At 72.3% G+C, this 113,348-nt stretch carries 97 protein-coding genes, 13 tRNA genes, 1 other RNA gene and 1 riboswitch (1 of these 112 running past the window's edge); of the genes, 56 read left to right on the forward strand and 55 right to left on the reverse strand.

All coding sequences use genetic code 11. The annotated features are described in order from the left end of the window. Window positions 1–204: 204 nt before the first annotated feature. Window positions 205–2,322 carry an asparagine synthase-related protein gene (locus EV562_RS29110; protein WP_133889853.1) on the reverse strand — a complete coding sequence of 706 codons (2,118 nt, stop codon included), beginning with the start codon at window positions 2,320–2,322 and terminating at the stop codon, window positions 205–207. Between the two features lie 950 nt (window positions 2,323–3,272). Here EV562_RS29110 and EV562_RS29115 point away from each other — a divergent pair. The 4 genes from EV562_RS29115 to EV562_RS29130 all read left to right on the forward strand — a co-directional run bounded on the left by EV562_RS29115 (window position 3,273) and on the right by EV562_RS29130 (window position 8,520). Then, complete coding sequence (locus EV562_RS29115; RefSeq protein WP_133889854.1) at window positions 3,273–4,694, forward strand: MFS transporter; 1,422 nt, start codon at window positions 3,273–3,275, stop codon at window positions 4,692–4,694. Between the two features lie 155 nt (window positions 4,695–4,849). Beyond that, on the forward strand, window positions 4,850–6,070 hold the full coding sequence (gene lhgO, locus EV562_RS29120; RefSeq protein WP_243860263.1) for an L-2-hydroxyglutarate oxidase: 1,221 nt from the start codon (window positions 4,850–4,852) through the stop codon (window positions 6,068–6,070). Between the two features lie 79 nt (window positions 6,071–6,149). Then, the gene (trmB, locus tag EV562_RS29125; protein ID WP_133889856.1) at window positions 6,150–7,055 is read left to right on the forward strand and encodes a tRNA (guanosine(46)-N7)-methyltransferase TrmB; all 906 of its coding nucleotides are present in this window, start codon (window positions 6,150–6,152) and stop codon (window positions 7,053–7,055) included. A 10-nt stretch (window positions 7,056–7,065) separates the two neighbouring features. Continuing rightward, window positions 7,066–8,520 carry a PrsW family intramembrane metalloprotease gene (locus EV562_RS29130; protein ID WP_243860241.1) on the forward strand — a complete coding sequence of 485 codons (1,455 nt, stop codon included), beginning with the start codon at window positions 7,066–7,068 and terminating at the stop codon, window positions 8,518–8,520. Here EV562_RS29130 and EV562_RS29135 read toward each other — a convergent pair. The 5 genes from EV562_RS29135 to EV562_RS29155 all read right to left on the reverse strand — a co-directional run bounded on the left by EV562_RS29135 (window position 8,501) and on the right by EV562_RS29155 (window position 13,685). Further along, entirely contained in the window at window positions 8,501–9,445 is a 945-nt protein-coding gene (locus EV562_RS29135; protein WP_133889857.1) for an aldo/keto reductase, read from the reverse strand. The two genes, EV562_RS29130 and EV562_RS29135, sit on opposite strands and share 20 nt — an antisense overlap. Before the next feature lie 148 nt (window positions 9,446–9,593). Further along, window positions 9,594–10,637, reverse strand: a complete 1,044-nt coding sequence (locus EV562_RS29140; RefSeq protein WP_133889858.1) for a M23 family metallopeptidase — start codon at window positions 10,635–10,637, stop codon at window positions 9,594–9,596. Between the two features lie 11 nt (window positions 10,638–10,648). Further along, window positions 10,649–10,805: riboswitch (cyclic di-AMP (ydaO/yuaA leader) on the reverse strand. A gap of 224 nt (window positions 10,806–11,029) precedes the next feature. After that, a complete protein-coding gene (locus EV562_RS29145; RefSeq protein ID WP_243860242.1) occupies window positions 11,030–12,241 on the reverse strand; it encodes a PP2C family protein-serine/threonine phosphatase in 1,212 nt (403 codons plus the stop codon). Window positions 12,242–12,424: 183 nt separating this feature from the next. Beyond that, window positions 12,425–12,498: transfer RNA gene (locus tag EV562_RS29150), tRNA-Met, on the reverse strand. 56 nt (window positions 12,499–12,554) lie between these two features. Then, a complete protein-coding gene (locus EV562_RS29155; protein ID WP_133889860.1) occupies window positions 12,555–13,685 on the reverse strand; it encodes a dihydrofolate reductase family protein in 1,131 nt (376 codons plus the stop codon). Between the two features lie 175 nt (window positions 13,686–13,860). On the opposite strand from EV562_RS29155, the gene EV562_RS29160 reads away from it, so the two are divergent. After that, complete coding sequence (locus tag EV562_RS29160) at window positions 13,861–14,832, forward strand: MerR family transcriptional regulator (RefSeq protein WP_133889861.1); 972 nt, start codon at window positions 13,861–13,863, stop codon at window positions 14,830–14,832. A gap of 106 nt (window positions 14,833–14,938) precedes the next feature. On the opposite strand, the gene EV562_RS29165 is transcribed toward EV562_RS29160, so the two are convergent. From EV562_RS29165 to EV562_RS29185, 5 genes are all read right to left on the reverse strand, one after another. Beyond that, a tRNA-Lys gene (locus EV562_RS29165) sits at window positions 14,939–15,011 on the reverse strand. A 118-nt stretch (window positions 15,012–15,129) separates the two neighbouring features. Continuing rightward, complete coding sequence (locus EV562_RS29170) at window positions 15,130–16,665, reverse strand: amino acid permease (protein WP_133889862.1); 1,536 nt, start codon at window positions 16,663–16,665, stop codon at window positions 15,130–15,132. 129 nt (window positions 16,666–16,794) lie between these two features. Then, on the reverse strand, window positions 16,795–18,975 hold the full coding sequence (locus EV562_RS29175) for a DEAD/DEAH box helicase (RefSeq protein ID WP_166662051.1): 2,181 nt from the start codon (window positions 18,973–18,975) through the stop codon (window positions 16,795–16,797). 281 nt (window positions 18,976–19,256) lie between these two features. Then, window positions 19,257–19,805, reverse strand: coding sequence for a hypothetical protein (locus EV562_RS29180; protein WP_133889864.1), 549 nt, complete (start codon window positions 19,803–19,805; stop codon window positions 19,257–19,259). 126 nt (window positions 19,806–19,931) lie between these two features. Beyond that, a complete protein-coding gene (locus tag EV562_RS29185; RefSeq protein WP_133889865.1) occupies window positions 19,932–20,282 on the reverse strand; it encodes a metallopeptidase family protein in 351 nt (116 codons plus the stop codon). A gap of 71 nt (window positions 20,283–20,353) precedes the next feature. Here EV562_RS29185 and EV562_RS29190 point away from each other — a divergent pair, with 71 nt between their 5' ends. The 7 genes from EV562_RS29190 to EV562_RS29220 all read left to right on the forward strand — a co-directional run bounded on the left by EV562_RS29190 (window position 20,354) and on the right by EV562_RS29220 (window position 27,022). Continuing rightward, window positions 20,354–21,976 (forward strand): metallophosphoesterase, encoded by a 1,623-nt coding sequence (locus EV562_RS29190; RefSeq protein WP_166662052.1) that lies wholly within the window; start codon window positions 20,354–20,356, stop codon window positions 21,974–21,976. An 80-nt stretch (window positions 21,977–22,056) separates the two neighbouring features. Then, a tRNA-Glu gene (locus EV562_RS29195) sits at window positions 22,057–22,129 on the forward strand. A gap of 34 nt (window positions 22,130–22,163) precedes the next feature. Further along, window positions 22,164–22,238: transfer RNA gene (locus tag EV562_RS29200), tRNA-Asp, on the forward strand. A gap of 24 nt (window positions 22,239–22,262) precedes the next feature. Next, a tRNA-Phe gene (locus tag EV562_RS29205) sits at window positions 22,263–22,336 on the forward strand. 97 nt (window positions 22,337–22,433) lie between these two features. Beyond that, a complete protein-coding gene (gene hrpA / locus EV562_RS29210; RefSeq protein WP_133889866.1) occupies window positions 22,434–26,417 on the forward strand; it encodes an ATP-dependent RNA helicase HrpA in 3,984 nt (1,327 codons plus the stop codon). A gap of 104 nt (window positions 26,418–26,521) precedes the next feature. Continuing rightward, a tRNA-Asp gene (locus EV562_RS29215) sits at window positions 26,522–26,596 on the forward strand. 231 nt (window positions 26,597–26,827) lie between these two features. Continuing rightward, entirely contained in the window at window positions 26,828–27,022 is a 195-nt protein-coding gene (locus EV562_RS29220; protein ID WP_133889867.1) for a DUF6274 family protein, read from the forward strand. Window positions 27,023–27,450: 428 nt separating this feature from the next. Here EV562_RS29220 and bldC read toward each other — a convergent pair whose 3' ends face one another. Further along, entirely contained in the window at window positions 27,451–27,657 is a 207-nt protein-coding gene (bldC, locus tag EV562_RS29225) for a developmental transcriptional regulator BldC (protein ID WP_003949541.1), read from the reverse strand. Window positions 27,658–28,201: 544 nt separating this feature from the next. After that, complete coding sequence (locus EV562_RS29230; RefSeq protein ID WP_133889868.1) at window positions 28,202–29,053, reverse strand: hypothetical protein; 852 nt, start codon at window positions 29,051–29,053, stop codon at window positions 28,202–28,204. Window positions 29,054–29,282: 229 nt separating this feature from the next. Here EV562_RS29230 and EV562_RS29235 point away from each other — a divergent pair, with 229 nt between their 5' ends. Then, window positions 29,283–30,377: a Glu/Leu/Phe/Val dehydrogenase dimerization domain-containing protein gene (locus EV562_RS29235; RefSeq protein ID WP_133889869.1), complete on the forward strand. Its 1,095-nt coding sequence runs from the start codon at window positions 29,283–29,285 to the stop codon at window positions 30,375–30,377. A gap of 320 nt (window positions 30,378–30,697) precedes the next feature. After that, window positions 30,698–30,952, forward strand: coding sequence for a DUF3073 domain-containing protein (locus EV562_RS29240; RefSeq protein ID WP_133889870.1), 255 nt, complete (start codon window positions 30,698–30,700; stop codon window positions 30,950–30,952). 69 nt (window positions 30,953–31,021) lie between these two features. Here EV562_RS29240 and purM read toward each other — a convergent pair whose 3' ends face one another. The 6 genes from purM to EV562_RS29270 form a co-directional block, all read right to left on the reverse strand. Further along, window positions 31,022–32,089: a phosphoribosylformylglycinamidine cyclo-ligase gene (gene purM / locus EV562_RS29245; protein WP_133889871.1), complete on the reverse strand. Its 1,068-nt coding sequence runs from the start codon at window positions 32,087–32,089 to the stop codon at window positions 31,022–31,024. Between the two features lie 51 nt (window positions 32,090–32,140). Then, window positions 32,141–33,667, reverse strand: a complete 1,527-nt coding sequence (gene purF, locus EV562_RS29250) for an amidophosphoribosyltransferase (protein ID WP_133889872.1) — start codon at window positions 33,665–33,667, stop codon at window positions 32,141–32,143. 62 nt (window positions 33,668–33,729) lie between these two features. Beyond that, complete coding sequence (locus tag EV562_RS29255) at window positions 33,730–34,539, reverse strand: META domain-containing protein (protein ID WP_133889873.1); 810 nt, start codon at window positions 34,537–34,539, stop codon at window positions 33,730–33,732. 59 nt (window positions 34,540–34,598) lie between these two features. Then, entirely contained in the window at window positions 34,599–35,396 is a 798-nt protein-coding gene (locus EV562_RS29260) for a maleylpyruvate isomerase family mycothiol-dependent enzyme (RefSeq protein WP_133889874.1), read from the reverse strand. A 9-nt stretch (window positions 35,397–35,405) separates the two neighbouring features. Then, a complete protein-coding gene (locus tag EV562_RS29265; protein WP_133889875.1) occupies window positions 35,406–36,242 on the reverse strand; it encodes a M23 family metallopeptidase in 837 nt (278 codons plus the stop codon). A 66-nt stretch (window positions 36,243–36,308) separates the two neighbouring features. Next, window positions 36,309–36,791 carry a helix-turn-helix domain-containing protein gene (locus EV562_RS29270; protein ID WP_133890054.1) on the reverse strand — a complete coding sequence of 161 codons (483 nt, stop codon included), beginning with the start codon at window positions 36,789–36,791 and terminating at the stop codon, window positions 36,309–36,311. 147 nt (window positions 36,792–36,938) lie between these two features. On the opposite strand from EV562_RS29270, the gene EV562_RS29275 reads away from it, so the two are divergent. Beyond that, window positions 36,939–37,523 carry a Uma2 family endonuclease gene (locus EV562_RS29275; protein WP_133889876.1) on the forward strand — a complete coding sequence of 195 codons (585 nt, stop codon included), beginning with the start codon at window positions 36,939–36,941 and terminating at the stop codon, window positions 37,521–37,523. 60 nt (window positions 37,524–37,583) lie between these two features. On the opposite strand, the gene purL is transcribed toward EV562_RS29275, so the two are convergent. Genes purL through purS form a run of 3 tightly spaced genes read right to left on the reverse strand, consistent with a single transcriptional unit; the run spans window position 37,584 to window position 40,788 of the window. Continuing rightward, the gene (gene purL, locus EV562_RS29280; protein ID WP_133889877.1) at window positions 37,584–39,842 is read right to left on the reverse strand and encodes a phosphoribosylformylglycinamidine synthase subunit PurL; all 2,259 of its coding nucleotides are present in this window, start codon (window positions 39,840–39,842) and stop codon (window positions 37,584–37,586) included. Continuing rightward, a complete protein-coding gene (purQ, locus tag EV562_RS29285) occupies window positions 39,839–40,519 on the reverse strand; it encodes a phosphoribosylformylglycinamidine synthase subunit PurQ (RefSeq protein ID WP_133889878.1) in 681 nt (226 codons plus the stop codon). The genes purL and purQ overlap by 4 nt, the downstream gene beginning before the upstream one ends. Beyond that, the gene (gene purS / locus EV562_RS29290; RefSeq protein ID WP_133889879.1) at window positions 40,516–40,788 is read right to left on the reverse strand and encodes a phosphoribosylformylglycinamidine synthase subunit PurS; all 273 of its coding nucleotides are present in this window, start codon (window positions 40,786–40,788) and stop codon (window positions 40,516–40,518) included. Before purS ends, purQ begins: the two co-directional genes overlap by 4 nt. Before the next feature lie 350 nt (window positions 40,789–41,138). Between purS and EV562_RS29295 the strand changes: the two genes are divergently transcribed. From EV562_RS29295 to EV562_RS29330, 8 genes are all read left to right on the forward strand, one after another. After that, window positions 41,139–41,456: an Lsr2 family protein gene (locus tag EV562_RS29295; RefSeq protein ID WP_133889880.1), complete on the forward strand. Its 318-nt coding sequence runs from the start codon at window positions 41,139–41,141 to the stop codon at window positions 41,454–41,456. A 150-nt stretch (window positions 41,457–41,606) separates the two neighbouring features. Further along, a tRNA-Gly gene (locus EV562_RS29300) sits at window positions 41,607–41,678 on the forward strand. 94 nt (window positions 41,679–41,772) lie between these two features. Then, window positions 41,773–41,845, forward strand: a tRNA-Gly gene (locus EV562_RS29305). Between the two features lie 143 nt (window positions 41,846–41,988). Continuing rightward, on the forward strand, window positions 41,989–42,960 hold the full coding sequence (locus tag EV562_RS29310) for an ABC transporter ATP-binding protein (protein ID WP_133889881.1): 972 nt from the start codon (window positions 41,989–41,991) through the stop codon (window positions 42,958–42,960). Then, the gene (locus tag EV562_RS29315) at window positions 42,957–43,775 is read left to right on the forward strand and encodes an ABC transporter permease (protein ID WP_133889882.1); all 819 of its coding nucleotides are present in this window, start codon (window positions 42,957–42,959) and stop codon (window positions 43,773–43,775) included. The genes EV562_RS29310 and EV562_RS29315 overlap by 4 nt, the downstream gene beginning before the upstream one ends. 47 nt (window positions 43,776–43,822) lie before the next feature. Beyond that, window positions 43,823–45,073, forward strand: coding sequence for a histidine kinase (locus tag EV562_RS29320; protein WP_133890055.1), 1,251 nt, complete (start codon window positions 43,823–43,825; stop codon window positions 45,071–45,073). Beyond that, window positions 45,070–45,684 (forward strand): response regulator transcription factor, encoded by a 615-nt coding sequence (locus EV562_RS29325; RefSeq protein WP_166662053.1) that lies wholly within the window; start codon window positions 45,070–45,072, stop codon window positions 45,682–45,684. The genes EV562_RS29320 and EV562_RS29325 overlap by 4 nt, the downstream gene beginning before the upstream one ends. Before the next feature lie 61 nt (window positions 45,685–45,745). Next, a tRNA-Gly gene (locus EV562_RS29330) sits at window positions 45,746–45,818 on the forward strand. Window positions 45,819–45,945: 127 nt separating this feature from the next. Here EV562_RS29330 and EV562_RS29335 read toward each other — a convergent pair. The 6 genes from EV562_RS29335 to ffs form a co-directional block, all read right to left on the reverse strand. Then, on the reverse strand, window positions 45,946–46,845 hold the full coding sequence (locus EV562_RS29335; RefSeq protein WP_133889883.1) for a phosphoribosylaminoimidazolesuccinocarboxamide synthase: 900 nt from the start codon (window positions 46,843–46,845) through the stop codon (window positions 45,946–45,948). 84 nt (window positions 46,846–46,929) lie between these two features. Further along, window positions 46,930–48,405, reverse strand: a complete 1,476-nt coding sequence (locus tag EV562_RS29340; RefSeq protein WP_133889884.1) for a N,N-dimethylformamidase beta subunit family domain-containing protein — start codon at window positions 48,403–48,405, stop codon at window positions 46,930–46,932. A 197-nt stretch (window positions 48,406–48,602) separates the two neighbouring features. Further along, a complete protein-coding gene (locus tag EV562_RS29345; protein ID WP_133889885.1) occupies window positions 48,603–50,471 on the reverse strand; it encodes a hypothetical protein in 1,869 nt (622 codons plus the stop codon). 308 nt (window positions 50,472–50,779) lie between these two features. Continuing rightward, entirely contained in the window at window positions 50,780–52,039 is a 1,260-nt protein-coding gene (gene purD, locus EV562_RS29350; RefSeq protein ID WP_133889886.1) for a phosphoribosylamine--glycine ligase, read from the reverse strand. A gap of 137 nt (window positions 52,040–52,176) precedes the next feature. Next, complete coding sequence (locus EV562_RS29355) at window positions 52,177–54,609, reverse strand: DNA polymerase III subunit gamma and tau (protein ID WP_133889887.1); 2,433 nt, start codon at window positions 54,607–54,609, stop codon at window positions 52,177–52,179. 45 nt (window positions 54,610–54,654) lie between these two features. Next, window positions 54,655–54,751, reverse strand: an RNA gene (gene ffs, locus EV562_RS29360) — signal recognition particle sRNA small type. Between the two features lie 73 nt (window positions 54,752–54,824). Between ffs and EV562_RS29365 the strand changes: the two genes are divergently transcribed. Continuing rightward, window positions 54,825–54,912: transfer RNA gene (locus tag EV562_RS29365), tRNA-Ser, on the forward strand. Window positions 54,913–55,226: 314 nt separating this feature from the next. Then, the gene (locus EV562_RS29370) at window positions 55,227–56,066 is read left to right on the forward strand and encodes an MIP/aquaporin family protein (protein WP_208298456.1); all 840 of its coding nucleotides are present in this window, start codon (window positions 55,227–55,229) and stop codon (window positions 56,064–56,066) included. Between the two features lie 24 nt (window positions 56,067–56,090). On the opposite strand, the gene EV562_RS29375 is transcribed toward EV562_RS29370, so the two are convergent. From EV562_RS29375 to EV562_RS29390, 4 genes are all read right to left on the reverse strand, one after another. Further along, the gene (locus tag EV562_RS29375) at window positions 56,091–57,890 is read right to left on the reverse strand and encodes a copper resistance protein CopC (RefSeq protein WP_133889889.1); all 1,800 of its coding nucleotides are present in this window, start codon (window positions 57,888–57,890) and stop codon (window positions 56,091–56,093) included. 580 nt (window positions 57,891–58,470) lie between these two features. Next, entirely contained in the window at window positions 58,471–58,962 is a 492-nt protein-coding gene (locus EV562_RS29380) for a cupin domain-containing protein (protein ID WP_133889890.1), read from the reverse strand. Further along, window positions 58,959–59,579, reverse strand: coding sequence for a GNAT family N-acetyltransferase (locus EV562_RS29385; RefSeq protein WP_133889891.1), 621 nt, complete (start codon window positions 59,577–59,579; stop codon window positions 58,959–58,961). The genes EV562_RS29380 and EV562_RS29385 overlap by 4 nt, the downstream gene beginning before the upstream one ends. Continuing rightward, window positions 59,572–61,656, reverse strand: coding sequence for a penicillin acylase family protein (locus EV562_RS29390; protein ID WP_133889892.1), 2,085 nt, complete (start codon window positions 61,654–61,656; stop codon window positions 59,572–59,574). The genes EV562_RS29385 and EV562_RS29390 overlap by 8 nt, the downstream gene beginning before the upstream one ends. Before the next feature lie 81 nt (window positions 61,657–61,737). Between EV562_RS29390 and EV562_RS29395 the strand changes: the two genes are divergently transcribed. The 7 genes from EV562_RS29395 to EV562_RS29420 all read left to right on the forward strand — a co-directional run bounded on the left by EV562_RS29395 (window position 61,738) and on the right by EV562_RS29420 (window position 65,730). After that, window positions 61,738–62,463 (forward strand): siderophore-interacting protein, encoded by a 726-nt coding sequence (locus tag EV562_RS29395; RefSeq protein ID WP_133889893.1) that lies wholly within the window; start codon window positions 61,738–61,740, stop codon window positions 62,461–62,463. A 25-nt stretch (window positions 62,464–62,488) separates the two neighbouring features. Continuing rightward, entirely contained in the window at window positions 62,489–63,091 is a 603-nt protein-coding gene (locus tag EV562_RS29400) for an HhH-GPD-type base excision DNA repair protein (protein ID WP_133889894.1), read from the forward strand. A gap of 62 nt (window positions 63,092–63,153) precedes the next feature. Beyond that, window positions 63,154–63,837 carry an HdeD family acid-resistance protein gene (locus EV562_RS29405; protein WP_133889895.1) on the forward strand — a complete coding sequence of 228 codons (684 nt, stop codon included), beginning with the start codon at window positions 63,154–63,156 and terminating at the stop codon, window positions 63,835–63,837. Window positions 63,838–63,927: 90 nt separating this feature from the next. Next, complete coding sequence (locus tag EV562_RS29410) at window positions 63,928–64,266, forward strand: hypothetical protein (RefSeq protein WP_133889896.1); 339 nt, start codon at window positions 63,928–63,930, stop codon at window positions 64,264–64,266. A 91-nt stretch (window positions 64,267–64,357) separates the two neighbouring features. After that, window positions 64,358–64,492 carry a hypothetical protein gene (locus EV562_RS35915; protein WP_279588517.1) on the forward strand — a complete coding sequence of 45 codons (135 nt, stop codon included), beginning with the start codon at window positions 64,358–64,360 and terminating at the stop codon, window positions 64,490–64,492. Window positions 64,493–64,670: 178 nt separating this feature from the next. Then, a complete protein-coding gene (locus EV562_RS29415; RefSeq protein WP_003955420.1) occupies window positions 64,671–64,967 on the forward strand; it encodes a type II toxin-antitoxin system VapB family antitoxin in 297 nt (98 codons plus the stop codon). A gap of 148 nt (window positions 64,968–65,115) precedes the next feature. Further along, entirely contained in the window at window positions 65,116–65,730 is a 615-nt protein-coding gene (locus EV562_RS29420; protein WP_133890057.1) for a LytR C-terminal domain-containing protein, read from the forward strand. A gap of 28 nt (window positions 65,731–65,758) precedes the next feature. On the opposite strand, the gene upp is transcribed toward EV562_RS29420, so the two are convergent. After that, window positions 65,759–66,394, reverse strand: a complete 636-nt coding sequence (upp, locus tag EV562_RS29425; protein WP_133889897.1) for a uracil phosphoribosyltransferase — start codon at window positions 66,392–66,394, stop codon at window positions 65,759–65,761. Between the two features lie 216 nt (window positions 66,395–66,610). Here upp and EV562_RS35215 point away from each other — a divergent pair, with 216 nt between their 5' ends. The 8 genes from EV562_RS35215 (at window position 66,611) to EV562_RS29465 (ending at window position 71,424) form a co-directional block, all read left to right on the forward strand. Next, window positions 66,611–66,817 (forward strand): hypothetical protein, encoded by a 207-nt coding sequence (locus EV562_RS35215; protein ID WP_166662054.1) that lies wholly within the window; start codon window positions 66,611–66,613, stop codon window positions 66,815–66,817. A 478-nt stretch (window positions 66,818–67,295) separates the two neighbouring features. After that, window positions 67,296–67,856 (forward strand): hypothetical protein, encoded by a 561-nt coding sequence (locus EV562_RS29435; protein ID WP_133889899.1) that lies wholly within the window; start codon window positions 67,296–67,298, stop codon window positions 67,854–67,856. Between the two features lie 68 nt (window positions 67,857–67,924). Further along, on the forward strand, window positions 67,925–68,356 hold the full coding sequence (gene tadA / locus EV562_RS29440) for a tRNA adenosine(34) deaminase TadA (protein WP_133889900.1): 432 nt from the start codon (window positions 67,925–67,927) through the stop codon (window positions 68,354–68,356). A 135-nt stretch (window positions 68,357–68,491) separates the two neighbouring features. After that, a tRNA-Ser gene (locus EV562_RS29445) sits at window positions 68,492–68,576 on the forward strand. Window positions 68,577–68,671: 95 nt separating this feature from the next. Next, window positions 68,672–68,842 (forward strand): hypothetical protein, encoded by a 171-nt coding sequence (locus EV562_RS29450; RefSeq protein WP_166662048.1) that lies wholly within the window; start codon window positions 68,672–68,674, stop codon window positions 68,840–68,842. Continuing rightward, window positions 68,842–69,135, forward strand: a complete 294-nt coding sequence (locus EV562_RS29455) for a Dabb family protein (RefSeq protein WP_133889901.1) — start codon at window positions 68,842–68,844, stop codon at window positions 69,133–69,135. The genes EV562_RS29450 and EV562_RS29455 overlap by 1 nt, the downstream gene beginning before the upstream one ends. A gap of 192 nt (window positions 69,136–69,327) precedes the next feature. Beyond that, window positions 69,328–70,167, forward strand: a complete 840-nt coding sequence (locus tag EV562_RS29460) for an RNA polymerase sigma factor SigF (protein ID WP_114528682.1) — start codon at window positions 69,328–69,330, stop codon at window positions 70,165–70,167. Window positions 70,168–70,458: 291 nt separating this feature from the next. Further along, window positions 70,459–71,424 (forward strand): RNA polymerase sigma factor SigF, encoded by a 966-nt coding sequence (locus tag EV562_RS29465; RefSeq protein WP_133889902.1) that lies wholly within the window; start codon window positions 70,459–70,461, stop codon window positions 71,422–71,424. 117 nt (window positions 71,425–71,541) lie between these two features. Here EV562_RS29465 and EV562_RS29470 read toward each other — a convergent pair whose 3' ends face one another. After that, the gene (locus EV562_RS29470; protein WP_133889903.1) at window positions 71,542–71,739 is read right to left on the reverse strand and encodes a hypothetical protein; all 198 of its coding nucleotides are present in this window, start codon (window positions 71,737–71,739) and stop codon (window positions 71,542–71,544) included. Between the two features lie 205 nt (window positions 71,740–71,944). On the opposite strand from EV562_RS29470, the gene EV562_RS29475 reads away from it, so the two are divergent. From EV562_RS29475 to EV562_RS29485, 3 genes are all read left to right on the forward strand, one after another. Then, window positions 71,945–72,448: a MarR family transcriptional regulator gene (locus tag EV562_RS29475; protein WP_133889904.1), complete on the forward strand. Its 504-nt coding sequence runs from the start codon at window positions 71,945–71,947 to the stop codon at window positions 72,446–72,448. Between the two features lie 9 nt (window positions 72,449–72,457). Next, window positions 72,458–75,034, forward strand: a complete 2,577-nt coding sequence (locus EV562_RS29480; RefSeq protein WP_133889905.1) for an MFS transporter — start codon at window positions 72,458–72,460, stop codon at window positions 75,032–75,034. Between the two features lie 108 nt (window positions 75,035–75,142). Next, entirely contained in the window at window positions 75,143–75,964 is an 822-nt protein-coding gene (locus EV562_RS29485; RefSeq protein ID WP_133889906.1) for a YceI family protein, read from the forward strand. Here the strand turns inward: EV562_RS29485 and EV562_RS29490 are convergent. Together EV562_RS29490 and EV562_RS29495 are read right to left on the reverse strand one after the other, a co-directional pair. Beyond that, window positions 75,947–76,657, reverse strand: a complete 711-nt coding sequence (locus EV562_RS29490) for a GAF and ANTAR domain-containing protein (protein WP_133889907.1) — start codon at window positions 76,655–76,657, stop codon at window positions 75,947–75,949. The genes EV562_RS29485 and EV562_RS29490 overlap by 18 nt on opposite strands. Before the next feature lie 18 nt (window positions 76,658–76,675). Further along, complete coding sequence (locus EV562_RS29495; protein ID WP_166662057.1) at window positions 76,676–77,458, reverse strand: ANTAR domain-containing protein; 783 nt, start codon at window positions 77,456–77,458, stop codon at window positions 76,676–76,678. 207 nt (window positions 77,459–77,665) lie between these two features. Between EV562_RS29495 and EV562_RS29500 the strand changes: the two genes are divergently transcribed. Together EV562_RS29500 and EV562_RS29505 are read left to right on the forward strand one after the other, a co-directional pair. After that, complete coding sequence (locus EV562_RS29500; RefSeq protein WP_243860244.1) at window positions 77,666–78,103, forward strand: STAS domain-containing protein; 438 nt, start codon at window positions 77,666–77,668, stop codon at window positions 78,101–78,103. A 9-nt stretch (window positions 78,104–78,112) separates the two neighbouring features. Continuing rightward, window positions 78,113–78,583 (forward strand): PPOX class F420-dependent oxidoreductase, encoded by a 471-nt coding sequence (locus EV562_RS29505; RefSeq protein ID WP_133889909.1) that lies wholly within the window; start codon window positions 78,113–78,115, stop codon window positions 78,581–78,583. A 132-nt stretch (window positions 78,584–78,715) separates the two neighbouring features. Here EV562_RS29505 and EV562_RS29510 read toward each other — a convergent pair whose 3' ends face one another. From EV562_RS29510 to EV562_RS29545, 8 genes are all read right to left on the reverse strand, one after another. Next, window positions 78,716–79,474: a TetR/AcrR family transcriptional regulator C-terminal domain-containing protein gene (locus EV562_RS29510; RefSeq protein WP_133890059.1), complete on the reverse strand. Its 759-nt coding sequence runs from the start codon at window positions 79,472–79,474 to the stop codon at window positions 78,716–78,718. A 145-nt stretch (window positions 79,475–79,619) separates the two neighbouring features. Continuing rightward, window positions 79,620–81,122, reverse strand: a complete 1,503-nt coding sequence (locus tag EV562_RS29515; RefSeq protein ID WP_133889910.1) for an MFS transporter — start codon at window positions 81,120–81,122, stop codon at window positions 79,620–79,622. A 58-nt stretch (window positions 81,123–81,180) separates the two neighbouring features. Continuing rightward, window positions 81,181–83,379: a glycosyltransferase family 39 protein gene (locus EV562_RS29520; RefSeq protein WP_133889911.1), complete on the reverse strand. Its 2,199-nt coding sequence runs from the start codon at window positions 83,377–83,379 to the stop codon at window positions 81,181–81,183. Beyond that, window positions 83,376–84,953 (reverse strand): glycosyltransferase, encoded by a 1,578-nt coding sequence (locus tag EV562_RS29525; RefSeq protein ID WP_133889912.1) that lies wholly within the window; start codon window positions 84,951–84,953, stop codon window positions 83,376–83,378. The genes EV562_RS29520 and EV562_RS29525 overlap by 4 nt, the downstream gene beginning before the upstream one ends. Window positions 84,954–84,967: 14 nt before the next feature. Further along, entirely contained in the window at window positions 84,968–86,518 is a 1,551-nt protein-coding gene (locus tag EV562_RS29530; protein WP_133889913.1) for a HAMP domain-containing sensor histidine kinase, read from the reverse strand. Beyond that, entirely contained in the window at window positions 86,515–87,252 is a 738-nt protein-coding gene (locus EV562_RS29535; protein ID WP_166662058.1) for a response regulator transcription factor, read from the reverse strand. The genes EV562_RS29530 and EV562_RS29535 overlap by 4 nt, the downstream gene beginning before the upstream one ends. Window positions 87,253–87,377: 125 nt before the next feature. Continuing rightward, window positions 87,378–88,280 carry an amidohydrolase family protein gene (locus tag EV562_RS29540; protein ID WP_133889915.1) on the reverse strand — a complete coding sequence of 301 codons (903 nt, stop codon included), beginning with the start codon at window positions 88,278–88,280 and terminating at the stop codon, window positions 87,378–87,380. Window positions 88,281–88,363: 83 nt separating this feature from the next. After that, window positions 88,364–89,245, reverse strand: a complete 882-nt coding sequence (locus EV562_RS29545) for a DUF2797 domain-containing protein (RefSeq protein WP_166662059.1) — start codon at window positions 89,243–89,245, stop codon at window positions 88,364–88,366. Window positions 89,246–89,343: 98 nt separating this feature from the next. On the opposite strand from EV562_RS29545, the gene EV562_RS29550 reads away from it, so the two are divergent. Next, window positions 89,344–89,697 carry a helix-turn-helix domain-containing protein gene (locus EV562_RS29550; RefSeq protein WP_133889917.1) on the forward strand — a complete coding sequence of 118 codons (354 nt, stop codon included), beginning with the start codon at window positions 89,344–89,346 and terminating at the stop codon, window positions 89,695–89,697. Window positions 89,698–89,743: 46 nt separating this feature from the next. Here EV562_RS29550 and EV562_RS29555 read toward each other — a convergent pair whose 3' ends face one another. After that, window positions 89,744–91,231, reverse strand: a complete 1,488-nt coding sequence (locus tag EV562_RS29555) for a penicillin-binding protein 2 (protein ID WP_133889918.1) — start codon at window positions 91,229–91,231, stop codon at window positions 89,744–89,746. A gap of 224 nt (window positions 91,232–91,455) precedes the next feature. Here EV562_RS29555 and EV562_RS29560 point away from each other — a divergent pair, with 224 nt between their 5' ends. Together EV562_RS29560 and EV562_RS29570 are read left to right on the forward strand one after the other, a co-directional pair. After that, window positions 91,456–91,950, forward strand: a complete 495-nt coding sequence (locus EV562_RS29560; protein ID WP_243860246.1) for a DUF6010 family protein — start codon at window positions 91,456–91,458, stop codon at window positions 91,948–91,950. 430 nt (window positions 91,951–92,380) lie between these two features. Continuing rightward, on the forward strand, window positions 92,381–95,164 hold the full coding sequence (locus EV562_RS29570) for a restriction endonuclease (protein WP_133889920.1): 2,784 nt from the start codon (window positions 92,381–92,383) through the stop codon (window positions 95,162–95,164). 92 nt (window positions 95,165–95,256) lie between these two features. Here EV562_RS29570 and EV562_RS29575 read toward each other — a convergent pair whose 3' ends face one another. From EV562_RS29575 to EV562_RS29585, 3 genes are all read right to left on the reverse strand, one after another. Continuing rightward, a complete protein-coding gene (locus EV562_RS29575; RefSeq protein ID WP_133889921.1) occupies window positions 95,257–96,066 on the reverse strand; it encodes a hypothetical protein in 810 nt (269 codons plus the stop codon). 140 nt (window positions 96,067–96,206) lie between these two features. Then, complete coding sequence (locus tag EV562_RS29580) at window positions 96,207–96,677, reverse strand: NUDIX domain-containing protein (RefSeq protein WP_133889922.1); 471 nt, start codon at window positions 96,675–96,677, stop codon at window positions 96,207–96,209. A gap of 2 nt (window positions 96,678–96,679) precedes the next feature. Further along, on the reverse strand, window positions 96,680–97,423 hold the full coding sequence (locus tag EV562_RS29585) for a helix-turn-helix domain-containing protein (RefSeq protein WP_133889923.1): 744 nt from the start codon (window positions 97,421–97,423) through the stop codon (window positions 96,680–96,682). A 107-nt stretch (window positions 97,424–97,530) separates the two neighbouring features. Here EV562_RS29585 and EV562_RS29590 point away from each other — a divergent pair, with 107 nt between their 5' ends. The 4 genes from EV562_RS29590 to EV562_RS29605 all read left to right on the forward strand — a co-directional run bounded on the left by EV562_RS29590 (window position 97,531) and on the right by EV562_RS29605 (window position 100,260). Next, complete coding sequence (locus tag EV562_RS29590) at window positions 97,531–97,773, forward strand: hypothetical protein (RefSeq protein WP_133890060.1); 243 nt, start codon at window positions 97,531–97,533, stop codon at window positions 97,771–97,773. A gap of 247 nt (window positions 97,774–98,020) precedes the next feature. Next, window positions 98,021–98,464, forward strand: coding sequence for a hypothetical protein (locus EV562_RS29595; protein WP_133889924.1), 444 nt, complete (start codon window positions 98,021–98,023; stop codon window positions 98,462–98,464). Between the two features lie 70 nt (window positions 98,465–98,534). Beyond that, the gene (locus tag EV562_RS29600; RefSeq protein ID WP_133889925.1) at window positions 98,535–99,371 is read left to right on the forward strand and encodes a protein kinase; all 837 of its coding nucleotides are present in this window, start codon (window positions 98,535–98,537) and stop codon (window positions 99,369–99,371) included. A 466-nt stretch (window positions 99,372–99,837) separates the two neighbouring features. Further along, the gene (locus tag EV562_RS29605) at window positions 99,838–100,260 is read left to right on the forward strand and encodes a tyrosine-type recombinase/integrase (protein WP_243860247.1); all 423 of its coding nucleotides are present in this window, start codon (window positions 99,838–99,840) and stop codon (window positions 100,258–100,260) included. Here EV562_RS29605 and EV562_RS29610 read toward each other — a convergent pair. The 3 genes from EV562_RS29610 to EV562_RS29620 all read right to left on the reverse strand — a co-directional run bounded on the left by EV562_RS29610 (window position 100,257) and on the right by EV562_RS29620 (window position 101,258). After that, window positions 100,257–100,673: a DUF6234 family protein gene (locus EV562_RS29610; RefSeq protein ID WP_133889926.1), complete on the reverse strand. Its 417-nt coding sequence runs from the start codon at window positions 100,671–100,673 to the stop codon at window positions 100,257–100,259. The genes EV562_RS29605 and EV562_RS29610 overlap by 4 nt on opposite strands. A gap of 194 nt (window positions 100,674–100,867) precedes the next feature. Next, window positions 100,868–100,940, reverse strand: a tRNA-Arg gene (locus EV562_RS29615). A gap of 227 nt (window positions 100,941–101,167) precedes the next feature. Then, window positions 101,168–101,258 (reverse strand) — tRNA-Ser (locus EV562_RS29620). 202 nt (window positions 101,259–101,460) lie between these two features. Here EV562_RS29620 and EV562_RS29625 point away from each other — a divergent pair. After that, window positions 101,461–101,928 (forward strand): SSI family serine proteinase inhibitor, encoded by a 468-nt coding sequence (locus EV562_RS29625; RefSeq protein ID WP_133889927.1) that lies wholly within the window; start codon window positions 101,461–101,463, stop codon window positions 101,926–101,928. Window positions 101,929–102,136: 208 nt separating this feature from the next. After that, entirely contained in the window at window positions 102,137–106,561 is a 4,425-nt protein-coding gene (locus EV562_RS29630; RefSeq protein ID WP_133889928.1) for a PAS domain-containing protein, read from the forward strand. Between the two features lie 160 nt (window positions 106,562–106,721). Here EV562_RS29630 and EV562_RS29635 read toward each other — a convergent pair whose 3' ends face one another. Beyond that, on the reverse strand, window positions 106,722–107,303 hold the full coding sequence (locus tag EV562_RS29635; RefSeq protein WP_133889929.1) for a TetR family transcriptional regulator: 582 nt from the start codon (window positions 107,301–107,303) through the stop codon (window positions 106,722–106,724). A gap of 137 nt (window positions 107,304–107,440) precedes the next feature. Here EV562_RS29635 and EV562_RS29640 point away from each other — a divergent pair, with 137 nt between their 5' ends. After that, window positions 107,441–108,718: an MFS transporter gene (locus EV562_RS29640; protein ID WP_133889930.1), complete on the forward strand. Its 1,278-nt coding sequence runs from the start codon at window positions 107,441–107,443 to the stop codon at window positions 108,716–108,718. Between the two features lie 167 nt (window positions 108,719–108,885). On the opposite strand, the gene EV562_RS29645 is transcribed toward EV562_RS29640, so the two are convergent. The 3 genes from EV562_RS29645 to EV562_RS29660 form a co-directional block, all read right to left on the reverse strand. Beyond that, entirely contained in the window at window positions 108,886–110,544 is a 1,659-nt protein-coding gene (locus tag EV562_RS29645) for a long-chain fatty acid--CoA ligase (RefSeq protein ID WP_133889931.1), read from the reverse strand. Between the two features lie 147 nt (window positions 110,545–110,691). Then, window positions 110,692–111,279, reverse strand: a complete 588-nt coding sequence (locus EV562_RS29650) for a SigE family RNA polymerase sigma factor (RefSeq protein ID WP_166662060.1) — start codon at window positions 111,277–111,279, stop codon at window positions 110,692–110,694. Between the two features lie 465 nt (window positions 111,280–111,744). After that, on the reverse strand, window positions 111,745–112,071 hold the full coding sequence (locus EV562_RS29660; RefSeq protein ID WP_133889933.1) for a hypothetical protein: 327 nt from the start codon (window positions 112,069–112,071) through the stop codon (window positions 111,745–111,747). A gap of 363 nt (window positions 112,072–112,434) precedes the next feature. Here EV562_RS29660 and EV562_RS29665 point away from each other — a divergent pair, with 363 nt between their 5' ends. Beyond that, window positions 112,435–113,348 carry the 5' portion of a bifunctional DNA primase/polymerase gene (locus tag EV562_RS29665; RefSeq protein ID WP_133889934.1) on the forward strand. It continues 13 nt past the right edge of the window, so only the first 914 of its 927 coding nucleotides appear in the window; its start codon is at window positions 112,435–112,437; its stop codon lies off the right edge, out of view.

The following is a 113,348-nucleotide window of genomic DNA, read 5'->3' on the forward strand; positions in this document are numbered from 1 at the left end:
CCGAGCCCTCTTCAAGTAACCGATTCCGCGCCGTTCCGAGGACGGACACCCCCCGCCCCGGCCCCGCACCACCCACCGAACCCAAGGCGCTACACACACCCCCACCCAACCCGCACAGGCGCCGCAGGCATCCACACCCATCCACCCGCACAGGCGCCGCAGGCATCAACCCCCGCGCAACCGCCGGAGGCACCCCGCCCCCTGTCAGGCCCGGCGTACGACCGTTCCCGCCCCGCCCAGCGCCCCCCGCTGCGGTGCGATGCCCGCGGGTACCGCGCGTTGGCGGGCCGGGGTGCCGGTCCAGCAGGTGCCGCGGCGGGCGAGGAGGCGGCCGAGCCACAGCTCCAGCGAGACGAGGTCGGCCAGCCCGTCCAGCGGCAACGGTTCACCCGCCGCCGCCGCGCGCACCGCCTTGCGCACCACTCGCGCCTCCACGAGCCCCGCCTCCGCGAGCAGCGGCCGGTCGAAGAGCCCCAGCAGGGAGTCCGCGGAGGCCCGCAACCCCGTCCGCGCCGCGGAGGCCGCCAGCGCCTGGGTGGGCGCCCCCCACCCGCTCGGCAGTTCGCTCACCCCCGCCCCCTCCAGCACCGTCCGCAGGATCGCCGCCCGCGCCCCCGGCCGCACCCGCAGCGCCTCCGGCAGGGCCCGGCAGGCACGGACGACCTGGTTGTCGAGGAACGGCGTGTGCAACCGCTGGAAGCGGATCTCGGCGGCCTGCTCCAGCACCCGCACGTCCGCGGCCTGCCGCGCCAGCGCCGCCCGCGCCCGGAAGTCCCCCGGCCGCTGCCCCGGCCCCACCCCCGACCGCTGCGAGGACGTCTGAAGGCGAACCGATACTTCGGCCAGCGCCTCTCCGGTCAGCCACCGCGCCGCAGGACCCGCCCCGGCCCAGGTCAGCGCGGCAAGGGAGGCGTCCATCGCCCCGTCGCCCGGCGGGTCGAAGCGTCTGCGCAGCAACCGCTCGGCGAGCACCTCCAGGCCGCTCCGGTACGGCGTGCGCGCCAGTCTTCGCGCCGCCGCGTACACACGCGCGGGGACCAGCACGGACCCGTCGGCCTTGGCGAGCGCGGCCACCGGCCGGACGAGGTGGCGCCGTTTGCGGTCCATGAGCAGGTCGGCCAGCCGCGCCGGATGGGCGTCGAGGACCTGCCGCGCCCCGTACCCGGTGAAGTGGTCCGCGCTGCCCGCGGCCAGCCGCGCGCGGTGCCGTGCGGCGGCGACCAGGAAGGAGCCCGGTTCGTCGGTCAGCGGCCCGTCCAGCGCGGCGAACGGCAGCATGTTCTCGCCGCCCGTGACCACCACGTGGTGGAGCCGGGGGTTGGCCGCCAGCGCGCCCGCCCGCGCCAGCTCGGGTTCCTGCCCGCCGACGGCGAGGTCGTTGAAGGTGACGGCCAGCAGCCGCTCCCCCGCCCCGGTGCCGTGTCCCAGCACGGTCCCCGGCATCCCCGGCAGCCCGGCCGCCAGCAGCGCCAGCGTGCCCGAGGCCGGGCCGCCGGACAGGTCGGCCCCGATCCCCGGCACCGGCATCCCGCGCGCCGCACGCCGTTCCGCGGGTCCCATGCCCGGCACGGGGCCGGGGTCGATGCCGTCCCCGGGGACGTGCCGGGGCGCGGCGAGCCGCGTGCGCACCGCCTCGACCAGGGCGTCCCGCACACCGTCCACCGCACGGTCCGGGTCGGCCGCGGGCGCCGCGACGGCGAGCGAGGCCACCGGCTCGTACCCGGCGATCTCGCGTGCCCCGGCGCGCAGGATCAGCGCGTGCCCCGGCGGAACACGCTTCACGCCGTCGTACGGGGTGGAGTCGGCCAGCGCGGCCGGCACGTCGGGTGTGGCGAGCAGCGCGGCGAGGTGGCCGAAGTCGAGGTTGGCCTCGACGAGGTCGGCCAGCGGCAGCGCGGCGGTCGCGTACGCGGTGCCGCCCGCCCACGGGGTGTGGAAGACCGGCCGCGCGCCCGCGAGGTCGCCGCAGACGGTGATCCGCCGCCCCACCTGGACGACGGCCGTGTAACTGCCGGGCCACGCCGTCAGATGCCGCAGGGCACCCCCGCGCGCGGCGAACAGGGCGACCCGCAGCTGCTCGTCGCTCGCGCCGCAGATACCGAGGACGGCGATGCGGGTCTGTGGGTCCGCGGTGACGACGCGCACCTCGTCGGGGCGCCAGTCCCCGACCGCCCACAGGGGGTCGGGGTCGCCCCACAACGGCTGGGCGCCCACGGGCTGCACGGTCTCGCCGTCGTAGCCGGTGGCCCCCGCGGAGCCTTCCGCTCCGGCGATCCCGGCTGCTCCCACGGCGGCGCTGCTCCACCCCACCAACCACCGCATCGACGCCTCCACAGGCTGGGGACAACCAGCGCACGGTACGAACTGGTTCCCCATGCTGCCATGAAGGGCGCGCCACAGAGCGTCGGCGGAGCCGCGTGTGCTCCCCGAGTGCGCCCTCGACTCCGCCGGCCGCGGACGAGCGCGAGTACGTCAACTCCCCCTCCACGGAGGCCCGGACACCGACCGACGCGGACGCCCCGAGCCACCACCGAACCACCGGGCGCCACCCCGGAGGAACCACGAACCCGCCGCGAACCCACCGGGAGCCCACCCGCGAACCCGCCACGCACCCACCAGGCGCCCGCCCGCGCACCCGCCACGCACCCACCAGGCGCCTGCCCGCGCCCCCGCCGTGAACCCACCAGGAGCACGGCCGAGAACCCGCCACGAACCCGCCACGACGGCACCCCGGAGACCACCCGCAGGCGACGCGAATGCGCCCCCTCAACGCGCCCTTTGGCGCCCCAATGCGCCCTCAACACCCGTGGTGAGGGCGGTCGCACCCCGAAATCACCGACGGCGATTTTCAGCCAATTCAGCGTCACGTGTTCGCACTCGAACACGCTCCGTACACCTTCGCACACCACCCGGCACGGGGCCGGCGGCGTACGGTCCGGGGGACGTCACCCGCCCCCCGGACCGGTCCGCCGCCCGCGGGGATGTAGGCGGCGGTGTCCCCCAGCCCGCTGGATCCAGTACAGCGGGCCGACCCACGCACCGACCATGGAAACGCTCCCGCCGTGGCCGGAGAAGAGCGCACGCACGGGCGCACGGCCACACATCGGGAGCACGCGACAACAGACCGTACATACACCGCACTTGAGTACGGACCACAATCCCGCCATCCGGAAGAATGCCTCTTAACGCATGGGATGCGGCGAACTACGCTGGGTTTACGAATGCCGCGTGGTTATGCCAGCGCGGCAGCCGTCTGTGTCGAGGGGTGGCGCATGTCCAGGGAGCAACGCGGGCCGAACGAGAAGCTCGGCGCCGTTCTCGCCCTCGCGGGAATCAGCAACGCAGGACTGGCCCGGCGCGTCAACGACCTGGGCGCGCAGCGCGGGTTGACGCTGCGCTACGACAAGACGTCGGTGGCGCGCTGGGTGTCGAAGGGCATGGTGCCGCAGGGTGCCGCGCCGCACCTCATCGCCGCCGCCATCGGGCAGAAGCTCGGCCGCCCGGTGCCATTGCACGAGATCGGCCTGGCGGACGCCGACCCCGCGCCCGAGGTGGGCCTCGCCTTCCCGAGGGACGTCGGCCAGGCGGTCAGGTCCGCCACCGAGCTGTACCGCCTCGACCTCGCCGGCCGCCGGACCGGCGGCGGCATCTGGCAGTCGCTCGCCGGATCGTTCGCGGTCAGCGCCTACGCGACGCCCGCCTCGCGGTGGCTGATAACCCCGGCCGACAGCTCGGTGGCGCGCGAGGCCGGCCCGGCCGAGGACTCCGGCGCACCGCTCAAAGTCGGCCACAGTGATGTGCAGAAGCTGCGCGAGGCCGCCGAGGACGCCCGCCGCTGGGACTCCAAGTACGGCGGCGGCGACTGGCGTTCGTCGATGGTCCCCGAGTGCTTACGCGTCGAGGCGGCACCGCTGCTGCTCGGCTCCTACTCCGACGAGGTCGGCCGCGCCCTGTTCGGCGCCTCGGCCGAGCTGACCCGCCTGGCCGGCTGGATGGCCTTCGACACCGGCCAGCAGGAGGCCGCGCAGCGGTACTACATCCAGGCCCTGCGCCTGGCCCGCGCGGCGGCCGACGTGCCGCTCGGCGGCTACGTCCTCGCCTCGATGTCCCTGCAGGCCACCTACCGCGGCTTCGGCGACGAGGGCGTGGACCTCGCCCAGGCGGCCCTGGAGCGCAACCGGGGCCTGGCCACGGCACGCACCATGAGCTTCTTCCGCCTGGTGGAGGCTCGCGCCCACGCGCGCGCGAGCGACGCGGTGGCGGCCGGGGCCGCCCTGAAGGCCGCCGAGAGCTGGCTGGAGCGCGCCCGGCCCGGCGACAGCGACCCGTCGTGGCTGGGTTTCTACTCCTACGACCGGTTCGCCGCCGACGCCGCCGAGTGCTACCGCGACCTGAAGGCACCACGCCAGGTCCGCCGCTTCACCGAGCAGGCCCTGTCGAAACCGACGGAGGAGTTCGTACGCTCGCACGGCCTCAGGCTCGTCGTCTCGGCGGTGGCCGAGCTGGAGTCGGGCAATCTGGACGCGGCCTGCGAGCAGGGCGTGCGGGCGGTCGAGGTGGCCGGCCGCATCTCCTCGGCCCGCACCACCGAGTACGTGAAGGACCTCCTGCACCGTCTGGAGCCGTACGGCGACGAGCCGCGCGTGGTGGAGCTGCGCGAGCGCGCCCGCCCCCTGCTGGTGACCCCGGCCTGACCGCACCCCCCGCCCCGCCGCTCCCCCGTTCTCCCGTTCCCCGTTCTCCCCGCCCCTCCCGGGTTTGAGGGCGTTGTCAGTGGCGCAGTGCAGTATCGAAGCCGGGAGGTGGGCCGGAGATGGACCGGGAGAGTGGACCGGAGAGTGGACCAGTGCTGACCAGGACCGTTCGGAGCGGCGCGTACGACTGCGACGTGCTGGTGATCGGCGGCGGCATCGTCGGCCTGTCGACGGCGTACGCGATCACGCGTGCCGCGCCGGGCACCCGGGTCACGGTCCTGGAGAAGGAGCCGGGCCCCGCCCGCCACCAGACGGGCCGCAACAGCGGCGTCATCCACAGCGGTGTCTACTACCGCCCGGGCTCGCTGAAGGCGCGTTTCGCGGTCCGGGGCGCCGCCGAGATGGTCAAGTTCTGCGCCGAGTACGGCATCGACCACGCCGTCACCGGCAAGCTGATCGTCGCCACCGACCGCGCCGAGCTGCCCCGCCTGCACGCCCTCGTGCAGCGCGGCCGGGAGAACGGCATACCGGTACGCGAGCTGGGCGGCCCCCAGATCGAGGAGTACGAGCCCGAGGTGCGCGGCCTCGCCGCCATACACGTCGGCACCACCGGCATCTGCGACTACGGCGCCGTGGCCCGGCAGCTCGCCCACGCCTCCGGGGCCGACATCCGCTACGACGCCGAGGTGCACCGCGTCGACCGGCGCCCCGGCCTCGGGGTCGCCGTGCGCACCCGGGCCGGTGACGTGCTCCGCGCCCGGGTCATGGTCAACTGCGGCGGGCTGCACTGCGACGAGATCGCCCGGCTGACCGGCGACGACCCGGGCATGCGGATCGTGCCCTTCCGGGGCGAGTACTACGAGCTGGCGCGGCCCGAGCTGGTGCGGGGGCTGGTGTACCCGGTGCCGGACCCGGCGTTCCCGTTCCTCGGGGTGCACCTGACCCGCGGCATCGACGGCGGCGTGCACGTCGGGCCGAACGCGGTACCGGCGCTGGCCCGCGAGGGCTACGACTGGGGCGTGGTGCGCCCCAGGGAGCTGGGCGCGACCCTGGCCTGGCCGGGTTCGTGGCGGATAGCCCGGCGGCACTGGAGGTACGGGGCGGGCGAGCTGCGCCGGTCGCTGTCCACCCGCGCCTTCACCGCGGCGGTCCGCCGGCTGCTCCCCGCGGTGACCGAGGACGACCTGGTCGCGGCGCCGGCGGGCGTGCGCGCGCAGGCGGTGCTGGCGGACGGCACGCTGGTGGACGACTTCCTGATCAAGGAGGGCGCCCACGCGGTGCACGTGCTGAACGCGCCGTCGCCCGCGGCGACCGCGTCCCTGCCCATCGGCCGGGAGGTGGGGCGCAGGGCGCTGGCGATGCTGGGTGCCGAGTAGCGGTCCGCGCCCGCGGGGGCGACGCCGCCGACCGCTGCCAGCCGGGGCAGCCGCCGGCGCGGACTAAAATCGAGGCATTGTGTCTGACTCCCACCACACCCCCGAAGCCGCGCCCCGACCCCCCGCCGGGCCCTCCGCCCCCTCCGCCTCCCCGGCGTCCTCCGCGTCCTCAGCGTCCTCAGCGACGTACGGAGCGTCCGCGCGGCACGTCCGCGCCAAGGGCGAGCCCCGTTTCCCCGACGGGCCGAAGGCCGACCCCGCCGGGTCGCACTTCGAGCGGCGGATCCGCAGCTTCCAGCCGCGGCGGAGCCGGGTGACCACCGGACAGGCGGACGCGCTGCAGCGGCTGTGGTCCCAGTGGGGGCTGGACATCGACGGGCAGCGGGTCGTCGACCTCGCCGAGCTGTTCGGCAACGCCCGCCCGGTCGTCCTGGAGATCGGCTTCGGCATGGGCGAGGCCACGGCGGAGATGGCCGCCGCCGACCCGGACACCAACGTCCTCGCCGTCGACGTCCACACCCCGGGCCAGGGCAACCTGCTCGGTCTCGCGGACCGGAACGGGCTGTCCAACATCCGGGTGGGCAACGGCGACGCGATCATCCTCCTGCGCGAGATGCTCACCCCCGGCTCCCTGGCCGGGCTGCGCGTCTACTTCCCCGACCCCTGGCCGAAGAAGCGCCACCACAAGCGCCGGCTGATCCAGCCCGAGTTCCTGACGCTGGCCGCGACCCGGCTCGCCCCGGGGGCCGTCGTGCACTGCGCCACCGACTGGGAGCCGTACGCCGAGCAGATGCTCGACGTGCTCACCGCGCACCCCGACTTCGAGAACGCCGTGCCCGGTGGCGGTTTCGCGCCACGCCCCGACCACCGGCCGCTGACCCGTTTCGAGGGCCAGGGACTGGAGAAGGGACATGTGGTGAACGACCTGCTCTTCCGCCGCGTGCAGCACCACGACGGGCACCGGGAGCAGCCCCCCACCGGTTAGGGTCCATGCCGTGGCCACCTGTCCCGCGTATCCGACGAGTCCGCCGCGTCCGCACTGGTGGCAGCGCGCCTGGGTGCGTTACGGGGCACTGAGCACCCTGCTGGCGATCTCCGGCCTGGTGATCCTCGCCCTGGTGCGCGAGCAGACCGGCACCCAGGGGTTCCTGGTGGGACTCGGCCTCGCCGTGCTGCCCGTGCCGCTGCTCATAGCCGCGTTCCGCTGGCTGGACCGGGTCGATCCCGGCCCCTGGCGGAATCTGCTGTTCTGCTTCGCCTGGGGGGCCTGTGCGGCGGCGCTGATAGCGATCGTCGCCAACAGTTTCGCGACGCGCTGGATAGCGACCGCGACCGCCGACCCGGTCGGCGCGGACACGCTGGGCGCCACCGTCATAGCCCCGGTCGTCGAGGAGTCCGCCAAGGCCGCCGCCGTCCTGCTGGTCTTCCTCTTCCGCAGACGGGACTTCACCGGCATCGTCGACGGCGTGGTCGTCGCCGGGGTCACCGCCACCGGCTTCGCCTTCACCGAGAACATCCTCTACCTGGGCACCGCTTTCGGCACCGACCAGCTGACCGGCGACCGCGGCATCGCCTCGGTCACCGCGGCCACCTTCTTCGTGCGCGTCGTCCTGTCGCCGTTCGCGCACCCGCTGTTCACCGTGCTCACCGGCATCGGCTTCGGCATCGCGGCGCTCTCGGCGGGCCGGCACCGCCTGCGCCGGGCTCTGCTGCCCGTGGCCGGGCTGCTGCTCGCGATGGGTGTGCACGCCCTGTGGAACGGCTCGACCGCGTTCGGCGAGTTCGGCTTCTTCGCCGTGTACGCGGCGTTCATGGTGCCGTCCTTCGGCCTGCTGACCTGGCTGGTGATCTGGACCCGGCAGCGCGAGCTGGGCACGGTGCGCGCCGAACTCCCCGCGTACGTCGCCGCCGGGTGGCTGGCACCCGCCGAGCCGTACGCGCTCGGCTCGATGCGGGCCCGCCGCATCGCCCGGCGCTACGCCCGACGGCACGCCGGAAGGGAAGGGGCGCGGGCGGTGGCGCGGTACGAGGTGTACGCGACCTCGGTGGCCTTCCTGCGGCAGCGCGGCCGCCGGGGCCGGGCGGGCGCCGACTTCACCGTCCGGGAGCGGCACCTGCTGGACGCCCTGTGGCACCTGCGGGACGTGGCCCGTCCGGCGCTGGAGCACGCGGCCCGGGCCACGGCACCGCCGGCGTCCGTGCCGCGGCCGGTGCCCCCGTGGGCGTATCCGTACGGCGGAGCGCCCGGCGCGTACGGACCCGCACCGGCGCCCGCCCCGTCCGGACCCTACGGCTCACCCGCGCCGCACCCCCCGTACGTGCCCTACGCGCCGTACATGCCCTACGCGCCGTACGCCCCCTACGCCTCGTACGCCCCGCACGAGGCACCGGACCCCGACCGGCCCTGGAGCCGCGACGCGCGCCCGCCGCTCAGGCGGAGGCCCGGGTGAGCTTCCCGACCTCGTCGTCCGTCAGCTTCAGCCCGGCCACGCCCAGCAGGGCAGGCAACTGCTCCACCGTGCGGGCGGACGCGATCGGCGCCACCACCGTCGGCCGGGCGGCCAGCCAGGCCAGGGCGACCGTGGCGACGGGAGCGTCGTGGGCCTCGGCGACCTCGTCCAGAGCGGCCAGCACCCGGCGCCCGCGCTCGCTCTCCAGGTGCTTCGCCGCACCGCCGGCCCGCGGGCTGTCCACGGCCGTGCCGGGCCGGTACTTGCCGGTGAGGAACCCGGACGCGAGGGCGTAGTACGGCACGGCGGCGAGACCGGCCCGCTCGGCGAGGTCGCTCAGCTCGCCCTCGTAGGTGTCGCGGGAGACGAGGTTGTAGTGCGGCTGGAGGGCGACGTACCGGGCGAGGCCCTCGCGGTCGGAGAACTCCAGGGACTCCGCGAGCCGCTCGGCGGAGATGTTGGAGGCGGCGATGTGCCGCACCTTGCCCGCCTTCACCAGCTCGTCGAGGGCGCCGATGATCTCTTCGACCGGCACCTCGGGCTTGTCGAAGTGGGTGTAATAGAGGTCGATGCGGTCGGTGCCCAGACGGCGCAGCGAGGCGTCGGCCGCCGCCTTGATGTTCGCGGCGGACAGGCCCGGGTACTCGGGGTGCTGGCTGACCTTGGTGGCGAGGACGACGTCGTCACGGTTGCCGCGGGCCGCGAGCCACTTGCCGAGGACGGTCTCGGACTCGCCGCCGCTGTTGCCGTCGACCCAGGCGGAGTAGGAGTCGGCGGTGTCGACGAAGTTGCCGCCGGCCGCCGTGTAGGCGTCCAGGACGGCGAAGGACCGGTCCTGGTCGGCGGTCCAGCCGAAGACGTTGCCGCCGAGGGCCAGCGGGAAGACCTCGAGGTCGGAGGAGCCGAGCTTGCGCAGAGAAGTCATGTAAGGAGTCAACGACCGTACCGGAGCAGGCCATTCCGCGAGGCCCGCAAAGACCCCGCAAAACCACCGCGAACCGGCGGCCCTGACGCCGGGGGGTTGCCGTCAGGACCGCCGGAACGGGTGGTGCGGGGTGGGCCGGCGGAGCGGGTCAGGGGGTGAGGCCCTTGCCCAGCAGCCAGGCCATCGGGTCGATGCCCGAGCCGCCGGCCGTGTGCACCTCGAGGTGGAGGTGGGCGCCGGTGACGTTGCCGGTGGCGCCGACGCGGCCGATCACGTCACCGGTGGCGACCTTCTGGCCGACGCTGACGTTGATGGACGACTGGTGCGCGTACCAGAGCTCGGTGCCGTCGTCGAGGGTGAGCACGGTCTTGTAGCCGTACGAGCCGTCCCAGCCGGCCGACGTGATCGTGCCGCTGTGGACCGCCTTGAGCAGGGTGCCCGTGGGGGCGGCGAAGTCGAGGCCGGTGTGGTGGCCCGAGGCCCACAGGGAGCCGGCCTGGTTGAAGGTCGAGGAGATCGTGTACGAGGAGGTCGGCAGCGTGTACTGCTTGGCCAGCTTCGCGAGCCGCTCGGCCTCGGCCTTCTTCGCGGCCTCCTCCTCCGCCTTCTTCTTGGCGGCGGCGGCCTTGGCCTCGGCCTTCTTCTCCGCCTCGGCGGCGGCCTCCTGGGCCTTCTTCTCGGCCGCGGCCTGCGCCTCGGCGGCGGCCTTGGACTCGACCTGGGCCTGCTGCTGCTCGGCCTGCGCCATGATCCGGGCCCGCAGCGACTCACCGGCGCCGGCGGCGGAGGTGCCCTCGCCGGTGTCCGCGGCGGCGGTGACGCCGATGCCGCTGAGCGGGGTGGCGGAACCCTCGGGCTCCGCCTCCTCGTCGCCGCCGGGCACGAGGGAGCCGACGTTCGGCAGGTCGGGCATGGAGATGGACACCGGCGGCTTGCCGGTCTGCGCGCTGGCCATGCCGCCCGCGCCGACGGCGGCTATGACACCGACGCCGAGGACGGTGGAGCTGCGGGCGAGTCCGCCGCGCTGCTTGGCGACGCGGTGCCGGCCGCGCACGGGGCGGATGGACTCCTCGGTGGGATTCCACTCCTCCCAGGGACCCTCTTCGGCGCGGTGGGCGTCGTAGCCGAAGGTGTCGGTGCCGTGCCCTGCGGGCACGAACGGGGCCTCGGGGGCAGGCCGGTTGGACGCCACGTGGGCGTACTCCTTTCCTTCCTTTCGCCTACCGGGTTAGCTGACGGGTTCGGAGCAGGAAGGTCTCCTACGGGTGTGCGCCGACCGTGATTCCACGGCGGCATACGCCCGATTCACCCCAATGTGGTGGTTCCCCGGTTCCCTTGCGGGATTCGGCGCGTGCGCACGGAGCCGCCTTCTGTGACGGCTGGGACGACCGCGCTGCGTTATCGAACGTTAATAGACCCGAGCCTCCGATTCCAAGCCGTTCCTCTTGATCGTTAACGAGAACGGCCGGGACGTACCCCTCAGGGCCGGTGAAAACCGGGCGAGTTGACCCGGCCTCAGTATTCCCCTTCACGTCACTTTCTTCTGACGGTATGTCAACCGTTATGCGCAGGGAGGTCGCCCCGTTACGGCTCGTGACAATGATCATGATCGCCCCGCCGGGGCCGCCGTACGGCGAGCAGCGCCATGTCGTCCGCCATGCCGCCCCCGGAGTGCCGGCGCACGTCCTCGGCGAGGGTGTCCAGCAGCGTCGTCGGATGCCTGAAGACGCGGCCCGTCAGCCGCGCCTGCGGATCGTAGAACTCGCCCTTCGCGTCCCGGGCTTCGGTCAGCCCGTCGGTGTAGAGCAGCAGGGTGGCCCCGCCGGGGAAGGCGACCTCGTCGGCCCGGTCGGGCCACACGCCCAGCTCGCCCATGCCGAGCGGCAGCGCCGACTCCCGGGCGGGCAGCGCGCCCAGCGTTCCGTCCGCGTAGAGCAGCAGGGGCGGCGGGTGACCGCGGTTGACGATGCGGACGGTCCCGGCGCCGTGCGGGAGTTCGGCGAGGACGGCGGTGGTGAAGCCCTCGAAGGCGTCCAGTCCCTCCCGCCGGGTGCCCTCGCGCGCCAGCGCCCGCTCCAGCCGCTGCGCCACCGCCTCCAGCGTGGCCTCCTGCTCGGCGGCCTCCCGGAAGGCGCCGATCACCACGGCGACGGCGGCGACCGCGCCCATGCCCTTGCCGCGCACGTCGCCGACGATGAGCCGGACGCCGCGGGCGCTGTCCTGCACCGCGTACAGGTCGCCGCCGATGAAGGCGTCGGCCTGCGCGGCCTGGTAGCAGACGGCGATCTCGAAACCCGCGATGCGTTCGGCGGGTTCGGGCAGGACGGCGCGCTGGGCGGCCTCGGCGATCTCGCGCACGGAGACGAGGCGCTCGTCGCTGCGGCGGACCAGACCGTTCACGAGGACGGCGAGCACGGCGACCGTCGCGATGGTGATCAGCTCGGTGAGGGAGTCGACGTAGTGGGCGACGCCCTTGCCGAGCTGCAGACCGATGACCGCGGCGACCACGGCGACACCGGTGAGGGCCGTGCCGCGCCGCGAGTAGAGCGGGGCGGCGATCAGGGGTGCGGCCGTGTAGAGGGGGCCGGCGGTGAAGTACCTCGGGGTGAAGACGTCGTACAGGATGGCGACGGCGATCAGCAGCACGGGGAGCGCGTGCACGAAGGCCCGTCCGTATCCGGTCCGGCGACGCGGGGGTGACCCGGCGGGCGGCCCCTCGTCCCCGAGGCCGGGGTCCGGCACGGGGTCGCCGGGGAGCCTGCCACCGGCCCTGGCGGCCGCTCCCTCGTCCTCCACGTCACCTGGCCGCACCACTCGTCTCCCGCCACCCCGCACGTTCGCGCCGCTCGCCGTCCAGGGCTCCAGGTTTCCGGCAGCGGGGGCGGGGGGCGAGCGGTGAGGGGCCGACCGGATGACACGGTTCGCGGCGGGACGCACCGAGGGCCGGAACCCTTTCGGATTCCGGCCCTCGGCCTTCAGTAGCGGGGACAGGATTTGAACCTGCGACCTCTGGGTTATGAGCCCAGCGAGCTACCGAGCTGCTCCACCCCGCGTCGTTGTGTTCACCACTGTACGTCATCCCGGGCCCGGAATGCACATCGGTATCCGCCTACCCCTCCAGATGGCGGTTGGGGGCCTTGGCCCGTGCCTCGTACTCGGCCAGGACGACGACGTCGGCACCCCCCGCGGCGAGCACCCCGCTCCCGTCCGCCCCCGGCACGAAGGTGTCCGGCTCCCGCCAGGCCGTGACGACGCGCCGCACCCCGGCGTCGAGGATCAGCCGGGCGCAGGGCGCGGGCCGGGAGGCACGGCGGGCACAGGGCTCCAGGCTGCTGTACACGGTCGCGCCCGCGAGCCGCGCGTCCGAGGGGTCGGTCTTCGCGAGCGCGGCCTCCTCGGCGTGCACGACGGGATCGCCGCCCTCCCGCGAGTACCCCCGCGCCAGCTCGCTCCCGTCGGCGGCGACCACGACCGCCCCCACGCTGAACGCGGTCTCCGAGGGCGGGCACAGCCCGGCCAGCTCACAGGCGAGTGCCAGCCAGTGCCGGTCGGCGGCGGTGACACGGTCACCGGTCCCCGGGGCGGTCGGCAGGTAGCGCGTCAGCACCACGTCCTCGATCCGCCGCGTCTCCACCAGCCGCAGCCGCCCGCCCTGGTAGGCGCCGGGCCCGAACAGCCGGGGCGCCGCCGGGTCGCCCACCAACAGCGGCGCGAGGACGAGCTGCAGCTCGTCGGCGAGTTCCCGCTGGAGCAACTGGGTGTGGACGCTCCCGCCGCCCTCCACCATGAGCCGCCGCACGCCCCGCCGGTCGTGCAGGTACTCCAGCGCCGCCCGCCAGTCGAACACCGGCCCGAGCGACACCACGTCGGCACCGATCCCGAGCCCCTGGGCCCGCCGGGCGCCGTCGTCCGTGGTCAGCAGCAGCTTCTCTCCGCCCGTGTGCCAGAACCGCGCCGCCGGATCCAGCTCCCCGCTGCCGCTGACGGTGACCTTGAGCGGGTACTCCGCCTCCCCCGCCGCCACCCGCGCCGCCCGCCGCTCGGCCGAGTTCACCAGCAGCCGCGGGTTGTCGGCCCGGATCGTCCCGGCCCCGACCAGGATCGCGTCGACCGACGCCCGCACCTCGTCGACCCGGTCGAAGTCGGCGGGGCCGGACAGCAGGAGCCGGTCGGGGCCGGTGTCGTCCAGGTAGCCGTCGAGGGAGACGGCGGCGGAGAGGAGGACGTGGGGCAGGGGCATGCGGTGCACTCCGGGAGGGCGGGCGGCGGGGTCCGGCGGAGCACACACTAGGCGGCGACGCCGTCGCCACGGTTCACCGCGCCCCGCGGGCAGGCGCCGCCCCCTCGCCTCCGCGCCCCGCGGGCGTCCGGCACGGCTTGACTCTCCAGCGACTGGAGACCGGAGAGTGGGCGTCATGAACGGCGCGACGCCCCTGTACTCGATCGGTGAACTGTCGGTCCGCACCGGTGTGCCGGTCCGGACCATCCGGTTCTACTCGGACACCGGACTGCTACCCCCCACGGACCGCACCCCGGCCGGTTACCGCCGTTACGACGAAGCGGCCCTCGGCCGGCTGCACCTCGTCGGCGTCCTGCGGGAGCTGGACGTCGATCTCGGCACGGTCCGCCGTGTCCTGGACGGAGACCTCTCCGTCGCCGACGTCGCCGCCGCGCACGCCGACGCCACCGCCCTCCAGATCCGCGCCCTGCGCCTGCGCCACAGCATGCTGCGGCTCGTCGCCCGGCGCGGAGCCGGCCCCGAGGAGACCGTTCTCATGCACCGGATCGCCCGCCTCACCTCCGACGAACGACGGCGCGCCGTCGCCGACTTCATCGCCGGGCTCGGCGCCGACACGCCACAGTCCCGCGACGCCGCCGCCGCCCTGCGCACCGCACTGCCCGAACTCCCCGAGGAGCCGTCCGACGCCCAGCTCGCCGCGTGGGTGGAGCTGGCCGAACTCATCGCCGACGACGACTTCCGCGCGCGCATGGCCCGTGCCGCGCTGCCGCCCGCCGACGAGGAGGTGCTGCCGGACGTGGCCCCGGAGGCGGTGGCGGAACTCATCCCCTACGTCAGGCAGACCGTCGCCGCCGCCCGGGAGGCGGGCATCGACCCGGAGGCCGCCGGCGCCGTCCCGGTCGCCGACGCCGTCGCCGAGCGCTTCGCCGCCGTACTCGGCCGCCCCGACGGCCCGGAGCTGCGGGAGTGGATGGCGCGGCGGTTCGAGGCGGGACACGATCCGCTCGTCGAGCGGTACTGGCGCCTGGTCTGGGCCGTCAACGACTGGCAGGTGATCCCCGGTCACCAGCCCTTCCAGCCCTGGATGGCCCGGGCACTTGGCGGCTCCGGCCGGGTCGGTACCGGTCTCCGTGGAGCCACGCACTGAGGCGGGCGGGGATCCACCCGTCGAGAACGAGTCAGCGCCCGAGACGGCGGAAGCGGACTCGGGCGCTGACTGGCAGGTCGGAGCCGGACGGCCCGCCTGCGCGCGGTAGGCCCTGTGGGACTCGAACCCACAACCAATGGATTAAAAGTCCACTGCTCTGCCAATTGAGCTAAGGGCCCAGGCGGTGTGTCGCGCGGTGTTGCGTGATGTTGCCACACCGAGCATAGCCCGCCGCGGCCGGGACGCCGATCGGGTATCGGGGTCCCGGCCGCGTCGGAGGAGAGCGGGGCTCCGGGGTTACGGGTCCACCGGCTCGGGGGTGTTCGCGCGGGCGGCGGCGCGGGCGCGGGTGCGTTCGTGGTCGGGGTTGAGGAACCAGTGGCGGGCCGAGGCGAGCCACCAGGTGGCGGCGAAGCCGAGGACGACCAGGACGGCGATCGGCGCGTAGTTGAAGGTCTCCCAGGTGACCGGGGACACCTGGGGCAGCATGAACAGCACCGTGATGACGCCGACCCACGTCACCGCGATCACCCCGACCGCCCGGGACCAGCGGCCCAGGTGCCACGGCCCGCGTTCGAAGGCGGCGCCCTTGCGGACCCGCAGGAGCGTCGGGATGACGTAGGCGATGTAGAGACCGATGACCGCGATGGAGGTCACCGCGGCGTACGCCGTGACGTTGATCAGGTACGGGAGGCCGAGGACCAGCGCGGCCAGTGCCGCCAGCCAGACCGCCGCGACCGGCGTGCGGGTGCGCGGGTTCACCGAGTGCCAGACGTGGGAGTACGGGAGGGCTCCGTCGCGCGAGAAGGCGTAGATCATGCGGCTGTTGGCCGTCACCGACGCCATCCCGCAGAACAGCTGCGCCCCGATCACGACGAGGAGCAGGAGCTTGCCCGCCGTGGCGCCGAGGGCGTCGAGGAGGATCTGCGCGGGCGGCGCACCGGTCGGCGAGGTCAGGGCGCCGTCGTAGGACTGGATCGCGAAGGTGAAGCCGAGGAGGAGGACGAAGCCCGCGATCCAGGAGGTCCAGATGGAGCGGACGATGCCCTTCGGACCGGCCGTCGAGGCGTCGTGGGTCTCCTCGGTCATGTGGGCGGAGGCGTCGTAGCCGGTGAAGGTGTACTGGGCCATCAGGAGGCCGATCAGGACCACGTAGACGCCGCTGCCCCAGCCCGTGTTGTTCACGAACTCGCCGAACACGAAGGACGCCGACCGGTGGTGGTCCGGCGCGAAGGTCAGCGCGCCGACGATCACCGCGACGCCGAGGACGTGCCACCACACGCTCACGCTGTTCAGCAGGCCGACGATGCGGACGCCGAAGGTGTTCAGCAGGCCGTGGAGGACCAGGATCGCCGCGAAGAGGAGGATCGTGCGGCCCGGCGTCACCTCGAAGTCGAACTGCAGGTTCAGGTAGGCGCCCAGGAAGGACGCGGCACCGAAGTCGATGCCGGCGGTCACCGCGACCTGGCCCAGCACGTTGAACCAGCCCGTGAACCAGGCCCAGGCCGCCGCCGTCCGGGGCGGCGCCAGGCGGTGCGCCCAGAAGTACAGGCCCGCCGAGGTCGGGTACGCCGAGCAGATCTCCGCCATCGCCAGGCCGACGAAGAGGGTCATCAGGCCGACCGCGACCCAGCCCCAGGTGATGACGGCGGGGCCGCCCGTGTTCATGCCGAAGAGATAGAGGGTCAGGCAGCCCGACAGGACCGAGATGATCGTGAAGGAGACCGCGTAGTTGGAGAACGCCGACATGCGGCGGGCCAGAACCTGGGTGTAGCCGAGCTGGGCCAGCCGTTCCTCGTCCGACAGCCCACTCACCTTGGCGTCATCTGTCATGCCCCCAGCAATTCCCTTGCGGTGAGCGTGACATGCGTCACTCCGTGGCCGAAACCGGACCGCAACGCGAAGCGCCGTGGCCTCCACCCGGTGGGGTGGAGGCCACGGCGCTTCTCAGGACGTCAGGCGTCAGCCGTTGCGCTTCCAGCGCGGCTTGTCGTCACGGCGGCCGAAGGACGAACCACGGTGGTCGTCGCGGCGGCCGGACGGGCGGTCGTGACCGCCGGAGCGGAAGCCGGGGCGGTCGCCCTGGCGGTCGCGGTTGAACGGACGGTCACTGCCCCGGTGTCCGCCGCGGTCGTCGCGACGCTCGAAGGAACGGCCACCGCGGTCGCCCCGGTCGTCACGGCGCTCGAAGGAACGCCCGCCACGGTCACCGCGGTCACCGCGGTCGTCACGGCGGAAGCCACCGCGGTCGCCCCGGTCGTCACGACGCTCGAACGAACGCCCGCCGCGGTCGTCGCGACGGTCGAAGGAACGGCCGCCACGGTCGTCACGGCGGTCGTCACGGCGGAAGCCGCCACGGTCACCACCACGGTCGCCCCGGTCGTCGCGACGGAAGCCGCCACGGTCACCGCGGTCGTCGCGACGGTCGAAGGAACGGCCACCGCGGTCGTCACGGCGGTCGTCACGGCGGAAGCCGCCACGGTCACCACGGTCGCCCCGGTCGTCGCGACGGAAGCCACCACGGTCACCGCGGTCGTCGCGACGGTCGAAGGAACGCTCGCCCCGGTCGGCGAAGCGGTCGCGGCCGGCGCCGCCGGTGCGCTCCGTCTTCTCCACGTCCCGCGCGCCGGGCTGCTCGGGCAGCGAGACCTCGGTCTCGGACGCCGCGGCGGCCACCTCGGCCAGGACCGTCTCCGGGTCCTCGCCGCGCTCCCGCGCGACCCTGGCGACCAGACGGTCCGCCTCCTCGCGCAGCTCGGTGGCGCGGCGCTGGGCCCGCTCCAGCTCCTTGGTGAGCTGACCGACCTCGCGCTCGGCCTGCTGCGCCGCGTTGCCCGCCGACTCGGCCTGGACCTCGGTCATCGACCGGGCCCCGGTGATCTCGGCGACCTCCGGGTCGAAGGCGGCGCCGCCCTGGACGATGTGGCGCGTGGCGTCGACGCCCGCGTCCTCCATCAGCCGGAAGATCTGGCGGCGCTGGTGCGGCAGGGAGAGCGAGACGACCGTGCCGGTGCGGCCGGCGCGGGCGGTGCGGCCCGCGCGGTGCAGGTAGTCCTTGTGGTCGCCGGCCGGGTCCACGTTCAGGACGAGGTCGATGCCGTCGACGTGGATGCCGCGCGCGGCGACGTCGGTGGCGACGAGCGCGTTGACGTAGCCCTTCTTGAAGTCCTCCAGCACCCGGGTACGCGCGCCCTGCGTCATACCGCCGTGCAGCGCGTCGGCCTTCACACCGGCGTCGCACAGCTGCTCGGCGATACGGTCGGCGCCGAGCTGGGTGCGGACGAAGATGATCGTGCGGCCCTTGCGCGAGGCGATCGCGGCGGTGACCGGCGCCTTGTCCTTGGGCTTCACGACGAGGATGTGGTGCGACATGGTCGTCACGTTGCCCTGAGCGCTGTCGACCTCGTGCGTGACCGGGTCGGTGAGGTAGCGCTTGACCAGCGTGGAGATCTCGTTCTCCATCGTGGCCGAGAAGAGCATGCGCTGGCCGCCCGCGGGGACCTGGTCGAGCAGCTCGGTGACCTCGGGCAGGAAGCCGAGGTCCGACATCTGGTCGGCCTCGTCGAGAACGGCGATCTGCACGTTCTCCAGGGAGCACGCGCCGCGGTTGATGATGTCGCGCAGGCGGCCCGGGGTGGCGACGAGGATGTCGACGCCTCGCTCCAGGGCGTAGATCTGGTTGCCCATGGAGGTACCGCCGCAGACGACCTTCATCTTCAGGCCGAGGACGTCGCCGTAGGGCTGAAGGGCGTCGGCCACCTGCATGGCCAGCTCGCGGGTCGGCGTCAGGATGACGGCGCGGGGCTTGTGCTTCTCGGTGCGGCCGCCGGCCAGCGTGGCCAGGGTCGGCAGACCGAAGGAGAGGGTCTTGCCGGAGCCGGTGCGGCCGCGGCCGAGGATGTCCTTGCCCGCCAGCGCGTCCGGGATGGTCGCGGCCTGGATCGGGAAGGGGGTGGTCACGCCGTTCTGCGCGAGCTTGCGCACGACGCCCTCGGGGAGACCGAGGTCGGCGAACGTCGCCTCGGGAGCCTCGGCGGCTTCCGGGGCCTCGGTGGTAGCGGTGGCCTCGACGGCCTCCGGTGCACCCTCGACGCCCTCGGCGTCCTCGGGCACGACGACGTGATCAGTACTGGTCATGGACATGCGAATGCGAAACCTTCCGGAGTCTCTCGTCGGCACGCGCCCGTCAACTCCGTGAATCGCGATTCGCAATACGACCGCCTCGATGCGGTCCACCACGGCTAGGGGAGAGTACGCGCCACACGGCGCGCTCTGCGGTGGCGCCGGGCAAATGGGATCAAACGATCTACCACCATACGCACCCTCCACCCCCGAAGGCAAACCGGCCGCACAAGCCCAGCTCAGCGGCTCGCCGCCACTCGCCCCAACCGACCCGCCCGACCCAGCCGGCCCACCCGCCCGTTTTACGCCGGAGCCCCCGCCGCCGGAGCCGGCTCCCGCTGTTCGAGCTGGGTCCCGGGCGGCTCGTGCGCCGACGAGGAGGGCTCGGCCACCGTCGGCTCCGGCGTCGGGGAGGCGGGCGGCTCCTGGGTCGGCGTCGGCTCCGGCTCGGCCGGGCGGGTGGGCTCCACCGGAGGCGTCCACGTGGGCACGGGCCCGTGGTTCCCCCCGTTCGGCGGCCGGGCCCCGGTCGGGAGCGCGGCCGGGGGCGCCGGGGCGGACGCGTCCTTGCCCTTGCCCTTCCGGCCCTTCCCCTTGCCGTGGCCCTCGTCCTCGCCCTCGGCCTTCTTCCCCTTGCCGCGCTTGCCGTCGCCGGCCGCCGCGTCGTACCCGGCGTTCCCGCCGGAGACCGCGGGGCCGCCCTCCGGCGCCTCGCCGCCCCGTTCCCCGGCGGAGTGCGACGGCCCGACGCCCCCGCCGGGCTCGTCGTCGCCGACGCTCATGCAGCCGGCGGCGGCGACGACGGCCATGGCCGTGGCGGCCAGACGGACGGGTACGTACAAGGGGCGCACGGGCGGCCACCTCCGGGGGTCAGGAGTCGCCGTGCCCAACTCCCTTCACCCGCAAGAGGACACGCGCCCGCGCGGCCGATTTGACCCGAGCGCGTCACCCCGTACCCGAAGCGGGACCCGGGCGCGTCACCCGTACCCGAGGGAATGCAGCCGCGCGTCGTCGATCCCGAAGTGGTGGGCGATCTCGTGAACGACCGTCACCTCCGTCTCGGCGACCACGTCCTCGCGCGACGCGCAGAACCGCAGCGTCGGCCCCCGGTAGATGGTGATCCGGTCCGGCAGCACGCCCGCGTACCACTCCCCGCGCTCCGTCAGCGGCGTCCCCTCGTACAGCCCGAGCAGCTCGGGATCGTCCGCCGGCGGTTCGTCCTCGACGAACACCGCGACGTTGTCCATCAGCCGCGTCAGCTCCGGCGGGATCCGGTCCAGGGCCTCGGCGACCAGTTCCTCGAACTCCTCGCGCGTCATCTCCAGCACAGGCCCATTGTCGGGTACGACCGTGGAGTACGACCCGCATATCCGCCCCGCGACTTGGGCATACGGGACCAATGGTCCGCGTCCCCGCCGCAGCCCTGCACGCCCTGGCCGAGGTGATGAACCCCATCCGCAACGCCCCGCGCGCCCTCACCCGCCGCTGCCGAGCCCGGCGCGACCGGCGGGACCGCTGCGCCTCCGCGACCCCGGAACTCGCCGCCCGCCCCCGCCCCTGGATCCGCGCCGGCGGCCTCGTCGCCGTGGTGCTGCTCGGCGCCTGGCTGGGCCTGCTGGTCGTCGGCGACGTCCGGGCGCCGGTCGGCCCGATGGACACCACGATGACCCTGCGCCCGTCGCTGGCCGGCGGTACGAAGATCAACGTCTCGCCGCTGGGCGCCCTCCGGCTCGACAGCCATGTGGCCCCGGTCCGCCTCGACGTCAACGTGGACCAGCTCGACCCCGACCGCGCCCAGGCCCTCGTCGACCACCCCGAACGGCTCTCCGGCCTCCAGGACGAGGTCGCCCAGGACGTCGAGCACGGCACCCTCGACCTCGCCGTCCGCTCCTGCGTGGCCGTCGTCACCGGCGCCACCGCGCTCGGCCTCGCCGTCTACCGCCGTCCCCGGCGCGCCCTCGCCGCGGGGGGCCTCGCGCTCACCCTCCTGGTCGCCTCCGGCGGCACCGCCTACGCCACCTGGAACCCGGACTCCGTACTGGAGCCGAAGTTCTCCGGCCTGCTCTCCTCCGCACCCTCCCTCGTCGGCAACGCGCGCAGCATCGTGACCGAGTTCGACGTCTACCAGAAGGAACTGGCGCGCCTGGTGACCAACGTGACCAAGCTCTACGACGTCACCTCGACCCTCCCCGCCTACCAGCCCGACCCGACCACGATCCGCGTCCTGCACGTGTCGGACATCCATCTGAACCCGGCGAGCTGGAAGATCATCGCCTCGCTGGTGGCGCAGTACAAGGTGAACGTGATCGTCGACTCCGGCGACACGATGGATCACGGCACGGCCGCGGAGAACGGCTTCCTGGACCCGATCGAGGACCTCGGCGCCCCCTACGTGTGGGTCCGCGGCAACCACGACTCCCGGGGCACCCAGGAGTACCTCAAGCACCTGAAGAACGTGCACGTCCTGGACGACGGTCACGCCCGGAACGTCGCGGGCCTGCGCTTCGCCGGCATGGGCGACCCGCAGTACACCCCGGACCGCTCCGAGGCGGACGGCGCCGAGGCGTCCCAGGAGCTGGCCGGCGCCCGGCTCGCCTCCGCCCTGCGCGACCAGAGCGCGGCCGGCACCCCCGTGGACGTGGCCGTCGCCCACGAGCCCTCGGCCGCTCGCGAGGTCGACGGCGACGTACCGCTGGTCCTGGCCGGGCACCTCCACCACGAGGACATGAAGGTCATGAGGTACGGCACCCGGCTGCGCGTCGAGGGGTCCACGGGCGGCAGCGGCCTGCGCGCGGTCGAGGGCAAGTACCCCGACCCCATCCAGGCCTCGATCCTCTACTTCGACCGGGACTCCCGGCGCCTCCAGGCCTGGGACGAGATCGAGCTGGGCGGCCTGGGCCTGACCACGGCCGAGGTCAGCCGCCATCTGCCCAAGGAGAACCAGCCGGGCGCGGCCCCCTCCCCCTCCGTGAGCGGCCCGTCCCCCACCGCCCCGGACAGCCCCGCCCCCAGCACCCCGTAAAGCGTTTTGGCGATACCTCCCGCCATCCCATATGCTTCTCACGTCCCCGACGCGCTGCGAAGCGCCCAGGCGGGCCGATAGCCCTCATCGTCTAGCGGCCTAGGACGCCGCCCTTTCAAGGCGGTAGCACGGGTTCGAATCCCGTTGGGGGCACGCAGTACATGTGCGACACTGTCGTACGAAGCTTGGTCCTGTGGAGCAGTTTGGAGTGCTCGCCACCCTGTCAAGGTGGAGGCCGCGGGTTCAAATCCCGTCAGGACCGCTGAGGTTTCACGTGAAACCTCGCGGCTGGGTAGCTCAGTTGGTACGAGCGATCGCCTGAAAAGCGATAGGTCGCCGGTTCGACCCCGGCCCCAGCCACATACAACCCCCGTCGAGATCATCGACGGGGGTTCTGTGTTGCCCGGGCGGAAATCGTTCGCCAGGTTTTTCCCGAGGATGCGATCCTGGAACCCGTATGTCTACGCACCCTGCTCCCGCCCTCGGCACCCTCGCCCCCCGGCTGACCGAGCTGTCGCTGCGCGACGCGCACCGGCTCGGCCGCAGGCTGGAGGGTGCGCGGAAGATCCGTAAGCCGGAGGCCCGCGCCGCCGTCCTCGCCGAGATCGAGACGGAGGTGGCCCGGGCCGAAGAGCGCATCGGTGAACGCCGGGCACGCGTCCCGGCCGTCAGCTACCCCGAGCAGCTCCCGGTCAGCCAGAAGAAGGACGAGATCGCGGCGGCCATCCGTGATCACCAGGTCGTGATCGTCGCCGGCGAGACCGGCTCCGGCAAGACCACCCAGATCCCGAAGATCTGTGTCGAGCTGGGCCGCGGCGTCCGCGGCATGATCGGGCACACCCAGCCCCGCCGGATCGCCGCGCGCACCGTCGCCGAGCGGGTCGCGGACGAGCTGGACACGCCGCTCGGGGAGACCGTCGGCTGGAAGGTCCGCTTCACCGACCAGGTGAACCCGCAGTCCACCTTCATCAAGCTGATGACGGACGGCATCCTGCTCGCCGAGATCCAGACCGACCGCGAGTTGCGCGCCTACGACACGATCATCATCGACGAGGCCCACGAGCGGTCCCTCAACATCGACTTCCTGCTGGGCTACCTCGCCCAGCTGCTGCCCAAGCGCCCCGACCTCAAGGTCGTCATCACCTCGGCGACCATCGACCCCGAGCGCTTCTCCCGGCACTTCGGCGACGCCCCGATCGTCGAGGTCAGCGGGCGGACGTATCCGGTCGAGGTGCGGTACCGGCCGCTCCTGGAGGAGGACGGCGAGGACGCCGACCGGGACCAGATCACGGCGATCACCGACGCCGTCGAGGAGCTGATGGGCGAGGGCAAGGGCGACATCCTCGTCTTCCTCTCCGGCGAGCGGGAGATCCGGGACACGGCCGACGCGCTGGAGAAGAAGAAGTACAGATTCACCGAGGTCCTGCCGCTGTACGCCCGGCTGTCGCACGCCGAGCAGCACCGGGTGTTCCAGCAGCACACCGGGCGCAGGATCGTTCTCGCGACCAACGTCGCCGAGACCTCCCTCACGGTCCCCGGCATCAAGTACGTCATCGACCCCGGCTTCGCCCGCATCTCCCGCTACAGCCACCGCACCAAGGTGCAGCGGCTGCCCATCGAGCCGATCTCGCAGGCCAGCGCCAACCAGCGCAAGGGCCGCTGCGGCCGTACCTCCGACGGCATCTGCGTCCGGCTGTACTCCGAGGACGACTTCGAGTCCCGCCCGGAGTTCACGGACGCCGAGATCCTGCGGACGAACCTGGCCTCCGTCATCCTGCAGATGACCGCGGCCGGCCTCGGCGACATCGAGAAGTTCCCCTTCATCGACCCCCCGGACCACCGCAACATCCGCGACGGCGTGCAGCTGCTCCAGGAGCTCGGCGCGCTCGACCCGGCGCAGAAGGACGCGCGCAAGCGGCTGACCGACACCGGCCGCAAGCTCGCCCAGCTGCCCGTCGACCCGCGGCTGGCCCGGATGGTGCTGGAGGCGGACAAGAACGGCTGTGTCCGCGAGGTCATGGTCATAGCGGCGGCCCTGTCCATCCAGGACCCGCGGGAGCGCCCGGCGGAGAAGCAGGCGCAGGCCGACCAGCAGCACGCCCGCTTCAAGGACGAGAGCAGCGACTTCCTCGCGTTCCTCAACCTGTGGCGCTATGTGCGCGAGCAGCAGAAGGAACGCGGCTCGTCGTCCTTCCGCCGGATGTGCAAGCAGGAGTACCTCAACTTCCTGCGCATCCGCGAGTGGCAGGACATCTACACGCAGCTGCGCACGGTCGCCAAGCAGATGGGCATCCATCTCAACGACGCCGACGACGCCGCCCCCGACGACCGCGTGCACGTGTCGCTGCTCGCGGGTCTGCTCTCCCACGTCGGCATGAAGGACGTCAAGGACTCCGGCTCGGAGGGTGGCAGGAGCACGGGGAAGAACGAGTACCTGGGCGCCCGGAACGCCAAGTTCGCGATCTTCCCGGGTTCGGCGCTCTTCAAGAAGCCGCCGCGGTTCGTGATGTCCGCCGAGCTGGTGGAGACCTCCCGGCTGTGGGCCCGCGTCAACGCGAGGATCGAACCGGAGTGGGTCGAGCCGCTCGCCGGGCACCTCCTCAAGCGCACCTACAGCGAACCGCACTGGGAGAAGGACCAGGCGGCGGTGATGGCGTACGAGAAGGTCACGCTGTACGGCGTGCCGATCGTGGCGCAGCGCAAGGTGAACTACGGGCGGATCGACCCCGAGGTCAGCCGCGAGCTGTTCATCCGCAACGCCCTGGTGGAGGGCGACTGGCGCACCCACCACAAGTTCTTCGCGGACAACCGTAGGCTGCTGACCGAGGTCGAGGAGCTGGAGCACCGCGCCCGGCGCCGGGACATCCTGGTCGACGACGAGACGCTGTACGACTTCTACGACCAGCGGGTGCCCGAACACGTCGTCTCGGGTGCGCACTTCGACTCGTGGTGGAAGCACAAGCGGCACGAGCAGCCCGACTTCCTCGACTTCGAGCGCGAGATGCTCATCAACGAGAAGGCGGGGGCGGTCACCAAGGACGACTATCCGGACTCCTGGCGGCAGGGGCCGCTGAAGTTCCGGGTGACGTACCAGTTCGAGCCGGGGGCGGACGCCGACGGCGTGACCGTCCACGTGCCGCTCCAGGTGCTCAACCAGGTCACGGACGAGGGCTTCGACTGGCAGATCCCGGGCCTGCGCGAGCAGGTGGTCACGGAGCTGATCCGCTCCCTGCCCAAGCCGGTCCGCCGCAACTACGTGCCCGCCCCGAACTTCGCCCAGGCCTTCCTCGACCGTGCCGTGCCGCTCCAGGAGCCGCTGACGGTGACCATGGCGCGGGAGCTGAAGCGCATGGTGGGAGTCCCGTTCGACGCCGAGGACTTCGACTGGGCGAAGGTCCCCGACCACCTGAAGATCACGTTCCGGATCGTCGACGAACGCCGCCGCAAGCTCGCCGAGGACAAGGACCTGGAGGCGCTGAAGCTCCGGCTGCGCCCGAAGGCGCGCAAGGCGCTCTCGCAGGCCGCGGCGGCCACCGCGGAGCGCAGCGGCGGTGAGTCGCTGGAGCGCTCCGGTCTGACGGACTGGACGATCGGCACGCTGACCCGGGTCTTCGAGACCCGCCGGGCCGGGCAGCCGGTCAAGGCGTATCCGGCGCTGGTGGACGACGGGGCGAAGGCGAACACCGTCTCCGTCCGGCTCTTCGACACCGAGGCCGAGCAGGCGCAGGCGATGTGGAAGGGCACGCGCCGGCTGATCCTGCGCAACATCCCGGTCAACCCCGCGAAGTTCGCGTCCGAGAAGCTGACCAACCAGCAGAAGCTGGGCCTGTCCGCGAACCCGCACGGTTCGATCCAGGCGCTGTTCGACGACTGCGCCACGGCGGCGGCGGACAAGCTGATCGCGGACTTCGGCGGCCCGGCGTGGGACGAGGAGTCGTACCGGAAGCTCTACGACAAGGTCCGCGCGGAGATCGTCGACACGACCGTGCGCACCGTGGGCCAGGTGCAGCAGGTGCTGGCGGCCTGGCAGGCCTGCGAACGCCGCCTGAAGGCGGTACGCAGCCCCGCGCTGCTGGCGAACCTCCAGGACGTGCGGACGCAGTTGGACGCGCTGGTGAAGCCCGGCTTCGTCACCGAGGCGGGCATCAAGCGGCTGCCGGACCTGATGCGCTATCTGGTCGCCGCGGACCGGCGGCTGCAGCAGATGCCGACCGGTGTGCAGCGGGACACCTCCCGCATGGAGAAGGTCCACGAGATGCGCGACGAGTACGCGTGGCTGCTGGAGCAGATGCCGCAGGGCCGGCCGGTGCCGCAGCAGGTCCTGGACGTCCGCTGGATGATCGAGGAGCTCCGGGTCAGCTATTTCGCGCACGCGCTCGGCACGGCGTACCCCGTCTCCGACAAGCGGATCGTGAAGGCGATCGACGCGCTGGCACCGTGACGACGCCGTGAGCGAGCCCGTACGGAGGGTGAGTTCGACCGGGGGCCCACCCTCCTGTACAGTCTCTTCTCGCAGCGCAACGCAGAAGAAGCGCCGCGAAACCTGGTCCTGTGGAGCAGTTTGGAGTGCTCGCCACCCTGTCAAGGTGGAGGCCGCGGGTTCAAATCCCGTCAGGACCGCAGTGAAAGCCCCGCACCGAGCGATCGGTGCGGGGCTTCTTCCGTTCGCGACGGCTCTTCCGTTCGCCGCGGCTCGCCGCCCCGGAAGGCACCAGGAGCCCCGGGGGGCCCAGCGGCCACCAGAAGCCCCCAGCAGGCTCTCAGCGGCCCTCTCGCGGCCTTGACGGCGTCACATTCGCTCGGTACTCCAATGACAGGGCCTCACCCTCGTGTGGCCCCTGGAGGTGGCGTATGGCGGCATCGGTCAGGCACGAGACACGGGCCCTGCTCCGCGCGCACCTGTCGGCCGCGTCGTCGTACGGCCACCTGACGCGCCACTGCCCCATCTGCCACCGGCTGTTGCGGCTGGCGCTGGACTCGTCGGCGCCACAGTCCCCGACGAGCCGTCAAGAGGGCGTCGAGGACGAGAGCGCCTCCACGGCGTGAGCACCGGGCCTCTCAACGCCCTTGCCCCGCCGACCTCCTGGAGGCCACGCCTCCAATAGCGCACCGGCGCCGGACCCAACAACCGGCGCGCCATGTGACGGGCGTCACCGCATAAATTTTTGGATCGGTGCTCCTTACGGCTCTCCTACAACTGGTCAATTTAATATGTGCAATTGCACCAGCTCCCGCAGTCCTCGCACAGACGATCCGACAGCCCTCCCCAGAGTCCGACAAGCCCGCGCACAGAAGCGGGCCGGGCACCCACCGGACGGCACGGAGCCGGACACAAAAAAATCGCGCTGGACCCGGCGGAGTCCAGCGCGATCAACGACGCACCCCTGTTGGGGCAGGGAGGGCGTCGCACGGAGCTGCTTCCGGGCGCCTCGGCAGGTTGGGGGACCTGCCGTTCTGCCCGGTTATGCGGTTGTTCAGGCCTCGCTGCGCTGCTGCGGAATGCCCGCGAGCAGAGCGCGGACCTCGGCTTCGCGGTAGCGGCGATGCCCGCCGAGCGTGCGGATCGACGTGAGCTTGCCGGCCTTCGCCCAGCGCGTGACCGTCTTGGGGTCGACGCGGAACATGGTGGCGACCTCAGCCGGGGTCAGCAGCGGCTCGGCATCAGGGGTGCGAGCGGTCATGAGCGGCCTCCTCGGGAGAACCGAACCTTCTCGGTTCATTCCTCTAAATTCTGCACCTTGACCCGCGTTGCCCGAAATGGCGGACGCGAGTCGAGTCGGTTATAGGACGAACGGCTTGTCCTCGGCACTACAACTACACCATCTGTCCAGCCGCGTCGGCCAAACCGATGGAATTGCCCTCCCAGGTGTTCATCAGCGACGGAAGCCGATGGACCATGCCATAGCGGACAGTCACGCCACTGTGACGATCAGTCACAGGGCGCTCAGGGGTCACCAGACCTGTCATCAGACCCCCCAAAGCGTGCAATGCGGAGATTCCGCCCACAGTGCATCACGGCAGGACGGAAGGAGCCCTCCCCGGGCTCCTTGTCCTATTTTGGCACGAGGAGGGGGAAGCGGCGCAAGAGTGATGTACGTGCGGTCCGTCACGCTTGACGCATACGCCCGGATCGGGACCTACGTCCTTTGTCGGCGGGAGATCAGCCCACACCGAACACGTGTCGGAGCGGAAGACGAAACCTCACATCGGGCGGTACGTCAAACGTCAGTTCGCCGACCGCCGGTCCCGGACCGCCCGCCAGCGCTCCACCAGCCGTCCGTAGGCGGCCCCCGCGGTGGCCCCGTCGCCGTGGCGCAGCGCCTCGATCCCCTCGGCCACGTCCGCCGCGGAGTGGTCCGCCGCCAACTCGCCCGCCGGCAGGGCGTGCACCAGCCCGCCGTAGTCCAACTCGACCAGGGACCGCGGGTGGAATTCCTCCAGCCAGCGCCCGACGTCCACCAGGCCGTCGACGAGCGGGCCCTCGTCCACGGCCTCCCGCAGGGCCCGCAGCCCTCGCGCCACCCGCCGGCGGGCCTGCACCATGGGCGTGCGGTAGCGGAGCACCGGCGCTGCGGCGCCCTCGTCCTCCCCGCCCTCCTCGTACTCCCGCTCCGTGTCGGAGACCAGCACGAACCAGTTGATCGGCACCTGCCAGGTGGCCGTGCGGATCCAGGGCCGGGCGTCCGGGTTGCGTTCCAGCCAGCGTTCGTAGTCCTGCGCGCTCTGGCGCCGTACGACCGGCGGGATCAGGGCGTCCAGGACCGGCTCGGGGAAGTCCTCGGCCACCTCGCCGAGGGCCTGCCAGCCGCGCAGCCGGGTCCGCCAGGGACACACGCAGACCACGCCGTCCACCTCGGTCACGAAGGCGTCCGCGCTCTCGTGCACCGGCACCGCGACGGGCGGGGTGGGCAGCAGGTCCGCCAGGGAGCGGCGCAGCTCGTCCTGGTACGAGGGCCGGTCGGGGCGGCGGGCGTATCGGGTCCAGTGGGCGCGCTCCTCGTCCGGGAAGGCCACCAGCGGCTCGTACACGCGCAGGTACGCCGCGTACGGCACGATCACCGAGGACACCTTGGGCACGCCTGCTCCCTCCCCCGCGCACCGCCGCGAAAACCTGTGGAAATCCGTCGGAACGGATCACAAACGCGCGAGAATCTCTGCAAATCGTCCCACGCCCGTACTCCGTGCGGAGGTGATCCTGAGCACTGTGCGGCGGGCGGGCACCGCCAGGCTCTAATCTCGTGCCACAGTCCCCGCCACCCGCACGGAGACTGCCGCCCATCGCCGCACCTACACAGGAGTCACCACCGTGACCGACGTAACCGGCGCACCTGCTGATGTACTGCACACCCTGTTCCACTCGGACCAGGGGGGTCATGAGCAAGTCGTGCTCTGCCAGGACCGTGCCAGCGGCCTCAAGGCCGTCATCGCCCTCCACTCCACCGACCTGGGCCCCGCCCTCGGCGGCACCCGCTTCTACCCGTACGCGAGCGAGGCGGAGGCCGTCGCCGACGCGCTGAACCTCGCGCGCGGGATGTCGTACAAGAACGCCATGGCCGGTCTCGACCACGGCGGCGGCAAGGCCGTGATCATCGGCGACCCGGACCAGGTCAAGAGCGAGGAACTGCTCCTCGCCTACGGCCGGTTCGTCGCCTCGCTCGGCGGCCGGTACGTCACCGCGTGCGACGTCGGCACCTACGTGGCCGACATGGACGTCGTGGCCCGCGAGTGCCAGTGGACCACCGGGCGCTCCCCCGAGAACGGCGGCGCCGGCGACTCCTCCGTGCTCACCGCCTTCGGCGTCTACCAGGGCATGCGGGCCTCCGCCCAGCACCTGTGGGGCGACCCGACGCTGCGCGACCGCACCGTCGGCATCGCGGGCGTCGGCAAGGTCGGCCACCACCTGGTCGAGCACCTGCTCGCCGAGGGCGCGCACGTGGTCGTGACCGACGTGCGTAAGGACGTCGTGCGGGCCCTCACCGAGCGGCACCCCTCGGTGGTCGCCGTCGCCGACACCGACGCGCTGATCCGGGTGGAGAACCTCGACATCTACGCGCCCTGCGCACTCGGCGGGGCGCTCAACGACGAGACGGTGCCGGTGCTGACCGCCAGGGTGGTGTGCGGCGCGGCCAACAACCAGCTCGCCCACCCGGGCGTCGAGAAGGACCTCGCCGACCGCGGGATCCTCTACGCGCCCGACTACGTGGTGAACGCCGGCGGTGTCATCCAGGTCGCCGACGAGCTGCACGGCTTCGACTTCGACCGGTGCAAGGCGAAGGCCGCGAAGATCTTCGACACCACGCTGGCCATATTCGCACGTGCGAATGAGGATGGCATTCCGCCGGCCGCCGCGGCCGACCGGATCGCCGAGCAGCGGATGGCCGAGGCCCGTACCCGGCGGTGATCCCGCGGTCGTACGGCGCCGGCCCGGCAGGGTCTGCGCAGGTTTGACGGGTACCCGTCGGGGGGCAGTTGGAGAGAACTCTCACTTATCCCGGCGGGTCGACCGCCGAAAGGTGGTTAAAATCGCGGTTGACCAGCGAGGACGGGGCGCCTCGCCGGTCCTGGGCAGGCCACGTGCTGCGGGCGACGTACCGTATGGGCGTGGGCTCAGGTACCGTGGAAGCCCTACGGACCGGTCTCTCCACGGAGAGCCCGTTCCGGACCATGAACGCGTGTCAAGACTCTGGGGCCGTCGAGCCCCGTCGTTGAGGGGGTCGAGCCATGGGGCGCGGCCGGGCCAAGGCCAAGCAGACGAAGGTCGCCCGCCAGCTGAAGTACAACAGCGGTGGGACTGATCTCTCCCGCCTGGCCGAGGAGCTGGGCGCATCGCCGTCGAATGCACAACCGCCTAACGGCGGGCCATTCGAGGATGATGAGCAGGAGGACGACGTGTACGCGAAGTACGCCGACCTCTATGAGGACGACGACGAGGACGAGGACGGCCAGTCCCCGTCCCAACGGCGACGCGGCGCTTGACCTCGCACTGAACACCAACCCGGTCGGTGATGTCTGTCACCGGCCGGGTTCTGTGCTGCCCGCGGCGGCTCAGGCGGCGTAGTCGCCCACCATCTCCGCGCCCGTCTCCCGGTCTCCCCGGTCCGTGATCTCGCCGGCCACCCAGGCGTCCACGCCGCGGTCGGCGAGGGCGGTCAGGGCCACGTCCGTCGACTCCTCGGGCACGATCGCGATCATGCCCACGCCCATGTTCAGCGTCCGCTCCAGCTCCAGGCGCTCGACGGCGCCGGTCCGGCCGACGAGGTCGAAGATCGCGCCCGGCGTCCAGGTGGAGCGGTCGACCACGGCGTGCAGACCGTCGGGGATCACCCGGGCCAGGTTGGCCGCGAGGCCGCCGCCGGTGACGTGGCTGAAGGCGTGCACCTCGGCGGTGCGCATGAGGGCCAGGCAGTCCAGGGAGTAGATCTTGGTCGGCTCCAGCAGCTCCTCGCCGAGGGTGCGGCCGAGGCCGTCCAGGTGGGCGTCGAGCGCCAGGCCGCCCTCGTTCAGCAGGACGTGGCGGACGAGCGAGTACCCGTTCGAGTGAAGCCCGGAGGACGCCATGGCGATCACCGCGTCACCCGTACGGATGCGATCCGGGCCGAGCAGCCGGTCGGCCTCCACGACGCCCGTACCGGCGCCGGCGACGTCGAAGTCGTCCGGGCCCAGCAGGCCGGGGTGCTCGGCCGTCTCGCCGCCCACCAGGGCGCAGCCGGCCAGCACACAGCCTTCGGCGATGCCCTTGACGATCGAGGCGACCCGCTCGGGGTGGACCTTGCCGACGCAGATGTAGTCGGTCATGAACAGCGGCTCGGCGCCGCACACCACGATGTCGTCCATGACCATCGCGACCAGGTCGTGGCCGATGGTGTCGTACACGCCGAGCTGCCGGGCGATGTCGACCTTCGTGCCGACACCGTCGGTGGCGGAGGCGAGCAGCGGGCGCTCGTAGTTCTTGAGGGCGGAGGCGTCGAAGAGGCCGGCGAAGCCGCCGAGGCCGCCGAGGACCTCGGGGCGCCGCGTCTTCTTGACCCATTCCTTCATGAGCTCGACGGCGCGGTCGCCCGCCTCGATGTCGACTCCGGCGGCTGCGTAGCTGGCACCAGTTGTGTCAGGCATGACGATGTGAACCTTCGTGTCGTACGGCGGTGGGGCCAGGGGGGCGGACGGCTACGGGCGACGGATGGCGTCGGCGGCGGCCGTACCGGCGGGCCCGGCGGCCAGCTCGGTCTCCAGGAGCTGCTTGCCGAGCAGCTCGGGGTCGGGGAGCTCCATCGGGTACTCGCCGTCGAAGCAGGCGCGGCACAGGTTCGGCTTGGCGATGGTGGTCGCCTCGATCATGCCGTCGATGGAGATGTACGCCAGGGAGTCGGCGCCCATGGAGGTGCCGATCTCCTCGACGCTCATGCCGTTGGCGATGAGCTCGGCGCGGGTGGCGAAGTCGATGCCGAAGAAGCAGGGCCACTTCACGGGCGGGGACGAGATCCGGATGTGGATCTCGGCGGCGCCGGCCTCGCGGAGCATGCGGACCAGGGCCCGCTGGGTGTTGCCGCGGACGATGGAGTCGTCGACGACGACCAGCCGCTTGCCCTTGATGACTTCCTTGAGCGGGTTCAGCTTCAGGCGGATGCCCAGCTGGCGAATGGTCTGTGAGGGCTGGATGAAGGTCCGGCCGACATAGGCGTTCTTCACCAGGCCGTTGCCGAAGGGGATGCCGGAGGCCTCGGCGTACCCGATCGCGGCGGGGGTGCCGGATTCCGGGGTCGCTATGACGAGGTCGGCCTCCGCGGGGGCCTCCTTCGCCAGCTTGCGGCCCATCTCGACACGCGAGAGGTAGACGTTGCGGCCGGCGATGTCGGTGTCCGGGCGGGCCAGGTACACGTACTCGAAGACACAGCCCTTGGGCTTCGCTTCTGCGAATCGAGAGGTGCGCAGGCCGTTCTCGTCGATGGCGACGAACTCGCCCGGCTCGATCTCGCGCACGAAGCTGGCGCCGCAGATGTCGAGGGCGGCGGACTCGGAGGCGACCACCCAGCCGCGCTCCAGGCGGCCGAGGACCAGCGGGCGGATGCCCTGCGGGTCACGGGCGGCGTAGAGGGTGTGCTCGTCCATGAAGACGAGGGAGAAGGCGCCGCGCACCTGGGGCAGCACCTTGCCGGCCGCCTCCTCGACGGTCAGCGGCTTGCCGTCCTCGTCGACCTGGCCCGCGAGCAGCGCGGTGATCAGGTCGGTGTCGTTGGTCGCCGCGACCCGGGTGGAGCGGCCGTCCTGCTTGGGCAGGTCGGCGACCAGTTCGGCGAGTTGGGCGGTGTTGACGAGGTTGCCGTTGTGCCCGAGCGCGATGGAGCCCTGCGCGGTGGCACGGAACGTCGGCTGGGCGTTCTCCCACACGGAGGCACCGGTGGTCGAGTAGCGGGCGTGACCGACCGCGATGTGACCCTGGAGCGAACCGAGGGAGGTCTCGTCGAAGACCTGGGACACCAGGCCCATGTCCTTGAAGACGAGGATCTGGGAGCCGTTACTGACCGCGATTCCCGCGGATTCCTGGCCCCGATGCTGGAGGGCGTAGAGCCCGAAGTAGGAGAGCTTGGCGACCTCTTCACCCGGAGCCCAGACACCGAAGACGCCGCATGCGTCCTGGGGGCCCTTCTCGCCGGGAAGCAGATCGTGATTGAGTCGACCGTCACCACGTGGCACGCCTCCGAGTGTAGGCGAGGTCGACCACTGGTCCGAATTGGGGACAGGGGCTCACCTGTGGGTCACCGGTCGGCGACGGCCCGGACCGTGGCGCCGTCCTCGCTGGTCAGCGTGAGGGTCTCCTGATCGATCCGGTACGTGACCGCGCCGTCGAAGAGGCCCAGCAGCCGCTTCTCGGCGTCCATGAGTGAGCCTTCGCACATCATTCGGGTGGTGGACGGGGCGCCGAGGGTGATACGCCCGTCGCTGACGGTGGCCCCGGCCTCGACGCGGTTGCAGGGCAGACGCCCCGAAACGGTCTTCGCGTCCCGGTCGAAGGTGAGGTGGGCGCTGCCCTTGTCGCCCTTCCGGCCCGGGGCGTCGACGGTCCACCTGGTCCCGTACAGGGACGCGTCCTCGGCCCTGCTCAGCCGGACGGTGTCGCCGTCGGCGGTGGTGAGGACGAGCCGCTCGCCCTCGTTCTTCGTGGTGAGCGAGCCGGTGGTGAGGGCGCGGCCGAGGGACTTCTCGAAGCCGGCGGGCGTCTTGGCGCAGGCCTTCTCGGTGAACATGGCGTCGCTGAGCCGGACGCGTCCGGCGGAGCCGTCGACGTCGGCACGGGCGCTGAAGCTGTTGCAGCCGGTGCTGCCGGCCGCCTCGCCGCCCTCGTCGATCCGCACGTGTGCCGCGGCCGGTGCCCGGTGGGTGGTGCCGTCGACGGTGACGCTGTCGATGCTCCACCGGACGCCGGTGATGCGCGGTCCGCCCGCGCCCACGGCGTCGCTGCCGGCGTCGTCGGCGTGCTCGCTGCCGCAGGCCGCGGCGAGCGGCACGAGCGCGGCGACGGCCGCCACGGTCAGGGTCCTGGTGCGCTGCTTCGTCTGCCTGTACATGCCGATTCGACGGAGACGGGGAAGATCCGGTTCCGTCCGGTCCTCGTCCGGCTCGCCCGTCAGCCGAGCAGCGGCAGCAGGGCGCCCAGGTCGGCCCGCTCCCCGCTCGCGCTGACCTTCGCCCCGTCCAGGGCGTCCTTCCAGGCCAGCCGCCCGGAGGCGAGCCGGATCCAGGTCAGCGGGTCGGTCTCGACGACGTTGGGCGGGGTGCCCCGGGTGTGCCGGGGGCCCTCGACGCACTGCACGACCGCGTACGGCGGGATCCGCACCTCCGTCGAGCCGCCGGGTGCCCGCACGGCGAGCGCGTCGGCCAGCAGCCGGGTCGCGGCGGCCAGGGCCTGCCGGTCGTAGGGGATGTCCAGACCGGGAACGGCGGCGTTCAGGTCGTCGCTGTGCACGATCAGCTCGACGGTGCGGGTGACGACGTAGTCGGCCAGCGGCAGGGCGCCCGCGCTGGTGGGGAGCAGTCTGCCGCCGGGGTGGGTGTCGAGCCGCTCGGTGAAGCGCCGCTCGACCTCGGCCAGGTGGGCGTCGAGGTCGGGGTGGTCGGCGGCGAGCCGGTGGGCGGTCCGGGCGATGGCGTCCGCGTCGGCGGCGATGGCGGTCGGCCAGGCCGTCAGCTGCCCGTCCTGTCGCATCGGCTGGGGCTCGTCGAGCAGCCGGTCCACGGCGGTCAGCGCCATCCCGACGTGCGCGGCCAGGTCCCGCACGGTCCAGTCGCCGAGCCGGGTGGGCAGCGCGAGCTGCTCGGGACCGAGGGTGCGGACCGCCGCCCGTACGTGGCCGAACTGCGCGAGGACGGCGGCGCGGGTGCGGGCGGGGTCGTAGGCACGGGGGCGTTTCCTGGCCGGGGGCATGGGGTGAGCCTATGCGGGCGAGACGGTCGGCGAGGGCGCCTCGAAGATCTCCCCGTTGCGCGGGACGCCGAGGCCGGTCCAGGTGAAGGGGACGCCCCGGGCGGTGTCGGGGTCGGGGCCGTCCATCAGCTGGAAGTGGACGTGCGGCTCGGTGGAGTTGCCGGTGTTGCCGCAGTGGGCGAGGACCTGTCCGGCGCGGACCCGGTCGCCCTCGCGGACGGTGAACGACCCGCGCTGGACGTGGGCGTACAGGGCGTACGTGCCGCCGCCGAGGTCCAGCACCAGGTGATTGCCGACGATGCGGCGGACGCCCGCCATCTCCCGCACCGAGCCCTCGACGAGCATCAGGTACAGCAGCGCGGGCAGGGAGGTGCGGCTCAGGTGGTCGCGCTGGCCGTCGTCGGCCCGTACGACCCGGGCGTCGGCCACCGCGAGGACCGGGGCGCCGAACGCCGGGAAGTCGCGGCCGCGCCGGGCGAGGGGCCACAGGGCGCGGAAGCCGGGGCGGGCGCCGGGCTCCGGTTCGGCGACGAGGTCGATGGCGAAGGTCTGGCCGTAGGCGTGGACGCCGTGGCTCGGGGTGCGGTCGGCCGGGCTGTTCAGCGCGGACCAGCGGCCGGTGACGGGCGGGGCGACCTCGACCGGCTCGCGGGCCCTGCCGGCGGCGTCCGGGGCGCCGCCGTCCCACCGGTTCACCACGGCGACCAGGACGTAGGCGAGGACCAGCGGCAGGAAGACGCACCACCAGGGATACCCCGGGTCGAAGAGGACGCCGACGGCCACCAGGGCCAGGAAGGCGAGTTGCAGTACCCGGAAGGTGGTCATGGCGAGCTTGCGTACGGACATCGTTCGTTCCCCCTTGCTCGTGACGGTCCGGCGTCTCGACAGCCCCGGCCGTCTCGACGGTCCCGGTCAGTTCCGCGCGATCGACAGCGCCACCAGCAGCGGTACGACCCGCCCCGCCGGCACCTCGTGGCGGCCCCGGCCGGTGGTGTGCAGCCAGCCGGCGCCGGTGAGCTGGCGCAGGTGGTGGTAGATCTGGCCAGTCGTGCCCATCCCGTCCAGCTCGGCCAGCTCTGCCACGGTGCGCCGGCCGCCGAGGACCTCGCGGAGCAGCCGCAGCCGCACGGGATGCCCGAGGGCCGAGAACACCTCGGCGGACTCGGCCCAGTCGGCATCCAGCAGCCCCTCGGTCAGCGCACCGTGCTGCCAGGCGTACCGCTCTCCGGTCGGCAGGCGCACGGAGCCGGTGAAGAGGACTCCCCCGGCTGCGGCCTCCGACTCGGCGAGTTGTTTCTTCAGGCCTTCCAGAGCCCAGAGGTCGCCCTCCCCAGGAGCCGGGGCAGGCCGGTCGGCGGCTTCCAGGGCGGCCAGGCGCCGCTCGAGGTCGGCCACGCGCTGTTCCAGTGGTTCCACACGTACGAGATTACGTACTTACGAAATCCGGTGCAAGGGTCACTCGTACGTGTGTCTGACCGCGGAAGGCGGCCCGGAAAGGCGCCGTCTCGGAAACGCTGGTCCATGCCTGGAAGGAGGTGCAACATGACGGTTATGGCCGAGCACACGTCTCAGATGTCGGTGGACGAGTTCGAAACGATCGCTTCCGCCGCTCCCGAGACCGTCACGTTGGAGTTCATTGACGGACGGATCGGGGTCAAACAAGTGACCGACGGGGATCACGACACCATCGTGTCCTGGCTGGCCAAGCGCTGTATTCAGGCCCGGCCGGACCTGGACCTTTACCATGCCCGAGGTCTGCGCGTCGACGCGTACCGGCAGAGCAGGGCCCGGCCGGACGCCGTGCTCGTACCGGAGGCCCACTTCGCGGGATACGGCGAATGGGCCGATCCAGCCGGAGCACTCATGGTCGTCGAGGTCACCTCGTACGACTCGGACACGGACCGGCGGGACCGACACGAGAAGCCAGCCGCTTACGGACAGGCGGGAATCCCGCTGTACCTGCTGATCGACCGGGACCACTGCACGGTCACGGTGCACAGCGGCCCGGACCGCCAGGTCGGCGGCTACCGGGACGCCCGCGTCACGAAGTTCGGCGAGACGCTGGTCCTCCCCGACCCCGTCGGCATCACACTCGACACGGAGATCCTCAAGAACTACGTGCGCTGAGACGACGAGGCCCCGCCCGGAACCAGCCCGGACGGGGCCTCGGACTGCCGGGACCGGCGGCTACGCCAGCAGCCCCGGGATCGTCGCCTCGTGGGTCTCGCGCAGCTCGGTCAGGGACAGGGTGAACTCGCCCTGGACCTCGACCGCGTCCCCGTCGACCACGCCGATGCGCGTCACGGGCAGGCCGCGGGCGCCGCACATGTCGTTGAAGCGGACCTCTTCCGAGCGCGGGACGGCGACGACCGCGCGGCCCGCCGACTCCGAGAACAGGAAGGTGAAGGCGTCGAGCCCGTCCGGTACGACCAGGCGCGCGCCCCGGCCGCCGAGCAGCGCCGACTCGACGACCGCCTGCACCAGGCCGCCGTCGGACAGGTCGTGCGCGGAGTCGATCATGCCGTCGCGGGACGCGGAGATCAGGATCTCTCCGAGCAGGCGCTCGCGCTCCAGGTCGACCTTGGGCGGCAGGCCGCCGAGGTGGTCGTGGACCACCTGGGACCAGGCAGAGCCGCCGAACTCCTCACGCGTGTCGCCCAGCAGGTACAGCAGCTGGCCGTCCTCCTGGAAGGCGACCGGCGTGCGGCGGGCCACGTCGTCGATGACGCCGAGGACCGCGACCACCGGGGTCGGGTGGATGGCGGCCTCGCCGGTCTGGTTGTAGAGCGAGACGTTGCCGCCGGTGACCGGGGTGCCGAGCTGGAGGCAGCCGTCGGCCAGGCCGCGCACGGCCTCGGAGAACTGCCACATGACCGCCGGGTCCTCCGGCGAGCCGAAGTTCAGGCAGTCGGAGACGGCCAGCGGCTTCGCGCCGGTCGTCGCCACGTTGCGGTAGGCCTCCGCCAGCGCGAGCTGTGCGCCCGTGTACGGGTCGAGCTTGGCGTAGCGGCCGTTGCCGTCGGTCGCGATGGCGACGCCGAGGCCGGTCTCCTCGTCCACGCGGATCATGCCCGAGTCCTCGGGCTGGGCGAGGACCGTGTTGCCCTGCACGAAGTGGTCGTACTGCTGGGTGATCCACTGCTTGGAGGCCTGGTTGGGCGAGCCGACCAGCTTCAGGACCTGGCCCTTGAGCTCCTCGGACGTCTGGGGCCTGGGCAGCTTGTTCGCGTCGTCGGCCTGGAGGGCGTCCTGCCACTCGGGGCGGGCGTAGGGGCGCTCGTAGACCGGGCCCTCGTGCGCGACCGTGCGCGGGTCCACGTCGACGATCTTGCCGCCGTGCCAGTAGATCTCCAGCCGGTCGCCGTCGGTCACCTCACCGATGACCGTGGCGATGACGTCCCACTTCTCGCAGATCTCCAGGAAGCGCTCGACCTTGCCCGGCTCGACGACCGCGCACATGCGTTCCTGCGACTCGCTCATGAGGATTTCCTCGGGCGAGAGGGTCGAGTCGCGCAGCGGGACGTCGTCCAGGGTGACGCGCATGCCGCCGGAGCCGTTCGACGCCAGCTCGGAGGTGGCGCAGGACAGACCCGCCGCACCGAGGTCCTGGATGCCGACGACCAGCTTCTCGGCGAACGCCTCCAGGGTGCACTCGATGAGGAGCTTCTCCTGGAAGGGGTCGCCGACCTGCACGGCGGGGCGCTTGGACGGCTTGGCGTCGTCGAAGGTCTCGGAAGCCAGGATCGACGCGCCGCCGATGCCGTCGCCGCCGGTGCGGGCGCCGTACAGGATGACCTTGTTGCCCGCGCCGGACGCCTTGGCGAGGTGGATGTCCTCGTGCCGCATGACGCCGATGGCACCTGCGTTGACCAGCGGGTTGCCCTGGTAGCAGGCGTCGAAGACGACCTCGCCGCCGATGTTCGGCAGGCCCAGGCAGTTGCCGTAGCCGCCGATGCCGGCGACGACGCCCGGCAGGACGCGCTTGGTGTCGGGGTGGTCCGCGGCGCCGAAGCGCAGCGGGTCCACGACGGCGACCGGACGCGCGCCCATCGCGATGATGTCGCGCACGATGCCGCCGACACCCGTGGCCGCGCCCTGGTAGGGCTCCACGTAGGAGGGGTGGTTGTGCGACTCGACCTTGAAGGTGACCGCGTAGCCCTGACCGACGTCGACCACACCGGCGTTCTCGCCGATGCCGACGAGCATGGCGTCGGACTCGGGGGCCTTCTCGCCGAACTGGCGCAGGTGCACCTTGCTGCTCTTGTACGAGCAGTGCTCGGACCACATGACGGAGTACATGGCCAGCTCCGCACCGGTGGGGCGGCGGCCGAGGATCTCCACGACCCTCTCGTACTCGTCCTTCTTCAGGCCCAGCTCGGCCCAGGGCAGCTCGACGTCGGGGGTCGCGGCCGCGTGCTCGACCGTGTCCAGAGGCGTCCGGCTCATGCGTTGACCAGCTTCTTGAGGATCGAGGTGAAGAACGGCAGGCCGTCGGTACGGCCCGTACCGATCAGCGGCTCGACGGCGTGCTCGGGGTGCGGCATGAGGCCGACGACGTTCCCGGCGGCGTTGGTGATGCCGGCGATGTCGTTGAGCGAGCCGTTGGGGTTCATGTCCAGGTAGCGGAAGGCCACCCGCCCCTCGGCCTCCAGCTCGTCCAGGGTGCGCCGGTCGGCGACGTAGCGGCCGTCCATGTTCTTCAGCGGGATGTGGATCTCCTGGCCCGCGGTGTAGTCGCTGGTCCAGGAGGTGTCCGCGTTCTCCACCCGCAGCTTCTGGTCGCGGCAGATGAAGTGCAGGTGGTCGTTGCCCAGCATGCCGCCGGGCAGCAGGTGGGCCTCCGTGAGGATCTGGAAGCCGTTGCAGATGCCCAGCACCGGGAGACCGGCCCTGGCCTGGTCGATCAGGGTGTCCATCACCGGCGAGAAGCGCGCGATGGCGCCGGCCCGCAGATAATCGCCGTAGGAGAATCCGCCGCACAGCACCACGGCGTCGACCTGCTTGAGGTCCTTGTCCTTGTGCCAGAGAGCGACGGGTTCGGCGCCGGCGACGCGGATCGCGCGCTGCGTGTCACGGTCGTCGAGGCTGCCGGGGAAAGTGACGACGCCAATACGAGCGGTCACTTCGCGGCCCCCGCGACCGCGTCTTCGGACTCGACCTTGACGGTGAAGTCCTCGATCACGGTGTTGGCGAGGAAGGATTCCGCAAGATCATGGATGCGGGCGAGGGCGGCGTCGTCGACCGGCCCGTCCACTTCCAGTTCGAATCGCTTTCCCTGGCGGACGTCCGAGATCCCTTCGAAACCCAGCCGCGGCAGTGCGCGCTGCACCGCCTGGCCCTGGGGGTCGAGGATCTCCGGCTTGAGCATGACGTCGACTACGACGCGTGCCACTGGCACTCCCGGTGTGTGGTGCTGAGCAGGTTCCTTCAGACTACCCGTACAAAATTTCTACGCGCGTAGCCTTGGAGGAAACTACGTGAGCCCAGTCACGATTCGGCATCGGGAGGGGGTGCTCGCGAAAAGCTTCGGGAAAGATCTCGGACGCGGCACCGACACCTATTGCGGGACGGACACGCCAAGAGATTTAGTCGGTCTTCCCATTGCAATGCCGGGCACTGTACAAATGAAATGTCATTAGCCGATACTTTGCCCAATTACAGGCGAACAGTCGGCATCATCGCGGCGTCTCGGCACGTTCGGGCACGTCATCGCGGAGATGCCGCACGAAGGGACCGATATTCGTGGCGCAGCGTGTCGTGGTCACTCTCTTTGACGACATCGACGGCTCCCGAGCGGCGGAGACGGTCGCCTTCGGAGTCGACGGCCGGATGTACGAGATCGACCTGAACGAAGCCAATGCCCGGAAACTGCGCAAGGCCCTGGAGCCGTACGTCTCGGCCGGCCGCAAGCGCTCCCGGTCCGGCAAGGCCTACCGGCAGACGGAGGTCGCCCCCGACCCGGCGGCGGTCCGCGCCTGGGCCCAGGCGAACAAGATGGACGTGCCCGCGCGGGGCCGGATCCCGAAGAAGGTGTACGAGGCGTTCGCCGAGGCGCAGTGAGCCGGGCGTCGGGCACGGGCGTCCGGCACGGACGCCCGACGGCCGCTCAGCCGCCCCTCGCGGCAACCGACTTGCGCGGCACCCCGGGTGATCAGCTAAAGTCTGGAGCACGCCGAGGGGCGAGGCCGAAAGGCCCAGCTCACGGAACACGCGGGTGTAGTTCAGTAGTAGAACATCCCCCTTCCAGGGGGAAGGCGCAGTGTGCAATTCCTGTCACCCGCTCTGCATCGCCGTACCGATGACCCGATTGGATCAGGTAGGCTGGTGCTCGCACCGATCGGGACCGTTCTGTTCAGGTCCGCAGTCGGTAGCACATGCGGACGTAGCTCAGTTGGTAGAGCGCAACCTTGCCAAGGTTGAGGTCGCGAGTTCGAGCCTCGTCGTCCGCTCGGGAATCAGACCCCGGTCCTCCAGGACCGGGGTCTTTTCGTGCGTCCGGCCAGGTCCCTCCGGGAACCGCTCTGACATTTGTCATGCCCGGTGATGACGGGCCGCACTGTCGCCCGGTCCCGGGCGCCGGAATGCTCGAGACATGCAAACCAACGGACACGAACACGTGATTGAGGTCACCGGCCTTCGGCGTGTGTACGGGGGCGGGTTCGAGGCCGTGCGCGGGATCGACTTCTCCGTGCGCCGCGGGGAGGTCTTCGCACTGCTCGGCACCAACGGCGCCGGCAAGACGTCGACGGTCGAGCTGCTGGAAGGGCTCGCCGCTCCGGCCGGCGGGCGGGTGCGCGTCCTCGGGCACGACCCGTACACCGAGCGGGGCGCCGTACGCCCCCGCACCGGGGTCATGCTCCAGGAGGGCGGCTTTCCCTCCGAGCTGACCGTCGCCGAGACGGCACGGATGTGGGCGGGGTGCGTGAGCGGCGCCCGGCCGCCGGCCGAGGTGCTGGCGCTGGTCGGGCTCGGGGCCAAGACCGACACCCGGGTCAAGCAGCTGTCCGGGGGACAGCGACGCCGCCTGGACCTGGCGCTCGCCCTGCTCGGCGACCCGGAGGTGCTCTTCCTCGACGAGCCCAGCACCGGACTGGACGCCGAAGGCCGCCGTGACACCTGGGAGTTGGTGAGCGCGCTGCGCGACGGCGGTACGACGGTGCTGCTGACCACGCACTACCTGGAGGAGGCCGAGCACCTCGCCGACCGGCTCGCGATCATGCACGAGGGCCGGATCGCCGCCACCGGCACCCCGGCCGAGGTGACCGCCGTACAGCCGTCCCGGATCTCCTTCGAACTGCCCGAGGGCTACTTCGTGGGCGACCTGCCGCCGCTGTCCGAACTGGGCGTGGACGACCACGAGACCGACGGCCGGACCGTGCGCCTGCGCACCCGGGAACTGCAGCGCGCGGCGACCGGCCTGCTGGTGTGGGCCGGGCAGGCCGGGGTGGAGCTGCGCCGTCTGGACGTGCGCTCGGCATCCCTGGAGGAGGCCTTCCTGAGCATCGCCAAGGAGGTGTCCGCGCAGGCGGCCGGCACCACGAACGAGAAGGAGTACGCGGCATGAGCGCCACGGACACACCCGCCCGTGCGAAGCGCGGCGCCGCCGGGACCGCGACCACCACGCCGATGAGCCGCATGACCGCGCTCGCCCGCGCCGAACTGATCCTGCTGGGACGGAACAAGGGCACCGTCTTCGCGTCGCTGTTCGTGCCGTTCGTGCTGCCGTTCAGCGTGCGGGCGGGGGCCAAGGAGATGGACCTCGCCGGGGCCGGGCTGACCCTCGGCACCCTGGTGCTGCCCGCCGCCGTCGGCTTCTCCCTGCTGTTCGCCGTGTACTCGGCACTCGTCGGCGTCTTCGTCGTCCGGCGCGAGGAACTCGTCCTCAAGCGGCTGCGCACCGGCGAGTTGCGGGACGTGGAGATCCTCGGCGGCTCCGCCCTGCCGGCCGTCCTCGGCGGGCTCGTGCAGTCCCTGCTGCTCGCGGTGGGCTGCGCGGCCCTGCTGGACCTGTCCGCGCCGTCGGCGCCCCATCTCGCCGTCGTCGGCCTGCTGCTGGGCCTGGTGCTGTGCGCCGCGCTCGCGGCGGCCACCGCGAGCTTCACCAGGACCGGTGAGAGCGCGCAGGTCACACCGCTGCCGATCATGTTCGTCTCGATGGCCGGCTCCGGTCTGTTCTTCCCGCTCGACCTGCTCCCCGACACGCTGGCCTCCGTGTGCGAGCTGCTGCCGCTGACGCCCGTGATCACCCTGGTGCGCGGCGGCTGGACCGGCGACCTGTCGGCGTACGAGGCGCTGGGCGCCGTGGCCACGGCGGTGGCCTGGACCGTGCTCGCGGTGTTTGCTGTACGGCGGTGGTTCCGCTGGGAGCCACGGCACTGACGTACGCGACGTCAGAGGCGTACACGGCGAGCGGGACGGACGGACGGATGCGCAGGCCGGGCAGATGGTGGCGGCTCAAGAACACACCGGAGAAGGTGGAGGCGTACACGCGCTGGTCCTTCCACTTCTACGGCATCGTGGAGATCGCCGTGATGGGGCTGTCCGCGTTCGGACGGCTCGACGCGCGGCTCGCCGCCGTGCTCTTCCTGGCGGTGAGCGCGCACGCCGTCGTGCTCATGCTGGTGGCCTCCCGGGCGCTGGACTGGGAGCTCGGCCTGCGGGCGAAGCCGGTGCGGCTGCTGCGGGCGCTCGCCGTGCTGACCGTGGTGGTCTCGGTGGCGGCGCTCCTCATCGCCGAGCGCGGGCCGGACGGCGACGACGTCGGAGCGGTCGCGGGCACGGCCTTCGGCGGTGTGGTGACCGTCGGCGCCGGCGTCCTCGCGCTCGGGGCGCGCAGCCGGCGGCGGACGGTCGCGCTCGTCACCGGGTTCGCGACCGGGGCCGGAGTGCTGGTGGTCCTGCTGGGCGCTCCGGTGCGGGCCGGGTTCTTCACCGCGTGCGTGGTGCTGCTGGGCAGTGCCTTCGTCGCCTTCGCCTGCGTGTTCTCCGTCTGGCTGCTCAACGCGGTGTACGCGCTCGACGGCGCCAGGGAGACCCGGGCCAGGCTCGCCGTGGCCGAGGAGCGGCTCCGGTTCGGCCGGGACCTGCACGACGTGATGGGGCGGAACCTGGCGGTGATCGCGCTCAAGAGCGAGCTGGCCGTCCAGCTGTCCCGGCGCGGCAGGCCGGAGGCGGTGGAGCAGATGATCGAGGTGCAGCGCATCGCGCAGGAGTCGCAGCGCGAGGTCCGGGACGTCGTACGCGGCTACCGGGAGGCCGCCCTCGAGGTCGAACTGGCCGGGGCCCGCGGTGTGCTCTCGGCGGCGGGCATCGTCTCGGAGGTCACCGGCGAGACGGCCGGCCTGCCCGGTGAGGTGCAGTCGGCGCTCGGCTGGGTGGTGCGGGAGGCGACCACGAACGTGCTGCGGCACGGGGACGCGAAGAAGGTCGCCGTGACGGTGCGGACGGCGGAGGGACGTGTGGTGCTGACGGTGGAGAACGACGGGGTGGCGGACGGGGCCGGGGACGGTCCCCCGGTGGGCTCGGGCGGTTCCGGGCTCGCGGGACTGCGGGAGCGGCTCGCCGCGGTGGACGGGACGCTGGAGGCGGGGGCCGCGGGCCGGGGCGTGTTCCGGCTCACGGCCGAGGTGCCGCTGCCTTCCGGGGCGGCCGGGACCGCGCTGGGGGTCGCGTCGTGACGGCGACGGTGCGGGTGCTGCTCGCCGACGACGAACACCTCATCCGCGGGGCGCTGGCGGCGCTGCTGTCCCTGGAGGACGACCTGGTCGTCGTCGCCGAGGCGGCCACCGGGCCGGAGGCGCTGGCGATGGCGCGGGCGCACGCCCCGGACGTCGCCGTGCTGGACCTCCAGATGCCCGGTGCCGACGGTGTGAAGGTCGCCACATCGCTGCGGACCGAGCTGCCCGCCTGCAAGGTGCTGATCGTGACCAGTCACGGACGCCCCGGGCACCTGAAGCGGGCGCTCGCGGCGGGGGTGCGCGGGTTCGTCCCGAAGACCGTCAGCGCCCAGCGGCTGGCCGAGCTGATCCGCACGGTGCACGCCGGAAACCGTTACGTCGACCCCGAGTTGGCCGCCGACGCGATCTCCGCCGGGGACTCGCCGCTGACCGCGCGCGAGGCCGAGGTGCTGGAGCACGCCGCCGACGGGGCGCCCGTCGCGGAGATCGCCGAACGCGCCGCGCTCGCCGAGGGGACCGTGCGGAACTACCTGTCGTCGGCCGCGACCAAGCTCGGCGCGGAGAACCGGCATGCGGCGGTGCGTCTCGCACGGGAGCGGGGTTGGGTATAGTGGCTGTCGCGCCACGGCGAAGTCCGCGACTTCGGTCCACGACTCCCGCTCACGGCGCAGTGCGAACGTAGCTCAGTTGGTAGAGCGCAACCTTGCCAAGGTTGAGGTCGCGAGTTCGAACCTCGTCGTTCGCTCCGTGGGAGAAGCCCCCGGCTCCGGCCGGGGGCTTCTTCGTGTCGCGATCGCCCGGCCACGCCCGTCCGGCGACCGCGCCCGTCCGGCGACCGCGCCCGCCGCGCGACCGCGGCGGGCGCCGGGCCGCTACGACCAGCTCTGGCCGGTCAGCAGCTCGTAGGCCTCCACGTACTTGGCGCGGGTGGCGTCCACGACCTGCTGCGGCAGCGGCGGCGGGGGCTGCTCGCTCTTCCGGTCCCAGCCGGAGTCGGCCGAGGTCAGCCAGTCCCGCACGAACTGCTTGTCGTACGACGGCTGCGCGCGGCCCGGCTGCCACCGGTCGGCCGGCCAGAACCGGGACGAGTCCGGGGTGAGTACCTCGTCGGCGAGGACCAGGTCGTCCCCGTCGAAGCCGAACTCGAACTTCGTGTCCGCGAGGACGATGCCGCGCTCGCGGGCGATGTCCCGGGCGCGGGAGTACACGGCGAGGGTGGCCTGGCGCAGGGCGGCCGCGGTGTCCGCGCCGACCTGGCGGGCGACCTCCTCGTAGGAGACGTTCTCGTCGTGCTCGCCGACCTCGGCCTTGGTGGCCGGGGTGAAGATCGGGGCGGGCAGCTCGGAGCCGTCGACGAGGCCCTCGGGCAGCGCGAGGCCGCACACGGTGCGGGTCTGCTCGTACTCCGCCAGGCCCGAGCCGGTGAGGTAGCCGCGGGCCACGCACTCCACGGGGACCATCCGCAGCGACTTGCAGACCAGGGCGCGGCCCTCCCAGTCGGCGGGGGCGCCGGGGGGCAGCTCCGTGCTCAGGACGTGGTTGGGGGCCAGGTCGGCGAGCTGCTCGAACCACCACAGGGAGAGCTGGGTGAGGACCCGGCCCTTGTCGGGGATCTCGGTCGGCAGCACCCAGTCGTAGGCGGAGATGCGGTCACTGGCGACCATCACGAGGTCGCCCGCCTCGTTCCGGTACAGCTCGCGCACCTTTCCGGTGTGCAGATGCACCAGGCCCGGAACCTGGAGCGGCTCGGGCTTTTCAACGAATCCGGACACGGTTCCTCCCCGTGGTTCTGTCCAATACGTCGATTGTCCCGTACGTCGGGGGGAGGCCGGCGGGCGGGGCGGCGGGGGGCGCGGTCAGTCGCGTTTGCAGATGCGGTCCAGGAGGTTGGCGGTGGCGCGCTGGACCCGCGGGTCGACGTGGCCGGGGCGGTCCAGGGCCGGGGACCAGGCGAAGGTGCCGGAGGCGAAGACCCAGGCGCCCGAAGGGGCCCGGTACAGCGAGGTCTCCTGGTGGCGCCGGACGCCGTCCACGTCGGTGTACGGGGAGTGGGCGAGCAGGACCCGCTCGTCGTGCTCGGGGAGGGCGGTGCGCGGGAAGTAGCGGTCCGCCTCGCCCGCCACCAGGTCCTCGATCTCGTCGCCCTCGTGCGCTCCGGTGGCGTCCCAGAGCCAGTGCCCGGCGTTGCGGACGATCATCGGGTGCGGCTCTGGGACGCGGCCGGCGTACTGGATGCCGAGCAGCTGCTGCTCGGGGCGGTCGACCTCCCGCCACAGCGCGGGGCGGCCGGGCCCCTTGCGCTTGCGGCAGGTCAGCAGGCGGTCGGGGGCGCCGGACGGGGAGGGGGCCAGCTCCACCTGCCAGTACATGGTGTTGGCGGAGAGGAAGACCAGGGACGTCCCCCGGTCGCGGGCCAGCTCCGCGGTGCGGCGCATGGCGCCGGACCAGTACTCGTCGTGGCCGGGGAAGACCAGGCCCCGGTAGCGGGCCGGGTCGACCCGGCCGGCGTGCAGGTCGCGGGCGTCGGCGTAGGCGACGTCGTAGCCGTAGCGCTCGGCGAAGCGGATGAAGTCGTAGGCGTGGCCGACGTGCAGGGGAAGGCCTGCACCGGCGTACGGGCGGTCGAAGGAGACGGTCGTCGCGGCGTCCGCCTCGCCGAGCAGCCGGCCCTCCTCGTCCCACGCGTGGTAGAGGCTGGCGCCGGTGCGGCCGTCCTCCGGGTACAGGTTGTACGCCTGCCAGGTGACGTCCGGCAGCAGGAGGAGCAGGTCGGCCGGGTGGCCGTCGCGGACCGTGAAGGGGACGTGGGAGCGGTAGCCGTCGGCGGTGGTGAGCACGGCCACGTACGCGCCGATGGTCCAGTACGTCGGGATCTGCAGCCGCCAGGACAGCCACCAGTGGTGGCAGGAGACCGTGCGGTCGGCCGTGAGCGGCGGGGGCTGGACCATGCCGGACAGCCGGGGGCTGGTGGTGATCTTGGCGGCGCCGTCACCGCCGTAGTGGCCGATCCGGTAGACGTCGACGCTGAACTCCTGCGGCGGGTCGACGGTGATGTGGAAGTCGATGGCCTCGCCGGGGGCGGCGGCTCCCGTCGCGGTGAAACCCTTGATCTGACGGCGGACGTCGTCGGCGGCGCGGGGTCCCCCGCCGGTGCCCGCGCCGGACCGGGCACCGGAACCGTCCTGGTCCGCGTACCAGGCGACCACCTGACCGGTGTCGCCGAAGTACGTCTCGCCGCCGCGCAGCCAGGGGACGGGCCCCTGTCCGAAGGGGTCCGTCACGGCGTGCGCGAGTGCTCCCGACTCCCAGCGGCGGATCTGCTCGGGTCCCATGGGACAGTCCCCTCCCTCGTCCCCGTGGTCGTGCGTATGACGAACGCTCTTGCCATGTGCGCGATCGGTCCCAGCACATCACATTTCGCACGCGGCCTGTCACTGTTCGTCGCGAAGTGGCCGAAAGTGGAATGGGAGGGTCCGATTCCTTCGGGCGTGGGCCGCGCGAGGTCACGCCGGACCGGGGGCGGTCGAGGTCAGACCAGGCGCACCGGCTTCTCCGGGCGTATGCCGAGGTCGGTCATCCAGGCGCGCAGGGGGCCCGGGTCGCCGGTCTCGACGAGGCGGAGCACGCTGGGCGCCAGGTCGGCGGTGCGGGCGCCGTCGAGCAGGAGCGACGGTCCGTCCAGCCAGTCGAGGCCGGGGGCCGCGCCGGCGGTGTCCATCGCCGCGCAGCACACCATCGCCGTGATGTGCGCGGTGAGGATCTCGCGGCCGGTGCGCGGGGGCTGGAGCGGGAGGAGGGGCAGCGCGCCGTCGTCCCAGAGGGCGGCGTCGGGAGCGGCTCCGCCTCCCGACGCGGCGGCCGGTCCGGGTGTCGCGGGAGTGGTCCCGGCGGGACGCGCCTGCTTCTCCTCGCGGGCCAGCTGCGCACTGAGCCCGGCGGCCAGGGCGGCGCCGCGGACCGTGGTGCCGCCGAGGTCCTCGACGTCGTCGGCGGGGGCGTCGTGGTCGCCGTGCGCGGGACGGGCGTCGTCGCCGGCGTGCCGGGGCGGGGCGGCGCCGGCGGTGTCGGCGGTGTCGGCGGCAGAGTGGCCGGTGAACGCGGCGTCCGGGGCCGTGAGGTGGTCCAGGACGCGGGCCAGGGTCGGGCCGTCCGTGCCCGGGTCGGTGCCCTCGGCGGCACGGCGGACGCCCAGGGTGTCGAGCACCCGGTGCAGACGGGCCGCGTCCGTGCGCCAGGTCCGGTCGACGACCTCCTCGGAGTACTCGTCCCAGCCCACCGGCGCCCAGTCCGGGCCGGTCTCGGCGGGCCCCCCGTGGAAGAGCCGCGCGGCGAGCAGGGAGACCGCCTCGTCCACCACCCCGGGCTCCTCCAGCAGGTCGCAGGCGGGACGCTCACCCAGGCGGGAGGCGAAGCCCTCGGCCAGGCGGTCCCGGCGGGACAGCTCCGTGAGGGCGGCGACGACGCCCACGTCCAGCCGCGAGGGCCAGCGGCCCATCCGCCAGGCGGGCAGCGCCACCCGGGTCAGCAGCCGGTCCCAGCCCGCGTAGGCGAGCCCGACCTGTTCCTGCGCGACGATGCGCAGACCGTAGTCCACGGCCTGGGCACGCTCGGCGGCCGCGGTCGCGACCCCGCGCTCCATCTGGGCCGCGTGCCCCCGGCAGCTGCGCAGCAGGAGCCGGGTCACCCAGCCCAGGCCCGCGCCCGCCGCGCGGGACAGGGGATCGCGCCGATCCGCCGAGGCCACCGCCACGGCGGCGTCCAGGCCCCGTATGAAACGCCGGGCCGCGGCTATGTCGGGGTGCGCCGAGGGACCCGTACCGGCGACGACCGGGGCGAGGACGGCGCGCAGCTCGCCCACCCGCATCCACCACAGGAACGGTGAGCCGATGACCAGCACGGGCGCCGCCGCGGCACTCCGGCGGCGGGCGTCCGCCCCCGGGCCGGAGAGGTCGTCGTCGCGCCCCTGCGCGGGCGGCGGGGCGTGGACCGCGTGGGTGCGGTCCTCCAGCCAGCTGTCGCAGTCCGGGGTGAGCGCTATCGCCGAGGGGGCGGGGACGTCGAGCCGGTCGGCCAGGTCGCGCACCATCCGGTAGAGATCGGGCGCCGACTCCTCGGCGACCGTGACCGTCGGGGTCACGGCGGGCCGGGAACGGGCCACGACCAGGGCGACGCCGGCGGCGGCCGCCAGGACGCACAGCGCGAGGACGGACACGAGCCAGCGCAGCGCGTCCCAGACCCCGCCCACGAGGTGCCCGGTGGAGCCGCCGACGAGCAGGATCACGGCCGCGGCAGCGGGCAGCAGGGCCACGGCCAGCGCGCGGCTGCGGACCCGCAGCACCGCCAGCGCCCGGGTACGCGCGGCCAGCGCGCCCATCTCCACACCACCGATACCGGTCACGACCGGACCTCACCCCCTCATCGCTGCCCTGTCCGTCCGGTCTGTCCCGGACCGTCCTGCCGCATCACTGCGCTTCGGCTCTTGCTCACCTCACCCACTGTGGCACCCGGCACTGACATCGCAATGCCGGTGGGCCAAGTGCCGGAACGCTTGCGCGGCACCATAGTTGGGGCCCTCGCGCCCGTCAGCCGTATGGCCCATCGGTCACCCGATGGAATGGCTTTGGGGAAAGCTGGAGACGGACAGCAAAGGTCAGGCCCCGGCTCCTGGGACGGAGCCGGGGCCTGCCGGGTGCGGTGACCGGGGTGTCAGGAGCGGTGCGCGCCCGCCGCCTTCGCCGCGATGTCGGTGCGGTGCTGCGAGCCGTCGAGGCCGATACGGGCGACGGCCCGGTAGGCACGGTCGCGGGCCTCGGCGAGGTCGGCGCCGGTCGCCGTGACCGACAGCACCCGGCCACCGGCGCTGACGACGGCGTCGCCCTCGGTGCGGGTGCCGGCGTGCAGGACGTAGGCGTGGGGGGCGTCCTCGGCGGCCACCGCGTCCAGGCCGGTGATCGGGTCGCCGGTGCGCGGGGTGCCGGGGTAGTTGTGGGAGGCGACGACCACGGTGACGGCCGCCTCGTCGCTCCAGCGCAGGGGCTCGAGGTCGGCGAGGTTGCCGGTGGCGGCGGCCATCAGCAGACCGGCGAGCGGGGTCTTCAGGCGGGCCAGCACCACCTGGGTCTCGGGGTCGCCGAAGCGGGCGTTGAACTCGATCACCCGCACGCCGCGCGAGGTGATCGCGAGTCCGGCGTACAGGAGTCCGGAGAACGGGGTGCCGCGCCGGCGCATCTCGTCGACGGTCGGCTGGAGCACGCTCTGCACGACCTCGTCGACCAGCTTGGGGTCGGCCCAGGGCAGTGGCGAGTAAGCGCCCATGCCGCCGGTGTTCGGGCCCTCGTCGCCGTCCAGGGCGCGCTTGAAGTCCTGGGCTGGCTGCAGCGGGCGTACGTTCTCGCCGTCGGTGACGGCGAAGAGGGAGACCTCGGGGCCGTCGAGGAACTCCTCGATGACGACGCGGTCGCAGGCGTTCGCGTGCGCGCGGGCCGCCTCGACGTCGTCGGTGACCACGACGCCCTTGCCCGCGGCCAGCCCGTCGTCCTTGACGACGTAGGGCGCGCCGAAGGCGGCGAGGGCCGCGTCGACCTCGTCGGGGTTCGTGCAGACGTAGGAGCGGGCGGTGGGCACGCCCGCGCCGGCCATCACGTCCTTGGCGAAGGCCTTGGACCCTTCCAGCCGGGCGGCCTCGCCCGAGGGGCCGAAGACCGGGATGCCCGCCTCGCGCACGGCGTCGGCGACCCCGGCGACCAGCGGCGCCTCGGGTCCGACGACGACCAGTTCGGCACCGAGCCGGGTGGCCAGCGCGGTGACGGCCGCGCCGTCGAGGGCGTCGACCTGGTGCAGTTCGGCGACCTCGGCGATACCGGCGTTGCCGGGTGCGCAGTGCAGCGCGGTGACGTCGGGGTCGAGGGACAGGGAACGGCACAGGGCGTGTTCGCGGGCGCCGCCGCCGATGACAAGGACCTTCACGGGGTGAAGCCTAATGGGAACGCGCCGGTGCGGTTTGTGCGGGCTTCCGAAGCACCGCCTCGCGCGGGGTTGTGGCTTCCTCCAGGCGGACCGGAGACCGAAGGGCCGACCGAGGGCCGGCCGACGGGACGCTCGTCCTACTCGTTGGTGATCTCCTCGACCACCGTGGCGCCCAGCTCGCGCACCAGCAGCTCCTTGCCGGAGAGCGCCGACTCGTCGAGGTCCGGGTCGTCGTCCTCGGGGATGTCGTCCTCGGGGGAGACCGGGGGCGGCTCGGGCGCGGGGGGTCGGGGCGCGGGCGCCGCGGCGGGAGCGGACGCCTGGGCCGGCGAGGAGGCCGCGGGGGACGGCGCGGGCGCCGACGGCCGCTGCGCGGGCGCGCTCCCGCCGTAGCCGCCTCCGCCACCGCCGAAGCCGCCGCCACCGGACCCGCCGAAGCCGCCGGAGGGTCCGGACCCGGGGCCGGGCGGGGGCGCCGAGCCGCCGCCGGACGGATCGACGACCGCGTCGATCTTCCACTCCACGTTGAACTGCTCGGCCAGGGCCTGCCGCAGCACGTCCTCGCTGCCGCTGCTCACGAAGTTGTCGCGGGCGCCCGCGTTGACGAAGCCGAGTTGCAGGGAGGTCCCGTCGAAGCCGGTGACCTGGGCGTTCTGGCTGAGCAGGATCCAGGTGAACCGGCGGCGGTTCTTGACCGCCTCCAGGATGTTGGGCCACAGCGCGCGGGGGTCGACCCCGGAAGCGCCCGGCGGCGGGGTGACGGGCGCGGGAGCGGGAGCCGGTGCCGGTGCCGGTGCCGGTGCCGGTGCCGCGGCGGGGCCGGAACCGGGGCCGGGGGCGGCCGGTGTGCGGGACTGTCCACCGCCCGCGGGGGCCGCCGTCGGCCATCCGCCGGGCCGGCGCCCGCCACCCGCGGGAGCGGCGGTCGGCCAGGCCCCGGGCGCGGACGCCGGAGCGGAACCGGCCGCAGGCGCGGGTGCCGACGCCGATGCCGCAGGTGCGGGTGCCGCCGCTGCGGGGGAAGGGGCGGCAGGCGCGGGAGCCGCCTCGGCGGACGCGGGCGCGGGGGCGGGCGCGACCTGCGGATGTCCCTCACCGGCTGGAGGCCGGGCGGAAGGTCCGGCGAAAGGAGCGGCTGGAGGCCCGGCTGGAGACCCGCTCGCGTCGGAGGACGGACCACCGCCCGGACCGCTCCCCGGCCCACCGCCCTGGCCACCACCCGGCGCGGCCGCCGGGGCGCCCCCGCCCTGCCCCCGTACCGCCGCCCGGGCCGCGGCGGGCCCGCCGCCCGGCGGCACCGGAGCAGCGGCGGACGGTCCGGGAACGGCGGAAGCCGCGCCCCCCGCACCGGCGTGCGCCTCGGGGCCGGGCGCGTACCCCATGGCGGGCGCGCCCGCGCCGGCCGAGAACTGCACTCCGCGCTCGATCCGGTCCAGCCGGGCCATCAGGGAACGCTCGTCGCCGTACGCGGCCGGCAGCAGCACGCGCGCGCAGATCAGCTCCAGCTGCAGGCGCGGCGAGTGGGCGCCGCGCATCTCGGTGAGCCCCTCGTTGACGATGTCGGCCGCGCGGCTCAGCTCGGCGGCGCCGAAGGACCGGGCCTGGGCCTGCATCCGCTCGACGACGTCGGCGGGGGCGTCGATGAGCCCCTTCTCCGCGGCGTCGGGCACGGCGGCGAGGATCACCAGGTCGCGGAGGCGCTCCAGCAGGTCGGTGACGAACCGCCGCGGGTCGCTGCCCCCCTCGATCACCCGGTCCACGACCTCGAAGGCGGCGGAGCCGTCCCCCGAGACGAACGACTCGACGACCGAGTCGAGCAGCGAACCGTCCGTGTAACCGAGCAGGGCGGTGGTCATGTCGTACGTCACACCGTCCGCACCGGCGCCCGCGAGCAGCTGGTCCATGACGGACATGGAGTCACGCACGGAGCCCGCGCCGGCCCGCACCACGAGCGGGAGCACGCCCTCCTCGACCGCGATCCCCTCCCGGCCGCACACCTCGGCGAGGTAGTCGCGCAGGGTGCCGGGCGGCACGAGCCGGAAGGGGTAGTGGTGGGTCCGCGACCGGACGGTCCCGATGACCTTCTCGGGCTCGGTCGTCGCGAAGATGAACTTCAGGTGCGGCGGCGGCTCCTCGACGACCTTGAGCAGGGCGTTGAAGCCCTCCGTGGAGACCATGTGGGCCTCGTCGATGATGTAGATCTTGTACCGGCTGGAGGCGGGCCCGAAGAACGCCTTCTCCCGCAGGTCACGGGCGTCGTTCACACCTCCGTTGGAGGCGGCGTCGATCTCGATGACGTCGATGGACCCCGGACCGTTGCGCGCGAGGTCGCGGCAGGACTGGCACTCGCCGCACGGCGTCGGCGTCGGCCCCTGCTCGCAGTTCAGACAGCGCGCCAGGATGCGGGCGCTGGTCGTCTTGCCGCATCCGCGCGGACCGCTGAACAGGTACGCGTGATTGACCCGGTTGTTCCGCAGCGCCTGCTGCAGCGGGTCGGTGACATGCCCCTGCCCGATGACCTCGGCGAAGGACTCCGGGCGGTAACGGCGGTAGAGCGCGAGAGACGACACGCATACGAGGTTATAGGCGCCCACCGACAACCGGACCGCCCGCAAACGAGACGCCCCCCACGCACCCGCCAGAGCCGACCTACCCTTGCTGCCTTCCGGCCCTGGGGGAGTTCAGTCAGATAGCGCCGCGTGAGGGGCTGGCCCACACGTTACCCGATGTCGGGCCCCCGGAACGAGTTCGCAAGCACTCCTCCGCGTCATGTAATGTTCTCGGCGGAGGATTCGCCTAGAGGCCTAGGGCGCACGCTTGGAAAGCGTGTTGGGGGCAACCCCTCACGAGTTCGAATCTCGTATCCTCCGCCAGTGCCTCACCGGGCACGAAGTCGAAGGGCCCCGCAGTTCGCTGCGGGGCCCTTCGACGTGTGTGCCCGACGCGTGTGTGCCCGACGCGTCGGCGGCTACGTCCGGCTCGGACCGAAAGGGCACTCCTCGTGGCTCCGGCGTTGCTCCGTAAAGGGGAAGTCTCGGGCGTCCGACAGCGGGATCACCCGATTGATCACCCTGGTGGTCTTTTTTCGGGTATGGAGCGGATTGGTCTGTTCCGTTCCAGCGAAGGAGGGCCGGTGGCCGAACGCATGGTGCGCCGACGCGGTTATCGAGAAGGCCTCGGCGGTGAGATGTGCGCCGAGTTCCTGGGGACGTTCGTCCTGATCCTGTTCGGCATCGGTTCGGTGGCCGTCGCGGTCGCCGGGCTGCCGGGATCGGGCCGGCAGGTCGTGGACTTCGGGCCCGCCAACTGGCTCATCATCGCGTGGGGCTGGGGCCTCGCCGTCGTCTTCGGCGTCTACGTGGCCGGCGGCATCAGCGGGGCGCACCTCAATCCCGCGGTGACCCTGGGCTTCGCGGTGCGGCGGGACTTCCCGTGGCGCAAGGTGCTGCCCTACTGGCTCGCACAGGTCGTGGGCGCCTTCGTCGCCGCGGCGCTCGTGTACGCCTGCTACCGGTGGGCGATCGACGCGTCCATCGCCGCGGCGGGCGAGACGCGGAAGACGTCGCTGTCGACGTACTCGATCTTCGCCACGTTCCCCGCCGAGTACTTCGGGGACTCCTGGTGGGGTCCCCTGCTCGACCAGATCGTGGGCACCGGGGTCCTGCTGCTGGTGATCTGTGCGCTCATCGACACCCGCAACACGGCGCCGACGGCCAATCTCCACCCGTACATCATCGGGCTCGTCGTCGTCGCGATCGGCCTCGCCTTCGGCACCAACGCCGGGTACGCGATCAACCCGGCCCGTGACTTCGGTCCCCGTCTGTTCACCTTCTTCGAGGGCTGGGGCGGCATCGCCCTGCCCGGGACGTTCCAGTGGTTCAGCGGCTACTGGTGGATCCCCATCGTCGGCCCGCTGATCGGCGGGGTCGTCGGGGTCCTGGTGTACGACCTGCTCATCAGCCCCGTGCTCAAGGCGCGGCTGAGCGTGCGCGAGGAAGGGCCAGCCACCGAGGAGCCCTCGCCCTGAGCGGCCGGCGGGGACCGGCGGGCCTCACGGCAGGATCCGTGTCCGCCGCTCCTCGCTCACCTGGTCCACCTCCGACACCCGGACGGTCGCCTTCATGGTCCAGACGCCGGGCAGGGGCAGCGTGAGCGTGTTGGCGCTCCAGTAGCCGCCCCGGTCGACCAGCTCCGCCTGGAGGGGGCCCACGTCCTTGCCGGGCAGGGTGAAGGCGAGGCGCAGCTCCGGTACGGCGGCCAGGCTGCCGTCGGGGCCGAAGACGACGGCCTGCACCGCGTTGTCGCCGGTGCGGCCCGGGTCCAGGGTGATCTGGACCGTGCCCCTGGCCGTCCCGCCGATCTCGAACGGGATCGTCGTGACGGACGCGGGCCGCACCCCGTCCGCCGGCCCGGCCGCCCGCGCCGTCTCCTCCGCGGTCCGGCCCGGCGGGGTGGCGGTGAGCACGGTGGTGACCGCAAGCACGACGGCGGCGACGACGGCCTCCGCGAGGACGGAGCGGCGCAGTCCGCGGCGGAGGGCGGACGCGCCGTCGGGGGCCGGTGGGCGCGCCGGCGGTGGTTCCTCCGGCGGTGGGCCGCCCACCGGTTGCGGCACCCGCTCGGGCACGCGGCCGGGCGCGGGTACGGCGGCCGGCGCCGACAGCAGCGCCGACGTCCACCGCCGGGACACGGCCGCCGCGCCCAGCAACACGGCCACCAGGACCACCTTGGCGAGCAGCAGCCTGCCGTACGTCGATCCGGTGAGCGCCTGCCAGGAGCCTAGGCCGCGCCAGGACTGGTAGACGCCGGTGACGACCAGGACGGTCACGGCGGCGAAGGCGGTCCGGGAGAAGCGGGCGACCACGGCGGCGGGCGGGGCCGGGCGCCCGGCGCGCAGGAGGGTGAGCAGGGCCGCGAGACCGCCCAGCCAGACGGCGGTGGCCAGCAGGTGCAGCACGGCGGACGTCATCGCGACCGGCACCTGCGCACCGGCCGAGGCGTGCTCGGCGGCGGCCCAGGTCAGGGCGAGGACGACGGCCAGGGCGACGCCCACCGCGGCGGCGAGCGGGGTGCGCTCCCCGAGCCGGGTCGTGCGGATCGTGCGGGCCGTGGGGGTCGTGCGGATCGTGCGGGCGAGGTACAGCGCGATCGGCGGCAGCAGCGCCAGCCTGACCAGGAGCAGGACGCCGGGGCGGGAGACGAGGGTGTCGCCCAGGGCGGTCGGTTCCAGGGCCGTCGACGGACCCGTCCCCGCCTCGTACGGGGCGCGCAGCACCAGCAGGGCGACGGTGGACGCCAGCAGGGTCCACCAGGCCGCCATCAGCGGGCGGCGCAGCGGGGCGGGGTCCGGCGGGCGGCACAGGGCCGCGAAGGCCGCGGTGCCGACGAGCAGGGCCGCGGCGAGGTAGGAGAGGTAGCGGGCGATCTTGTGGAGGGCCGCGGTGAGCGGGTCCTCGGTGGGGCCGGTGTCCACGGGTGCGGTCGCCTGCGACGGCTTGCCGACCGAGAAGGTGAAGGCGCCCGAGACGGGGTGACCGTCGGCGGACACCACCCGCCAGGCCACGGTGTACGTGCCCTCCCCCAGCTCGCCCGGCAGCGTGACCCGGGCCGTCTCGGACCGGCCGTCCGCGTGCCCGCCCTCCCCGGTGCGGACGCGGTGACCGCCCGGGTCCAGGACGCGGAAGGAGTCGTCGCGCAGGCCGACGGACTCGCTGAAGGTCAGGGTGACGCGGGCGGGGGCCCGCCGCAGGACGGATCCGTCCCCGGGGTCGGTGGAGGTGAGGGCGGCGTGGGCGGACGCCGGTCCGGCACCGCCGAGGAGGAGCAGGACCAGCAGGGCGCCCAGCAGCACCAGCCGCCGGAGCGCCCCGGCGTCCCGGCGTCGGACTTCCCGCGGGAGGGGTCGTCCGAGGGCCTGCGGGGCCGGTCGTCCGCATGCCCGCGGGGCGGGTCGTGCATATGGGCGCGGCGCGGGTCGTCCGTATGCCCGCGGGGCCGGTCGTCCGGATTCCCGCGGGGCCGGTCGTCCGGATTCCCGCGTGGCTCGACGTCCGTATGCCCGCGAGGCCGGTCCTCCGGGCTCCCGCGTCGCTCGTCGTCCGGACGCCCGAGGCACCGGTCCGCACCCGCCCGGGATCCGTCGCCGGGCTTCCGGCGGGAGGGGTCGCCCGGATGCCCGCCCGCATCCCCGCCGGGCCCGTCGCCGCTCGCGGTCCCGTCCGCCGTCGTTCCTTCGCCCCCGGCCTCCAGCGCGCGCACCGCCGCCACACCTCACGTCGCATCTCCGTCGTCGGGACCCACTGCCTCGCCGATACGTACGGACGCGGAGGCCGCCCCGCTCAGCCGCGTGCCGGGCGGCTCCTCACCACGACGGGCGGAAGGCGGCGCGGTTCACCGGGCGGCCACCGCCCCGGGCCCGCACGACCCAGGGGTCAAGGGCGGCACAGGGCCACGATCCGGGCCGCCTCGGCCGGGTAGCGCGCCGCGAGGTCGGAGGCGTCGCCGTGCTCGTAGTCCCCGTAGGTGAATCCGGGGGCCATCGTGCAGCCGAACAGCGACCAGGTGCCGCCCGTGCGGACCCGGCCGCCCATCCAGGTGCCGGCGGGCACGGTGAACTGCACGTGCTGCCCGCCCAGGACGTCCGGGCCGAGGACGGCCGTGCGCACGCCGCCGTCCGGGGCGAGGAGCAGCAGTTCGAGCGGGTCGCCGAGGTAGAAGTGCCAGACCTCGTCGGTGGGCAGGCGGTGCAGCGCCGAGTAGTCGCCCGGGCGGGCGGTGAGCAGGGCGAGGATGGCCGTCCCTGCGGGGCGGCCGTCCGGGCGCCCGGGTCCGGCCCAGGTGCGCCGGAACAGTCCGCCCTCACGGGGGATCGGCTCCAGGCCGTAGTGCGCGATCAGGTCTTCGGCGGTCGGCGCGGACGTCACCCGGGGAACGCTACCTCCCGGGGAAGGAAGGCGAGTTGCGCCTTCTTCTCGGGCAGGTACACGTCCGGCAGGTCGACCTCGGGCAGGACGACCGCGGGACCGGCGGTGAAGCCCTGCTTGAGGAAGCGGGCGACGGCCTTCTCGTTGGCCACGTCCGGGTCGACCACGATCCGCGTCCGGTCGAGGCCCAGCAGGACGTACGCCATGAGGGCACCCGAGAGGGCGGCGGTCCAGCCCGGGCGCGCGCCCTCGGCTCCGGCGGAGGCGAGGAGCAGGTGGACGCCGATGTCGCCCGGCTGGGCGGCGTAGCACTCGCCCACCCGGTCGGCCGCGGGGTCGTAGGTCTGGAGCAGGGCGACCGGCTCGCCGTCCTTGACGACCAGGAAGGCGTGGTGGGTGTCGAGGGTGTCCATGTGCGCGTAGACGTCGGCGACCTGGTGGGCCGTCAGGCCGTTCATGCCCCAGAACGCGGCCCGTTCCTCGCTCACCCAGCCATGCACCACCGCGGTGTCGGCGGCCGGGTCCAGGGGGAGGATGCGGACGGTTCCGAAACCGTCCAGCCGCTGCTCGTGGACGGCGGTCCGGTCGGCGTAGCGGACGGGGTGCGGGTCAGTCATCGGATTCCTTCGTGAGCCGGGCGAAGTCGGTGATCACCGGGACGAGTTCCCCGGCGAGCCACAGGGGCTGCTGGTCGCGGTGGTGGGGCGCGCCGGGGACGCCCGAGGCTCCGTGCGGCACCACCCAGCGGCTGTCGGCGCGGTCGGCCAGGTCCCAGACGTACCGGGCGGCGGGGCCGCGCGCGGCGCGGTCGGTGAGGCCGGGCACCGGGGAGGTGCACAGCACGCAGTCGTGGTCGCCGGAGAGGCCGGGTTCGTCCGCCGGGGCGGCGGCGTCCGGCAGCGCCCGCCAGGGGGCCAGGCGATGGGTGTCGCCCCAGGTGCCCGCGGGCGGGTCCGCCGCGACCTCCTCCAGCGCCGCGCGCACGGCCGCGGTGCGGTCGATGCCGTACAGGTCGTCCGCGCGCAGGAGGTGTTCCAGGGCGTACGCGACGCGCGGCACCAGGGCGAGCCACGGCTGCAGCACCTCGGGGTACGCGGGCGGCACGGAGGCGGCCGCCAGGACCGGGTGGGCCGCGAGGGCGCGGACCACCGCCGTGCGCACGGCCGCGTAGGCGGCCGCCCCGGTGCTGCCGGCGTCCATGCGGCGGTCCCAGGCGACGAGGCGGTCGCGGAGGGCCGCGGCCGCGGGGGTGAGGCCGGTCAGGGCGGCGAGGTGGTCCAGGAGCGATGCCGCCGAGCCCAGCAGGGTGTCCGTGTGGATCGCGGGCAGGTCGGCCGCGGACCAGCGCTCCCTGGTCGCGAGCAGGGCCGCGATGCGGTCGGCGCGGTGCGGCGGCGCGAACTCGACGCCGAGCGGGGCGGCCGGGCCGCGCTGGTTGGCCATCACGGCGACGCCGTCGGTGAGCCCCGCGCGGGGCGGGGTGTGCCAGCCGGTCCACTCGTGGCCGGGTTCCCAGGCCGGTACGGGGCACCGTCGGTCGGCGTCCGGCCGTACCGGCACGCGGCCCGCGACCCGGTGCAGCAGGCCGCCCTCGGTGTCGGCGGCCTGCACCACGTTGACCGGCTCGGCCCACGCGTCCAGGGCGCGGTCCACGTCGGCGACGTCGCGGGCCCGCAGCAGCGGCAGCAGGGCGCCGAAGCCGAGTTCGGCGGTGACCCGGGGCGGGTAGCGCAGGCTGAGGGCGCCCGGGGTGCCGTCGTCGAGGCCCTCGGGGCCACCGGCGATCACCGGGCCGCGGGCGGTCTCGATGATCTCGACCTCGACGCTCTCCTCCCCGGCGACGTCGACGCGTTCCGTGTGCCGGACGGCGCGGTGCCAGGCGCCGTCCGGGCCGAGTGCCTCGACTCCGGCGCCGGTGCGGCGCAGGCGCTCCCGGTACAGGTCCTGGTAGTCGGCCATGGCGTTGGTGATGGCCCAGGCGACCGTGCCGGTGTGGCCGAAGTGGGCGATGCCGGGGACGCCGGGCACGGCGAGGCCGACGACGTCGAACTCCGGGCAGGACAGGTGGATCTGCTGGTAGACGCCCGGGTCCTCGATCCAGCGGTGTGGGTCGCCCGCGATGAGCGCGTGCCCGGTGGTGGTCCGTCCGCCGCTCACCAGCCAGCCGTTGCTGCCCGCGGTGCCGGGGCCGTCGGCGGCGAACAGGGGGACGGCCGCCGGGCCGAGGTGCGCGGTGATGTGCTCGCGCCAGAGCTTGGCGGGGAAGCCGGCGAAGAGGATGTGCGTGGCGAGCCACACGCCGAGCGGGGTCCAGGGTTCCCAGCGGCCGGGGGCGAGTCCGGTGCGGGCGAACTCCGGCGCGGGCCGGCCTCCCGGGTGTTCGGCGAGCCCTTCGTTCACGCCGTCGACGTACGCCCGCACCCAGGCGGCCGTCTCCGGGTCCTTCCGCTCCAGGGCGGTGAAGCAGCGGCGGGCGGTGTCCGCGAGCCGGGCGCGGCGGGCGAGCCGGTCCCAGGACAGGGCCTCGGGTCCCAGGAAGGACGCGGAGGTGCCCTGGGCGCGGCGCCGCTCGACCTCCAGTTGCCAGGCGCGGTCCCGGGCGGTCACCCGGCCCTGGGCGCGGGCGAGTTCGGCCGCGCCGTCCGCGCGCAGGTGCGGTATTCCCCAGGCGTCGCGGTACGTCTCGGCGCTCACCCCTGTGCCTCTACTTTCCTTTAGGTTAGGCTCACCTAAGTTTTTGTCGTGGCCGAATAGTACGTGAAGGGTGAAGGAACCATGGGGCAGGGGCGGGGCTGGGAGGGCGCGGTCCTCAAACTGATGCGCGCGAAGGACTTCGCGTTCACCGTGACGGACACCGAGGACGTGACCCCGCACTACCGGCGGCTGCGGCTGACCGACGGCGGCATGCTGGCGGCGACCGGGGTGCACCCCACGATGTGGGTGCGGCTGTGGTTCGACAACGCGGGCAGGCCGCACCAGCGCGGGTACACGCTGGTCGACCCGGACCCGGTGGCCGGCACCTTCGCCCTGGAGTTCGCCCTGCACGAGGGGTGCGCGAGCGACTGGGCGCGGGCGGCGAAGCCGGGGGACACGATCGAGGCGACCGTCCAGGGCAGCGGCTTCGAAGAGCCGCGGCCCCTCCCGTCGCGGGTCTTCGCGGTCGCCGACCCGGCCTCCCTGCCCGCCCTCAACTCCCTCCTGGACGCGCTGGGCCCCGTGCCCGCGACCGTCTGGTTCGAGGGCGACCCCGCCGACGGCCTGCCCTTGCGCACCGTCCCCGGGCGGCACGAGGTCCGCGCGGTGCCCCGCCGGGACGCCGGGGCGCGGCTGGTGGCGCGGGTGAAGGAGGAGCTGCCCGAGCTGCTGCGGGCCGCCTCCGAGCCGTACGTCTGGATCGCCTGCGACACGGCGACCACGCGGACGCTGGCCGCGTACGCCCGCAAGGAGCTGGGCGTACCGAAGCAGCGGGTGAACGCGCTGGGGTACTGGCGCGCGACCTGAGCCCCGACACGCGATCATCGTGACCATGGACGTCACACTTCACCTCGCCCAGGACCCCGAGGCCGACGAACTCCTCGGGCGCAGTCCGCTCGCCGCGCTGGTCGGCATGCTGCTCGACCAGCAAGTGCCCATGGAGTGGGCGTTCAAGGGCCCGTCGACCATCGCCCGGCGGATGGGCGCGGAGGACCTGGACGCGCACGACATCGCGGCCCACGACCCCGAGGCGTTCGCCGCGCTGCTCTCCGAGAAGCCGGCCGTGCACCGCTATCCCGGTTCGATGGCGGGGCGGGTGCAGCAGCTGTGCCGGTACCTGGTCGAGACGTACGACGGTGACGCCGAGGGCGTGTGGCGCGGGGTGTCCACCGGCAAGGAGCTGCTGAAGCGGCTCCAGGAACTGCCGGGCTTCGGCAAGCAGAAGGCCCAGATCTTCCTCGCGCTGCTCGGCAAGCAGTTCGGCGTCCGCCCCGAGGGGTGGCGCGAGGCCGCGGGGGTGTACGGGGAGCCCGACTCCTTCCGGTCGGTCGCGGACATCCGGGGGCCGGAGTCGCTGACCAAGGTGCGGGCGCACAAGCAGGAGATGAAGGCGGCGGCCAAGGCGGCCAAGGCCGCGAAGACCTCCGGCACCTAGGACGTCAGCCCCGTGGACCCGCTCCGGTGGCGCGGGCGCCGGCGCCGCTCGCAGCATGGGGCATGACCGAACCACCGAGCCCCTCCCCCGGCGGGACGCCGTACGACGATCGCGGGGTGCACTCCCGGCACGGGACCCGCGGTCCGGGCGCCGGACGGCAGGAGCACGAGCCCGAGCCCGCCTTCGAGGGCCCCCTGCACGCGCTGTCCCGCGTCGCCTGGCAGACGGTGCTGTTCACCGGTGCCGCCTCGCTGGTCCTGGGCGTGCTGGTCCTGGTCTGGCCGCAGGCCTCGCTGCGCGCGGCCGGCGTGCTCTTCGGCCTCTACCTCGTCATCAGCGGCGTTCTGCAACTGGCCGCCGCCTTCGGCACGCACCGCAGGACCTCGCTGCGGGTGCTGGCCTTCATCAGCGGCGCCGTGTCGATCCTGCTGGGCCTGTTCTGCTTCCGCGGCCTCCTGCAGTCGGTGCTGCTGCTCGCGCTGTGGATCGGCATCGGCTGGCTGTTCCGCGGCGTCACGCAGATCGTGGCCGCCGCGCACGATCCGGCGATGCCGGCGCGCGGCTGGCACGTCGTCCTCGGCGTCGTCACCGTCGCCGCCGGCATCGTCCTGATCGACTCGCCGGTCGAGTCGGCCACCGTCCTCATGCTGGTCGGCGGCTGGTGGCTGATCGTCGTCGGCGTCGTCGAGATCGTCACCGCCGTACGGCTGCGCGGGCTCGCCGGCCGGACGCCCCGCGGCCTGTGACCGGCGCCCGCCCACCGCTCCGTACGCCGAGCGGGCGGTTCTCGTCCCCGGTGCGGTGGCCGGTGCACGCCGGGCGGGGACACGACTGAGGTGAGACCGGCACCGCACGCCGTCACCGCCGTCCGCGCCCGGGGCGCGTGTCTGCGGGCCCTGGTGCTGCTGCTCGTCCTGGTCGTGCCCTGCACGCCCGTGGCGGAGCGGGCGGTGCCGGTCGCGGCGGTGGCCGGTGCGGGCGGCGCGGCGGGGGAGTACGACCACCTCGACACCGCCCTGCGCACTCCGGCCCGCGGCGTCCGGCGGGCGGCCGTGGTCCGGCCCCTCCCGCCGCACTTCGGGACCGACCACCGTTTCCTCCCGCGCCTCGACGCTCCTGCCGTGCGGGCCGCCGACCTCCCCCGCGGCCCGCGCTCCGTGGTTCTGCGCTGCTGACCGTCCCTCCCGGCCGCCGGCCCGCCCGCCGGTCCGCCGGTCCACCGCGAACAGGAACGGACACCCGGAGCACCAGGAACGAGGAATCCCCATGCCCAACGACCCCTACGCCGTCCTGCGCGCCCTCCTGCGCGCCGAGGCTGCCCGCCGCGCTCCCAAGCCCGGCACCGCGCCGCGGGCAGCCGGCGAGCAGCGGCTCCCGTCGCGGGAATCGGGGCGCGGCTGACACCCGCCCGCCCACGGGCGGCGGAGGCGGGACACCTGGCGCCTCCGCCGCCGGGGACTCGTACGACGCCGGCCTCCCGGGCCCGTTGGCGCTTTGGTCCCGTTTACGGCGTCTTTTCCGGCGCCGCACTCCGGCGCCATGGCTGCGCCCGCATCGTCCGGGCCGGTAGGCTTTCCGTGTGATCTTCAAGCGCATCGGAAACGGCCGGCCGTACCCCGACCACGGCCGGGAAAGCACCCGGCAGTGGGCGGACGTCGCTCCGCGCCCGGTCCGCCTCGATCAGCTCGTGACGACCAAGGGCCAGCTCGACCTGGAAACCCTTCTGGCCGAGGACTCCACCTTCTACGGCGACCTCTTCGCGCACGTCGTGAAGTGGCAGGGGGACCTGTACCTGGAGGACGGCCTGCACCGGGCGGTGCGGGCCGCGCTGCAGCAGCGTCAGGTGCTGCACGCCCGCGTCCTCGAACTCGGCTGACCGGGCTCCCGCAGCCTTCCGGCGAGGCCGCGCTTGACCCTTTCGGGTTGCCTTGCGACCGAACCGCGGAACGTCGACTGATCATCTAATAGGCATCGCCGCTCCCGCGCATTACGCTGCGCCCATGAGCATGCTGACTCCTCCCGGCATGGGCGGCCAGTACAAGATCACGGGGGGCAAGTACCCGCGGATGCGCCCGGCCCGGCGACGCGGCCGTCTCGCCTTCGTGGGCGTCGCCTGCGTCACCGTCCTCGCCGTGCTCGGCTGGGGGACGCTGCAGCTCATCGACGTCTTCACCGGCGGCGACAAGGCTTCGGCGGCCGGCGCCGCGGGCTGTGTCACCACGGCGCGGGCGAGCGCCTCGCCGGCCGCCGCGGTGCTGCCGAAGCCCGGTCAGATCACCGTCAACGTGCTCAACGCGACCACCCGCAGCGGCCTGGCGCAGAAGACCGCCGACGAGCTGAAGAAGCGCGGCTTCCGCGTGGGCGACGTGAGCAACGCGCCCAAGGAGTACGACAAGAAGGTCGAGGGCACCGGCCTCCTGCTCGGCCCGGACGCCGCCCTGAAGAGCTCGCTGACCGTGCTCGGCACCCAGCTGTCCGGCGCCGAGCGCCGCACCGACGCGGCCCGCAAGGGTGCCGCCCTCGACCTGATCATCGGCAACGGCTTCAAGGGGCTGACGAAGCGGGCGGACGCCGACACGGCGCTGGCCGAGCTGGCCGCGCCGCGGCCGGCGCCCGCCGCGAAGAAGAAGAGCTGCTGAGCAGCGGCCCCGGGCCCTGTCCGGGGTCCTACTCGGCCGCTCCGTACATCCGGTCGCCCGCGTCGCCGAGGCCCGGCACGATGTAGCCCTGCTCGTTGAGACGCTCGTCGACCGAGGCCGTCACGACGGTCACCGGGGTGCCGGCCAGCTCGCGCTCCATCACCTCGACGCCCTCGGGGGCCGCCAGCAGCACCACGGCCGTGACGTCGTCGGCGCCGCGCCTGATCAGCTCCTGGATGGCGGCGACCAGCGTGCCGCCGGTGGCCAGCATCGGGTCCAGGACGTACACCTGGCGTCCCGAGAGGTCGTCCGGCATGCGGGTGGCGTAGGTGGAGGCCTGCAGCGTCTCCTCGTTGCGCACCATGCCGAGGAAGCCCACCTCGGCGGTCGGCAGCAGCCGGACCATGCCGTCGAGCATGCCGAGACCGGCGCGCAGGATCGGCACCACCAGCGGGCGCGGGTGGGAGAGCTTGACGCCGGTGGTCTGCGTGACCGGCGTCTGGATGTCGACCTGTTCGGTGCGCACGTCGCGCGTGGCCTCGTAGGCGAGCAGGGTGACCAGCTCGTCGGCGAGACGGCGGAAGGTCGCGGAGTCGGTGCGCTGGTCGCGCAGCGTGGTGAGCTTGTGGGCGACCAGGGGGTGGTCGACGACGTGGAGACGCATGTCCCCCACAGTAACCGGGCCCCGTGGGGGCGGCGTCCCCGCGGCGGGCAAGGCCCCGGACCCGGCTCCACTCGTTCGCGGGCGTCAAACCGCCCGAGTGGGGGAAGGCGGGAAGGACGGACGCTGGGTGGTGAGACTGTGCCTGACCGGGACTTCCACGACACACGGTCCTCCGGGACGGACCGGAGGACGGGACGCGGGGCCGAACCGAGTGCGGTGCCGGAGCGCGGGCCGGACCGCGGACCGGACCGCGCCACGCCGCGGGAGCGCGAGCTGGAACGCGAGGCCGAACGGCGTCGGCGCCGGGCCCAGTTCCTGCGCGACCTGGCGGAGGCCCGCCAGCTGCGGGACCGCGTGCAGCCGCGCCGCGCCAAGACCGCCCGGCTGCGGCACGCGATGCGCATGCGCACCTTCCGCTGGTAGCCCAGCCCCGGCCCGCCTCCACCCGCGGCCACGGCCCGGGCCCGGGGCTCCCGGGGTCCCCGGCCCCCGGCCTCGCGACCTTGCGGCTCCCGGCCCCCGGCCTCGCGACCTTGCGGCTCCCGGCTCCGGGCTCCGGGCTCCGGGCTCCCGGCCGGCCTCGCCGAGAACTTCCTGAGCCGGCCGGGGAAGATCGTGCGCCGCGCCGATGTTGGTGGTGACGGACGTACCCGGGGACGGCGAGAATCCGCGTACGATCCGCACGTGGCGGCGACGAGGGCGCTGCTGGGCGGCTGTCCGGGAGCGCACCTTCCGGGAAGCCGGTCAAAACAGCCGGACACAGGGCGCCGAAGACGTCCCCTGAGTGCCTTGTTTCTGCCACGATTCCGAGTGGGTGGGGCTCGGAGCACCGCTCCCCCGCCCGTAGCCTCCGCCGGGGGGATCCCCAACCGGCACGCCTAGGACCAGTGGGAGAGTCACGGTGTACTTCGCCGCACTGCTCGCGCGCACCGAAGACGGGTGGGAAGCGAGCGACACAGAGCTCGACGATGTGGAAACCCTGTCGGATCTTGCCGACCTGGCCCGGGAGGCCTCTCCCGACGAGGACACGGTGCTCGTGCTGATCGAGCAGGAGGACGCGTGGTTCGGAGTCGTCCGGGTGGACGGCGAGGAGGACCCTCGCATCTACGTCTCGGACGCGGCCGCGGCCGCCCGCAGCAGCTACGGCGAGATCCTGCTCACCGACGAGCTGCTCGGCCGGGAACCGGGTGAGGACGGCGACGACCTCGACGCCCTCGACCTCGACGGCACGGAGGACGGCGAGTCCGACGACGACGCGGACGAGGACGACGACGGCGTCGGCGACGGCTCCGCCGCGGCCGCCCCTTCGGGTGAGGCCGTGCCGCACGGGCCGGTCGGCGACGCGGAGGTCCTCGACGACCTCGGCGTGAGCGAGAAGGAACTGCGCTCGATGTCCGGGGACGCGGTCGGGGAGATCGCCGAGGCGCTCGGGGTCTCGGACGTCCTGGAGACCGTCCGCTGACCGCGCCGGCCGAGGAGGACCCCGAGGAGGCACCGCCCGACCCGGTGCGCGACCCGTGGCGGGCAGCGATGCGGCTCGCCCTGGCCGAGGCCGGGCGGGCCGCGGAGGGCGGGGACGTACCGGTCGGCGCCGTCGTCCTGGCGCCGGACCGCCGTACCGTGCTCTCCGCGGGGTACAACGAGCGCGAGGCCACCGGCGACCCGACGGCCCACGCGGAGGTCCTCGCCGTCCGGCGGGCCGCCGCGGTACTGGGCGAGTGGCGGCTGACCGGCTGCACGCTCGTCGTCACCCTGGAGCCCTGCACGATGTGCGCGGGCGCGCTCGTGCAGTCCCGCGTGGACCGGGTGGTCTACGGCGCCCGGGACGACAAGGCGGGCGCGGCCGGCTCCCTGTGGGACCTCGTCCGCGACCGTCGGCTCAACCACCGTCCCGAGGTCGTCGAGGGCGTGCTCGCGGACGACTGCGCCCACCTGCTCACGGACTTCTTCCGCGACCGCTGACCCGCGCCGCACGAGGGCGCGGGCCGCCGTCCGGACAGGGGCCCGGACGAGTGGCCGGACAGGGGCCCGGACGGGTGTCCGTCGGGCGCGATACCGATTTCGGAGCATGCCGCCCCGTGCTGTAAGGTCTCTCTCGGTAGCGTGTCCGAGCGGCCGAAGGAGCTCGCCTCGAAAGCGAGTGTGGCGCAAGTCACCGAGGGTTCAAATCCCTCCGCTACCGCTCTTGAAGGGCCCCGTCGAAAGACGGGGCCCTTCGTGCGATCATGAGCGACCGACAGGCATGGGTCGAAAGGGACAGGGGAGGCCGCGGTGGCGGTGAACTCGAAGAAGATCGCCGTCTATGTGCTCGTGGTCTTCGTGCTGTACGTGATCATCACTGATCCGGCCAAGGCAGCCGACTACGTGCAGATAGGTTTCCAGGGCATATCCGACGCGGCGGGCGCCGTGGGCGACTTCATGACCTGGGCCGCCAACGGAGGAGAGTGATGATCCGCCATCTCGTGCTGTTCAAGCTGAACGACGGCGTCGAGCGCGACGACCCGCGCGTCGTGGAGGGCGTCGAGGCCTTCCGGGCGCTCGGCGGCCAGATCGAGGACCTCCGCTTCTGGGAGTGTGCCTGGAACATCAGCGACCGGCCCATCGCCTACGACTTCGCCATCAACTCGGCCGTGGACGACGCCGACGCCCTGAAGCGCTACCTCGAACACCCGGCGCACCAGGCGGGTGTCGCGCTGTGGCGCGAGTTCGCCACCTGGGTGATCGCCGACTACGAGTTCTAGTACGACCGCAGGCCCCCACGGCGCTCCGGACCGTGCCCCGGCCCCGCACCAGCTCGGTGCGGGGCCGTTCCGCGTTCACTCAACACGACGGTATGCGGTGCTTGCACACAGTGGACATGTCTTGTGATGCTATGACCGCTTTTGACGGATGAGTTGACGGAGAAGTTGACAGATCACGAGGTGGAGTTGACCGTGCCGGCCAGTACTGCGCCTCAAGCACCGCCCGCACCGCCCGCCCAGGCCCAGGAGGCACCCGCGCCGCAGCGCAGCCGGGGCGCCGACACCCGGGCCCTGACCCAGGTGCTCTTCGGCGAACTGAAGGACCTCACCCCGGGCACGCCGGAGCACGACCGGGTGCGCGCCGCGCTCATCGAGGCCAACCTCCCGCTGGTGCGCTACGCCGCGGCCCGGTTCCGCTCCCGCAACGAGCCGATGGAGGACGTCGTCCAGGTCGGCACCATCGGGCTCATCAACGCCATCGACCGCTTCGACCCGGAGCGGGGGGTGCAGTTCCCGACGTTCGCCATGCCCACGGTGGTGGGGGAGATCAAGCGGTACTTCCGCGACAACGTCCGCACGGTGCACGTGCCGCGCCGGCTGCACGAGCTGTGGGTGCAGGTAAACAGCGCCACCGAGGACCTGACCACCGCCTTCGGGCGCTCCCCGACGACCGCCGAGATCGCCGAGCGGCTGCGCATCACCGAGGAGGAGGTGCTGTCCTGCATCGAGGCGGGACGGTCCTACCACGCCACCTCGCTGGAGGCCGCCCAGGAGGGCGACGGGCTGCCCGGGCTGCTCGACCGGCTCGGCTACGAGGACCCGGCCCTCGACGGGGTCGAGCACCGCGACCTGGTGCGTCACCTGCTCGTCCAACTCCCCGAGCGGGAGCAGCGGATCCTGCTGCTGCGCTACTACAGCAACCTGACGCAGTCCCAGATCAGCGCGGAACTCGGCGTCTCCCAGATGCACGTCTCGCGGCTGCTGGCCCGCAGTTTCCAGCGGTTGAGGTCCGCGAACCGGATCGACGCGTAAGCTCGACAGGGATCAGCGCAGGATCGAAAGCGCGAGCGAGGGGTCACCGGGAAGAGCGAATCGCTCACCAGGGCCGTTGCGGGCGGAATCGGGCTGAAAGCCCGTCAGACCCCCTGTTTCCAGGGGGTATTCGCATCTCGGATGTCGACATGTCACTACAGCGTGTTGCCGACATGTGACATTCTGCCGGAGACGCGTTTGCCGGAGCTTCGGCTCCGGTATTCAGGTGAAGGCTGCGTTCCCGGCGTGGGAGCGTGTGCCGCGACCGTCCCGCGACCCAAAGGGGGTGGCATGTCCGCAGAACAGGGCAGCTCGAAGGTGCTCGCGCTCGCGGAGAGCGAGACCCCGCCCGACTCGATCGAGGCGCTGGCCGCCGTCGAGCCCGTCGGACCCATCGACTCCGTCGGCCCCGTCGGCCCGGTCGAGGACCCCCGGGCCGGCGACGCCGTGCCGGACCTCGACGCCGTGCCGGCCCAGGCCCTCCCCGCCACGGAGGCCATCGACACCCGCACCCTGTCCCGCTCCCTGTTCCTGCGGCTCGCCGCGCTCGGCGAGGACAGCCCCGAGCGCGCCTACGTCCGGGACACCCTGATCGAGCTCAACCTCCCGCTGGTGCGCTACGCCGCCGCGCGCTTCCGCTCCCGCAACGAGCCGATGGAGGACATCGTCCAGGTCGGCACCATCGGCCTGATCAAGGCCATCGACCGCTTCGACTGCGAGCGGGGGGTCGAGTTCCCGACGTTCGCCATGCCGACCGTCGTCGGCGAGATCAAGCGGTTCTTCCGCGACACCTCGTGGTCGGTGCGCGTCCCGCGCCGCCTGCAGGAGCTGCGCCTGGCGCTGACCAAGGCCAGCGACGAGCTGTCCCAGAAGCTGGACCGCTCCCCGACGGTCGGCGAGCTGGCCGCCGTGCTCGGCGTCTCCGAGGAGGACGTCGTCGACGGCCTCGCGGTGGGCAACGCGTACACCGCCTCCTCGCTGGACTCCCCGGCCCCGGAGGACGACGGCGGCGAGGGCTCGCTGGCGGACCGCCTGGGCTACGAGGACACCGCGCTCGAGGGCGTGGAGTACCGCGAGTCCCTCAAGCCGCTGCTGGCCAAGCTGCCGCCCCGGGAGCGGCGGATCATCATGCTGCGCTTCTTCGCCAACATGACCCAGTCGCAGATCGGCGAGGAGGTCGGCATCTCGCAGATGCACGTCTCGCGGCTGCTCACCCGGACCCTGTCGCAGCTGCGCGAGGGCCTCATCTCCGACTGAGCCCGCGGCCCGCGACGGCCGACGGGACAGCGCGGCGACCGCCGCGGCACCTCGGGGGTGCCGCGGCGGTCGCCTTCGCCGTGTTCCGGTACCGGCCCCGGAGGGCCGGGTGCCGTCCTAGCCGAGCGCCAGCCAGGCCACGGCCGCGACGACGATCACGGCGGCGACGATGCCGACGATCAGGCCGACGCGGGGCCCGGAGGAGGCGGCGGGGGCCGCCTGCCGAGTCTGCGGGGCGTCGTCGACGAACGCGCGGAACATCTGGGTGCTGCCTGCGGGGTCGTTATTGCCCTGGGGGCCCTGGGTGTTAGCCATGGGCCGAGACACTAGCGAATCCCCGGGTGCGGCCCAAGTGCGGGGCCACCGAGTGCTCTTGACCCGGTCCACCCCTTATCACCTGCGCATTTACTTTCGCAATACTTGCCTTTGCCAACTTTTTATGCCGCGCGGGCCCTTTTTGTTTGCCTGTAGCAACCAACTGATCCTATGGTTGCCCTAAGCAACGAATCGGGAGGTGCGCATGGCCGAGAAGGCGCAGTACGAGGAGCTGATCCGCCAGTTCAGCGCCTTCGGCGCCGTGAAGCGGGAGATGGGTCGGCTGCTGCCGTCCGACTGCCCCGGCGGGTCCGTCGCCGTACTGACGCTGCTCGGCCGCCACGGGGACATGCGCATGAGCAAGCTCGCGGAGCTGCTCGCGGTCGACATGTCGGTGACCAGCCGCCACGTGGCCCACGCCGCGGAGCGCGGCTGGATCGAACGTTTCCCCGACCCCGCGGACAAGCGCTCGCGCATCCTGCGCCTGACGCCCGTCGGGCAGGACCAGCTCGACGAGATCGCCGAGCGGTCCACCCAGCTGCTCTCGCACCGCCTGAGCGACTGGTCCGACGACGAGGTCGGCCAGCTCTCCCGGCTCATGGCCCGCCTCAGGGCCAGCTTCGACGACTGCCGGGCCCCCGCGGCCCGGCCTCCCGCACTGTCCGGGGACGAACAGTCCACCCGTACACCCGCGATCACCATCAAGTAAAGGAAGTCCATGGCAACGACCACACCAGCCGGTGTGCGGGCTCATGCCAAGCACGGGGGAGGCTCCACCGGAGACGCTCCGATGACGCACCGGCAGATCATGGAGGCACTGTCCGGGCTGCTGCTCGGCATGTTCTGCGCGATCCTGTCCTCGACCATCGTCACCAACGCCCTGCCCGAGATCATCGGGGACCTCGGTGGCGGCCAGAGCGCCTACACCTGGGTCGTCACCGCCTCGCTGCTGACGATGACCGCGTCCACCCCGCTGTGGGGCAAGCTCGCGGACCTCTTCAGCAAGAAGGCCCTGGTCCAGATAGCCCTGATCGTCTACGTCATCGGTTCCGTCGTGGCCGGTCTGTCGCAGAACCCCGCGATGCTGATCACCGCGCGGGCCATCCAGGGCCTGGGCGCCGGCGGTCTGTCCGCCCTGGCCCAGATCATCATGGCCGCGATGATCTCCCCGCGTGAGCGCGGGCGCTACTCCGGCTACCTCGGCGCGACCTTCGCCGTCGCCACCGTCGGCGGCCCGCTGCTCGGCGGCGTGATCACCGACACCAGCTGGCTCGGCTGGCGCTGGTGCCTCTACGTCGGCGTCCCCTTCGCGATCCTCGCGCTGATCGTGCTGCAGAAGACCCTGCACCTGCCGGTGCTGAAGCGGAAGGTCAAGGTCGACTGGGCCGGCGCCTTCTTCGTCACCGCGGCCGTCTGCCTGCTGCTCGTCTGGGTCACCTTCGCGGACGACAAGTACGACTGGATGTCCTGGCAGACCGGCGTCATGGTCGGCGGCGCGATCGTGCTGACGCTGCTCTTCCTGCTCGTCGAGTCGAAGGCCAGCGAGCCGATCATCCCGCTGCGCCTGTTCAGGAACCGCACCATCACCCTGGCCTCGCTGGCCTCGCTGTTCGTCGGTATCGCGATGTTCGCGGGCACCGTCTACTTCAGCCAGTACTTCCAGCTGGCCCGGGACAAGTCCCCGACCATGTCGGGCGTCATGACCATCCCGATGATCGGCGGTCTGTTCGTCTCGTCCACGGTCTCCGGTCAGATCATCACCAAGACCGGCAAGTGGAAGGGCTGGCTGCTGGCCGGCGGTGTGCTGCTGACGGCGGGCCTCGGCCTGCTCGGCACCATGCGCTACGACACCCCCTACTGGCACATCGCGATCTTCATGGCGCTGATGGGCCTCGGCGTCGGCATGATGATGCAGAACCTGGTGCTCTGCACGCAGAACCAGGTGGCCCCGAGCGACCTGGGTGCGGCGTCCTCCACGGTCACCTTCTTCCGGTCCCTCGGTGGCGCGGTGGGCGTCTCGGTGCTCGGCTCCGTGATGTCGACCCGGATCAGCCACTACGCCTCGGACACCATCGGCCAGCTCAGCCCGCAGGAGCAGGCGGCGGCGGCCAAGGCCGCCGGTGGCAGCTCGATCCCCGACATGGACCTGCTGCCCCCCGGCATCCGTGAGTGGCTGGAGAGCGCCTACGGGCACGGCATCGCCGACATCTTCCTGATCGTCGCCCCGATCGCCCTGCTCGCCTTCCTGGTGACGCTGTTCATCAAGGAGGTCCCGCTGCGCACCAAGGGCGCCCTCGCCCAGGCGTCGGAGTCCTCGGCCGAGGCCGTGCCGCCGGTGGGGGGCACCCCCGCGGAGGCCGTCCTCGTCGCCGACGAGCCGGTTCCGGCCGGTGCGATGGCGGCCGCGTCGGCCACGCCCTCGGGTGCCTCGGCCTCGGTCGCCTCGGACACCTCGGCCTCCCCGGCCGCCACGCAGCGGCTCGCCGCCGTCGCCACGACGGCCGGCTCCGGTGAACCGCAGGCCCCCGTGTCCGGCGGCATCCCGGTCCGCGGCTTCGTCCGCGGCGCCGAGTCCGCCCCGGTCCCGCAGGCAGCCGTCACGCTGATCTCGCTGGCCGGCCGCCAGCTCGGCCGGTCCGTCGCCCAGGCCGACGGCTCCTACGCCGTCGACGCGCCGAGCGCCGGGTCGTACGTGCTGATCGCCTCCGCCGACGGCTTCCAGCCGCAGGCGTCGACGATCGTCGTCAACGACGAGCCGGTCGCCTACGACATCCTGCTCAGCGGCACCAGCGGGCTCACCGGCCTGGTGCGGGCCGTGGAGAGCGGGCTGCCGGTCAAGGACGCCATGGTGATCGTCACCGACGTGCGCGGTGACCTGCTGGCCAGCGCCGCCACCGGTGAGCAGGGCGAGTTCGCCTTCACCGAGCTGGTGCCGGGCACGGTGACCGTCGCGGTGAACGCCGCCGGCTACCGGCCGCGCGCGCTGCCGCTGGAGGTCGGCGGCACGGGCGTCACCCGGGTCGAGGTCGACCTCCAGGCCGGTGCGCAGGTCCAGGGCGTCGTGCGGGCCCCGCACGGTCCGCTGGCCGACGCCCGCGTCACCCTGGTCGACGCGGCGGGCAACGTGGTCGGCACGGCCACCACCGGCACGGACGGGGCGTACGCCTTCACCGACCTGGACGCCGGTGAGTACACCGTCATCGCGACCGGCTACCCGCCGGTCGCCACCGCCCTGACGGTCGCCGGCTCCGGTGCCGACGGCCACGACATCGAGCTCGCCCACCCCGGCGAGTAGCAGGGCCCCGGCCCGTGGTGGCGTGCGCGCTCTGAGCGGAGGTGCGCCCGCCCCCACGGGCCGGTTTCTTTACGACCACTTTCTGAGCCTTTGCAGGGAGAAAACGGGATGGGACTGACCGCGAGGATCCGAACGCGGGACGGATGGGCCGTGTCGCACGCGGTCGTCACGGTGACCGACATGACCGGCGTCCAGGTACTGCGCGCCGAGGCGGACACCGAGGGCGCCGTGCGGGACACCACCCCGCTCACGCCCGGGGCGTACACCGTCATCGTCACCGCGGTCGGCTACGCGCCCGCCGCCTCCAGCGCGATCGTCACCGCCGGCGGCCGGGCCGAGGTCGGCACGGTGACGCTGGCCCGCCAGGGCGGCACCGAACTGCCGCCGCCGGGACCGTGGACGGTCGACCCGGCGCACTCCGCCGTCTCCGCCGTCGCCCAGCACCTCGGCATCTCCAGCGTGCGGGGCCGCTTCACCGACTTCGCCGCCCTCGTCGAGATCGCGCCGGACGACGTCACCAAGTCCCGGGTGGAGGCGGTGATCCGGGCGGCCTCCATCGACACGGGCAACGGCATGCGCGACACCCACCTGCGCTCGGCCGACTTCCTGGACGTCGAGCGGTTCCCGGAGATCACCTACTGCTCCACCCGGGTGAGCGAGGCCGGCCCCGACCGCTGGACCGTCCACGGCGAGCTGGGCCTGCACGGGGTCGTCCGCGAGGTCGACCTGGACCTGGCCTACCTCGGCACCGGCGCCGACCCCTGGGGCGGCACCCGGGCGGCCTTCCGCGCGACGGCGGAGCTGCACCGCGAGGACTTCGCCATGAACTACAACCAGGTCGTCCAGGCCGGCATCGCCGCCATCGGCACGACGCTCAGGGTGGAGCTGGACATCCAGGCGGTCCAGGGGGAGTCACTTCCGGCCGTGTGAGGCACCGTCGGACGCCCGGGCCACCACCTGGGCGCACAGGTCCCGGAGCTTGACGTTCCGGTCCTGTGAGATGCGGCGCAGCCGCTGCATGGCCCGGTGGGCGTCGATGCGCTCCCGGGCCATGAGCATGCCGATCGCCTGGTCTATGACGCTGCGGGAGAGCAGGGCGGTGCGCACGTCGGCCGCCGAGGCCTGCCGCCGCTCGAGGCGCAGGGCCTCGTCGACCGCGTCCGAGACCCGCTCCGCGAAGGCGCGGGCCTCGTCCCGTCCGCCGGCCAGGGAGTCCGGCTCCAGGCCGTACAGGTTGAGCGCGGCGCCCGTCTCGCCCTTCACGGCCAGCGGCAGCGCCAGCACACAGCGCACGCCGGTGGCCAGCGCGTACTCCGTGTACGCGGGCCAGCGGGTCTCAGCGGCCAGGTCGGGGGAGTACATGACGCTGTCCGTCTCGGCGGCGTCCACGCAGGGCCCCGACCCGTTCTCGTACTGGCGCAGGTCCAGGCCGCTGGGCAGGCCGGTGCTGCCCGCCAGGGTCATCAGCCGCTCGGCGCGGCGCACCGTGACCGAGCAGGCGTCCGCACCGGGCACCTCCTGGACCGCCCGGTCGGTCAGGTCGCGCAGCAGTGTGTCCAGGCCTTGGGTGCGCGCGATGGCGTGATCCAGCGTCTCCGTGCCCGTGTCCGTGGTCTGCGTCATGACCGTACGGATGTCCCCTCAGCGCTCGGCCACGCCTCGGCCGCCCGGGCCCGCGTGGGCGTCGACGATGCGGCGGGCCAGGTCGCGCAGTTTCACGTTCTCCCGCTGCGAGGCCTTCACCAGCGACTCGAAGGCGGCGGCCGCGTCGATGTCCAGGCGCTCCATCAGGATGCCGGTGGCCTGGCCGATCAGGTCCCGGGTGCGCATCGCCTCGGTGAGCTGCTCGCGCACGGTCGCCGACTCCAGGGCGAGGGAGACGTGCGCGGTGAACAGCCGTCCGACGCGGGTGGCGTCCTCGTCGAAGGCCTGCGCCTTGCGGGCGTAGGCCGTCAGCACGGTCAGCCGGCGCCGGTCGGCGCGCAGCCGCAGGGACAGCGCCGAGCGCAGGCCGAGCCGGGACAGGGTGTTGTCGCCGCCGGCCTCGCTGTCGTCCGTGCGCACCACCGGCGTGGCCCACAGGCGCTCCCAGTCCGGGTGCGGGATGTGACCGCCCTGGCCGCCCTGGCCGCCCTGTCCGCCCTGGCCGCCCGGTCTGGGCTCGGCGTCGAACCGTACGGTCTCGTCGGTCCAGGCGAGGGTGCGCAGCCGGCCGCCGCGCTGGATCTCCGCGATGCCCGCGTGCTCGGCGTCGGGCAGCAGGCGCACCGCCAGTCCGGCGGCCGTGTTCAGGGTGTCGCCGGGGCTGCTCGTCGCGTGCAGGTCCCGGGCCGCCGCCGTCAGGGCTTCGGCCAGCTCGAAACCCACCGGAAAACGCGGCAAATCAGTAAATTCGGACGCAGCCACCACGAACCTCTTCGGCATGCGCGGCCTCACGGCCGTGCGCAGGAGAGCTCCGCAGCACATTCCCGACTGCGAGCACAGGACGAACAGCACTTTAGCTGCTCGGTTGCCTGCCGGTGACGTTCGGTCGACGGACCGGGCGGACGCCTTCCGCGCCCCAACGCCGCGTGGTGGAATGGGCGCAGGGTCAGGAAGCGGCCCGCCGAGAGCCCGACGGACGTCTGTCAGGTGAGCGCTGTGCCCTTCCTCTCCCAGCCCGGTGAGCCGAGTGAGCCGCGGGATCCGCCCGGGTGCGCCGTGCTCGCCATGCCCGACGAGATCGACTTCTGCAACGCCGCTGGGCTGCTGCCCCTGATCATGGCCGTCGTGGAGCAGCGCCGCGACACCCTGCGCCTGCTCGTCCTGGACCTCTCCACGACCCGTTTCATGGACTCCCAGGGGGCCCGCCTCCTCACCGCCGTGCGCCGCGGCCTGCCCGGGGCCGCCCGGCTGCGCGTGGTGGCCGTCCCGGGGGGCCTGCCGAGCCGCGTCCTGGAACTCTCCGGCCTGCGCCGCGACGTGCCGGTGCACGACGACCTCGCGGAGGCGCTGGGCGCGGTGAGCGGGGCGGCGGGGAGCCGCCGCCCGGCGGGCGGTGGGACGGCGGGGAGCGGCACGGCGGCCTAGGCTGGCGGCATGGCACCGAACATCGCGACGAACACCCGTGTTTCGCTGGACGAGTTGCTGGACTTCGTGCGCCCCCGGCACCGGGCGATCCTGCTGACCCGGCGGGCCGACGGGAGCCCTCAGGGTTCGCCGCTGACCTGCGGGGTCGACGACGCCGGCCGGATCGTCGTCTCGACCTACCCCGAGCGGGCCAAGACCCGCAACGCGCGCCGTGATCCGCGGGTCAGCCTCATCGTGCTCAGCGACGAGTGGAACGGCCCCTGGGTGCAGGTCGACGGCACCGCCGAGGTCATCGACTCGCCCGACTCCGTGGAACCGCTCGTGGAGTACTTCCGCAACATCTCCGGCGAGCACCCCGACTGGGACGAGTACCGGCGGGCCATGGTCGCGCAGGGCAAGTCCATCGTCCGGGTGACCCCGCAGAAGTGGGGACCGGTGGCGACGGGCGGCTTCCCGGCTCGGTTGGCGTCGGACGACTGAGGGCGGCCGAGGGCGGCCGGGGTCGGCCGGGGCCCGGATCGGCCGACGGCGGCCCGGATCGGCCGAGGCGGCTTGCCCGCCCGGCCGGCGTCGGACGACCGAGGCCGGCCGGAGCGTCCGCCCGGCGCCGGGTCAGCCCCGCTCGACCATGGCGTCGATGCCCGCGACGAGCAGGTCGAGGGCGAACTCGAAGTCCCGGTCCAGCATCTCCGCGACGGTGTCGCCGCCGCGGGCCGCCATGATGTCCTGGGCGCTCTCGATGACGCCCGCGGTGTCCGGCACCTCGGTCACGGCGCTCATCGAGTCCCGGTAGTACTCCTCCGGGCTCAGCCCGGTGTCCGCCACCCGGGCGAGGAAGCGGCCCTCGATGGTGCCGTAGCCGTAGACGAACTGGAAGACGGCGGAGATGGCACCGGAGAGACGGTGCGCGGGCAGCCCGCTGCGGCGTACGACGTTCTGCACCGCCCGGGAGAAGGCCAGCGAGTGCGGCCCGATGTTGAGGTAGGTGCCGACCAGCCGGGACGACCAGGGGTGGCGCCCGAGCAGCGCCCGGTTCTCCCGGGCCAGCGCGCGCAGCTCCTCCCGCCAGTCCAGGCCGGCGTCCGGGTCGGGATGGCGCAGCTCGCCGAAGACGGCGTCCAGGGCGAGTTCGAGCAACTGGTCCTTGGTGTCGACGTACCAGTAGACGGACATCGCGGTGACGTTCAGCTCGGCGGCCAGGCGGCGCATGGAGAACCCGGCCAGACCCTCGGCGTCCAGCAGCCGGACGGTGACCCGGGTGATCCGGTCCCGGTCGAGACCTGACGGCTGTCCGCCACGGCGTCCGCTGCGCCGCCCCTCCCCCGACAGCCACACGCTGTCCCGCGGCCCCTGACGCCGTGCTTTCGCCATGCGCACCTTCCCCTCGGCTCCGTCGATGCCGGACATGCTAGGCGCCTCCTCAAGGACGCGGTGCGTGACCATGTGCGGCTCCGTCACGCGCGCGCGACCAGCCACGACGGTCCCGCGTCCACGCGACTGCCCCGTTCCCGGGCTCTCAGCCGTCCACCCGCTCCGCCCGCCGCAGCAGCACCGCGGCCACCACACCGCCCAGCAACACGGCCGCCGCTCCCACCAGCTGACTGTTCTCCAGCCCCGAGGAGAAGGCGCCGATGACCTGTCCGCGCTCCCGCTCCCCCTGTGCCGAGGCCAGCGCGGCCGGCAACGACGTCGCCGCGACCGGCGCCAGCGCCGCGAACCGGGAGGTCAGCACCGCGCCGAGCACGGCCACGCCCAGTCCGTTGCCGAACTCCGCCAGCGTGCCGTTGACCCCGGCGCCGACCCCTGCCCTGGCCGGCGGGATCGCGCTCATCAGTGCGTGCGCCATGGCCGGATTGCCCAGCGCGCACCCCACGCCGATCAGCAGCAGCCCCAGCAGCGTGCCGGCGTAGCCCTGCCCGGTCAGCGTGGCGATGGCCACCAGGCCCGCCGCCATCAGCACCATGCTCAGCAGCACCGCCACCGGCGTACCGAGCCGGGCCAGCCACTTCGCCGCCACCCCGGAGAAGTTGAGCAGCACCACCGTCAGGGCCAGCGGCGCGGTGCGCAGCCCGGCCTCCAGCGGGCCGTAGCCGAGGACGAACTGCAGGTGCTGGGTGAGCAGGAACAGCGCGCCGCCCATGCCGAAGGTGATCAGCACGAGACCGGCCACCGCGCCGGTGAAGCGCTGGTCGCGGAAGAGCCCGAGGTCGAGCATCGGGTACGGGACGCGGCTCTCCCAGTGGCCGAAGAGGGCGAGCACCGCCACCGCGGCGGCGGCCGTGGTCAGGACCCGTGCCGACGTCCAGCCGTGCTCGGGACCGGAGATGACCGCGTAGACCAGCGCGGCCATGCCGATCGTGGAGAGGACGGCGCCGAGCAGGTCGGGCCGTTCGGCCTGCCGGCTCCTCGACTCCGGGACCAGGGTCACGACCGCGAGCAGGCCGAGCGCCACGACCGGCAGGTTGATCAGGAAGATCGCCCCCCACCAGAAGTGGTCCAGCACGAAGCCGCCGATCAGTGGCCCGCAGGCGAAGCCGAGCGCGCTGACCGCGCTCCAGACGCCGATCGCCTTGGCGTGCTCGGCGGGCGCGAAGATCTGCATCACGACGGCGAGCGTGGTGGTCAGCAGCAGCGCGCCGCCGACACCCATGCCGGCCCGCGCCGCGATCAACTGGCCGGTGGTCTCCGCGAGTCCGGCCGCCAGCGAGCCGAGCCCGAAGAGGGCCAGGCCCGCGGCGAGCATCTTCTTGCGGCCGTACCGGTCGGCCGCGCTGCCCGCGGTGAGCAGCAGCCCTGACTGGACGAGCGAGTAGGCGTTGATCATCCACTGGATGTCCGAGGTGGCCGCCCCCAGCTCGTCGGTGAGCGAGGGGACGGCCACGTTCAGCACGGTGTTGTCCAGCACCACCGTCAGCTGGGCGAGGCTGATGACGGCGAGGATCAGCCAGCGCCGGGGGTGGCCCTGGACGGAGGGCGCGGTTTCCCGTTCCTCGGCGGATTCCCGGGGTGATGTCGTCATGTTGTACAGCGTATAGGAGTGTACCTGTACGCTGTACAACAACTGCGCGTCCGCAGGGTCAGTCCACCGGCGACGTGAGGTCGTAGAAGGTGGCCGAGCCGGCCGTGACCTCCTTGAAGTGGGCCTCGACCCACGAGCTGATCTGCGACGCGGTGCCGGAGTCGCCGCCCGTGCCGCCGCCCGTGCCGCCGCCGATGAAGTAGTGGATCCTGCCGTCCGCCACGTACTTCTCGAACTGCGCCAGGGTCGGTGACGGGTCCGTGCCGTTGAAGCCGCCGATCGCCATCACCGGTTCACCGGTACCGAGTTGGTAGCTCGCGGCGTTCTGGGAGCCGATCGCGGCCGCGGCCCAGGTGTAGGCGTCGGCGTCGGTCTCCAGCAGCTCCTTCGCCTCGGTGCCGACGTCGGCGCCGTTGAGGAGGCCGCCCATGCCGCCGCCCATGCCGCCCCCCGCGCCCGTCCGGCCGCCTTCGCCTGCGGGGCCGCCGCCCGTTCCTCCGGCCGGACCGTTCCGGTCGGTCCCGCCGGCGCCCGGAGCGGTGCCGCCACCGGGGAAGCCGCCTCCGGCCCCCGGACCGCCCTGGCCCTGCCCCTGGTTCTGGCCCTGCCCCTGCCCGGGTGCGTTGCCGCCGCCCGGGAAGCCGCCGCCGGGGCCACCGCCCCGGCCGCCCGGGCCGCCGCCCGTGCTCGCGCCCGCCGGGCCGGCCGTGACGATGGAACCGCTGTGCCCCTCCCGCACGGTGCTCAGCGTGTACGCGGTGGGCGCGGCCAGCGACGCCACCAGGCCGAGGCCCGCCGCCGCGAGGGCGGTCCGCCGTCCCAGCCGCCCCGCGAAGACCAGTCCGAGCGCGGCGACCAGACCGCCGACCAGGACCGGCACCCGCAGCCAGGGCAGGTAGTCGGGCGTACGGTCGAGCAGGACGTACCCCCAGGCCGCGCTCGCCGTGACGGCGGCGGCCAGGGCGAGCGAGGCCCAGATCCGCCCGCGCCGCTCCCACAGCGTCGCCGCGCCCATGCCGACGACCGCCGCCAGGTACGGCGCGAGGGCCACCGTGTAGTACTGGTGGAAGATGCCGGCCATGTAGCTGAAGACGGCCGTGGTCGTCAGCAGCGAACCGCCCCAGACCAGGAAGGACGCGCGCGCGGGGTCCGTGCGGCCCGCGCGGCGCACGGCGACCAGACCCGCGGCGAGCAGGATCAGGGCGGCCGGGAGCAGCCAGGAGATCTGGCCGCCGATCTCGGAGTTGAACATCCGGTCCCAGCCGGTCTCACCCCACTGCCCGCCGCCCCCGCCACCGGGGCCACCGCTGCCGCCGACGCTGCCGCTCTCCTCGCCGTTGAGCCGGCCGAGGCCGTTGTAGCCGAAGGTCAGCTCCAGGAAGCTGTTGTTCTGCGAACCGCCGATGTACGGCCGGGACGACGCCGGCCACAGCTCGACGACCGCGACCCACCAGCCCCCGGAGACGACGATCGCGGCGGTCGCCAGCGCGAGCTGCCCGAGCCGCTTCCTGAGCCGGACCGGTGCGCAGACGCCGTAGGCGAGGGCGAGCGGGGGCAGGATCAGGAAGGCCTGGAGGGTCTTCGCCAGGAACGCGAAGCCGATCGCGACGCCCGCCCACACCAGCCACCTGGTCCGGCCGTCCTCCAGCGCCCGGACGACGAGGTAGCAGGCGACGGACATCAGCAGCGCGAGGAGTGCGTCCGGGTTGTTGAACCGGAACATCAGCGCCGCGACCGGGGTGAGCGCCAGCACGGCGCCCGCGATCAGGCCCGCCGCGGGGCTGAACCGGCGGCGCACGGCCGCGTACACGACGGCGACGGTGCCCACCCCCATCAGCACCTCGGGGACGAGGATCGACCAGGAGGAGAGACCGAAGATCCGCACCGCCAGCGCCATCGGCCACAGCGCGGCCGGGGGCTTGTCGACGGTGATGGCGTTGCCCGCGTCGAGCGACCCGAAGAAGAACGCCTTCCAGGACTGGCTGCCCGCCTGCACGGCCGCCGAGTAGAAGGAGTTGGCGTAGCCGGAGGCGCTCAGGTTGCAGAGGTAGAGGACGGCGGTGGCCAGCAGGAGGCCGAGGAAGGCGGGGCGTACCCAGGCCGGGTCCTCGGGGCGGCCGCGCCACAGCCGTCCGGGCCGGGGCCGCCGCGACGGGCGCGACTGCCGGTGGGCGGGCGCGGGCGGCGGGCCCCCGTCCTCGCCGCCGGGGGCGCGCGAGGCGTCGGCGGACGCGGCCGGGTCGTAGTGCGTCGTCATCGGGCGTCCCTCGGGTCGGTGTCGGCGGGGCGTACCGGCCGGCGCCGCACGGTGGCGTCGCTCCGGCCGCGGTACGCGGCAGTGGGGTGGGGATCGAGGTGGGGCTCGGGCAGGCGGTGCTCCGGTACGCGGGGCGTCTGCGGGTGGGCCTCGGGCAGGCGGTGCTCCGGTACGCGGGGCGTCTGCGGGTGGGCCTCGGGCAGGCGGTGCTCCGGTACGCGGGGCGTCTGCGGGTGGGCCTCGGGCAGGCGGTGCTCCGGTACGCGGGGCGTCTGCGGGTGGGCCTCGGGCAGGCGGTGCTCCGGTACGCGGGGCGTCTGCGGGTGGGCCTCGGATCCGGCGTCGGGGAAGACCCAGGCGCGGAAGAGCAGGAAGCGCAGCACGGTGGCGGCGAGGTTGGCGGCGATCAGCACCGCCAGTTCGGTGGAGTGGTCCGGGTCGGCCGTCGCCGCGCTCAGGGCGGCGAGGGAGCCGCTGGTCAGCGCGAGGCCGATGCCGAAGACGACCAGTCCCTGCGCCTGGTGCCGCACGGCGCCGCCCCGGCCGCGCACGCCGAAGGTCAGCCGCCGGTTGGCGGCGGTGTTGGCGACCGCGGAGACCAGCAGCGCGAGCGCGTTGGCGAGCTGGGAACCGGCGACGTGACGGAAGCCGCTGTAGAGGAGGAGGTAGAAGAGGGTGGACAGGACGCCGACGACGCAGAAGCCGACGAGTTGCCGGGCCAGCCCCTGCGGTACGCCGGTCAGGTCGCGGTCGCGCGGGTCGTCGCCGAAGGGGCGGCTCAGCCGGTCCAGCGGCAGCGAACCGGTGGCCAGGGCCTTGCCCACCCGCCACACGCCCCTGAGGTCCTCGGCCGCGGTCCGCACGATGTGCACGGTGGAGTCGGGATCGTCCACCCAGTCGACCGGCACCTCGTGGATCCGGCACCCGGCGCGCTCGGCGAGCACCAGCATCTCGGTGTCGAAGAACCAGCCGGTGTCCTCCACCAGCGGCAGCAGTACCTGGGCCACGTCCCGGCGGATCGCCTTGAAGCCGCACTGGGCGTCGGAGAAGCGGGCCTGCAGGGAGCCGCGCAGGATGAGGTTGTAGGTGCGGGAGATGAACTCGCGCTTGGCGCCGCGCACCACCCGCGAGCTGCGGGCGAGCCGGGAGCCGATCGCGAGGTCCGAGTGACCGGAGATCAGCGGGGCCACCAGCGGCAGCAGCGCGTTGAGGTCGGTGGAGAGGTCCACGTCCATGTAGGCGAGGACCGGGGCCTCCGAGGCCGACCAGACGGTCCTGAGGGCCCGGCCGCGCCCCTTCTGCTCCAGCCGGACGGACCTGACCTCCGGGAGGCCGGCCGCCAGACGGGCCGCGACGTGCGGGGTGCCGTCCGTGGAGGCGTTGTCGGCGACGGTGACGCGGAAGGCGTACGGGAACGTCCGGGTGAGGTGGTCGTGCAGTCGGCGGACGCACGGCCCGAGGTCCTTCTCCTCGTTGTAGACGGGGATCACCACGTCCAGGACAGGCGTACCGGCTCCTGCGGCCGGGAGGTGCTCCCGCGCCGGCAGGGAGCCGGGAGAAGAGTCGGTTCGCATGCGACCGACTGTTCTCAACTCCCCTGTCGCACCCGTGTGGTGAGACTGTGCTGCGCCTGTGAGTGACCCGCCGCGGCGGGCTCGTCCTGTACGGCGGGCAGCCACACGGTGAAGACCGTGCGCCCCGGCGCGCTGTCGACCGTCACGCCACCGCCGTGCGCGGTCGTCACGGCCTGCACGATCGCCAGCCCGAGGCCGGTCGAGCCGGACACGCGGGAGCGGGCGGAGTCGCCGCGCGCGAACCGTTCGAAGACGTGCGGCAGCAGCCCGGCGGGGATGCCGGGCCCGTCGTCCGCCACGTCCACGCACACCCACCGGCCGTCGCGCCGCACGCGCGCGGTGACGGTCGTGCCCGGCGGGGTGTGGTTGCGGGCGTTGCCCAGCAGGTTGACCAGCACCTGCTGGAGCCGGGCCGCGTCCGCCGACACCAGCGCCGGTTCGTCCGGCAGGTCGAGCCGCCAGGTGTGGCCGAGGCCGGCCGCGCGGGCGTCGCTGACGGTGTCCACGACGAGCGGTACGAGATCGGTCGGGCCGAACTCCAGCGGTCGTCCGGCGTCCAGGCGGGCGAGCAGCAGCAGGTCCTCGACCAGCAGGGTCATGCGGCCGGCCTCGGACTCGATGCGGCCCAGCGCGTGCCGGGTGTCGGGCCCGACCTGTTCGCGGCCCCGGCGGGTGAGTTCGGCGTAGCCCCGGATGGAGGCGAGGGGGGTGCGCAGTTCGTGGCTGGCGTCGGCGACGAACTGCCGTACCCGCATCTCGCTCTGCTGCCGGGCGTGCAGGGCTCCGTGGACGTGGTCGAGCATCCGGTTGAGCGCGGAGCCGACCCGGCCGACCTCGGTGTGCGGGTCGCACTCGGACGCCGCGACCCGTTCGTCGAGATTCACCTCGCCGGCGTGCAGGGGGAGTTCGGAGACCCGGCCGGCGGTGGCGGCGACCCGGCGCAGAGGGCGGGTGGCCACGCCGACGATGACGGCCCCGGCGAGGGAGGCGGCGACGAGCCCGGCCGCGGTGACGCTGGCCTCCACCAGGACCAGGGTGCTGATGGTGCCGTCGGCTTCGGCGGTGGGCAGGCCCGCGTAGTAGCCGTCGTGGTACTCGACGCGGTAGTCGCCGAGACCGGGGATCGCGACGGTGTGCGGATCGCCGTCCCGGGGGACGGAGGCGAGCGCGCCGCGCTGGTCCTCGTCGAGGGAGACCGCGGTCGTCCTGCTGGGTTCCGTGCTCTCGTCGTTCTTCTCGCCGTACTTGGCGTCGACGACGGCGCCGTCCCGGGTCTCGGCGACGATCGTGTCGCGCGGCTGGGGGCCGCCGTGGGTGACGAACTCCTCGAGGTCGACCCGTTGCGGGCTCACCGCACCGGACCCCGGCGCGCCCGGCGGCCCGAACCCGGACACCCGCCTCGCGACCTCGCCCACCTGCCCGTCCAGCTGCTCGTACAGGTGCGAGCGCAGCGCCACCGTCGTCACCGTGCCGATCACCGCGCACACCACCGCGATCAGCGCCACGGACGCGACGACGAGCCGCGTCCGCAGGGTCCGCGGCCGCGGTCGTCGCCGCCGGGTCATGCCGTGGGCTTGATCAGGTACCCGGCGCCGCGCCGGGTGTGGATCATCGGTTCGCGCCCCGCGTCGATCTTCCGGCGCAGGTACGAGATGTACAGCTCCACGACGTTGGCCTGCCCGCCGAAGTCGTAGGACCACACGCGGTCCAGGATCTGCGCCTTGCTCAGCACCCGCCGCGGGTTGCGCATCAGGAAGCGCAGCAGCTCGAACTCGGTGGCGGTGAGGTGGATGCCGTCGCCGCCCCGGGTGACCTCGTGACTGTCCTCGTCGAGGGTCAGGTCACCGACGACCAGTACGGAGTCGGAGCGCCGGTCGGCGGCGCCCGAACGCCGGATCAGTCCGCGCAGCCGGGCGACGACCTCCTCCAGGCTGAACGGCTTGGTGACGTAGTCGTCCCCGCCCGCCGTGAGGCCCGCGATCCGGTCCTCCACGGCGTCCTTGGCGGTCAGGAAGAGCACCGGCACGTCCGGCAGGTCGCGGCGCAGCCGCCCCAGCACGCTCAGGCCGTCCATGTCCGGCAGCATCATGTCCAGTACGACGGCGTCGGGCCGGAAGTCGCGCGCGGCCTGGACGGCGCCGTGGCCGTCCCCGGCGCTGCGGATCTGCCAGCCCTCGTAGCGCAGGGCCATGGACAGCAGTTCGGTGATGGACAGCTCGTCGTCCACTACAAGCACCCGGACGGGGCTCCCGTCCGGCCTCAGCAGTTCGGTGCGCCCCTGGGGCGAGGTCGTGGTCATGCTGGACACCCTGGCGGGGTGCTCTGAGAGGGCCCTTTCCCCAAGCTGTGATTTCTCTGAGAAACGCACAGCGGCCGCTCAGGTACCGCCCGGGCGGCGCCGCTCAGCCTCCGCGGAGCCGCCGCTCAGTCCTCCGCGGAGCCGCCGGGCAGCCCGAACAGCCGGGCCGCGTTGTCGTGGCACACCCCGCGCAGCCACGCGTCCCCCAGTCCGAGCCGCTCCAGGGCGCGCAACTGGTGCAGGTAGGGATAGGGGATGTTGGGGAAGTCGGTGCCGAGCAGGACGCGGTCGCCGAGGTCCGCCAGCCGGGACAGCGCACGGCGCGGGAAGGGCGCGAGCCGCTCGCTGAAGTCGGTGAACACCATGGTGGTGTCCAGCCGCACCTCCCCGTACCGCCCGGCGAGGTCCAGGAAGTCCTCGTACTCGGGCATGCCGAGGTGGGCGACGACCAGGCGCAGCCGGGGGTGGCGGGCCAGGACCCGGGCGATCGGCTCGGGCCCGGTGTGCTTGCCGGGCGCCGGGCCCGAACCGCAGTGGACGACCACCGGGACCCCCGCCTCGGCGAGCACGCCCCACGCCGCGTCGAGCAGCTCGTCGGCCGGGTCGTACGCCCCCACCTGCACGTGCGCCTTGAAGACCCGCGCCCCGTCCTCGACGGCCCGCCGGACGTACGCCTCGACGCCCGGCTCGGGGAAGAGGGTGGAGGTGTGCAGGCAGTCGGGCGTCCGGCGGGCGAAGCCGACCGCCCAGTCGTTCAGCCACTGGGCCATGCCCGCCTTGTGCGGGTAGAGCATGGCGGTGAAGGCCCGCACCCCGAACGCGCGCAGCAGCTCCGCCCGTTCGTCCTCCTCCTGCCGGTAGGTGATCGGCCACTCGACCCCGCCGGTCAGCGGCCCGAGGGCGTCGAAGTAGGCCCAGACCTTGCGCAGCACGCGCTCGGGCATGAAGTGCGTGTGCACGTCGACCAGCCCGGGCAGCCCGAGCCCCTCCCAGAACCGGCGGACCTGCCCGGCCTCCTGATCACTCATGCGGCCACGATCGCGCCCCGCGCGCTCCCGGACAAGGGGGCCGGGAGCAGGGCGATCCCCGGGTGGCGGTCCGGGAACCGAGGTCAGAACAGCCCGTCCTGTACTCCGGCGGCTCCTTTGAGGTCCCGCACGGGCACGGCGCACGGCTCACCCTCGGCGGACACCAGCTCCCACCCCGTCATCAGCCGGGTGTCGAGCACCACGACCCCGCGCTCCGTCGCCAGATGCAGGTCCGGCCCGGCCGCCGCCACCAGCGCACCCCCGATCGCGCCGCCCGCCACCAGCTCGGCCACCTCCGCCACGGCGGCCGGCCCGCGCCCCGGCCCCCCGATCCCGAAGACACCGGCGTGATCGACCCCCCGGAACGGCTCCGGCGTCAGCGCCTCCGGCCAGCCGCCGAGGGCCACCGCCCGCGCGTGCAGGCCGGCGATCTCTGACGCCCGCTCCGCCTCCGACTCGGGCAAGTGGGCCCGCACGGCGCGCTTGTGGGCGTACGGGATGCGGTCGGGCACGCCCAGCGCGGCCCGCAGCAGCTCCTCGGTCCTGCGGGCGGCCATCAGCGGCCCGCAGCCCAGCCAGGTGAAGCACACGGCCCCCTGCTCCAGCAGCCGGGCGGCTCCCCTCTCCCGCGCCGTGATCCCCACCTTGACGAGCCCCGGACCGAACCACGCCAGATAGACGCGGTACGGCCGCGGATCGTCCGCCACGGTGTCGGCGGCCACGGAGTGGGCCCGGTCGAGGCGCGCGCACTCCTCGCACCGCGCTCCCGTGCTCCGCCCCGGCACGCCGGCCCGCACGGGGCACGCGTGCCCGCGAGCTCCCACACAGGTCCGCACACCCCCCTCGGCGACCCCGAAGGCCAACCGCTTCCCCCGGGCCGGCACACTGCGCCGGCCCCCGACCCACGTCAGCACGGGGCCGTCCGCCGACCACCGCAGCCCCGCGCACTTCCATGCCTGTGCCATCCCCGCCGACAGTAGAGGACCCCACTGACAACGCCCGGCGACGGAATCGGGCGGGCACTCACTCATGGTGAGCGCCCGCCCGGACGTACCGTACGGTCATGGCGGAAAGCGAAGCGGTCTGCCCCGAGCGCCTGGTCATGGAGCACGTCACCAGCCGCTGGGGCACCCTGGTCCTGATCACCCTGCTGGAGCGCCCCCACCGCTTCAGCGAGCTGCGCCGGGAGATCGGCCGGGTCAGCGAGAAGATGCTGGCCCAGACCCTGCGGACGCTGGAGCGCGACGGCCTGGTCCACCGGGACGCCAAGCCCGTGATCCCGCCCCGCGTGGACTACTCCCTCACCGACCTCGGCCGCGAGGCCGCCGAACAGGTCCGGGGCCTCGCGCGCTGGACGGAGCGGCGGATGGCGGCGGTCGAGCGGGCCCGCGAGGCCTACGACGCGGCGAGGCCCTGACCCACCGCCGTCCGCGCCGGCGTCACGGCGTCACGGCCTCACGACGTCACGGCTTCAGCACGGCCTCCATCACGCTCTTGGCGATGGGCGCGCCGAGCCCGCCACCGGAGATGTCGCCGCGGGAGATGTCCATGTCGGTCGGGTCGATGAACACGGCCACCGCGACGGAGGACCCGTCGTCCTTCTTGCCGTAGGACACGAACCAGCCGTACGGCACCTCGTCGTTCACGTCGACACCGCGCTGGGCGGTACCGGTCTTGCCGCCGACCGTGATGCCGTCGATCTGGGCCCGGCGGGCGCTGCCCTCCTTGGCGGTGAACTCCATCATCTCCTGGACCTTCTGCGCGGTCTCGGCGGAGACCGCCTCGCTCATCACCGCGGGCTCGGTCTTCTCCAGGGTGTCCAGGTCCGGCCCCTTGACCTCGTCGACGACGTACGGCTGCATCACCTTGCCGTCGTTGGCGAGGCCGGCGGTGACCATGGCCATCTGCATCGGGGTGCTGGTGAGGCTGCCCTGACCCATGCCGGTGAGGGCGGTGCCCGGCGCGTCGAGGTTCTCGGGGTAGAGGCTCTTGGTGGCCAGCAGGTCGCCGAAGTCGTCGGAGTAGACGTCCTCGTTGAAACCGAACTTCTCGGCCGTCTCGCGCAGCTTGTCCTGGCCCAGCTTGGAGGCGGCGTCGAGGAAGACGTTGTTGCAGGAGTGCTGCATGGCGGTCTTCATCGAGGCCTTGTTGCAGACCGCGTCACCCGCCTCGCTGCCGATCTTGTTCCTGGACTGCGGCAGCGGATACGGGGAGACGGCGTCCGTGCGGGCGTCCACGTCGGTGACGACGCCGTGCTCCAGCGCGGCGGCCGCGGTGAGGATCTTGAAGGTGGAGCCCGGCGGGAAGGTCTCCCGCAGCGCGCGGTTGGCCAGCGGCTTGTTCTTCTTCTTGTCGAGCGCCACGAAGCGGTCGGACTCCTTGAAGGTGCTGCCCGCGAACGCCGACGGGTCGTAGGAGGGCGCCGAGACCAGCGCCAGCACCTTCCCGGTCTGCGGGTCGAGCGCGACCACGGCGCCCCGGGCGCCCTTCAGGTCGGTCAGCCCGTCCCAGGCGGCCTTCTGCGCCTTCGGGTCGATGGTGGTGACCACCGAACCGGGCCGCCGCCCCTCCCCGCTGACCACGTCGGCGAACCGCTGGAAGGCCAGCCGGTCGTCCTTCCCGGTGAGGATGGAGTCGTAGGTCTTCTCCAGCAGCGTCATGCCCTGCGCCTGTGAGGCGTATCCGGTCACGGGCGCGTACATCGGCCCGTCGGCGTAGGTCCGCTTGTACTTGAGGTCGGTGCTCTCGGTCTCCTTGGAGCCGGTGACCGCCCGGCCGCCGACGACTATGTCGCCGCGCGGGGTGGCGAACTGCTCGATCTGCACCCGCCGGTTCTTGGTGTCGGAGGCCAGCTCCGGGGCCCGGACGTACTGCAGCCAGTTGGCGCGGACCAGCAGGCCGAGCACCAGCAGCCCGCAGAAGATCGCCACGGCCCTCAGCGGCTTGTTCACCGTCGGCCTCCGTCGAGACGCGGCCGGTCGGATATGAAGACTGGTCCTCTCAACATGCGCACACCTTAGACACAGTTGGGCACTGTGATCACGTCCGGTCGGCCACAACCGCCGTGTCGTCCGACTCCCGGCACCCCTGGCCTCGAATCCCGTCGGCGAGAATCGGTCGGAAACTGTCACTCACGCCACTGGGACCCGCCCCGAACGCTGCTTAACGTGCCCGCATGAACCTCGCCGGCCTCCTTCCCTACGTCACGCCGATCGGCATCGGCCTGCTCGTCGTCCTCCTGCTCTCCCTCGTCCCGGACCCGCACCGCCGGCCCCTGAACGCCGTCGGGATCGCCGGGGCGGGTGGCGTCTACTTCTCGGGCGGCGGCATGGGCGGCTGGGAGCTCCCGTTCGGCGCGCTCCTGCTGTACGTCGCCTACCGGGGCCTCACGTCCTGGACGTTCATCGGCATCGGCTGGCTGCTGCACACCGCATGGGACGTCGTCCACCACCTGAAGGGCAGCCCGATCCTCCCCTTCGCCCACGACTCGTCACTGGGCTGCGCGATCTGCGACCCGGTCATCGCCCTGTGGTGCCTGCGCGGCGGCCCGCACCTGCGCGCACTCGTCCCGGGCCGTCGCGTCCACTCCGGACGGGCCACCACACGACGGAACGGCGGGGGTACGGAACCCGGTCGCGTCGGAACAAAAGCCGGAAGCCCCGTGGATTAATCCGCGGGGCTTCCGACTCACTGTGCACTCGGCAGGATTCGAACCTGCAACCTTCTGATCCGTAGGATCGGGCGCGGCGTTGAGCGGGGGCCTCGCCTTCTGTCGGACTGACCGTTGACGCTCGTAAGCGTCGGTCTCCGTGTGCCGCCGTTGCCGTCAGCGTTGCCGTCAGTCCTGAACCGTGGTCACCGGGTCGCAGCCTACGCGGGACTTCGGATCCTACGAGGCTGAGAGTTGCGGCCAGCTTCTACGGGTTCGAAGCCTGCGCACGGCCCAGGCGCACGCCGTCTCTGCGGCGCGGCCTGCCTCCTGTCTTCGCCCGGGCTGGCGCGCCCGGCGGCGCTGCGTGCGTGCGGGCTCTGGTAGGGCCGCCTAGTCCAGCTACCGCAAGCTCATCTCGGTTGTCACACCTCGCAGTTACTCTGAAGCAATGGAGCGCCTAGCCGTACAAGATCACCAGGTACTGGTCCTCGCTGCAGGGGACACGGTAGCGGCCCGCAACAATGCCAAAGGCCACCTGTTCGAGAACTTCGTTGCGCTCCTTTTGCACGAGTACGGCTATGAAGCGCCCACAACAAGTGATCTGAACGTGCATTCAGACGGAATCGAGATCGACGTTTCCGCCACCAACACGATCACTCACCACAAAGCAATCGTTGAGTGCAAGGCGTACACATCCAACGTTCGAGCGCAAGCATGCACTTCTTTCATCGGGAAACTGCAGCTAGCACGGTACGAGACTGAAGATAATGTCTTCGGATACTTTTTCGCCCTGCCTCGCCTCGTCGCAGAGGGCGAGGAAGTAGCGAGAAAAGCACGGACTAAAGACAAGCACTTCAGATACTTCAACGTGACAGACGTCGTCGATCTCCTCCGGAAGCGTCAGCTTATTTCAGAGCTCCCAGAGAGCAACTCTGCCGCTACTCGCCTACTCAGTGATCCCGCAATCATCATCACTGAGCACGGAATCTACAGCTGCGCCAAATCCCTAGATCGTGCAACCCATCGAGCCGACTCCGTACTAGTTTGGGGCACCGAAGCCACGTGCGTACCCGAGCCGGTCATCGAATTGCTCGAAGGTGACTCCTACGCGACAGGTCTCCCCATTCGTACAACTCAGGGCGAGGACCCACGCAGAACGCCGGCAACGCTTGAAGATGAGGCACTTCCGACGATCGTCCGAGTAAGAGGAAGCACGGAAGACTTCGAATACCAACTGCCAGCCTCCCCCCAACACTTCGTCGGCCGGGGATCTGCGGTACAAGATCTGGAAGCCTTCGTTAGTCAAAATCGGGGAACTCTAGTACTGAATGCGCAGTCCGGCTGGGGAAAAAGTTCTCTTGCGCTGCAACTGAAAAAGATTGTGGAAACGCGCGCTGGCTACGCAATGATCGTAGACAGCCGAACCGCCACGTCTGCCCGATTCATCAGTGAAGTGTTACGCGTAGCCGCACACGAGGCGGGTGGACTGGGCGTAATTAAGTTGCCTGAGGACTCTTCATGGGCTAGCTTGGCTAGTTCTATTTGGACTCTTCAAAGAGCAGAATGGAACAGCCAGGGCAAGCCGTTCCTTGTGTTCTTCGACCAGTTCGAGAATGTTTTTCAGGATGAGCGCATGACACAAGAGTTCAGAGATCTAACTCTGATGGTACGTGACTCAGAAATTCCTCTCCTCGTCGGGTTCGCCTGGAAGACTGACCTTGTCGCATGGACAGAATCGCACCCCTTTCGCCTCCGCGACGAAATCAGGACTGCCAGCACTTCCATCTCGGTAGGCCCCATGAGGGCGCGCGAGATTGAAACACTGTTGCGTCGATTGGAGAAAAAGCTCAGTACCTCACTGTCTCGCGACTTGAGGCAAAGGCTCAGAGAATATTCCCAGGGACTACCGTGGCTTTTTAAGAAACTGAGTGGCCACATCATTCGCGAGTTGCAGGCTAGGCAGAAAAGCCAGGAGCAACTCGTCAGCGAGGCATTGAACGTTCAGAGTCTTTTCGACTCAGATCTTTCAGGCTTGTCTCCTATCGAGAGTGAGGCACTTCGCCATATTGCGAGATTTGCTCCGGTGTCAGCCGTCGAAGTCACGGAGCGATACAACAGCGCTGCAATTCAATCACTCCTTGACTCGCGGCTCGTTGTCGCGCTGGCGGGTAAACTAGACACCTATTGGGATACGTTCCGGGATTTCCTGAACACTGGCCGCGTTCCAATCGAGGACTCGTATATTGTTCGTCAAAGTCCGCGCGCTGTAGCAGAGCTGCTGTATTCCGTTCTGGCGCAGGGCGGCGATGCTTCCGTTGGCGATCTATCCGTGGAGCTCAATGTCAGCACCAAGGTCATCTACAATCGCTCACGGGAACCCCGACTTTTTGGCTTGACCGCATATGAGCCCAACCGTGTGCGCCTACTTGACGAGGTGCTTAACGCGGAAGATATCGAGGCAGAAATGAGGCGCAGGGTAGCATCTGCACTTAGGAGGAATAGAGCATACTCTGCATTCCTCGGCCTAGCCGAGCGGCATGGCGACCGGGTCACTGTAGCCATGTACTCACGCGAACTTACTAACGTATTCCCCGCAGTTGAGGCCCAGTCAAAATCCTGGCTGGAGTACGCACGCTCGTTCACTATGTGGTTTCACTACGCCGGCCTGGCAATCATGGATGCTGACCAGCTTCAGGTGCCTCCGGATGGCTACGTGCCCACTGGCACACTACGCGGAGGACGCACACGTAGCCGGAATGGCGAGTCCTTCACTTTGCGGACACCAAAGGCGGCATTTGACATGCTGAAACAATTGTCAACTAGCCCCATCACCGTAAGACAGTACAGGGCGCTTCCTCAAAGGAATCGCCGAGCCTTGACTGAACTCCTAACTCTGAATCTAGCTCAGCGACTCAACGAAGACATTCACATAGCAAACGATGTCCTCGACAGCTCCGGGCAGGTGATCCCGTCGAAAGTTCTGAGAGCTTTGCAGAGTATCCCGGGAGGTGCCGAAGCTCTCAACCTCATTGAGAGCGATCCCCGGGTAAGCAATTACGAGCTGGGCGTCGTCATGCAAGAGGCTCTCGGGGCCGTGTGGGAGGAGTCCACGGTATGGCAGGTGGGAAAGGATTTCCGTTCATGGGCCAAAAGGGCAGGGGCTCAGGTTGTCCGCGCCCGAGTATTTGAGGCTTCCTCGGAAGAAGATGAAGAACCTTACCGTCTCTTCTGAATCGAAGCCTAGAGGAGCCCTTCCACCCTATTGGAGCATCTCTTTGTGCCGCGCCGCCCTGTGACGGGCAGCGCGGCACAAAGCCGCCAAGTTTATATCACGGAAGCGGTTGGCTTATTGGAATACACACCCAAAAGGCGAGTGAGTTCATCGTAGTCAGCCTTGAAGGCCTCAGATCTTACAATCACTGGCCGCTTCACCAGGCCATAGTCGCCTATCTGGAATTTATCTCCCCGCTGGACCCCCCACATCATGTCAGCGATGGAAGGCATGATTTGTTCGGCGACTTCGTCCTTGCCTGCACCCATCGCCGTATTAACGCAGTATCTAAAACCTCCCACCGCGAGATCGACGAGCGAGCTCATGTGAGAGGCTCCGTCACACGTCATGGAGTAGTGGACAACCCGTTCGAGGGACACCTTCCTGCCATCGGGCAGCGACAACGGTTGCTGGAATCGATCCCGCAGGTGGCGGTAACCAAAGTCTTCGTCAATTCTATCGATACAAACTGCACCATAGGCGTTGCCATGCTGCCCTAGGTAGCGCAAATCGAAATGCGATATCAAGGTATTGAGTGCAAATTCAACCTTCGCACTCCCCTCTGCCCCTTTCGCTATCCCGTGATGCACGACATAGGCAAGCATCTGTACCCCGGCAGCATGGCCAGCCTTAAGGGCCTCACTCTTCGCCTGATTCCAATCCTGCAACGAAATCTGCTTCGGCCGTGACCGCGTGTGAAACTTGAATGGGTCAGTATCAACAAAGCCGAATCGAGCACGAATTTCGTTCATCGCATTGTGGCAATCAACAATCTGATCAGGCGTTGCGATTAGCCCGCCATATATGAAGAATTTCCCTTGGTCCGGCGTAACATTAGTTTCGTCTGCGAACAGCCAGTACACGACACCCTCCCTGCCAAGCGTAGGAGACGGTCATACCACTTTTGCTGGTCCGCTGCAGTACTTATGCGTGTCCGGTAGGAATCTGGGTGCGGGGAGATCAGGCCATGGATCGAGCCCCTAAAGCGACGTCGCGGGTGCGATCAGCCGAGGTAGGGCCGCTCGCGGTGTTCAAGGAAGTGACGGATCCGGAGCCGCTGCGTGTGGTGCATCGGCAGCTGATCGATCTCCTCCGGCTGGACGAACCGCAGCTCCGTTGACTCGTCCGAGATCGCGAGCCGGCCCCCGACCACGCGGGCGGTGAAGCAGACGTTGAACTGCCTGCGCACCTCACCGTCCGAGTAGGCGATGATGTGGCGAGGGTCGGTGTACGTGCCTACGAGCCCGGTGATCTCTACGTCCAGACCGGCTTCTTCCTTCACCTCGCGGACGGCCGTTCCTGGGAGTGAGTCGGTCATCTCCATGCCGCCACCAGGTAGCGCCCACAGATCGTTATCCCTGCGGCGCTGAAGGAGTACGCGCCCTTCGTCGTCGGTGACCACGGCGGACGCGGCGACCACCAGGCTGTTCGGCTCCGGTGCCGCTGGGTCGTCGTAGAACTCGGTCCGTGCCATGGTCACCCTTCTCGTACCGGCGTCGCGGTTTCCCACACCGCGTCGAAGCTGCTGGCGTAGGTGTCGAACATGCCGCCCTTCCCGCTGCGCCGGAGATGCCACACGGGAGCACCGTAGGCGTTCACGCCCCAGACATGGGCATTGACCAGAGCCTGGTCATCCGCGCGATAGATGGAGTTGTAGAGGGTGGTGGCATGGGTTCGAACCTCGATGCCAGGTACCCCGGCAAGCGGGCGGTAGTGCATGAGGGCGAGTCGGCAACGGGACTCGATCCCGTGGCCGAACCTCTCCTCCGCGCCGCGCTGTTGGACATTCGTACTGTCCGGGTCGCCGATTGCGATACGGACCGCACACCCGCCGTCCGCTCGCTCTCGCAACAAGTCGTTGAGCCGCGGGTACGCCTCGTGCAGGAAGACGGCGGCGTACACCAGCACGTCGATGTGCTCGCGCGCCTGGGTCAGCATGTCCACGAAGGTGGACACGGGGATGTCCGCCCGCTGGTCGTAGAGGGCCACAAGTTCCGGACTGACAGCGCGGGCAGGGCGTGCCTGCCGGAGCGCGGGCCATAGAGCGTGCACGTCTTCTCCTAGTGTTTCCGCTGCCAGCATGGCCGTGGTCCGGCGCGGCGTACGCCCCAGATTGACCCATCGTTCTACGGACTTGGGGTCGACTTCGACCTTGTCCGCAAGGGCGGCGTAAGTCCAGCCGCCGGCCGCCATGGCAGCACGTAACCTCTCGTTCGGCATCCCAATCTCTCCTAACAGCCGGGGACGGCACTAGGGACGTTCTACCTGACGCGGGACGTCCCGAAGTGGGGTTTGTCGGAGGTTCCAACGTCCTGATGAGCGGCAGGATGCTCGTCCGCATGGCGAGCAACCAGCAGACCAGGCCAGGCATCGGTGAACTGGCGAAGGACACTGCCAGTGGACGTATCGGCGTCGTCATGGGCGGGGTCGGCGCCCGGGTGCAGATAAGGCCCGTCGGCGGCGGCGTCGAGTGGGATGCCCTGCCGGACAACGTGGTGGCCCCGACCGCGCGGGAAGAACTGAGCGCCCGCCTGGCCATCAAGAACGGCAACAGCCGGGACGGCCTGTGATGCGCGCCATCGGCCGGTATGCCGGGGTCCTGTTCATCATCATGATCAGCGGATCGTGTGGCCTGGTGATCGGCATGGCCCTCGGCACCAGCCAGTAGACCGGCCGCCCCGAACGGGGTGCCACCTTCCCTGGCTCCCCCTTCCCCGTTCGGGGTCGGCCTTCCATCCCCCGGTCGCCATAGGCCGTGCCTCGGCGACCGATGCGGGCGCAAGTGCCAGAGCACAGCGACACTCAAGGAGTATTCGCATGACGGCAACGGCCAACGACCAAAAGACCGGTCGCGCGGTGGCTGGTGAGGAACTGTTCGACAGCCTCACCCACTTCGTGATCGTCCACAACGGGCAGTCCCGCGAACGGGCCGAGCGGATCGCGGACCAGGCGGTGGCCTTCGTGGTCACCGCCGCGACCGCGACCGTGCCCATGGTCCCGTCCGACGACGTGGACCTCGGTCTGCACGCACTCATCCTGCACACGAAGGAGTACGCCGCGCTCTGCGACCAGTACGCGGGCCGCTTCCTCCACCACAGCCCCATGCCGGGCGGAGGGCCCCGTGACCCGAAGAAGGTCGCCGCGTCCGCACACGCGATGAAGGCGGCCGGATTCATGGTCTTCGACGACCTCTGGACCGTGGACGGCACGAACCTCGCGCAGTGCGACGCGGACTGCGGCCGTCCGTACGGTCAGGCGTAGCGACACGACACCAGCGGCGCGGCCGGCCTCGATGCGGGGTCGACCGCGCCGCCCGGAAGGAGAACAGACTTTGTCCGGGACACCCCCTGAACTGCCGATCGTCGTGCTCAACGCGCTGATGCCCAAGGATCAGCGCCTGGTCGTCAATCGTCGAGGCTCGATGGTCTGGGAGGTCGAGAGCCCTCGGGGGCGGTACGCCGTGAAGGTCGGTTACCCGATCGAGGCCACGGCCGACTGGCCCGCACAGCCCTGGACGGCACTCGCCCCCGCGCGCGAAGGGGCCGTGCTGTACCGCCTCGGCCTCGATGACTTCGCGTACGGCGAATGGGAGCTGGGCACCTGGAACTTCCAGCCGTGGCACGAAGGGCCCGACCTGTACGAGCTGTGGAAGCCCTGTCGTGAGCCGGACTCTCGTACGGAACCTCATACCAGCGCGGCCCTCGGCTGCGTAGAGGCGCTGGCCGAGCTACATGGCAAGGGCTGGACCCACGGCGACGTGCAACCGGCACACTTCATCATCGGCGCGGATCGCACGCACCTCATCGACCTGGCCTTGGCGCGCGGCGGACACGTCCCCGAGGGTTACGACTTTCCGTTCCGCGGCTGCCTCGTCCACTACGAGGCGCCGGAGATCGCGCGCAGCGTGCTTGCGACCGGAGAGGCGCAGCCTACGCAGGAAGCGGACATTTATGCGCTCGGCGCGTCCCTGCTCATTTCCGCCACGGGCTGGCGGACCGTCGAGTACCCGGACGACGCACCGCGCCCCGAGCAGAGACAAGCCGTCGCGAGCGGCAAGCGCCGGCCTGTGAAGGTGCATGGCGAGCTGGGCGAACTGATCGACGCCATGCTCAGTCCGGCGCCCGAGGACAGGCCCACGATCTACGAGGTCGGTAAGGCCCTGAGCTGAGCCGTAGACCCACAAGCAGAAGACCGGACCACCCCTCCGCCTGGACAGCATTCAGGGTGGCCCGGTCGCGGAATCCCTGGTCAGGACCCCGGTGCCGATGGTACCGGGGCGGTTGGCGTGCTCGTGTGCGGGTGCTGCTGGAACGCCGGTCCCTCGTTGTCGAGTTGGAGAGGAGTTCTGACCTGAGCCACCGAAAGTCAGCCACGACGGCGGGTGCGCCGAATGAGCACCCGTCACGTGTGTTTCCAGCGACCACCCGCCGGCCACGACCACGCTTCTTCAATGCGTCACGCCACCGCATGCGGCTCTGCGGCCCATCCGGCTTGGAGCAGTGGCCGGTTGGCGGTGTGGTCACGCATGGTCGGCGTCGGCCTGGTCTTGGTGCTCGGGGAGGTCGGGTTTCCTCCTGGCCTGGTCGCCAGCCTTGGCGGTGCTGCGCGCTGAGCGGCGGGGGGCCGCCGGAGCGGTGGCGAAGACAGGGAGCGGCGGCGGCCACGGGCCGCCCGCGCGCGCGGCCCGCCGCAGGCGGGCCGCCTTGAAGGGGACGGGTCAGGGACTCGTCTTCACCACGAAGAACGGGACCCCGATCGAGCCGCGCAACCTGAACCGGTCCTTCGAGGCCCTGTGCGCCCGTGCAGCCGTCCGTAAGGTCCGGTTTCACGACCTGCGTCACACGTGCGCGTCCCTCCTCCACGAACAGGGCGCCGACCCCCGCATGATCATGGAGGTCTTGGGCCACAGCTCGATCCGCGTGACGATGGACATTTACACCTTCGTCCGGCTCGACTCCCAGCGCTCCGCCTTCGACCGCGTCGGGGACGTGCTGAGGGGTGACGGCAACGGACCAAATGATGACGACGGCGCGAATGGAGCCCTCTCAGCCGTCTAGCCGTGCCCCTTGCAGCCCACCGCTGACGGTACGTCGCGGCATCGCTGCTCTTGGTGGGACTGAACCTCAACGCCATCGAAGACAACGATGCAGATCAAGGCGGCCATGATGGCTTGGGAGACAACCGTGACGATGGCTCCGGCCCATGCCGCTATCGCGGCCGCCGCAACGGCGAGGAGCCCGACTCCGCCAGCAGCAGCCAGGTAGTTCCACAACGGGTCAGTCGTGACGCTCTTCGCTGGGTCGAGGTTGAACCCGGATAAGAACCAGAGTCCGAAGATCACCACAAGGGTGATCAGCTCCAGGAGCACGAGACCACACCCGGCCCCGATATCGGCACCGCGGTCCGCACGGCGCCGCGGTCCGGGGCCAGTGGTGGCATCGAAGGCCGGCGGGGCAGCGGGCAGGTTCATACTCGCCACCATGCTCGCCTCTGCGAGGCTGGCGCATGAGTACGGCTACTCAGCTCCGCATCGGGTGGATCTCACGACTCACCCGAGCCCAACCGGTTCCCCACCCGCTCCGTGAGGCGGTTGCCGGCAAACACTGCCGTCGAGGCAAAAGCCAGAGGCCTTGTGGATCACTCCACAAGGCCTCTGGTCTGCTGTGCACTCGGCAGGATTCGAACCTGCAACCTTCTGATCCGTAGTCAGATGCTCTATCCGTTAAGCTACGAGTGCTTGTCTTGTTCAGTTTTACCGCCGCTCCCGTTCCTTCCAGCCCGTTCGCGGCGACAGGAAGAACATTACATGACTGCCGCCGTCATGTGAAATCCATTGGCCGCACCCCTTGTGACCTGCCCAAACGCCTGTCCGGGGCCTCTGGCGGGACCTCTGGGGCCACCCCGCGCCGGTCGGTGACAACACCGAAGCCCCGGCCGTGTGGGCCGGGGCTTCGGTGGTCGGTGCGGAGGCGGAGGGATTTGAACCCTCGATGGGGTGTAAGCCCCAAACCGCATTAGCAGTGCGGCGCCATAGACCGGACTAGGCGACGCCTCCAGACAACATCACCACTTCGCGTGCGAGCGCGAGTGGCGCGTGCCGATGATGACACAGTTGAGCGCGCTGTCACCAATCGACCCCTACGGTACTAGGCGGGCGGGCCGCGGGGCAAAGCCCTTACGGCCTGCCGGGGGCGTCCGCACGGCGTACCCCGCGGCCGCGCGCGCAACGTCCGGGCGGCCGGCGCGTTGGGCAGGTCATGTACCGGATCTCCCGCACCCCCGCGGCCCGCCTGCTCGGCGCCGCCACCCTGTCCGCCGCCGCCCTCGCCTCCGTCTGCGCCGCGCACCCGGCCGCCGCCTCGGCCGCCGGTCCCGGCACGACGGAGGGCGACCACCTGACGGTCACCGTCCGCGACGCCGGCCCGGGCCTGGACGGCACGTACGAGCTGTACTGCCACCCCACCGACGGCGACCACCCCGACCCCGAGGGCGCGTGCGCCGCCGTCGAGCAGGACACCCGGTGGGGCCGGGACACCTTCGCCCCGGTGGCCGAGGGCAGTGTCTGCACCATGCAGTACGGCGGCCCCGCCACCGCGCGGGTCACCGGCATCTGGGCGGGACGCCCGGTCGACGCGACGTACGACCGTCGCGACGGGTGCGAGATCTCCCGCTGGGACCGCATGGTGCCGCTGCTGCCGGAGCCGGCGGGCGCGACCCGGTCGTAAGGCTCGGGCAGGGCCCGGTAGTAGGGCTCGGGCGGGGTCCGGCGGTCACCGGTCACACGTTCTACGTCACTTCCTCGTGCGACCTCCGTCCCATCCCACGCCGCCCGCCGGGCCCCAACCCTTAGACTCCCTCGCGTGACACGCTGCGGGCCCGTTGGCAAGATGGCCCAGGCGGTCGGCAAGTGCGGTAACAGGAGGGAAGCGTCTCGTGAGCAGCAGGCCATCCCGGGGCACTGCTCGCCTCGCAGCCATACTGGACGCGCTGCCTGACGCGTTGGTCCTGGTCAACGCCAACGGCACCGTGGTCAACGCGAACACCATCGCGCTGGAGGCGTTCGAGGCGCCGGGCACCGCGCTGGTCGGGCGCGGTCTGCTGGATCTGCTGCCGCAGTTCGACTCGCGGCTCATCCCCGGCTCCATGCGCCGCCCCGACCACATCGACCCGCGGGCGCGCACCAAGCCGACCCGGATGGTCGCGCGGCGCACCGACGGCGCGGAGTTCCCCGTCGAGGTCACCAGCGCCAACCTGGAGACCGGCCAGCAGGCCTACGACACCTACGGCTACACCGGCGACGAGCTGCTGATGCTCGTCGTCCGCGACCTCTCCGGCACCGTCGACACCGAGGCCGAGCTGGCCCGTTCGCAGCGGCAGACCGAGATGATCCTGCGGGCCGCCTCCGAGGGCGTGGTGGGCACCGACACCGACGGCCGGATCGTCCTCGTCAACCCGGCCGCCGCCCAGATCCTGGGCTACCGGGCCGGTGAACTCGGCGGCCGCGAGCTGCACACCCTCGTCCTGCACTCGCGTGCCGACGGCTCGCCCTTCCCGTACGACGAGTCGCCGCTCGCCGACACCCTGCGCTCCGGGCGCAAGCACCGGGTGCGCGGACAGGTGCTGTTCGCCAAGAGCGGGGACCAGCTGCCGGTCGACCTGACGACCGCGCCCGTGCGCGACGGCGACCAGCTCGTGGGCGCCGTGATGACCTTCACCGACCGGCGCCCCTACGACGCCCTCGTCAAGGAGCACGAGGAGGCGGAGCGGCGGCACGCCGAGGAAGTGGAGCGGCTCGCCGAGGAGCACGCGGCCGAGCTGACCGGGCTGCGGGAGCGGCACGTCGCCGAGCTGGAGGAGCTGCGGGAGAAGCACGCGGAGGAGATCGCCGCGGACGCCGACCGCTACGCCGCCCTCGGCGAGCGGGAGAAGGACCGCTACGAGGCGATCGCGGGGCGGCACGAGCAGCTGCTCACCCTCCTCGGCGACTCGCTGCGCGGGCCGCTGGACGAGCTGCGCCGGGAGCTGGCCGCGCTGGCCTCGGACGACGCCGGGCAGTTGTGGCCCGAGGCCAACCAGGTGCTGCACCACCTGTCGGCCGGCTACTCCCGCATCACCACCCTCATCGACAACGTCCTCGGCTACCAGCGTCTCGACGCGGGCAGCGAACAGGTCGCCCGCACGAAGGTGATGCTCGACGCCGTCGTCGCCGCGGGTGTCGACGGGGCGGTGGAGCTGATCGGTCCCGGGCGCGTGCAGTTCGCCGTGCACGCGCCGCCGATCGAGGCCGAGGTCGACGCCCGGCTGCTGGCCACCGCGCTCGCCCATCTCGTCGCCGACGTCGCGGGCGTCGACGCCACCGGCAACTCTCCCGTGTCGGCCACGGGCGGCTACCTGGACAACACCGTCGTGGTCGCGGCGGCGCAGCGCGGCGAGGTCGTACGCATCGAGGTGCGCGGGCCGTACGCCGGGGGAGACCCGGTGCACGAGCCGATCGTGCGCGGGATCGTGCGGGCGCACGGCGGCGTGCTGCAGACCCACGAGGTGCCGGGCATGAGCGGCAGCGCCTACGTGCTGGAGGTGCCGATCGGGGGCGGGGCCGGAGCCGTCGGGGCCCAGGGCGGCGCCGAGCTCGCCCCGGTCGACCCCGCGGCCCCCGGGGCGTCCGTCCCGGCCGGAGGCGCCGGTGCCGCGGGCGCGGAAGTCGCCCTGGCGGTCCGGGAACCGGCCCCCGGAGGCGGGCGCCGGCGTGCGCGCCGGGCTTCCGTCGACGCGTTCCTGGACAGCGAGGTCGCCGGGACACCCGACGAGGCCGGTGCGGGTGCCGAGGCGGAGAAGGCCACCCCGACCGGTCGGCGCAGGCGGCGGGCGGCGGCTCCGGCAGAGGACCAGGTCGAAGCACCGGCGCAGGCGCAGGCGCCGGACGGCGTGCCGGTGCCGGTTCCCGTACCCGCGCAGGCGGGACCCGCCGAGGGTGCCGGGTCCGGCGGGACCGGGCGTCGGCGCGGACGGCCCGCCGAGGGCTCCGGGGCCGAGGGCGCGCAGGCCGCCGGGGTGCCCCAGGGAGTGCCCGCCGGGGTGTCCGAGGGCGCCGTCGTCATGGCCGGCGAGCACGGCGGGGGATCCGCCGCGTCCAACACCGGGCTGGGCGGGACCGTACCGCCGCAGGGTGTGCCCGCGCCCACCGGCAGGCGAGCCGGGCAGGACGGTACTGCGCAGCACGCGCTGCCCCGGGCGTTGCCCGTGCAGGCCGGCGCCTCGGACCCGGCGGACGCGGCGGATCCTGCGGGCGCCGATCAGCCGACGGGGCGGCGACGCCGTGCGCTGGCTTCCGCGAACGAGCGGGCCGCAGCGCAGGAGGCCGCTCCGCGCCAGGTCTTCGCCCTGCCGCCCGCCGACGCCGACCGCCCGTCCGACGAGGCCGGGCAGCCGGCGGAGGAACTGCGGGGCCACCCGCAGGCGCAGGGGCAGGAACGGGCGCAGGGGCAGGCCGGCCGGGTGCCGGTGCCCGGGCCGGCCGCGCCCGGTGACGCCCTTCCCGCCGACGGCCGGCACGACGCCGTACCGCACGGCCCGGCCGACGACCACACTCCGCCGCAGCCGCACCCCGCCGAGGCCCCGACGGGACGCCGCCGCCGGGCCGGGGCGGCCCGTCCGGCCGAGGAGCAGGCGCCGGTCCCGGCGCGGGACGGTCGTCCCGCGCCGAGCATCCCGGTACAAGGGACACCGCCGGTGCACGGAGCACCCGTGCCCGCCGTGGGCGCCGAGGCCCAGGTGCCCCGGCCCGCCGAGCCCGGCGCCGGCACCGTCGGCACCGCGCAGGCCGGCGCCCCGACCCCCGCAGCTCCCGCTGCCCCCGCTGCCCCTGCTGCCCCTGCTGCCCCTGCTGCCGGCACGGTCCCTGGTCAGCCGGGGCCCGCGCCGCAGCCGTGGCCGGCGGCCGGGGACACCGAGGGCGGTGCCGGTACGCCCGTACCGCCCGGCGCCGCTGCCGGTCCCGCGGCCCCGGCGGTCCCGGCGACCTCGGCCGCGCCTGCCGCGCCCGCGGCTCCGCAGGGCGTTCCCGCCACCACGCCGAGCCGGGGCACCCCCCTGCCGCCCGAGAACGCGCCCGCGCCGCGCGCGGCGCAGCCGTTGCCCGCCGAGGCGTCCGCGCCCTTCGACCCGAACTCGACGCAGGGACGGGCGTTCAGCGTGCGGACACTGGGGCAGGGGGTGCCGTTCAACCGGCAGGCGGTCCAGGTGCAGCAGCCGTCGGCCACGCCCGCCCCGCACCAGCCGGGCGGCGGCGGACGACGCCGCAAGCTGGGCACGCCGCCCGACCCGGCCACCACGCGGTCCGAGCCGTCCGCCCGTCCGCACCCGTCCGCCGAGCAGCCGCCGGGAGCGCAGCCCGCCGCCGGGCAGCCGAAGCAGCGGCAACCGCAGGCCCAGCCCCCGAAGCCGCCCCAGGAGCAGTCGTCCGTCGGCGGTCAGGGACGGCCGGCGCCGGTCACCGAGGGCGCCGGACGGTCGTACGCCATAGGAGCGCCGGACCGCAACGCGGCCGAGGGACCCGAGCCGCTGGACGGTCCCGGCGGCGCCGTCGAGGTCGCCGACCCGCCGCGTCCGCAGCCGATGGACGACGAACTGCCGCCGGAGCCGCTGGACAACCCGCGTCGGCTGCTGGTGTGGCCCGCGCCGGACGTGTCCACGCAGCAGGCGCTCAGTGACCGTGGCTACCGGCCGGTGATCGTGAACTCGCGCGAGGAGGTCGACGCGCAGATCGCGGCGTTCCCCGCCGCACTGTTCGTGGACCCGCTGACCGGGCCGATCACGCGTACGGCGCTCCAGTCGCTGCGCCAGGCGGCGGTGGCCGCCGAGGTGCCGGTGCTGGTCACGGCCGGGCTGGGACAGGCCTCGCGCGACGCCGCCTACGGCGCCGACCCCGCCGTACTGCTGAAGGCGCTCGCCCCGCGGGACAGCGAGCAGCACCCGCCTCGCGTGCTGCTGATCGAGGAGCACGCGGAGATCGCGCTGGCGTTGACCTCGACGCTGGAACGACGGGGGATGCAGGTGGCGCGGGCGGCGAGCGACGCCGACGCGGTGACGCTGGCCGGGCAGTTCCGGCCCAACCTCGTCGTGATGGACCTGATGCAGATCGAGCGGCGTCAGGCGGGCCACGCCGGGATCATCGACTGGCTGCGCGCCAACGGACAGCTCACCCGCACCCCGCTGGTCGTCTACACCGCCGCCGTCGACCAGGCCGACCTGCCGCGGCTGGCCTCGGGCGAGACGGTGCTGTTCCTGGCGGAGCGTTCCACCAGCGGTGAGGTGCAGTCCCGGATCGTCGAGCTGCTCGCGCGGATCGGGACCAACTGAGGGCGCCCTCGGCCTCGCACGGCCGAGGGCACGTCCGCGTCACCGGCCCACGGTGCCCCGCGCGTTACCGGCCCACGGTGCCCCGCGCGCCACGGTCGACGGCGCCCCGCGTCGCGGCCGACGGCGTCCTCGCCCTCGCGGGTCCACGGCACCGCGCGCGTCACCGGTCGTCGACGATGCGGCGGGCCGCCTTCTTGATCGAGTCGCGCAGGCGGTCGGCGTCGTCCTCCCCGCCGCCGACGAGGATGCGCTTCATCTGCGGTACGACGACCGCCCAGTTGGCCATCGCGACGAGCAGGAAGAGCAGGTCCGTCGCCGGGATGGCGCCGGTGACCACGCCGCGTTCCTGGGCGTCCCGCAGGGCGTCGACCTTGCGGGCGTAGTGGGCCTGGCGTTCGGCCTCGTGGGGCAGCTCGGCGGTGCCGTACTCCATGCCCTCCCAGAAGAGCAGGCGCAGCAGCTCGGGGTGGGCGGCGTGGTAGTCCAGCAGGCGGTCGATCCAGCCCTCGATGTCGTCCGGGTCGACGGGGACCGAGATCGCGAGGTCGAGCATCTTCTTCTCGAGGACGGACGCGAACAGCTCGCCCTTGTTGCCGTAGTAGGCGTAGATCAGCTGCTTGTTGGCCTTCGCCTCGGTCGCGATGCGGTCGATGCGCGCGCCGGCGATGCCGTGACGGGCGAACTCCGTCACCGCCGCCTCGAAGATCCGGGCCTTCGTTGCCTCGGGGTCCCTTGCTGCCATGAGGGCCAGGGTAAGCGGGGCGGGCCGGGCAACCAACTATTTGGTTGACAGCATCCGGGAATGCGCGTGAGACTCCCCTGGTTACTTCCAACCAACCAGTTGGTTATGACTGCGCACTCGAAGGGGCAGCTCCGCTCATGACGTCATCGCCGTCCACCTCCGCAACCGCACCGGCCGGGGCCGAACCCGCTCCCGGGTGCCGGCCCGCAGGGCCCCCCGCCGGCGGTGGTCCGGGCGGGGCCGCTCCCTCCACGGCCGCCGCCCGGCTCTTCCTCCCCCTGATCGCCCTGTGCACCGCCGTCACGGCCGCCAACATCTACCTCGCGGCGCCGCTGCTGCCCCTCATCGCCCACGACATGGGCTCGACCCCGTCGGCGGTCGCCTGGCTCGCCTCGGTCGCCCAGCTGGGCTATGCGGCCGGCCTGCTCTTCTTCGCCCCGCTCGGCGACAGCGTGAACCGGCGCCGCCTGGTCGCCGTCCTCTCGCTGGTCGCCACGGCCGCCCTGCTCGCCGCCGCCGCGTCGGCCGGGACCGGCGCGCTGGCGGGGGCCGTCCTGGTCGCCTCGGCCGCGACCGTCGTACCGCAGCTGCTCGTCCCGCTGGTCGCCGAGCGCGCCCCCGCCGACCGCCGGGCCCGGCACGTCGCCGCCGTCATCGCGGGCCTGTTCACCGGTGTCGTCGCGGCCCGGGTGCTAGGCGGCCTCGCCGGGCAGGCCTTCGGCTGGCGCACGGTGTTCGTGGGCGCCGCCGTCCTGACCGCCGTGCTGGGGCTGGCGACGGCTTACATCCTGCCCGTGGAGCGACGGCAGCGGCGGGGCCCGCTGTTCGCCGGGCTCGTCGCGATACCGGGCGTGGTGCGCCGCTCCCCCGACCTGTGGCGCGCGTGCGTGCGCCAGGCCGGCATGTACGGCGCCTGGAGCGCCCTGTGGACGTCGCTCGCCCTGCTGCTCACGGGGGACGAGGGGTACGGCATGACCACCGCGGCGGCCGGTCTGTTCGGCCTGTTCGGGCTGGCGGCGAGTGTCGTCGCGCCGCTCGCGGGCGGCCTGGTCGACCGGTTCGGCGCCGCCAAGGTCGTACGGTCCGCGTACGCGCTGGCCGCCCTGTCGGTGCCGCTGTTCTGGCTGGGCGGGCGGACGATGGCCGCCCTGTGCGCGGCCGCCGTCCTGGTGCACGCCGCCCTGGTCGCCTCCCACGTCGCCAACCAGACCCTCGCCCTGACCACCACCTCGGCCCCGGCCACCGCCAACACGGCGTACGTCGTCGCGGGCTTCGCGGGCGGCGCGCTGGCCTCGGCGCTCGCGGGACCGGCGTTCGGCCACTGGGGCTGGGGCGGCGTCTGCGCGGTGGCGGGGGCCTGGCTGGTGCTGGGGTGGACGGCCACGATCGTACGCCCCGCGCGGACCGCGCGGTGAGGACGTGCCTCCCGGGCGGGGGGCCGTGGCCGCCTGGCCGTGGATCCCACCCGGAGACCGGTCGCCGTAGTCAGGAGGCCGGTGAGGGGTCACCGAAAACGGGAGGCCGTGACCGGTCACGGGTGCCAGGTCGCCCGTGACCGTGCTCGTCCTCCTGTCCGCGCGGGTCAGAGGCGGGTGACGTCCAGGCCCCCGTCGGCGTACTGCCTGCGCAGCACCTTCTTGTCGAACTTGCCGACGCTCGTCTTGGGCACCGTCTCGATGACCGTCCAGCGTTCCGGCAGCTGCCACTTGGCGATCTTGCCGTCCTCGGCGAGGAAGGTGCGCAGGGCGGCGAAGTCGGTGGTGGCGCCCTCCCTGAGGACGACGGTGGCCAGCGGGCGCTCCCCCCACTTGTCGTCCGGGACGGCGACCACGGCGGCCTCGGCGACGTCCGGGTGGGACATCAGCGCGTTCTCCAGCTCGACGGAGGAGATCCACTCCCCGCCGGACTTGATGACGTCCTTGGCCCGGTCGGTGAGGGTGAGGAAGCCGTCCGGGGAGATCGTGCCGACGTCACCCGTCTTCAGCCAGCCGTCCTCGCTGAACTTGTCGTCGGGACGCAACGGCTCGGCGCCCGGCCCGTTGTAGTAGGCGCCGGCGATCCAGTTGCCGCGCACCTCCAGCTCACCGGCGGACTCGCCGTCCCAGGGCAGGCGCTCGCCGCCGGGACCGGTGAGGCGGGCCTCGACACCGGCCGGGAAACGGCCCTGGGTGAGGCGGTAGCCGAACTCCTGCTCCGTGCCGATCGCGTGGGCCGGCGGCCGGGCGACCGTGCCGAGCGGCGAGGTCTCCGTCATGCCCCAGGCGTGGCAGACCCGCATGCCGAGCGCGTCGAACGCCTCCATCAGGGAGGGAGGACAGGCGGAGCCGCCGATGGTGACCTGGGTCAGGGAGGAGACGTCCCGGGGCTTGGCGGTCAGCTCGGCGAGCAGGCCCTGCCAGATGGTGGGGACGGCGGCGGCGTGCGTCGGCCGCTCGCCCTCGATCATCGCGGCGAGGGGCGCGGGCTGCAGGAAGCGGTCCGGCATCAGCATGTTGACGCCGGTCATGAAGGTGGCGTGCGGCAGTCCCCAGGCGTTGACATGGAACTGCGGGACCACGACCAGCGAGGTGTCCTGGTCGGTCAGGCCCATCGACTGGGTCATGTTGACCTGCATGGAGTGCAGGTAGATGGAGCGGTGGCTGTAGACCACGCCCTTCGGGTCGCCGGTGGTGCCGGAGGTGTAGCACATGGCGGCCGCGGCCCGCTCGTCCAGCTCGGGCCAGTCGTACGTCGTGGGCTTGGGGGCGATCAGGTCCTCGTACTCGTGCACCTGGACGGCGGCGGCCCCGTCCAGCAGCGAGCGGTCGCCCGGCCCCGTGACGACGACGTGCTCGACGGTCTTGAGGTGCGGCAGCAGCGGGGCGAGCAGCGGCAGCAGCGAACCGTTGGCGATCACGACCCGGTCGGCGGCGTGGTTGACGATCCAGGCCAGCTGCTCGGGCGGGAGGCGGAGGTTGAGGGTGTGCAGGATCGCGCCCATGGACGGAATCGCGAAGTAGGCCTCGACGTGCTCGGCGTTGTTCCAGGCAAGCGTCGCCACACGTTCGGCGTCCCGGACCCCGAGGTCCTCCCGCAGGGCGTGCGCCAGCTGGGCGGCGCGGGCTCCGATCTCGGCGAAGGAGCGGCGGTGCGGTTCGTCCTCACCGGTCCAGGTGGTCACCTGCGAGCTGCCGTGGATGGTCGACCCGTGGGTCAGGATCCTCGATATCAGCAGCGGTACGTCCTGCATCGTGCTCAGCACGGGTGTCCTCCCGGGGCGACATTGCCTACGCGGCGGTAAGGGTTGCGCTGATTCTGCGCACATACCGCGTGGTATGTCACTAGCCCCGGACGATCGATCAGCGGGCGGCGCGCGACAGGGGCGCCCACCGGGGCCCCTCAGGGCGGCTCAGGAGTGGACAAAGCCCAGCTCAGGGTCCTCGCGGAGCTTGCCGAGGGCGCGGGAGACCGCCGACTTCACCGTACCCACGGAAACTCCGAGGACTTCGGCCGTCCGGGCCTCGCTGAGGTCCTCGTAGTACCTGAGGACGACCATCGCCCGCTGCCGCGCGGGCAGCTTCATGATCGCCCGCCACATCGCGTCGTGCAGGGCCTGCCGCTCCGCCTGGTCGTCGCCGCAGGACACGGGCTCCGGCTCGGGCAGCTCGTCGCAGGCGAACTCGTCGACCTTGCGCTTGCGCCACTGCGAGGTCCGGGTGTTCAGCAGCGCCCGGCGCACATAGCCGTCCAGGGCACGGTGGTCCTCGATGCGCTCCCAGGCCACGTACGTCTTGGCGAGCGCGGTCTGCAGCAGGTCCTCGGCGTCGCTCGGGTTCGCGGTGAGGGACCGGGCGGTACGCAGCAGCACCGGCTGGCGGGCCTTCACGTACGACGCGAACGACGGGTACGGGAAGGTCTGCGTCGTCATCGTCGGCCTCGTGGCGGGCGCCACGGCGGTGGCGGCGTTCGAAGCGCTGGTGCAGACGGGTGTGGTCATGGCTCCACGCTAGGAGCGGGCGGCGGCCCGCGGATCGGCCGCAGGTCCCGAAGCCGAGTCCGCCTCAGGTTGTAGGGGTGGTGTTGGCCCCACCTCCTGTAGGTGGAGTGGGGGAGGAGAGGGAGTGCGGGTCGATCCCTTAGGGACCGCGCGGGACAGGCGTCCCGGCGGGCCCGGACGGCCCCGAGCACAGGCCCGAAGCCGGGCACGCGGACGGCACCGGCGACGGGGGCAGGGGGCCCGGGCCGGCCACAAGGACGGTGCCCGGGGGGGCCACAAGGACGGTGCCGGGGGGCCACGAGGACGGAGGGCGGCCGGGCACGAGGGCGGAGTACGACCGGGCACGAAAACGTCCGGGCGACGGTACCGGAGTACCGTCGCCCGGACGCACTGCGACCCCATGAAGCACACCCGCACGACGACCCGAGGGGCGGCGCGGCAACGCACCCGCGCCGGCCCCTCAGCTCACCACCACAGCGGGGTGAAGCTGACGGCCACGTTCTCGTTGCCCTGATTGATCGCCGTGAACGCGGAGCCGTCGACCTGCGCGGTGTTGCTCTGGTTCGAGGCCCCCGAGCCGACCGCCTGCTGCTGCGTGGTGGACGAGTTGCCGTTGTTGCTCCCGCCGACGCCGCTGCCGAGGATGCCGGCGTTGGCACTGGCGGCGGTCGCGCTCGATCCGTCGTCCGCGAGGGCGCCGTTGTCCGCCGTCGCGATCCCGCCGAGCAGAGCGGCGGCAAGCGGAAGGGCGGCGAGGGCGGCGACGACACGGGCGGTACGGATGCTTGCCATGTTGTTCCTCCAGAACAAGTGCGCACCGGCTTCCAGCCGACAACGCGAGAAGTACGTGAACTAGGGCTCGTGTCAAGGCAGTTGGCCGACCGCCTCGACGCTGTGCACGACGTCGCATGATCAGAGTTGCCCACCGGCTCCCGGCAAACCACCCCGGAAGACGCGATTCGCCCTCAAGCGTGAGGACATATCGATAAACCCTCATCACTCCCTTCCGTCCCACTAAGGGACAGTCAGGGTGACTCATCCCCAAGCGCCACAAGAGGGGAAGCGTTCCGCCACTTTTCCCCTCACCCGCCAGCCCCCACGGCGTGTCGCACCCCCGCTCTTCCCTTTCTCGAACATACGTACGAACATAGACCCATGGCCACCACCGACCGGCAGGCCACGACGCTGGCCCTCGCACACGCCCTGTCAGCCGCGGAGCGCGGGCTGGCCGTCATCCCGCTGGCCCGGACCAAGCTCCCGGCGCTGCGCTCCCCTCACCGCGGCGCCTCGACCCCGCAGCCGTTCATCTGCCACGGCGAGTGCGGCCGCTTCGGCCACGGTGTCCACGACGCCTCCACCGACCCGGCCCGCGTCCGCGCGCTGTTCGCCGCCGCCCCGTGGGCCACGGGCTACGGCATCGCCTGCGGACTGCCGCCCCACCATCTGATCGGCGTCGACCTGGACATCAGGCACGACGACGCGGAGCCGGACTCCTCGACCGCCCTGCGCGAACTCGCCCTGCGCCACCTGTTCACGATCCCGCCCACGGTGGTGGTCCTGACCCCCAGCGGAGGCCGCCACCTCTGGCTGACCGGCCCGCCCGACCACGTCGTCCCCAACTCGGCCGGCCGCCTCGCTCCCGGCATCGACATCCGGGGCGCCGGCGGCTACCTGGTCGGCCCCGGCTCCCGCACCCACCACGGCACCTACACGACCGCCCCCGGCACGTCCCACCTGGCACCCGCACCGTGCCCGCCCGCACTCCTGCGCCTGCTGCTGCCACCACCCGTACGGCGCGGCGGGAGCGGCCCGGGAGTGAGCGCGGGCCGCGGCGGGACGGTGAGCGACGGCCGCGGCGGGGCAGTGAGCGACGGCCGCGGCCTCGTCCAGTTCGTCCTCGCCGCGCACGAGGGCCAGCGCAACACACGCCTCTTCTGGGCGGCCTGCCGCGCCTACGAGAACGGCATCGGCCCGGCCCTGCTGGCCCCCCTGCTCGAAGCCGCCCGCGCCACCGGCCTGACCGATCGTGAGGCCCGCGCGACGATCACGTCGGCGGCCCGCATGACGGG

Source organism: Streptomyces sp. BK208 (assembly GCF_004364245.1).
In the GTDB taxonomy this organism is placed as follows: Bacteria; Actinomycetota; Actinomycetes; order Streptomycetales; family Streptomycetaceae; genus Streptomyces.

Excerpts from the sequence above, each read along its gene's own strand:
- EV562_RS29110 (WP_133889853.1), bottom strand. The coding sequence starts at position 2,322 with ATGCGGTGGTTGGTGGGGTGGAGCAGCGCCGCCGTGGGAGCAGCCGGG.
- EV562_RS29115 (WP_133889854.1), top strand. The coding sequence starts at position 3,273 with ATGTCCAGGGAGCAACGCGGGCCGAACGAGAAGCTCGGCGCCGTTCTC.
- EV562_RS29135 (WP_133889857.1), bottom strand. The coding sequence starts at position 9,445 with ATGACTTCTCTGCGCAAGCTCGGCTCCTCCGACCTCGAGGTCTTCCCG.
- EV562_RS29155 (WP_133889860.1), bottom strand. The coding sequence starts at position 13,685 with ATGCCCCTGCCCCACGTCCTCCTCTCCGCCGCCGTCTCCCTCGACGGC.
- EV562_RS29160 (WP_133889861.1), top strand. The coding sequence starts at position 13,861 with ATGAACGGCGCGACGCCCCTGTACTCGATCGGTGAACTGTCGGTCCGC.
- EV562_RS29170 (WP_133889862.1), bottom strand. The coding sequence starts at position 16,665 with ATGACAGATGACGCCAAGGTGAGTGGGCTGTCGGACGAGGAACGGCTG.
- EV562_RS29175 (WP_166662051.1), bottom strand. The coding sequence starts at position 18,975 with ATGTCCATGACCAGTACTGATCACGTCGTCGTGCCCGAGGACGCCGAG.
- EV562_RS29190 (WP_166662052.1), top strand. The coding sequence starts at position 20,354 with ATGGTCCGCGTCCCCGCCGCAGCCCTGCACGCCCTGGCCGAGGTGATG.
- hrpA (WP_133889866.1), top strand. The coding sequence starts at position 22,434 with ATGTCTACGCACCCTGCTCCCGCCCTCGGCACCCTCGCCCCCCGGCTG.
- EV562_RS29220 (WP_133889867.1), top strand. The coding sequence starts at position 26,828 with ATGGCGGCATCGGTCAGGCACGAGACACGGGCCCTGCTCCGCGCGCAC.
- bldC (WP_003949541.1), bottom strand. The coding sequence starts at position 27,657 with ATGACCGCTCGCACCCCTGATGCCGAGCCGCTGCTGACCCCGGCTGAG.
- EV562_RS29240 (WP_133889870.1), top strand. The coding sequence starts at position 30,698 with ATGGGGCGCGGCCGGGCCAAGGCCAAGCAGACGAAGGTCGCCCGCCAG.
- purM (WP_133889871.1), bottom strand. The coding sequence starts at position 32,089 with ATGCCTGACACAACTGGTGCCAGCTACGCAGCCGCCGGAGTCGACATC.
- EV562_RS29255 (WP_133889873.1), bottom strand. The coding sequence starts at position 34,539 with ATGTACAGGCAGACGAAGCAGCGCACCAGGACCCTGACCGTGGCGGCC.
- EV562_RS29260 (WP_133889874.1), bottom strand. The coding sequence starts at position 35,396 with ATGCCCCCGGCCAGGAAACGCCCCCGTGCCTACGACCCCGCCCGCACC.
- EV562_RS29265 (WP_133889875.1), bottom strand. The coding sequence starts at position 36,242 with ATGTCCGTACGCAAGCTCGCCATGACCACCTTCCGGGTACTGCAACTC.
- EV562_RS29275 (WP_133889876.1), top strand. The coding sequence starts at position 36,939 with ATGACGGTTATGGCCGAGCACACGTCTCAGATGTCGGTGGACGAGTTC.
- purL (WP_133889877.1), bottom strand. The coding sequence starts at position 39,842 with ATGAGCCGGACGCCTCTGGACACGGTCGAGCACGCGGCCGCGACCCCC.
- EV562_RS29310 (WP_133889881.1), top strand. The coding sequence starts at position 41,989 with ATGCAAACCAACGGACACGAACACGTGATTGAGGTCACCGGCCTTCGG.
- EV562_RS29315 (WP_133889882.1), top strand. The coding sequence starts at position 42,957 with ATGAGCGCCACGGACACACCCGCCCGTGCGAAGCGCGGCGCCGCCGGG.
- EV562_RS29320 (WP_133890055.1), top strand. The coding sequence starts at position 43,823 with ATGCGCAGGCCGGGCAGATGGTGGCGGCTCAAGAACACACCGGAGAAG.
- EV562_RS29340 (WP_133889884.1), bottom strand. The coding sequence starts at position 48,405 with ATGGGACCCGAGCAGATCCGCCGCTGGGAGTCGGGAGCACTCGCGCAC.
- EV562_RS29370 (WP_208298456.1), top strand. The coding sequence starts at position 55,227 with ATGTGCGCCGAGTTCCTGGGGACGTTCGTCCTGATCCTGTTCGGCATC.
- EV562_RS29385 (WP_133889891.1), bottom strand. The coding sequence starts at position 59,579 with ATGACTGACCCGCACCCCGTCCGCTACGCCGACCGGACCGCCGTCCAC.
- EV562_RS29395 (WP_133889893.1), top strand. The coding sequence starts at position 61,738 with ATGGGGCAGGGGCGGGGCTGGGAGGGCGCGGTCCTCAAACTGATGCGC.
- EV562_RS29400 (WP_133889894.1), top strand. The coding sequence starts at position 62,489 with ATGGACGTCACACTTCACCTCGCCCAGGACCCCGAGGCCGACGAACTC.
- EV562_RS29405 (WP_133889895.1), top strand. The coding sequence starts at position 63,154 with ATGACCGAACCACCGAGCCCCTCCCCCGGCGGGACGCCGTACGACGAT.
- EV562_RS35915 (WP_279588517.1), top strand. The coding sequence starts at position 64,358 with ATGCCCAACGACCCCTACGCCGTCCTGCGCGCCCTCCTGCGCGCCGAG.
- EV562_RS29420 (WP_133890057.1), top strand. The coding sequence starts at position 65,116 with ATGGGCGGCCAGTACAAGATCACGGGGGGCAAGTACCCGCGGATGCGC.
- upp (WP_133889897.1), bottom strand. The coding sequence starts at position 66,394 with ATGCGTCTCCACGTCGTCGACCACCCCCTGGTCGCCCACAAGCTCACC.
- tadA (WP_133889900.1), top strand. The coding sequence starts at position 67,925 with ATGCGGCTCGCCCTGGCCGAGGCCGGGCGGGCCGCGGAGGGCGGGGAC.
- EV562_RS29455 (WP_133889901.1), top strand. The coding sequence starts at position 68,842 with ATGATCCGCCATCTCGTGCTGTTCAAGCTGAACGACGGCGTCGAGCGC.
- EV562_RS29465 (WP_133889902.1), top strand. The coding sequence starts at position 70,459 with ATGTCCGCAGAACAGGGCAGCTCGAAGGTGCTCGCGCTCGCGGAGAGC.
- EV562_RS29470 (WP_133889903.1), bottom strand. The coding sequence starts at position 71,739 with ATGGCTAACACCCAGGGCCCCCAGGGCAATAACGACCCCGCAGGCAGC.
- EV562_RS29475 (WP_133889904.1), top strand. The coding sequence starts at position 71,945 with ATGGCCGAGAAGGCGCAGTACGAGGAGCTGATCCGCCAGTTCAGCGCC.
- EV562_RS29480 (WP_133889905.1), top strand. The coding sequence starts at position 72,458 with ATGGCAACGACCACACCAGCCGGTGTGCGGGCTCATGCCAAGCACGGG.
- EV562_RS29485 (WP_133889906.1), top strand. The coding sequence starts at position 75,143 with ATGGGACTGACCGCGAGGATCCGAACGCGGGACGGATGGGCCGTGTCG.
- EV562_RS29490 (WP_133889907.1), bottom strand. The coding sequence starts at position 76,657 with ATGACGCAGACCACGGACACGGGCACGGAGACGCTGGATCACGCCATC.
- EV562_RS29495 (WP_166662057.1), bottom strand. The coding sequence starts at position 77,458 with ATGCCGAAGAGGTTCGTGGTGGCTGCGTCCGAATTTACTGATTTGCCG.
- EV562_RS29505 (WP_133889909.1), top strand. The coding sequence starts at position 78,113 with ATGGCACCGAACATCGCGACGAACACCCGTGTTTCGCTGGACGAGTTG.
- EV562_RS29510 (WP_133890059.1), bottom strand. The coding sequence starts at position 79,474 with ATGGCGAAAGCACGGCGTCAGGGGCCGCGGGACAGCGTGTGGCTGTCG.
- EV562_RS29515 (WP_133889910.1), bottom strand. The coding sequence starts at position 81,122 with ATGACGACATCACCCCGGGAATCCGCCGAGGAACGGGAAACCGCGCCC.
- EV562_RS29520 (WP_133889911.1), bottom strand. The coding sequence starts at position 83,379 with ATGACGACGCACTACGACCCGGCCGCGTCCGCCGACGCCTCGCGCGCC.
- EV562_RS29525 (WP_133889912.1), bottom strand. The coding sequence starts at position 84,953 with ATGCGAACCGACTCTTCTCCCGGCTCCCTGCCGGCGCGGGAGCACCTC.
- EV562_RS29530 (WP_133889913.1), bottom strand. The coding sequence starts at position 86,518 with ATGACCCGGCGGCGACGACCGCGGCCGCGGACCCTGCGGACGCGGCTC.
- EV562_RS29535 (WP_166662058.1), bottom strand. The coding sequence starts at position 87,252 with ATGACCACGACCTCGCCCCAGGGGCGCACCGAACTGCTGAGGCCGGAC.
- EV562_RS29540 (WP_133889915.1), bottom strand. The coding sequence starts at position 88,280 with ATGAGTGATCAGGAGGCCGGGCAGGTCCGCCGGTTCTGGGAGGGGCTC.
- EV562_RS29545 (WP_166662059.1), bottom strand. The coding sequence starts at position 89,245 with ATGGCACAGGCATGGAAGTGCGCGGGGCTGCGGTGGTCGGCGGACGGC.
- EV562_RS29550 (WP_133889917.1), top strand. The coding sequence starts at position 89,344 with ATGGCGGAAAGCGAAGCGGTCTGCCCCGAGCGCCTGGTCATGGAGCAC.
- EV562_RS29560 (WP_243860246.1), top strand. The coding sequence starts at position 91,456 with ATGAACCTCGCCGGCCTCCTTCCCTACGTCACGCCGATCGGCATCGGC.
- EV562_RS29570 (WP_133889920.1), top strand. The coding sequence starts at position 92,381 with ATGGAGCGCCTAGCCGTACAAGATCACCAGGTACTGGTCCTCGCTGCA.
- EV562_RS29580 (WP_133889922.1), bottom strand. The coding sequence starts at position 96,677 with ATGGCACGGACCGAGTTCTACGACGACCCAGCGGCACCGGAGCCGAAC.
- EV562_RS29585 (WP_133889923.1), bottom strand. The coding sequence starts at position 97,423 with ATGCCGAACGAGAGGTTACGTGCTGCCATGGCGGCCGGCGGCTGGACT.
- EV562_RS29590 (WP_133890060.1), top strand. The coding sequence starts at position 97,531 with ATGCTCGTCCGCATGGCGAGCAACCAGCAGACCAGGCCAGGCATCGGT.
- EV562_RS29595 (WP_133889924.1), top strand. The coding sequence starts at position 98,021 with ATGACGGCAACGGCCAACGACCAAAAGACCGGTCGCGCGGTGGCTGGT.
- EV562_RS29610 (WP_133889926.1), bottom strand. The coding sequence starts at position 100,673 with ATGAACCTGCCCGCTGCCCCGCCGGCCTTCGATGCCACCACTGGCCCC.
- EV562_RS29625 (WP_133889927.1), top strand. The coding sequence starts at position 101,461 with ATGTACCGGATCTCCCGCACCCCCGCGGCCCGCCTGCTCGGCGCCGCC.
- EV562_RS29635 (WP_133889929.1), bottom strand. The coding sequence starts at position 107,303 with ATGGCAGCAAGGGACCCCGAGGCAACGAAGGCCCGGATCTTCGAGGCG.
- EV562_RS29640 (WP_133889930.1), top strand. The coding sequence starts at position 107,441 with ATGACGTCATCGCCGTCCACCTCCGCAACCGCACCGGCCGGGGCCGAA.
- EV562_RS29650 (WP_166662060.1), bottom strand. The coding sequence starts at position 111,279 with ATGACCACACCCGTCTGCACCAGCGCTTCGAACGCCGCCACCGCCGTG.
- EV562_RS29660 (WP_133889933.1), bottom strand. The coding sequence starts at position 112,071 with ATGGCAAGCATCCGTACCGCCCGTGTCGTCGCCGCCCTCGCCGCCCTT.